Genomic DNA, 87710 nt, shown 5'->3' with positions numbered 1-87710 from the left:
TCAGCGGTTGTTCATTATGATAAAACAGGTGATGACAATAACACTATTAATTATACGAGTGTGACTTTAGGGAAAGGAAAAGATTCCACACCTGTTGGACTTCATAATGTAGCTGATGGTAAGATTGGTGATGAGTCACATGATGCGATTAATGGTAGTCAGATTAATACAATCTCTGGAGATGTAGCTAAGTTTTTAGGTGGTGACGCTGCGTTTAAAGGGGGTACTTTCACAGGCCCAACCTATAAATTATCTAAGCTTTCTGAAAATGGTGCTGCAGAAGAAACTAGCTATGATAATGTTGGGAGTGCTTTTGAAGGTCTTGATACAAATATCAAAAATGTAAATCAGCGCATTAAGGAAGTTTCGCAAGGCGTTGCGCAAGATTCTTTGTTATGGGACAATAATGTGCAGGCTTTTGTAGCAAAGCATGGGGAAAAAGATAGCAAAACCAATAGCAAGATTACATCTCTTTTGGATGGAACAATTAATGAAAACTCCACGGATGCTGTGACGGGTAAACAGCTTCATACTCTAGGTGATAAAGTTGCAAAGACTTTTGGTGGAGGTGCTGGATATGAAGGTGGCGAATGGACAGATCCTAATTTCAAGGTAAAACAAATTGGTTCTGATGGCGATGTTACTGATGAATCCTATAAGACTGTAGCAGATGCTTTTTCTAGTGTTGGTAGTTCTTTCAAGAGTATTCATGATAAAATTAGCACTATGATAAGTGATAGCCTTGTTAAGAAGAATTCAGATAAGAATGATATTACTATTGGTGGAGAAGTAGAAGGCAGTGAAATCAATATAGCCAACAAGAGTGGTGTGGATCGGACGCTTTCCGGTGTAAAGGCAGCCACAAAGGATAATGAAGCTGTCAATAAAGCGCAGCTTGATCAAAGTTTGGAACAGCTTTCTAACAATCTTCAGTCAGATGATTCAGCAGTTGTTCATTATGATAAAGATGATAGAAATGGCGCCATTAATTATACGAGTGTGACTTTAGGGAAAGGTCAAGGTTCTTCACCTGTTGGACTTCATAATGTAGCTGATGGTAAGATTGCCAAGGATTCACGTGACGCAATCACAGGTGGTCAGGTTAACAAAATTGGTGAGGATGTAGCTAAGTTTTTAGGTGGAAATGCAAAGTTTAGTGATGGAGCCTTTACAGAACCAACTTATAAATTATCTAAAGTTTCTACAGAGGGTAATGTAGAAGAAGCTGAATTTAAAAATGTTGGGAGTGCGTTTGTGAGTCTTGATGAGAATATCAAGAACGTAAATGAGCGCATTAAAGATGTTTCTGAAAGTGTTGCCCAGGATTCTTTGAACTGGAACGAGGGAAAGAAAGCGTTTGTAGCGACGCATGGAGAGGACAAAGCAAACAGCAAGATTACATCTCTTTTAGACGGAGCGATTGATGATAGTTCCACAGATGCAGTTACGGGTAAACAGCTTCATGCACTAGGTGATAAAGTTGCCAAGTCTCTTGGTGGTGATGCTGGCTATGCAGAAGGTAAATGGACCGCTCCCAAGTTTACGGTTAAGACGGTCAATGAAAATGGTAGTGCTGTTGAAGAGCATGAGTATGATACAGTTGTTGCTGCTTTTGCTGGTGTTGGTGCTTCTTTTGAAAATCTTCAAAAAGAGATTACCCAAAGCAACACGGAGGTTGCTGAAAATATTAAGCAAAATGCCTTGCTGTGGAGCGAAAAGGATCATGCTTTTGTAGCGACGCATGGGAAAGATGGAGAGAAAGTAAATAGCAAGATTACGTCTCTTCAGGCAGGAGCTATTTCTGAGAGCTCTACGGATGCCGTGAATGGTTCACAGCTTTATTCTATGGGCAGCGATGTTGCGAAGTATTTAGGTGGTGGTGCTGGCTATGCAGAAGGCAAATGGACTGCTCCAAGTTTCAAGGTTAAGAGCGTCAATGAAGATGGCAAGACAGAAGATAAAGAATATTCTGATGTAGCTTCTGCTTTTGCTGAAGTAGGAACATCTTTCACAAACATTAAAAATGAAATTAACAAAGAAATTACCAATGTAGTCAGTGATAGTCTTGTTAAATTTGATGAGAAAACGAATCTAATCAAGATTGGTGGTGAAAAAGAAGGTGCGAGCATCAATATTGCAGATAAGGACAGCAAAGATAGAATTCTTTCCGGCGTGAAGAAAGCAGAGAATGATAATGAAGCTGTCAATAAAGGCCAGCTTGATGAAAGTTTGAAGGATCTTTCCAACAGTCTTCAGTCTGATGATTCAGCTGTTGTTCATTATGATAAAAAGGATGATGACACTAGCAGCATTAATTACACGAGTGTGACATTTGGAAAAGGAAAAGATTCTGCACCTGTTAGCCTTCATAATGTAGCTGATGGTACACTTTCTGAGGGATCGCATGATGTTGTCAATGGTGGTCAGGTTAGCAAAATTGGTGAGGATTTAGCCAAGTTCTTAGGTGGAGAAGCATCCTTTAAAGATGGAGCTTTTACAGGTCCAACCTATAAATTGTCTAAGGTTTCTAAAGATGGGCAATTAGAAGATAAGAGTTTTGAAAATGTTGGTGCAGCATTTACAGGACTTGATGAGAATATCAAGAATGTGAACCAGCGCATTAAGGATGTTTCTGAAAGTGTTGCTCAGGATTCGCTGAACTGGAATGAGAAAGAAGGAGCTTTTGTAGCGCAGCACGGAGAAGAAGGGAACAAAACCAACAGCAAGATTACATCTCTTCAGGCAGGAGCTATTTCTGATAGTTCCACGGATGCCGTGAATGGTTCACAGCTTTATTCATTGAATACAACGCTAGCGCAGTATTTAGGTGGTGGGTCTGGCTATGTAGAAGGCAAATGGACCGCTCCAAGTTTCAAGGTTAAAACAATCAATGAAGATGGTAGTGCTGTTGAAGAACAGAGCTATGAGAGTGTAGCAGAAGCCTTTGCTGGAGTAGGAACATCTTTCACAAACATTCACAATGAAGTTAAGAATGAGATTAACAAAGTTGTAGGTGATAGCCTTGTTAAACAGGATGAAGAAACCAAGGTTATTAAGATTGGTGGAGAGAAAACAGGTAATGAAATTACCATTGCAAACAGTGATGGTGCGGCACGTAGTCTGTCAGGTGTTAAGGCGGCAAGTCTTTCAGCAACATCGACAGAAGCTGTGAATGGTTCGCAGCTTTATAGTTTGAATACGACGCTAGCTAAGTATTTAGGTGGAGGAGCTGAATATAAGGATGGAGAATGGAAAGCACCAGAATTCAAGGTCACGACATATGATGATGGTGGTGTGTCTCATGAGGAGAGCTATGAGAGTGTAGCGGCAGCGTTTGCGGGTGTAAGCAGTTCCTTCATGAAGCTTCATAATGAGGTATCTAACAATCTCGAACAGAATGCTCTGTTGTGGAGTGATGAAGATCAAGCTTTTGTAGCACTTCATGGGAAGGGAGGCGACAGAAGCAAGAGTAAACTGAAATCTCTTTTAGATGGAGATATTTCTGAAGGTTCGACGGAAGCGATCACGGGTAACCAGCTTTATAGTTTGAATACGACGCTAGCGAAGTATTTTGGTGGTGAAGCCGGGTATAAGGATGGTGCATGGACTGCTCCAAGTTTCAAGGTTTTACAATTCAATGCTGATGGTAGTTCATCTTCTAAGCAGAGCTATCCTGATGTAGCGAGTGCCTTTGATGGTGTAAGTGAGAGTATGACGAGTATCAACGATCGTGTTCAAGAGGTTGAGAAGAATGTTGCGTCGAATGGTTTGAATTGGAATGAAGAAACAGGATCGTATGATGCTCGTCATAAAGGGGAAGCGAGTAAGATTACGAATGTAGCGGCTGGTAAGATAGAAAAAGGATCACAAGAAGTTGTGAATGGTGGACAGCTTTGGATCACAAATGAGAAGATAAAAGATGTTGAGAATAGGGTAGACACGATTGATCAACAGGTACAAGATATAACGATTGCGGTCACGGATGGAGCTGTTAACTATGACAAAGATGCAGATGGGAAAAAGACCAATAGCATCACTCTAAAAGGTGGGAATGAAAGTGAACCTGTTTTGATTGATAATCTTGCTGATGGTCGTATTGAGAAAGGCTCGAAAGAAGCAATTAATGGTGGGCAACTGCATGATTATACGGATCAGCAGATGAAGATAGTTCTTGATGATGCGAAGAAGTACACGGATGATCAGGTTGGTAGTATTGTTAAGAATGGTATTAACGAGGCGAAATCTTACACAGATATAAAGTTTGAGACGTTGAGTTATGTAGTTGAGGATGTTCGGAAAGAGGCCAGACAAGCGGCGGCTATTGGCTTGGCTGTATCTAACTTACGCTACTATGATATACCTGGATCTTTAAGTGTTTCATTTGGTAGCGGCACATGGCGTAGTCAATCTGCAATTGCTTTTGGTGCTGGTTACACCTCTGAAGATGGAAATATCCGTTCTAATATATCTGTCACGAGTGCTGGTGGTCATTGGGGAGTAGGCGCAGGGGTTACTTTGAGGCTGAGATAATAATGAAAGATATCATTATAAAAAAGCAAAATATTTTTGTAAGTATTCTGTTTGTCCTTGCCTTAATAGGCAAGGGCGAAAGTTTTGCTAATGAGAAAGATAATGTTTATACGGTGCATCCACCACAATTATCTATTCCTAAAGGAGAACCTGGTGAAACACGTCGAATCATTATGCAATTTGATTATTGGACTTTGATTTGTGATGAAAAACAAAAACTTAAGCAAGGTATATGTAATGTAACACAGACGGTTCATGATCAGGAAGATAATACTATTTTTAGTTGGTCTCTTGTTTCTACCAAAAATGGCCAAGCAGTGATGCTTTTTCGAACATTACCAAATACAGATTTAAATGTTCCTATTCGAATGTTTGTGGAGGGTGTTAAAAAGCCTATCCTTATCAATTATACGCAATGTAATGAAACTGTCTGCTTGGCACAATCACCTGTAGGACCAATTTTTAGCAAACAAATAGAACAAAACAAAAAAGTGCGTATTTCTTATAGAATTAAAGAAGGAAAAACATTTTATTTTACTGTGCCATTTAAAGGGCTGAGTGCCGCACTTTACTCGTTACAACGATAAATTGTATAGAGTACTTTTAGAAGGGATTATTTTCTCATAAATCGTTGCTATATTTTCAAATCTCAATGACACGGTGCAATGGAGTGAGAGTTTTTATACAAAATAGAGATATCTGATTTAAAAATATAACAGGTTTTACAAGCATGAAATAACAAGACATCATTTCATGTAAGAGAGAAACGAGCGAGAGTTTTTTGCAAGGCTTATAGAGTTCATTACATGAGCCATTAATAGTAAAAACTGCTCAAAATAGCTAGTTTAAAAGAGAGCACAACAAATAAAAATACGATTCCTTGGAACAAGGGAGGGATTGGTTTTATTTTTAAAAAACTTCATATAGATTTTTAGGGTAGTCTTATTGATATCAATAACTCCTGATTGAAGTACTGGAGTAGTTTTGATGTTGATGGCATAAAAGTGTAGCCATTCTGCAAAATATAATTACAGTGCTATTATTTCGTGGATACACAGAAGAATTCTAATTCAAAAAACTCTTGAGGAGTATAAATTCATCTTTTTACAAGTGAGGTACATTCTGTGTCTATGTAAATTCTGTAAAGAGAGTCTAAGCACGTTAAAAAATGGATGCGAACATAAATGATTATAGTTTCGGTCTATGATTTAATGAGAAGAACCAAAGGATTATGCAGATATCTGAAAATTTTGATGATAGAAAAAGAGATAATGTTTTCTTGATATTTGTAATTGAATGCTGCATTGTTACTTTAGTTTTAGTGATGAAAAAAACTCTCGGGTTTGTTTATTGGAGAAAAATGCTCAAGGGATAAGAAAACATGACCCCATTAGATTATGGTTCAAAAGAATCAAAGCAAGGAAGAGCATACGATACCAGAGCAGAAAAATTGTATGATTACCCTGATGACAATCGAAATAATCGTTCTGCATTATTACAGACAGGTGGGCGCTCTATTTCTGTTGATATAAAGCAATATCAGCGAAAAAGACATTGTAAACAGAAATTGATTCAAACGGACACAGCTTTTGAATTTCATGGTCAGGCAATTGTAGGTACTAAAAAAATAAAAAAAACAAAATGCCTTTTTTTCAAGGAATTAAAGTATCCGCCTCTTTATGCGGCACTTGATTTGGGAACAAATAATTGTCGTCTTCTTATTGCGTCTCCCAGTAAACCAGGACATTTTCGTGTTGTTGATGCTTTTTCACGTATTGTGCGATTGGGAGAAGGTTTGGTCAAGAATGGTTCTTAATACACAAGCAATGGATCGCACGATTGAAGCATTAAAGATTTGTCATTTAAAGCTAAAACAAAGGCGTATTAAGCGCTATCGCTTAGTTGCAACAAAAGTTTGCCGTTCGACGCAGAATGGTAGATATTTTATTCAACGCGTTTTGGATGAAACTGGTCTTGAATTGGAAATTGTTGATCGGAAAACAGAAGCGCGTTTTGCTGTTTCAGGGTGTGGTACACTTGTTGAACCTAATATTGATGCAATTGTGCTTTTTGATATTGGAGGAGGGTCATCGGAAATTGTACTCCCTTGATGTTTCTAAAAAGCGTTCTTTACGTTTAACTGAACAGATTACGGCGTGGATTTCACTTCCTGTTGGTGTTGTTACGCTTGCTGAGCGCTTTGGAGGAAATGAGGTTAATTTAGACGGTTTTGAAAAGATGAAAGGTTATGTACGAAGTTTGTTAAATAATTTTTCAGGCCGTCATAAATTAGGGGTTCTAGCTCAAGGTACAAAGTTTCATCTTTTGGGAATTTCTGGAACGATTACGACTTTAGCAGGAATGCACCTTAATTTAGAGCGTTATGACCGGAGGCAAGTTGATAGCATCTGGGTGAATGATGCAGACATTACTCTTATAATGAAGCGTTTATTGACATGGGATATAAAAAAACGCGTAACTAATCCTTGCATTGGACGAGAGAGAGCAGATTTAATTTTAGCTGGTTGTGCAATTCTAGACGTTATTCGAGAAGCTTGGCCCAGTCAACGATTACGAGTGGCTGATCGTGGATTGAGAGAAGGAATTTTGATAGAGTTAATGTTACGCGACGGTGTATGGTGTCGACATAGGAAGGAAAAAACTTCAAGCGCTAGTCAGTTATCAGAATACGGAGCAATGAGTAATAATGAAAAAGACGATAAAAACACCGGCTGGCGGATATGGTGGTTCTGGATCGCATGAATTATATCAGCGTGTAAAGAAGAAAGCAGGAACCATTAAAGCATCATCACGGCGGTGGTTAGAGAGGCATCTGAATGATCCTTATGTCCATCAGTCGAAAGTGGATGGTTATCGTTCGCGTGCGGCCTATAAGTTAATCGAAATTAATGAGCGTTATAAATTTCTCAAAAAAGGTCAAAAGATTATTGATTTAGGAGCGGCGCCTGGGGGATGGTGCCAAGTTGCTGTAGGTATAGTAGGGTCCAGTGATCAAAAAACTAGTGTAGTTGGTATTGATTATTTGCATGTTAATCCACTGCCTGGAGTTGTTATGTTGAAAATGGATTTTTTGCATGCAGATGCACCACAAAAATTAATTGATGCTTTAAGGGCAAAGCCGGATGTGGTTCTTTCTGATATGGCTGCACCAACAACAGGACATCGTCAGACGGATCATTTAAAGACAGTTTATTTATGTGAAGTGGCTGCGGATTTCGCTCTTTCAGTTCTTAAGCCTGGAGGGCATTTTTTAGCAAAAGCTTTTCAAGGTGGTGCAGAGAACTCTCTTCTCACCACATTGAAACAGAACTTTAAAACAGTTCATCATGTTAAACCACCTGCAAGCCGATCTGAATCCGTAGAGCTTTATCTTTTAGCATTGGGATTTAAGAGAAAAGCAGAAATACAACAATAGTTTCTTTTTTTCAAAAAGCGATAAATTTATTTGCATGGGTTTTAATGTTAAGGGTATTTTAAAACGACTATTGGCGATAGTGTTAAGAGTTTTTTTGAGTATCAATAATGAAAAACTAGTAAAACTGATACATTGCCTATAGAAGTAGAGGGATTGATTCCTCAGTGAGTGTTTCCAATGAAGTTTCTTGATCAAGCTAAAGTCTATATACGTTCTGGTGATGGAGGGGCAGGGGCGGTATCCTTTCGCCGTGAAAAATTCATTGAATTTGGGGGACCTGATGGGGGGAATGGGGGACGTGGTGGTGATGTGTGGGCTGTTGTTGTGGATGGGCTCAACACGTTGATTGATTATCGCTATCAGCAGCATTTTAGAGCAAAAACAGGGGAGTATGGTAAGGGGCGTAACATGTCAGGTGCAAAGGGTGATGATATCATCCTGAAAGTACCGATTGGCACGCAAATTTTTGAAGAAGATAATGAAACGTTGATCTGTGATTTAACAGAAGTAGGACAACGTTATCTTCTTGCAAAAGGGGGAAATGGTGGTTTTGGAAATCTTCATTTTACAACATCTACAAATCGAGCACCGCGTCTTGCAAATCCGGGACTTTCTGGAGAAGAGCGCTCACTTTGGCTTCGTTTGAAATTAATTGCTGATGGGGGGCTTGTTGGTTTACCGAATGCTGGAAAATCAACTTTTTTAGCATCAGTAACGGCTGCAAAGCCAAAAGTTGCAAATTATCCTTTTACAACTATTCATCCTCATCTTGGTGTTGCACGTATCGATGCTCGTGAATTTGTTTTGGCTGATATTCCTGGTTTGATTGAAGGAGCACATGAGGGTGTAGGGATTGGGGACCGTTTTTTAGGTCATGTAGAACGTTGCCGTGTTTTACTTCATTTGATTTCTGCTCAAGAAGAAGATGTCGCAAAAGCATACAAAATTGTGCGTAAGGAATTAGAGGCATATGGGAACAAACTAAGTGATAAGACTGAAATTATCGCTTTAAGCCAGATAGATACTCTCACTCTTGAAGAGCGTAAAACAAAACAAGAGATTTTGCAAAGAGCAACGGGTAAATCTGTTATGATATTTTCTGCAGTTAATCGTGAAGGTTTAGAAAATGTGCTCCGTGCTGTTGCACATGTTATCGAAATGGCACGTAAAGAGGATAATGGAAGCGAAAACTAGGGTTGGTGAAGATGTCCGTTGGATTGCAAAAACTTGCGCACTATAAACGCATTGTGATCAAAGTTGGATCTGCTCTTTTGGTTGATCCTCAGACAGGTTTACGTGCCGAATGGCTTAACAGTTTGATAAGTGATATTGCCCAGTTGCGTCAAAAAGGTGTTGAGATTTTATTGGTGTCTTCAGGTGCTATTGCTTTAGGAAGGACATTGCTACAGCTTCCTAAGGGAGCTTTGAAATTAGAAGAGAGTCAGGCATGTGCTGCGTTGGGACAAATTGAATTAGCTAAAACATATGGTGATGCGCTTGCTCAATATGGATTAAAAACAGGTCAAATTTTACTCACTCTCTTCGATACCGAAGAACGACGACGTTATCTTAATGCACGTGCTACAATTAATGTACTTTTGCGTTTTGGAGCTGTCCCCGTTATTAATGAGAATGATACTGTTGCAACAAGTGAAATTCGTTATGGGGATAATGATCGTTTAGCAGCACGAGTAGCAACAATGATGGGTTCGGATCTTTTAATACTTTTATCAGATATTGATGGGCTTTATACAAAATCTCCTCATCGTGATCCAACGGCTGAATTTATTCCTTTTATTTCCTCAATCACGAGTGATATCGAAAAAATGGCAGATGTGGCTGCTTCAGAGCTTTCTCGTGGAGGCATGAAGACCAAGCTAGATGCCGGAAAAATAGCGAATTCCGCTGGAACGGCGATGGTTATTACTTCAGGCAAGCGTATAAATCCTCTTGCGGCGCTTGACAGGGGAGAGCGCAGAAGTTTTTTTGCTGCTGGTGAAAAGCCTTTTAATGCTTGGAAAGCATGGATTTCAGGTCATTTAGATCCATCTGGTATTTTGACGATTGATCAGGGAGCGGTTAAAGCTCTTGAATCTGGAAAATCCTTATTAGCTGCAGGAGTTGTTGCTGTTGAGGGAAGGTTTAATCGTGGAGATACAGTTGCCATTGTTGATACAAATGGGGTTGAGGTTGCTCGTGGACTTGTGAGTTATGGAAAAGATGAAGTGATACGTATTATGGGTTGTAAAAACGAAGAAATTGAAACTATTCTTGGATATGAAGCACGTTCTGCTATGGTCCATCGTAATGATATGGTTTTACGCTGTATGACCGATTCTGCTTAAAAAATTATTTTTTATTATTTTAGCAGACTGGATGGATAGTATGGTGTTAAAAGAACAAATGAAGGATATGGGGCGAAAAGCACGCCATGCAGCAGCGGTATTAGCTGTTATGTCTTCTGAACAAAAGACCAAAGCATTAGAAATGATAGCTTTGAGTTTAGAAGCGCATTCAGTTGAAATCTTACGAGCGAATTGTCAGGATTTAGAGAATGCTGCTCATAATAATTTAAAGGCAGCGATGGTTGATCGGCTCAAATTAGATAAATTGCGTTTGCGTGCAATCATAGAGAGTGTACGCCAAATTGCTGATTTGCCTGATCCTGTTGGACAAGTGATGAGTGAATGGACCCGTCCAAATGGGCTTCATATTAGCCGTGTCCGTACACCTCTTGGTGTTATTGGCATCATTTATGAAAGTCGACCAAATGTTACCATTGATGCAAGTGCTTTATGTTTGAAGTCTGGAAATGCTGCAATTTTACGGGGTGGTTCAGATAGTTTTTATTCTGCTCATGGACTTCATTCGGCGTTGGTAAAGGGATTGGAGGAAGCTGGTTTTCCTAAAGATGCCGTTCAAATGGTGGGAACGACAGATCGTGGTGCTGTTGGAGAAATGCTGAAGGGTTTGAATGGTACAATTGATGTAATTATCCCCCGTGGTGGGAAAAACCTCGTTGCACGTGTTCAGTCTGATGCACGTGTTCCAACTTTTGCGCATTTAGAGGGGCTCTGTCATATTTATATTGATCAATCAGCAGATTTAGATATGGCGCGTAATATTGTTTTAAATGCAAAGTTGCGGCGAACAGCTATATGTGGTGCTGTTGAGACAGTTCTTATTGACCGCAAAGCATTAAAAAAGTTTCTTCCTGTTCTGACTGCATTACAGGAAAAGGGGTGTGAAATTCGTGCAACAGAAGATATTGTTTTTTTTATGCCAGATGCTAAATTAGCTACGGAAGAAGATTGGTCGCACGAATATCTTGATGCCATTGTTTCTGTAAAAACAGTTGAAGGTGTTGAGGGGGCTATTGCGCATATTCAACGTTATTCATCATGTCATACAGAGTCAATTATAGCTGAAGATATGAAGGTGGTGGAAATGTTTTTTAACCGTTTGGATTCAGCTATTTTGCTTCATAATGCATCTACACAATTTGCTGATGGAGGTGAATTTGGTTTTGGAGCAGAAATTGGTATCGCAACAGGAAAAATGCATGCGCGTGGTCCGATAGGTGTTGAACAACTAACATCATTTCAGTACCAGATCAAAGGAAATGGACAGATTAGACCTTGAAAAATCCATTTTTTCCTTGGAAAAATCGTATGCCCTATGTTGAAAGTTCCAATGTTGTTGGTCTTTTTGGCGGGTCTTTTAATCCACCGCATGCTGGACATCTCTTTGTAGCAAAGACTGCGATTCAGCGTTTATGTCTTAATCAATTATGGTGGATGGTTACGCCAGGAAACCCTTTAAAAGACCATACACATTTACCATCTTTAGATGAGAGAATGCGTTTAAGTCTTGAACGCATTGATCATCCGAAGATTCGCCTAACGGGTTTTGAACAGGCGATAGGCAGTAAAGTCTCAGTAGATACAATTTCTTATATTCTTGCACATCACCGTGGAGTACGTTTTGTATGGGTTATGGGTGCAGATAGTTTTGCAACGTTTCATCATTGGTATCGATGGCATGATATCATATCTATGCTTCCTGTTGCGATTATTGATCGTCCTTTTGTGCATATGCCAGCACTTTCTGCTCCCATGGCACACATTTACCGTTCTTTTCGTTTAGATGAGAGAGAAAGTATACGATTACCTTTTATGAAACCACCAGCTTGGACTTATTTGCATGGACCTTTGTCTTTTCAGTCTTCAACGAGTCTTCGTTTAAAGGAGAATAATTTTTCTTGAACATTTTATAAGATTCTGCTTCTCTCTTTTTTTATATTTCAAATGATAAGAAAGGATATTGGTCTGGAAAACGTCGCACAAAAACACTCTTACGGTATCGCATCTGTAACAGAAAAAAAAATCTTTTCTGCCAGTGATGGTCTTGAAATTATTCTCAAGAGTTTAGAGGATATGAAGGCAGAAGATATTATCTCTATTGATATTCAAGGTAAGTCATCTCTGGCTGATTACATGGTGATAGCTTCAGTATACTCACAACGTCATGTAACTGCTGTTGCTGACCATTTATTGCGCACTTGGAAAGACAGTGGATATGGTCTTGCGAAGGTAGAAGGGCTTGTGGGAGGTGATTGGGTATTGATTGATACAGGTGATATTATCGTCCATCTTTTTCGTCCAGAAATTCGTCTCTTTTATAATTTAGAAAAAATGTGGCTTGCTCCAGATTTAAAGAATACAAAGTCAATTCTCTTTGGAGATCATTAACATGCAAATTTCTATTTTTGCTGTTGGTCGCATGAAAAAGGGAGCAGAGCACAAATTAGTTCACCATTATTTGGATCGTTTTTCTAAAAGTTCTGGAAGTGTGGGATTTCATTTTAAAAAACTACAGGAGATATCAGAAAGTCATGCTCGGACAGCATGGCTGCGTATGGAAGAAGAGGGAAAAAAGCTTATTGATTTTTTGCCTGAGAAGTGTCAGTTAATCGTGTTGGATGAGCGTGGAAAGTTGATTTCATCATCTGCTTTTGCTGAAAAATTAGGTTTTTATCGTGATAAAGGTGTCCGTGATCTTATCATTGCTTTAGGAGGTCCTGATGGGCATAATGATCAAATAAGGAAACGTGCTGATTTTCTTTTGTCTTTTGGTTTGATGACGTGGCCACATCAAATTGCGCGCATACTTCTTACAGAACAGCTTTATCGTGCTGTAACAATTGCAAGCAATCATCCGTATCATCGTTGTTAATATTTTTGTGCAAATTTTAGCACCTATTGATATATTTATTAATATTGTTTTAGCGGACATCATTTAAAGCATCGCTAGTGTATGTGATGATGCTTAATGGTTGGACAAATGAAGAAGCTTCTTCATAGAAAGATGCGACATTTATATGAGGAATGCGTGATATTTGTTGTGCTATTTTTGAGCATTATGGGGGGGGGCTTTTCTGTATCGTATGCTGAAGTTACAATAAATAATGTAGAAGCAGCACATAAAGCATTGATAGAAACTCACCAAAATATTTCACTTTCGCGTGAGCGTGTTGTTTTTCTTACGCGTCAAGTTGAACGTTTAAAGAAAGATCAGCATGCTTTGAGCGATGCACTCATAAAAGCTGCTAAAGCAGAACGTGCAGCAGCAAATGATATTGCTGAAAGGGAAGAAAAGCTAAAAAAAATGATAGAACAGCGGGTACAAGTTCATAAAAAATTGAAAAATAGGCGTGCTGAATTTTCTGAAGCTCTTGCCATTTTAGAACGCATGGGATTAAATCCACCTCCTGCTCTTCTGCTGCGGCCCGAGGATGTGTCAGCTTCTATACGAAGTTCTGTTTTATTAGGGGGTATTGTATCTCAAATGCAAGAAAAAACACAGGCTTTAACAGAAACTCTGAAGGCGTTGACCAATTTGACCAATTCAATTGCTATAGAATACACAGCATTAAAAACGAATATGCAAAATCAAGCAGAACAGCGGAAGCGTTTAGAGCTTTTATTAGATAAAAAAGCACAGTTACAAAAAAAATCAGAACAAGAACTTACAGAGCAGAAACAAAAAAACATTATTCTTACTAAAAAAGCGCAATCTTTGGAGGAATTGATTTTAGAGCTTGATCGTCAATCAAAACTGAGTTCTGATACATCAATACAGGTAAAGAGAAATTTACAATTATTAGAGCAGTCCAATTTTGAAAGCCGAAAAGGCTCTTTACTTTTGCCTGTTTTGGGAAAACGCGTGCAACATGTTGATAAGAGTTCGCAGATGACACGCTTTGGTGAGATGATTGAAACAGAAGCATCCGCTATTGTTATATCACCTGCTGATGCTTTTGTTGCTTTTGCTGGACCATTTCGTTCTTATGGACAATTAATTATTCTCAATGTTGGAAATGGTTATCATATCGTTCTTATTGGAATGTCGAGAATCAATGTTGCTCAAGGGCAGTTTGTTCTTGCTGGTGAACCTCTTGGAACAATGGGAAAGCAATTTATTGCGAACAGTGTTGCATTGGATATAGGCAAAACTGCTCCAATGCTTTACATTGAGTTTAGAAAACAGGGGAAGCCTATAAATCCAACTCCTTGGTGGCGTACTGAAAAAACAAAAAGGAACCAAAATGATTCGTAAAGTTATTCTTTTGGTCGCTGGGGTATTTCTCGGCGCCTGTTCAATGATTATGGTGCAGTCTGTTGCTGCCAATAACGAAGGTGATGTGTACAAAGATCTAGCCATATTTGGCGATATCTTTGAACGCGTACGTATGCAATATGTGACGGTTCCAGATGATAAAAAACTTATTGAAAATGCTATCAATGGGATGCTGACATCGCTCGATCCCCATTCTTCGTATATGAATGCGCAAGAAGCCAAGGAGATGCGAGATTCTACAAAGGGAGAATTCGGAGGTCTTGGTATTGAAGTAACCATGGAGAAGAACTTAATTAAAGTTGTTTCTCCAATGGACGATACACCTGCTTCAAAAGCAGGTATTTTGGCAGGGGATCTCATTTCAAAAATCGATGGTGTACAGACGAATGGCCTAACATTGAATGAAGCTGTTAGTAAAATGCGGGGTGCTCCTGGAACACCAATTACGTTGACAATTATTCGTTCTGGTGTTGATAAGCCACTCGAAATTAAGGTTGTTCGTGATATCATCAAAGTAAAGGCGGTGAAATATCGTGTTGAGGATGATATTGGATATTTAAGAATTATTCAGTTTTCTGAGCAGACTTTTGGCAATCTTCAGGCTGCGATTAAAGATGTTCAGTCGAAAATTCCTCAAGATAAGTTGAAGGGATATGTTCTGGATTTGCGGCTTAATCCTGGTGGTCTTTTAGACCAAGCTGTGAGTGTTTCGAGTGCTTTTCTTAATAAAGGTGAGATTGTATCGACCCGTGGGCGTAAAAAGAGTGATGTGACGAGATTTGATGCTAAACCAGGGGATATCATCAATGGAAAACCTCTTATTGTGCTCATTAATGGTGGTTCGGCAAGTGCTTCTGAAATTGTTGCAGGTGCCTTACAAGATCATCGTCGTGCTACAATTTTAGGGACACAATCTTTTGGTAAGGGATCTGTTCAAACGATTATCCCCTTAGGTGAAAATGGTGCTTTACGTTTAACAACAGCACTTTATTACACACCGTCTGGCACTTCAATTCAAGGAACTGGGATCACACCTGATATTATTGTAGAGCAACCACTCCCTGAAAAATATAAAGGCTATGATGTAAAGATTGGTGAATCTACATTAAAAGGACATATTAAAGGGAAGCGGGAAAACAATAAAGGTTCTGGATCAGCCGCTTTTGTTCCGCAGGACCCTAAGGATGATGTGCAATTGCATGAATCTTATAAGTTGTTACGGGGTGAAATGGCACATGCAGCATTTCCACCAGATCCTCATAAAGATATTTTAAAGTAAGAAAGAATATGTACAGCTTATGCTGGGGATAATTGAATGAATGATACAGACACTAACTTAAAAACCCTTCCTTATAGGAAAGGTGTTGGGATTGTTGTATTTAATCATGCAAGTAAAGTTTGGGTAGGGCGTCGTTTAATGACGTGCGCTCATGCCAATACTGAGATGTCTCACCGTTGGCAGCTTCCTCAAGGAGGGATAGATGAGGATGAAGAGCCATTAAATGCAGCACGTCGTGAACTTTACGAAGAAACAGGTATCCGATCAGTAGAGTTGATTAAGGAAGCAAGGGATTGGTTTCATTATGATTTTCCACAAGAACTTGTTGGGTGCACATTAAACAATAAATATCGTGGACAAATGCAAAAATGGTTTGCTTTTCAATTTACAGGGGATCTCTCTGAAATCGCAACTAATCCCCCACCAGATAGTAATAAAGCGGAATTTGACCAGTGGAAATGGGTTGATTTGGAAACCCTTCCTTCGATTGTTATTTCATTTAAAAAGCATGTTTATAGGAAAGTCGTCGACGAATTTCGAGGTAGCCTTAGACGATTATAAAGGCTATATAATTACGGAAAGCTCTTTTTTATTAAGAATGCTTTATATTATGTGTATTATTTAAAGATAATAAGCGTGTTTCTCTTTTATGTAAAGAACTGGAATATAAAATGAAAAAGTTATTTAATTTACTTATAGCCTTTACTCTTTTGAGTATTTCTTCTGTAGCATTTGCATCAGGTCCGAAATCTGCTGAAACGAAAAATGCAGCGGCTACACTGCCAAATGGTGCTTCTTCTTTGGCTGAAACCTACGGCTTGTGGACTATTAATTGTGGTATACAAGAGGGAAAAAAAGTTTGTTTCATGCACCGTCAAGAGGTGAATGATCAGGGCCGTGTTGTTGTGGCTATGAATGTTACTCTCAATGCTGATGGTGTGGTATCTGGTAATTTAACAGTTCCTTTTGGCATTTTGGTTTCTAAGCCTGTTCGTTTACAAGTCGATGAAGGAAAAGCTGCTATCGAAACCGGTATTCGGACTTGTGTACCAGCAGGTTGCGTTGTTCCTATAGTGTTTGATAAAAATCATGTGGCGGCTTTACGTGCTGGGAAGCATTTGAAGTTAGCTATGACAATTGCTGCTCCAGGTGAACCACCTTTGAATGATTTGTTCGTTCAGCTCAATGGTTTTAGCAATGCCCTTAACCGTTTGATGGCTTTGCAGAAATAATTTTAAAAATACAATAAAGACGGCCTTTAAAGGCCGTTTTTAATTTGATTTTTTTATAACATACTTACAGTTAAAGACGTAATTATTGTATAAAGAATGTTCAGAGTCTTTTTTGAAAGTTTTCAGATTATTCACTGTTGCTTTTATTTTAATAAGATATTTTTTGTTTCTCATATTTGTTTATAAGGTTCATCATCTCTATAATATAGCGATGATGAATAGGGATGTTTGGTTTTCTATTCATAGAAAAAAGAACACTGTGGTATAAAACCATTATTCGATAAACAGATTTATTTTCATGATAGGCTCTTACGCTCTTCTGTTTCTTTGATTGAAAGAGGAATAAAGCATGGTTTATGCATTGCTTCAAGTAATTGATCTCATTTTCAATATTTATATAGATATTTTAATCGCAAATGTCATTTTTTCTTGGCTTTATGTATTTAATATCATAAATGCACGCAATCGCTTTGTTGTTTTGATAGGGAAATTTCTGCATCAGCTTACAGAACCAGTTTTAAGCCGTATCCGGCAGTTTTTGCCAAATCTTGGCACAATTGATATTTCACCTATTGTAGTGTTTATAATTATTTATTTTCTTCGTACTTTCATGTGGCATGCTTATGCAGGCATGTATCTATAGAAAGACGACATAAGATGAATGAAGATGTTTTATCAAGATGACACACATGGCTTGATTTTATTTGTCCATCTCACTCCAAAGGCTTGTGTTGATCGAATAATGGGGGTTGAGTGCAGAGATGATGGAAAGCAGTATTTGGCTATACGCCTTCGTGCTGTACCTGAAGATGGAAAGGCAAATAAGGCTCTCATTAAATTTTTAGCGAAGCAATGGAAAATTCCATCTTCTTGTATTTCTCTGAAATGTGGCGCCGCATCTCGTTACAAGCAGCTTTATTTTTCAACACACTTGGAAGAATTAAAGCAGATATGGCAACCTGTAGAAGATAAGACTTCAAAAGAAAAAGCCTATCTAAAAAAATAGGCTTTATTCTTTGAAAAAGTTACATTTCTTTATTACGCTCAATAGCCAGCTTAATCAATTCACATGCGAAATCTTTATCACGCCAACCTTCAATTTTGGCCCATTTTCCAAGCTCGAGATCTTTGTAATGCTCAAAGAAATGTTCAATTTGCTTTAGTGTGATTTCGGGAAGATCTGTATAGTTATGAATATTGATGTAGCGTTTTGTTAGTTTTGGAGTAGGGAGAGCAATGATTTTTTCATCTTTACCGCCGTCATCTTCCATAATCAGAGCACCTATGGGGCAAACATTAATAACACAACCTGGAATAAGTGGACGGGTGTTACAGATAAGAACATCAATAGGATCACCATCATCTGAAAGTGTATGGGGGACAAAGCCATAATTTCCTGGATAAGCCATTGATGTATGAAGAAAACGATCAACAAATAACGCTTCTGATTTTTTGTCCATCTCGTATTTTATTGGTTGACCACCAAGAGAGACTTCGACAATGACATTGATATCTTCTGGTGGATTTTTTCCAACGGGGATTTCCTTAATATTCATGTAAATATCCTTTCCGGAGTATAATTAAGCAAGTATAATGGCATATTTAACTGAGACAGTCACAAAATTAGTTAGAGACTGAGGCACGTGTTTTTTCAAAACGTTTGCGTTCATTAGGATCCAGATACAATTTGCGTAAACGAATATTTTTAGGGGTGACTTCTACCAGTTCATCATCTTGTATCCACGTTAGAGCTCGTTCTAGTGTCATTTTAAGGGGAGGGGTTAATTTCACGGCTTCATCTTTTCCAGAAGCGCGCATATTGGTTAATTTCTTTTCCTTTAAAACATTGACTTCTAAGTCATTATCACGTGAGTGAATGCCAATAATCATACCTTGATAGACTTTAACACCGGCATCAATTATCATAGGTCCACGGTCTTCAAGATTAAAAAGAGCATAAGCGACAGATTCTCCGTTATCATTTGAAATCATCACGCCATTGACACGGCCATTAATGTCTCCTTTATAAGGTTCATAAGCGTGAAAAAGACGATTCATAATGGCTGTACCACGTGTATCGGTTAAAAGCTCGGATTGATAGCCAATGAGCCCTCGCGTTGGTGCATAAAAAACAAGACGGACACGATTTCCTCCGGAAGGGCGCAATTCAATCATTTCACCCTTACGTTCAGACATTTTTTGCACAACGGTTCCAGAATATTCTTCGTCTACGTCAATGACAACCTCTTCAATTGGCTCAAGAGTTGTTCCATTTTCGTCTTTTTGTATAACAACCCGTGGACGAGAAACACTCAGTTCAAATCCTTCACGGCGCATATTTTCAATGAGGATTGCAAGTTGCAATTCTCCTCGTCCTGAAACATAGAAAGAATCCTTATCAGCCGATTCCTCAATTTTAAGAGCTACATTGCCTTCTGCTTCTTTGAACAAACGATCACGGATGACACGGCTTGTTACTTTATCACCTTCCGTTCCTGCAAGAGGGCTATCATTGACAAGAAAGCTCATAGTAACAGTGGGAGGATCAATTGGTTGAGCGGTGAGAGGTTCATTGACCGTGGGATCACAGAAAGTATCAGCAACGGTGCCTTTTTGTAGACCCGCGATTGCTACAATATCACCGGCAACACTTTCTTCAATAGGTTGCCGCTCCAATCCACGAAATGCCAAAATTTTCGAAATACGCCCAGTTTCTAAAAGCTTTCCATCCTGTCCAAGAACCTTGATAGTTTGATTGGATTTTATAGAACCCGAATGAATACGCCCTGTAATAATCCGCCCAAGAAATGGATCTGCTTCAAGAATCGTTCCAATCATACGGAATGGTCCCTCTGCTACACTAGGAGAAGGAACATGGCGGGTTACAAGATCGAACAAAGGGCTCAGTCCTTGATCTTTTGGCCCTTCAGGGGTTTCAGCCATCCATCCGTTACGGCCTGATCCATAGAGAATGGGAAAATCAAGTTGTTCATCGGTTGCATCAAGAACAGCAAAAAGGTCAAAAACCTCATTGATAACTTCATCAGCGCGTTCATCAGCACGGTCAATTTTATTAATAGCAACAATGGGACGTAAACCCACTTTCAATGCTTTTCCAACAACGAATTTGGTTTGCGGCATTGGGCCTTCAGCGGCATCAACAAGCACAATGGCTCCGTCAACCATGTTCAAAATACGTTCAACTTCTCCACCAAAGTCAGCGTGACCCGGTGTATCAACAATGTTAATTCGGGTATTTTTCCAAACCACGGACGTTACTTTTGCTAGAATTGTAATTCCGCGTTCTTTTTCAATGTCGTTTGAATCCATCATACGCTCACTGGTACGTTGGTTATCGCGAAAGTTCCCTGATTGTTTGAGAAGCTCGTCTACGAGTGTTGTTTTGCCATGATCAACGTGGGCAATGATGGCGATATTGCGCAATTGCATAAATTTTCTTCTTTTCGTTTAATGAAATTTCATTTGAAGCAACGCCTTTGCGTTCCTTACCTTAACTATTACAAAATCTTTTACATGTTTTTTTATAATTTTGGAAGGGGGGAGAAAATAATTAAATCAATTACTGTTTCTCAGAAATAAGGAACTTCACGATTATTGTTTCCATTACATTTTTTGAAGCGTTATTCTTGATTTTTTTGACCTTTTTTTAGGATTTGCGCCTTTGTATAAAAGGCTTTTGATATTCTGTTGGCTTGAGAAAAATTCCCATTTTTTTTGAATGTGGGAGTATTTCATATGAGGTTTGTAAGAAAACAAAGAATGTAATTTGCTCGTTTATAACAAAATTTCTCTCTTAATGATTGCCTGTAAATTAACATCAAAATTTAATGAATCCCGTGTTTCATGATATCAATTTTATAATCATAAAGTTATCATTTCCACTATTGAAGTGAGAGTGCTAAATACAAAGAAGAGTTTCTCATTTATGCCCCTTTTGTTATGAAGCAGAAGAAATCACTTCTTTGCAAGTGACAAGAGAGATTGATGTGTAATAAAATTCGTTTGAGAAAAGACGAGAGAGGCTTCATCAAGAACCATTCTGAATGCAAAAGTAAGTGTAATATTGGAATCTGGCAAATAGAGTGATGGGGTTTGCTGATATTTATCTCTTCTTACGTTGTATTTGCTCTCATACTTAAACAATGCATTCAACGACTATGAAACTTTTTCTAAAACTGCTTTTATAGATATGCTAATCTCTTTTTTGCCTATTCATAATAAGAACATTTTAAATAATGAACTATGATAATACTAAAGAAATTTTATTTAAAAATGTGTAATGTTATTTATGTTAAAAAACGCATTATGTTGCATAGTGATGTCTACAGAGCAGAAATTTTAAGTTGCCTGAGATGTGTTTTTGTTTCTCATGTTAGAGGAGCGTTCCAGAAAGAATAAGGGATGCAACAGAAAAATAGATCACGATTCCCATAACATCGACTAAAGTTGCGACAAGAGGAGCGGAAGCACTTGCTGGATCAAATCCAAAACGTTTAAGGATAAAGGGAAGCATGGAGCCGGATAAAGAACCAAAAGTGACAATTCCAACTAAAGCTGCCCCTACTGTTATGGCAATAAAAATCCAATATTCACCATAATTATAAATACCGAGTTCTTGCCAAAGAGCAATACGCATCATTCCAATAACTCCGAGTAAAAGACCAAGGGATATTCCTGCTGGAATTTCACGAAGGATAATTTTCCACCAATCTTTAAGTGTGAGTTCACGTAAAGCTAAAGCGCGAATAATAAGCGATGTTGCTTGCGAACCAGAATTTCCTCCCGAACTCATGATAAGAGGAATAAAGAGTGTGAGAGTGATAACTTTTTCAAGTTCTGTTTCAAAATATTGCATAGCGCTTGCTGTGAGCATTTCACCAAGAAAAAGTAATGCGAGCCAACCGCCGCGTTTTTTCATCATCCCTAGAAAGTTGATCTGCATATAAGGCTTATCAAGAGCTTCCATACCTCCAAATTTATAAGCATCTTCACTCATTTCATCAACCATTGTATCAAGCACGTCATCGACTGTCACAATACCAATGACATGATGACTATCATCAATAACCGGTACAGAGAGAAGATCATGGCGCCGAAAAAGACGAGCGATATCCTCATGATGTGTAAAGGGAGATATTGTAATGGGTGTGTCATGTGTAGAGACGTTGAGAATTTGATCATCAGGAGAGGCAAGGATAAGGTTACGCAATGAAACAGCTTTAAGAAGAGTACCTGTTTTGGGGTCAATAACATAGCTTGTATAAACTGTTTCCCGTGTTCGCTCAACTTCACGAATGTGATTCAAAGTTTTTTTTACGGTCCAGTTTGCGGGGACAGCTATAAACTCTGTTGTCATAAGTGCACCCGCTGTATGATCAGGGTAACTCGTAAGTTTTTTCAGTTCAGCCCGTGTTAAAGGCTTGAGCAATGCATAAAGCTGTTTGCGGGTTTTTTCATCCATTTCCTGAAAAACATCAGCGGCAGCGTCAGCAGACATGCCATCAAGAATTTCAACGGAACGATTTACAGGGAGAAGTTCAAGAATAGCGGCTGGTTGCTCAAGTTCTGGTTTATCAAACAGTTCAATGGCATAATCAAGAGGTAAAAGACTAAGAACAGCTACACGTTCCATGATATCGAGATCATTGATGATATCAATCGAGTCAGCAAAATGGTGATTTTTTAATTCTTCTGCGAGAACTTCAGGAGAAGAATTTTTGAAGTCGAAGGTCGTTTTAATTTCAGTCATAATAAAGCACCTTCCGAAGGATTGGAGAATTATAAATTCAAATTATGAATTAGGATAAAACAAAAGTTATGGAAGATTTAAAAAAGTCCTCCCCGATTGCACTTCTCCAATTGTTAATATTTGCAATAAAGTCAAGGATAGATTGCAGGTTATAAACAATTTCATTAATCGGACATATAGAGCTTCTCATTTTTGTTTATCTCCTCATGATAAAAATATTTTTTATTTCTACTCTTAAGAGAGAGGTTTGAAAGGTATTTTTGAAATTCACTAAATAGTTTTAGTATATTATCAATTTGTGTCGTAAAGGTAATGATTATACATTAAATTTATAATGGAGATAGAGAGTATTATGACAAAAGCAGCAGTGCTGGTCTGGAGAGGATTTTCAGGACTTCCTGATTTTTCTTTAATAAGTGATGAGGATTTTAAACCCGCCTTTGAACAAGCTCTTCAAGAAGCGGAAGAAGAGCTCGAGAGCATTGCAATGGTGCAAGAACCACCAACGCTTGAAAATTTTTTGCAACCTTTTGAGCTTTTTGGCAAAGCGCTTGATCGTATATGTTCAATATTTTTCTTGCGTTCAGGTGCGCATAGTAATCCATTGATTCAGCAGTTAGAACAAGAATTTGTTGTAAAACTTTCTCATTATTCTTCAAAAATTATGATGGATGCACGGATATTTGCGAAAATAGATCTGCTTTATAAACAGTCGCAGCAAGGTATGTATGATAGTGAGACAGAACGTGTACTTGAATTGTGGTGGAAAAAGTTCGTTTGTAATGGTGCAAAACTTGATGAAGACGGTAAAAAACGACTTGTAGAAATTAATGAGAAGCTTGCTTTTTTAAATGCTACTTTTGGCCAGCATGTCTTAAGAGATGAAGCTGAATGGATTTTATTGTTAGAAAAAACAGATTTGTCTGGTTTGCCTGATGATCTTATTGCTTCAATGAAGGAAATTGCGCGCGAAAGAGGGCATGAGGGTGCCTATGCATTAACATTGGCACGTTCGATTATTGATCCTTTTTTGAAATTTTCTCATCGCCGTGATTTACGTGAAGTCGCATTTCAAGCTTGGTCCAAACGTGGTGAAAATGGTAACGAGAATGATAATCGATCGATTATTATAGAGATTGTTGCGTTTCGTGATGAGAAGGCTAAATTGCTAGGATATAAATCCTTTGCAGATTTAAAACTTGATAATACCATGGCTAAAACTGTTGATGCGGTTATGAATTTGCTTACACCTGTATGGGAACAGGCAAGAGCTAAGGCTTTGAGTGAGCAGATTGAATTGCAAAATTTTGCACACAATCAGGGAAACAATGAAACTTTAGAAGCTTGGGATTGGCGTTATTACGCTGAAAAGCTTCGCACTGAAAAATTTTCTTTCGATGGATCTGAAATTAAATATTATTTTCAGCTTGACCGCATGATTGAGGCGGCTTTTGGTGTAGCAGAAAAACTCTTTGGCATTACATTTGAAGAAAAAAGCACTGTGACACTTTGGCATCCTGATGCACGTTTGTGGGAAGTAAAAAAATCCGATGGAAGTTTGCTTGGGTATTTTATCGGAGATTATTTTGCACGTCCTTCAAAACGTTCTGGTGCGTGGATGAGTAGTTTACAATCGCAACATAAATTGAATGGTGGACAGAAGCCTATTATCTACAATGTTTGTAATTTTGCTAAGCCACCAAAAGGGGAGGTTGCGCTTTTATCACTTGATGATGCGCATACGCTTTTCCATGAATTTGGCCATGCATTACACGGTTTGCTTTCTGATGTAACATGGCCTTCTGTTGCAGGAACATCGGTTTCGCGTGATTTCGTTGAACTTCCTTCTCAACTTTACGAACATTGGTTAACTGTACCAGAGGTTTTAAAATCTTATGCTACGCATACAAAAACAGGGCTTCCTATGCCACAAGCATTGATGGATAAAGTGATATCGTCACAAACATTTAATGCTGGTTTTTCTGCGGTTGAATTCACCTCGTCTGCTCTAGTCGATATGGCTTTTCATCAGGGAGAAACGATAACGGATTCAGCACTTTTTGAGCACCAAGAATTAGAAAAGTTGCAAATGCCCAACACCATTATCATGCGGCATCGTCCTCCACATTTTGCACATATATTTTCAGGAGATGGTTATGCTGCTGGTTACTATTCGTATATGTGGTCAGAAGTACTTGATGCTGATGCTTTTCAGGCTTTTGAAGAAATAGGCGATGTTTTTAATTCAGAGCTTGCTAATCGTTTAAAATGTTTTATTTATTCCGCTGGAGGCAGCCGCGATCCAGAAGAGCTTTATAAAGCTTTTCGTGGGCGTTTGCCTTCACCAGAAGCAATGATGAAAAAGCGTGGACTGTAATTAAGGGACAATGGTATGGTGTGCGCCATACCGTTGTTATAGTTTTTTCTGCGGTTGAGATTTATGCAATTTCCACCTTATCACGACTTATGAACAAAGGCTTTTTATGAGTTTTTAATTTATGAAACAAATGAAGACTCTGTGTTTGAAAAGACATCAGGGAAAAGAAAAATTATCAGCTCGGTCTTTTTGATAACCATTGAGCGGAATCCATAATTTTTTAATGAAGCTTTGATCTATTTTGTTGAGTAAGCCGGTATTTTGTTGTGCGATGTCATCGAGGCTCATTGCGGGTTGGCGTTCAATATTGTGTAAGTCTTGTACAGGTTGTAGAGTATTTGCGTTGGTAAGGTGTGTGTCTTCATGAGAACGGACAGAAAGATTTAAAATAGTTTCTAATGGTTTTCTTAAATAAGAGACAAGTTTTCGCTTTCCTTCAAAAGTAAAATGAATGCCATCGTTGGTGCGAAGTCTGGTTATTTTCCCATTGATATCATAACCTGAAAAAGAAAATTGACCTTGTGCATTAATAAAACCATCCCAAATATTAACAAAATATCCTCCTGCGGCTTCTGTTGCATTTTTATAAAGCTCATTAAGGGTTTGCATTTTTTGTGTTAAATTATCATTTCTAAAAGCAGGTTGTCCTATCCATATCCACGGTTTTCCAGAGTTATGCAGGCTTTCAGTAATTTCAATAATTCTTTGTCTATAGATATTCATCCATTCTGGTTGGAGAGGACTGAATACGCCATGAGAGTTTGCGATTGGTTGGTTATCATTTGCGCCTATTATCATAACAATGGCATCAGGTTTATTTTTATCGATGAGTTTAGGAATACTATTTTTCCAAGAAGTGTGCTCAGTCCGGACTAAGCCAGAAGATGGTACTGCATTGTTTATGATGATAATATCGGTATCACCAGTAAAAAGTTTTTTGAGTTCATTGGCAACAGTAGAAGCTACAAAATCTCCTAGGACAAGAATACGTTTTGCGTTTGTATTTTTCGATGTTTGTACGGGTTTTTGTATGACAGCTTTTTTCTTTGGTTGGTATATTTTTTGTTCTATAATTTGCGGTTTTTGTTGTATTTTTTCTTGTTTGTTATGTTCTAACAACCATTTAAAAAAGTTCGTCGCTTTGCTTGAAGAAGGTTGTATAACGCTTACAGCCAAGAGAGAAAAAAACAGGAAGATGAAGTGTATTGAGCGGAAATAAGACAAACACTTTACTCCAGATTATTGTTTTCGCAGAACAGAAAGAACTGCAGGGCTTGGATATCCATTTGCCTCTAAACCATAGCGGAGCTGAAAAGCTTTAAGTGCTTTTCGAGAGACTTTACCGATTTTGCCATCAACTTCTCCTTTATAATAGCCAAGTGCCTTTAAGCGAGATTGCAGTTCTTTACGCTCATGGAAAGTAAGGGACGGAAAGGGGCGTTGCCAATCTTGAACCAATTTAGGATGTCCAGCAATACGGTTTGCGAGAAGGGCAACAGCAAGAGCATAGCGATCTGCATTATTGTATCGTTTAAGAACAAAGAAATTTTTTGTGACTAAGAATATAGGTCCTTGAGGTCCATCTGGATATTTCAATATTGCTTGTTCAGATGATGAAGGCAAAGGCTGTCCATTTGCCTGTTTTACACCTAGCTTTGCCCATTCTTCAAAGGAATGCCAATCCTCAGGGAGATTTTTTTCTTTTGGCAATTTAACTTCTACTCCCCAAAGGAGGTTAGGTTTCCAACCATTCATGTGGAGAAGATTAGCAGCAGTTGCAAGAGCATCTGGAACAGAGGTCCAAATATCACACCGTCCATCCCCATCCATGTCAATGGCATAAGTGAGATAACTGCTGGGAATAAATTGCGTATGTCCCATTGCACCAGCCCAAGATCCAATAAGTTGTGCGCGTGTAATTTCTCCAAGTTGGAGAATTTTCATGGCAGCAATGAGTTGTGTGTATGCGTATTTTGCACGTTTTTGATCAGCATAGGCTAGGGTTGCAAGTGAGCGAATGGTATCACGCATCACACCTTTATTTGCTAAAATTTTTCCATAATTGCTTTCCATTGACCAAATAGCTAAGAGGATATTATGGTCTACAGCAAAACGTTTTTCAATTTGAAGAAGCCAGTTTTTCCATTTTTTTGCTTGGTGTTGTCCTTCCGAAATTGCAATATCGTGAACACGATTATCAAAATAGTTCCATGGATGATCGATAAATTCTGGCTGGTATTCAGCTTTTTCTAAAACTTCTGGATCAATTGCCTTGACGGTTTTAAAAGCCATGTCAAACGTAGAAGGTGAAATATTGTGAGCGAGAGCTGTTTTTTTAAATTCTTTAATCCAATGTTTAAAACCACTATCTGCCTGTAAAAATGATGTAAAAAACATTAAAAAAGCAGAAAGAAGAGCGGCTAAACCTATGATAAGAGTTTTCTGATTTATCGATTTTTTAAGAAAGGAGAAAGTTTTAGTTTCTGTTTTTTTCATTTCAAATTCCCCTCAATATTCGAATATTTTGATGTGCAAGCACTTCACTTTTTTATTTGGTATTATCGGTGATATTATCAAATGAATAAGAAAGGCTGAAATGGATTGTTTATTTTGAAGGAATATTCACAATAAACTATCGTACTCTTGCATCTCTTTCCTGTACATTATATTAGCAATCAAAAAATAAGATACCTTTTTTACTATTTATAAAAAATATATTAACTGAAATCAGTAGGTTATATGTTTCATGAGGAGCGAGAGGGTGAGAGTGGGTAAAATCCGGAAAGCAGTATTTCCCGTGGCTGGTCTTGGTACACGTTTTCTTCCTGCAACTAAAACAATCCCTAAAGAAATGCTAACAGTTGTTGATAAGCCTATTATCCAATATGTTGTAGATGAGGCTCGTGAAGCTGGTATTGAGCATTTTATTTTTGTTACAGGACGCAATAAAGCAGTTATTGAGGATTATTTTGATGCACAAGTTGAGTTATATATAACTCTTGCCGAACTTGGCAAAAGAGAAGAGCTTGAACATTTACACGGTTTACAGCCTCCACCGGGTACAACTTCTTTTACGCGGCAACAGCAGCCTTTGGGGCTCGGGCATGCTCTTTGGTGCGTGCGTGAATTAGTTGGGGAGGAGCCTTTTGCTTTGTTTGTTACCAGATATGCTTATACAAGCTAAAAAAGGTTGCCTTTCTGAGATAATCAATCTTTATGAGGAAACCGGTGGGGGCAATATTATCGCGGTTCAATAGTGTGATCCTAGAGAAACGCATAAATATGGTATTGTTGGACAAGGCAAGCAGATTGCAAATGGTTTTAAAATCACAAAAATGGTAGAAAAACCAACAAAAGGAACAGTACCATCGAATTTGTACATTAATGGGCGTTATATTTTGCAACCAGAAATTTTTAATATTCTCTCCAATCAAGAACAAGGAGCAGGAAATGAAATTCAATTAACAGACGCAATGGTGCAGCTTTCAAATGAGCAAGATTTTTTGAGTTTTCAGTTGGAAGGTCGTACCTTTGATTGTGGTTCTAAAGTTGGTTTTATTGAAGCCAACGTTGCATTTTTTTAGCACGTGCTGATATGCATAGCCAAGTTTCTCTCTCATTAAAAAATTTACTAGAAATCATTAAAGTTGAAAAATGATGTAGATCTCTTGTTTAATTTCATTTATCAAATTCGATTATGACAATACAAGCTTCTCATATGGCTTTGCGAGGCGCCATTTCATCAGCGCTTAAAACACTTGCAAGTGAAAAGCAAGGGCTTAAAGCTCTTGAAGCAGCTCTACTTGGAAATCTCTCTTCATCTTTTGAAACTGCTGTCCAAACAATCAGAAATGCTCGTGGACATGTGGTGATTACTGGTCTTGGGAAGAGTGGTCATATAGGGACAAAAATTGCTGCAACTTTAGCTTCGACGGGGACACCTGCTTTTTTTGTTCACGCTGCAGAAGCCAATCATGGTGATCTTGGTATGATTGGATCTGATGACGTTATTCTTGCTTTGTCATGGTCAGGTGAAACTTTGGAATTAAGTGGTATTATTAATCATGCTGCGCGTTTTCGCACACCTCTTATTGCCATGACATCGGGTAAGAATTCTGTATTAGGGCGACAAGCTGATATTGTGCTTTTGTTGCCAAAGATAGAAGAGGCTTGTCCCCATGGGCTTGCGCCTACCACTTCAACAGTGATGCAATTGGCAATGGGAGATGCATTAGCTGTTGCTCTCTTAGAAATGCGTGGCTTTACTGCAACGGATTTTAAAATTTATCATCCTGGTGGTTCTCTTGGCGCAAGCCTGAGATATGTGCGTGACATTATGCATGAAGGTGATCGTATTCCTTTGGTTATTCAAGGGACAATGATGATTGAAGCCATGAATGTTTTGGTTGAAAAACATTTTGGTTGTGTTGGTGTTGTGAATCAAGAAGGTGAATTAATTGGGATTGTGACTGATGGTGACCTTGCACGTAACATTCACTTTAATTTATCAAAATTTAGTGTTGATGAGGTGATGACGAAAAATCCTAAAATTGTCGAGCCAAATACACTCGTTGGTGCTGCAACAGCTTTTATTAATGATCACCATATTGGCGCCTTTTTCGTGGTTGAGAATAAGAAACCGGTAGGAATTGTTCATTTTCATGATCTTTTGCGCATTGGCGCTGCGTAATTTGGAGAGTCCATAGAAATAAAATTTTATTTTAGCATAAAATAAATTCAATAATAAAAAGGCAAGATTTCATTGGAGTAAGAAGTTGATTTATTGTAATAAATCAAGGCTTTTTGCTTTGAAACATAAATCCAAAGACTGTAAGTTCTCCTCATAACCTCTCTCATATTAAATCAAGTAAAATCACTTGTGTGCACGTTATAAGTGGAGTTGCCATGTGGGAAAAAACTATTTAGAAAGGAATAAATATGCCTCTCATGAATTGCCTTAAGTAACGACTATTACAACATTGGGGGCTGGTAAATAAAATGATGTTGCTGGTCTGTACAGACATTTTATGAATGTTTCTTAGAAAAGATGGTTGTCTTAGGCATTCCATGGTATCTACAAGTTTTTCTAGCAAAGGACTGTAGGAGTGTCTTTACTTAGTTTCAGCAAAACTTCTCTCAAGAGAACAAATTATCACCTCCTGATATGCGTGGACTCACCGTTTTAAAGGTAGTTATCACTTTTCTTTATTTAAAATTTTCTCGTAAGAGAAAATTGGGTTCCCATATGTGATGTGCAGAGCAGGTGTGTTGCATCACGTGATATCGTACAACTTACTCGAGATATTGTTCCACGGAGAATGGAGCGTATTTCAATTTCTATATGTTGGGCACTGACATAATTATATGTGCCTTCAGATAGTTTTTCTTCTGTATCTGCTGCACGTGTTTCAAAAACACCATCGCGGAAAGAAGAAATAATACCATTTTCATCAACCCATTTACCATCAATTCCAGTTGGTGTATTTGGGCTATAATATTGCGAAAAACCACAGGCGCCTAATACTAAAGCGGTAATTGTAAGACATAAAATACGGTAGGTATGTTTCATTTATTTACTCTATATTTATATTATATTACTTTCTAGCCTTTATAACATTGTGAAATTATTCTCTGAGTCAATATAAAAAATTTGATGAGAATCAATGAAAATGGAAAAAAATGCCTTAATGTTGTATTTAATTAGCAGCTTGGTAAAATTCGTCGATAAGATACAAGAGGCAAAATATTTTTTATGATTTATAACAATTTTTGCATTAAGCCATTTAGTAGTTTCAAAGGAGATTATTAAATTATGGTTGGTCCCATTCTTGTTGCGAGTGAAGATTATGGAAGACGTATAGAACTTTCTGCTATGCTCCGAGGTTTTGGTCACCGTGTTATTGAAGCAGAAAATGGTCTCCGTACGATTGATCTTTTACACAGACGTAAAAATATTGTGCTTGCACTCCTTGATGTTGCCATGAGCGATTTGAGTGTAGGTGATTTGATTAAAATGATTAGAGTCGCTGGTGTTTCTGTACCTATTGTTGTGATAGCACAACAAGAAAACCAACCTTTACTCCAGAAAGCTTTAACAGCTGGAGCTATTGATTATTGGATTTATCCAGTGACATCACTACGGTTGAGAGTGACGTTGGATACTCTTTCTCTTATTTCTGCATTAGAGCGTGAGGTTTATTACATTCGGCGAAAAAATGAGAATCAATTGCGATTTTCTGACCTCTGTATAAAAAGTAGGGCAATGCAGATAGTTTTGGAGCAATCTAGGAAAGCGGCTTCTTCTTTACAGAATCTTTTGATAGAAGGTGAAAGCGGAACTGATCGTGAAACATTAGCCCGCATTATTCATCATGAGGGTTTATTATCAGAGGGGGATTTTGTTCGCTTTCAATGTTCAGCTATCGTTGATCCAGAGGAAGAAAATCGCCAGTGGTTTCAAGAATTTCTACCATTGGTCTCTTCTCTTGAAAAAGGGACACTTTGCCTTTGTGATGTTGATAGACTTGAACCCATACAGCAAAAGCGTTTCGCAAATTATCTTCAAGAGAGAGCAAAAGCAACAAAGAACAATCCCCCCTCTTTTCGCATCATGGCGATTTCAACGTCACGGCTTTCAGATCTTGTTAAAGAAGATTGTTTTGCGCGGAATTTATTTGAACAGCTTTCTCAATTATCGATTAGTGTTCCCGCTTTGCGGGAATTGAGGGATGATTTTCCAGAGCTTACACAACGTTTGATTGACCACATTATTACGGAAACAGGGCGATCACATGTCCATGGTTTGGCAGGATCAGCTCTTTCATTGCTTATGCAATATGATTGGCCGGGTAACTGTGATGAACTTGAGAATTTTCTCTTTCGAGCGGTTTTATTGAGCGAAGGGCCATTGTTAACTGTTCGAGATTTCCCCCAATTAATGGGGAATCCGCTCATAAGTGTTCCAAATATTATTGAGAGTGATGTTCAAGAAGATTATGATCAAGAAACAATACGATTTTTAAATGCTGATGGGCATGTACGCACTTTTGCAGAGATGGAACATGATATTATTGAGAAAGCGGTTAAACATTATAAAGGACATATGAGTGAAATTGCTCGTCGTCTGCATATCGGACGTTCTACGCTTTATCGAAAAACAGAGGCATTAAAGGTACAAAAAAGCCAAGAACGGAAGTAAAATCCACGATAAAGTTTTATTCATAAGAAGCATGACTTGAAAAAGTAGAGTGTTTTTGCCTTTAAAAAGAAATATTATTTATTGTAAGCTTGAATATTAGGAATGATTTTAAAAACGCAATCAACTGTTTGTTTTATTTGATGGAATTATTTTCAACTCTCTTTTATTGATTTAGTTTCTACAACTTTAGCTAAGTTTACATTTAAGCTAAAAGAGAGAGCTTACGCTTTTTAGCACTAAAAATAAAATTCTATAATCATTTATATTGAGTTTATATTCTTTTAAGCAAGAGATGGCATACTGTCTGTGGTGTGATTAAAATAGGATTATTGATTTTAATATTGTGTTCGTATCGATGGCGGTGCGATGGCTTAAAAATGGAAAGTTGATCCTCTTTGACTCTGTTACAGATTGTTATTGGTTTTATCCTATTTTTTTTGGTTGCGTCTCTATTGGCGATTTACACATATGGGCGTTTTGTTAAAAACGCTAGAGGGGAATGTTCTTATGCATTGGCTGTTAAGAAAGATGAGACCAAGTTCGACCGTATAGTGAGTCAATTAGCAGAAGAAACGGATGGGTTAGGAGTTGATAAAGACGCTCTTTCACTCATCGTTAGCAATTTGGATGCTTTTTGTGTTCGTGCAATAGGGGCAGCACAGGCTGGGCGTAGCCTTGATCTGATGTATTATATTTGGGATGATGATTTAACAGGGCGCTTGTTGTTAAGTGAAATAGTAGAGGCGGCTGATCGTGGTGTTCGGGTGCGCCTTCTTTTAGATGATATTAATGCTCAAGCACGTGATCCAGCTTATATCGCGCTGGATAAGCATCCTCAGATTGAAGTAAGAATGTTTAATCCAGGGCGATCACGTAAAGGTGGTCTCCGTCGTGGTTTAGAGATTATATTACGGGCAATTACTGTCACGCGCAGAATGCATAATAAAGCTTTTATTGTGGATGGCCGAGTCGCTTTTGTTGGAGGACGCAATCTTGCAGATTCTTATTTTGATGCTGGTGAAGAATCACATTTTCGAGATTTAGATCTGATGCTTATCGGTCCCTCGGTTAAAAAGGTGGAAACCATTTTTGATGACTTTTGGAATAGTGCTGTAGTCTTACCGATTCATACTTTGGTTGCTCCTAAAAGTGCAAGTGACCTTGGCTATTGGAAGGATAAATTACGTAATTTCCGTGATTCCAAGATTGCAAAAATTTATTTAGATTATGTCAAGGAGCATATTAATTTTGACTGTTTTATTCAGACAGGCAAGCGATTATTTTTAGCAGACAAAGTTGTAGTGCTTTCTGATCCTCCAGAAAAAGCATTGCGTAAAAAAGCAGGCAATTGGCTCATGAAGGTACTCTCACAGGTTATTAGGGATGCCAAAGAAACAGTTCAGATTACATCACCTTATTTTGTTCCTGGTAAGGTAGGTACACAGAATTTTAGCAATTTGGTTTCAAAGGGAGTTGATGTCAAAATTCTTACGAATTCCTTAGCCGCGACTGATGTGGCATTGGTTCATGGTGGTTATGTACCGTATCGTAAAGCCTTATTAAAAAGTGGTGTTAAACTTTATGAGTTAAAACCGGATGGAAACACTTATGGATTGCGGCTCTTTCGATCAAGTAGGGCAAGTTTGCATACCAAAGCTTTTTTAGCTGATCGTAAAACTGCTTTTATTGGATCTTTAAACTTTGATCCGAGATCAGCAGCATTAAATACGGAGATGGGCATTCTTTTTGAATGTGCACCGATTACAGCGCGGTTAGATTTACTTTTTTCTGAAGAAACGACGGGTGAAATGAGTTATCATCTTCGTCTTGGTGATAATAACCGTATTTATTGGGATTTTGTTGAAAACGAAAAACAGCATAGCATTGATTATGAGCCAGAAAGCAGTTTTTGGCGTCGTACATTTGCCAAAATAATAAGTTGGTTACCTATTGAATCACAATTGTAGATTTTTAAACTATAATTGAAAAATTATTTTTATTTTTCTTTTCATTTTTTTTGTAGCATGGCATAATTCTTCGCCAATCCGCAACTATGAAAACCGCAGTTGTTTTTACAACACCATGCGGTATTTTGTTATAAAAGGAATTTGGCTATGGCAAAGATTGTTGAAACAGGGACAGGCGCATTGGCATTGACTTTTGATGATGTGCTTTTACAGCCTGGACATTCTCTTGTTATGCCTAGCCAAGTAGATCTGAGAACGCGTATTGCAGCTGATATTAACCTAAATTTGCCATTGCTTTCTGCTGCGATGGATACCGTGACAGAATCGCGTTTGGCAATTGCTATGGCTCAAGCTGGTGGTCTTGGTGTTATTCACCGTAATATGTCTCCTGTAGAGCAAGCTGAAGAAGTTCGCCAAGTTAAAAAATTTGAATCTGGTATGGTTGTTAATCCAGTAACAATTGGACCAAATGCAACACTTGAAGAAGCAAAAGCTTTGATGCACTGTCATGGTATTTCAGGTATTCCAGTTGTTGAAATTGGTGCTCAAGATGAGACTGCTGGACGGCTTGTTGGCATTTTGACAAATAGGGATGTGCGTTTCGCATCGGATCCAAAACAAAAAATTTATGAATTAATGACGCATGAAAATCTAATTACCGTGCGTGAAAATGTTCAACTCAATGAAGCAAAGTATCTTTTACATCATCACCGTATTGAAAAATTATTGGTTGTAGATGAACAAAATCGCTGTGTTGGCTTGATAACAGTGAAAGATATTGAAAAAGCACAATTGAATCCTAATGCTGCCAAGGATTCCCAAGGTCGTTTGCGCGTTGCAGCTGCTAGTAGTGTGGGGAATGATGGGATGGAGCGGGCTGAGCGACTCATTGACGCAGGTGTTGATGTGCTGGTGATTGATACAGCACATGGACATTCTCAACGTGTGCTAGAAACCGTTGAACGAATTAAGAAAATGGCGTTTTCTCCAGCTGTTATTGCTGGTAATGTAGCGACTGCTCAAGCGACACAGGCGTTAATTGATAGTGGTGCAGATGGGGTAAAGGTTGGTATTGGTCCTGGTTCTATCTGTACAACACGAATTGTTGCAGGTGTTGGTGTACCTCAACTTGCAGCTATTATGAATGCAGCGGAAGTTGCTGAAAAAGCGGGTATTCCGGTCATTGCTGATGGCGGGATCAAAGCTTCGGGTGATTTTGCTAAAGCTTTAGCAGGTGGGGCTTGTGCTGCTATGATTGGTTCTCTTTTAGCAGGTACAGATGAAAGTCCGGGTGAAGTATATCTTTACAAAGGGCGGTCTTTTAAAGCCTATCGCGGCATGGGATCGGTGGGGGCTATGGCGAGAGGATCAGCAGATCGCTATTTTCAGGATGAAGTGCGTGATGAGCTTAAATTGGTCCCTGAAGGTGTGGAGGGGCAAGTGGCTTATAAAGGCCCCATAGCATCGGTTCTACATCAGCTTGCTGGTGGATTGCGGGCTTCGATGGGATATGTTGGAGCAAAAGATTTAACAGAGTTTCGTGAGAAAGCAACATTTGTACGTATTACCAATGCTGGGCTTCATGAAAGCCATACACATGATGTTGCTATCACACGAGAGAGTCCAAACTACCGAGGCCCTGTTTGATGCATAAAAGCTTAAAGCTATTGGGCATGGTATAAAATCTTTTGAAAAAATGAAGAAAGACTTCTTTTTTCTTTATAATTTTGTTTCATAATTCTAGAAGAGAAAGAATTGGAGGTTTATATTCCAATTCTTCTCCTAGGTTATATGAAATGAAGGGAATTAGCTTTTTGTAGTCTTCCGCCCCGCCTTTGACGCGCGTTGGCGAGTGTTAGCTTGATCACTTTGGATGGATTTCTTTCCATTGTTTGAGGGTGATGTATTGTTACGGCTTTTAGATGAAGCTGTTTTCCCATTATTATAAGTGTTCATTATTTTCTCCTTTTAAATGACCTGGCTTAAGGTGCCAGTACAGTCAAAACGGTCATGCCAAATAGTGGTTCCAAGCGTTTTCTAAAAAGTTAATATTTTGTCGAGAATAAGATGGGTGTACTAGCCTTAGAAGAAGTATTGTTGATCTTTTTAGAAAGAGAACGTTTTCAAGATATGAAATATTTGTTAGCACTTGCCGTTTATAGAGAGCTATGAAAACTTAATTTACCAAAGAATAAGAGGGTGATGATTTTTACGGATACATATTGGGAGAGGACTTTAAGGATACAAGCTGTTTTGTAGTATCAAATAAGGCATATGTATTTTGGAATAATAGGAATGCGATTGGAGAGACCATGAAAGAATGACTTTGAAATGCTATAAAAAATGAGATCAGAATCATTCAACTTCCAATGGAGATTTTGCATGATTTTGAAAAAATCATTGGTCTTGAGAAAGATAATTTTGTTTTTGCTTATATTGTTTAAAGTTTTGTAAAACTTCAATGGGAGAAATAAATGCGCTTAGGTGGGCGTTTACGTGCAGCGATAGATATTCTACAAGAGATAGAAACGCAGCATTGCTCTGCAGGTGAAGTTTTAAAATCTTGGGGGCTTTCTCATCGCTTTGCGGGAGCAAGTGATCGTGCAGCAATTGGTACAATTGTTTATGATGTTTTGAGAAAGCGTTATTCTTTACAATGGCGTATGGAGAGTGATGATGTGCGGGATATTGTTTTCGGGACCTTATTAGATACTGGAAAAATGACAATTGCACAAATTGATGGTGAATTAGAAGGAGATCGATTTGCTCCACAGCCATTAGGAGCTAGGCAGCGTCAATCATGGCAAAAGCAGCAATTAATTGATGCACCAGATTATATTCGTGGTGATATTCCCCAATGGTGTCAAACGCATCTTATGCCTTTATTTGCTGATAATTGGGTCATTGAGGCTGCTGCATTAGCAACACGCCCTTCTTTAGATTTACGTGTGAATAGCTTGAAGGCAACACCAGAGAAGGTACTTAAAGAACTTGTAAAAATCAAAGCTCGACCGGTGTCATGGGTTCAGCAAGCTTTAAGAATTGCACCGCTTGAAAAGTTTGAGCGTCATCCCAATCTTCAGAGGGATTTTGCTTTTCAAAAGGGATATTTTGAAATACAGGATTTGGGGTCTCAGATTGTTGCTGATCTTGTTGAAGCAAAAGTAGATATGCAGGTCTTGGATTATTGTGCTGGTGCTGGTGGAAAAACGTTGGCTTTAGCGGCCAGTATGAAGAATCAGGGGCAAATTTATGCTCATGATTCAGATAAAGCGCGTTTGGCTCCTCTTTTTGATCGTCTTCGACGCGCTGGTGTTCGTAATGTAGCGCCACGATGGCATGGAGCAGAATTAAAGCCGTTAATAGGTCAGATGGATATCGTTTTATTAGACGCACCATGTAGTGGTACAGGCACATGGCGGCGGCGGCCAGATACGAAGTGGCGTTTGACGTTAGAACAGGTAAGACAACGCCAAACAGAACAGAAGGCTATTTTGAATGAAGCTATAGATTATCTTAAATCAAATGGGCGTTTAGTCTATATTACATGCTCTCTTTTTGTGGATGAAAATGAGGAACAAATTTCCTATTTTCTTCAACAACATTCCAATTTTTGTCCCATAAATATGCGTGCACTTTGGCAGAAACATTTTAGTTTTTCGCCTGTGCAACCGATTTTTTCAAATTATGGACTTACTTTATCACCAGCAACAACAAAAACAGATGGTTTCTTTTTTTCTGTGTTGCAAAAAAAACATTGATACATATTTTTCGCATTTTTTATCTTAAATTTTACGAGAAAAACTTTTTTCTCAAGTGAACAAGCTTGTGAAAAGGGAAAGATTGAATAATAAATCATATTGGTTCTTTTTTTTTACAATTATTGATTGGTTTTCTATGAACATCTCACATCCAGACACCGTTCTTATCATTGATTTTGGTTCACAAGTTACACAGCTTATCGCGCGGCGGGTACGAGCAATGGGTATCTATTGTGAAATTGTTCCTTTTCAATTGGCTTTAGAAGGCATCAAGCGGACAAGTCCTAAAGCTGTTATTTTATCAGGGAGTCCTCATTCCGTTATTGATGATGGTTCGCCGCGTGCTCCGATGGAAGTTTTTGAAATTGGTGTTCCAGTACTTGGTATTTGTTATGGTGAACAAGTCATGTGTGTTCAACTTGGGGGAAAGGTTGAAGCTGGATATGAGCGTGAATTTGGGCGCGCTTTTTTAGAGGTGCAAGAAGAGAATGCACTTTTTGATGGTGTGTGGGAAAAAGGCTCGTCTTATCAAGTATGGATGAGTCATGGTGACCGTGTGACGGTTTTACCAGAAGGTTTTTGTGTAATAGGCACCTCAAAGGGTGCTCCCTATGCTGCTATTGCCGATGAAAAAAGACGTCTTTACGCAGTGCAATTTCATCCTGAAGTTATTCATACACCAGATGGCACAAAGCTTTTGCAAAATTTTATTTTTAAAATTTCTGCTCTTAAAGGTGATTGGTCAATGGCTTCTTATCGTGAGCAAGCAATTACTACGATACGTCAAAAAGTAGGAAAAAACCGTGTAATCTGTGGTCTTTCAGGTGGTGTGGACTCATCCGTTGTAGCGGTGCTCCTTCATGAAGCAATAGGAGATCAACTAACATGTATTTTAGTAGACCATGGGTTGATGCGTAAAAATGAGGCTGAAGAAGTCCTTACATTGTTCCGAGATCACTACAATATAGAGCTTATTCATGTGAATGCCGCCAATATGTTTATCGATGCTCTAGAAGGAGAAACAGATCCAGAGAAAAAGCGTAAAACGATTGGTTGCCTTTTTATTGAAGTTTTTGAAGAGGAGACCAAAAAGATCGGAGGCGCAGAATTTTTAGCACAGGGCACCCTTTATCCAGATGTTATTGAGAGTGTTTCAGCGATTGGCGAATCGGTAACAATTAAAAGTCACCATAATGTAGGGGGATTACCGGAACGGATGAATATGAAACTTGTAGAGCCGTTGCGTGAACTCTTTAAGGATGAGGTTCGCTTGCTAGGGCGAGAATTAGGATTACCTGAGCAGTTTATTGGCCGTCATCCTTTTCCAGGTCCCGGTCTTGCAATTCGGTGTCCAGGGGCAGTGACACGTGAAAAATTAGAAATTTTACGTGAGGCGGATGCTATTTACCTTGATGAAATCCGTAAAGCTGGTCTTTATGATGAAATTTGGCAGGCTTTTGCCGTTCTTCTTCCTGTTCAGACTGTTGGTGTGATGGGCGATGGGCGCACTTATGAATTTGTTTGTGCTCTTCGTGCGGTCACATCTGTAGACGGAATGACCGCTGACTTTTATCCCTATAATATGGAGTTTTTAAGCAAAACAGCAGCACGCATCATTAATGAAGTGAGGGGGATTAATCGTGTTGTATATGATGTAACTTCAAAACCTCCTGGTACGATTGAATGGGAATGATTGAAGTAAAGTTCAAACCTAGAGAGGATTGTTTAAAATTTGATCTTCGAGCAAATATGCAGGAGAAGAAAGTTTTTTAAATGATTGTTTAGTATGATTTTTAGAAATTATGATCTGATTTTATATAAGCCAATAGTGTTTAAAAGTGAAACCAGTGTTGTTTAAAAGTAAGAAGTGTGAAGTTTTGTATGTCTGAGAAAAAAATTGTTGCACATCGTGGTGGAGCCCATCTTTATCCTGAAAATACGCTTTCAGCATTTCGTCATGCGATTGCATTGGGAGTTGATGAGATTGAATGTGATGTTCATCTGCTTAAAAGTGGTGAAGTGGTGGTATTTCATGATTTTCGTCTAGAACAATTGGTTGGCAAGACAGGATATATTCATGATATTAATAATGAAACACGCAAACAACTCCGCATAAAAGGAAGTAGCGAAGCTCCTCCTTTATTAGAAGAGCTGCTTGATCTTTTAGTACCAACCAATGTTGCATTACATCTTGAAATCAAAACATGTGGTGAAATTGAGCGTGAAACGATTTTATCCCAAAAAGCGCTTGCGTTGATAAAAAGTCGAAATTTAGCAGAACGGGTTTCTGCAATCAGTTTCGATCCTGCGAGCCTTTATCCTTTTATTGAAGCAGGAATCATATCTGGTCCATGTATTGAGAGTTTTGAAGGTGATATGTACCGTCATTTTTCTGAGTGGAAAAAAAGGGGATATTCTGATTTAAGTTTAGATGGTTCCATTGTCTCACGGGATTTTATTGAAGCTGCGCTTGACGTTGGTTTTACTGTGGGGGTATGGACAATCAATGGGAAGACTCGTTTATCACATTGGCTTGATATGCCTGTACATTATATTACAACAGATCAACCCGATCTGGCTTTACAATTGCGTACACAACGATAAAAGGCATACCTTTTATTGCGTGTCACTGAGTTTTGTAATTTTGTAATGAAGTTTTGTACCAATCTATTTTTTAAGGGTAAAGACCTTTTAAAGTTATTTCTTATTTTAGCAATTTTTATAAGTTTTTCGATTTTTGGGTATGAAAATCCATTTTAATAGAACACTCATTGAATGATAAAACATGGATAAAAGCAACAAATGATCGCGTATTTCTACTTCATTTCACTTCTTTCCACTGAATACAAAATCTTCGATCAAACGATATCTCTATAATACAAAAGGGCTCTTCTTCCTAACAAAAGGAAGCTAAGAGAAGAGCAGCAATATTTATCGAATGTGGCTTATAAGGACAACAAATTGATTTATAAAAATAATTGATTGTTTTGCATGTTGAATGAGAGCACCGAATATCCTAAGATTCTCTCATTTTAAACTTGTTTATTTTGAAACAATCAAAATCATCTCCTTGCACATCTCCGGTGGAATTAGCATGTGGATAAAAAACTCTAAAGAAAGGAGTAAAAATGTCTCTTATGAATCGTTTTAATGCAAGGGTTGTTGCAACATTGGGGGCTGGCAAATATAATGATGGTGCCAGTTTGCACCGTCATAAGCGTAAAAATAGCGGTTCTCAATAGATTTACCGATATACCATTCACGGGCGGCGTCGCGAAACGGGTTTAGGAGAACTGAGAGATGTCTCTTTAAAACAAGCCCCTGAATCGGCATAAGATCAAAGCTCTCATTCGATTTACTGATCCTTTGTGCGTTTTCCAGTGGTTTTATTAAAAGTATGAAAGTTTTGATACGCAACAGTAAAGCTTAGCTTGTGACCATAGTCATTTGTGAGACGCTCTTTTATTTCAGTGGTAAAAATGTTACCATTCCACCGCGTTACAACATGGCATCCTGTTCCGACAGGCTTGATAAGTTCAATTTGTGTATGAAAGACAGGTCCTTTATCCGGATATTCTCCCAGCAAAATTATTTCTGGTCTGAAAGCCAAAAGATCAGTTTCTTTACTATAAGATAATGAATGACCTAAGTGCTGTTCTAAGATGTGGCGATCAAGAAAGTTCATGGGAGGGGAACCAATAAAATCAGCAACAAATGTTGTTGCTGGACAGTCGTAAATCTCCATTGGCGTTCCAATTTGCTCGATAGCTCCTTTATTCATGACAACGATTCTATCGGCCAGTGTCATCGCTTCTAATTGATCATGGGTAACATAGAGGCTCGTTGTCCCCAATGAACGTTGAAGTGTTTTAATCTCAATACACATTTGTGCACGCAATTTCGCATCAAGATTTGAGAGAGGTTCATCAAAGAGAAAGACACGTGGTTGACGAACAATCACACGCCCCATTGCAACACGCTGTCTTTGTCCTCCTGATAATTGTCGTGGTTTACGATCAAGAAATGGCTCTATTTGCAAAAGTTTTGCAGCGTGTGTGATACGTCTATTAATTTCATCTTTAGGTGTTTTACGATTTTTAAGACCATATTCTAAGTTTCCACGAACTGTCATATGGGGATAAAGCGCATAATTTTGAAAAACCATAGCAATATCACGATCGGCTGGCTCACGCCCATTGATACACTCGTTATCAATAAAGAGTTCACCTGAAGTAACTTGCTCAAGTCCTGCAATGATGCGTAACAGAGTTGATTTTCCACATCCTGAAGGACCAACAAGGACAAGAAGCTCACTATCGGCAACAGTTAAGTTTAAATCGTCAATGACCAGAATGCCGTTTTCATAGTATTTTTTTATATTTGATAACCGGATTATGGCCACAATTATTTCTCCGTTTCAATAAGACCTTTGATAAAAAGCCGTTGCATGCAGATGACGACAAGGACAGGCGGCACCATGGCAACGACCGATACTGCCATGAGGATATTCCATTGAGGATCATGTTGAAGTGATTCTACGATCAGTTGTTTTAGAATAATAAGGATAGTTTGATGATTCTGATCAGTTGTAACGATAAGAGGCCAGAGATACTGTATCCATCCATAAATAAACATAATGATAAATAAAGCGGCGATATTGCTTTTGCTGAGAGGGAGAAGAATATCTTTAAAAAATTTAAATGGTCCTGCACCATCAACACGAGCAGCTTCTAAGAGTTCATCAGGGACAGTTAAAAAAAACTGGCGAAATAAAAATGTAGCAGTTGCAGATGCAATGAGTGGAATAATCATTCCACTATAGGTGTTTATCATACCTAATTGCGCAACGATTGCATATGTTGGAATAATACGAACTTCAACGGGGAGCATCAGAGTGATAAAGATGAGGGCAAAAGCAGTTTTTCGGAAAGGGAAACGCATATAAACAATTGCATAAGCAGAGAAGAGAGAAATAATAATTTTTCCAATACTAATACCAAGCGCCATAATGAGTGAATTCATTAAAAGTGGCCAGAGATTAGGAAGTCCGCGCTGCATAAGCCCATCACCAAAGATTGTTTTATAGTTTTCTAGGGCATATTTTCCCGGTAAAAGAGGAAGTGTTCCGGAACTAAACGCTGCTGAGCTATGGGTTGATGCAATGACAGCAACATAAACTGGAAAACAAATAATAATAATACCAACAATAAGAACGAGATGGGTTAGAAATTTTAAAATAGGGCGATTTTCAACCATAATTCGCTTCCTAATATTGTACGCGACGTTCAATCCAGCGAAACTGAATAAACGTTAAAACAATAACCATCAACATCAACATTGTTGATTGTGCTGCTGATGCACCGATTGTTTGATTTTTAAAACCATCGTCATACACTTTGTAAACAAGAGTGCTTGTTGCCCGCGCAGGACCTCCAGAGGTGATATTATCAATAATACCGAATGTATCAAACATAACATAATGAATATTGACGATGAGAAGAAAAAATGTAGTCGGTGAAATCTGCGGAAAAACCACGGTCCAAAATCGTTTAAAAGGGTCAGCACCATCAATCGCTGCTGCTTCTATTTGGGAACGTGGAACAGATTGGAGTCCGGCAAGAAAAAAGAGAAAATTATAGGAGATCTGTTTCCAACTGGCTGCAATCACGATAAGGATCATTGCTTGAATGCCATTAATACGATAATTCCATATAATACCTATTTTCTCCAAAAGAAACGGGATAACTCCAATGGTTGGATGAAAAATAAATAACCATAAAATACCCGCCAATACTGGAGCAACAGCATAAGGCCAAAGCAAAAGTGTTGTGTAGGCCTTTTTTGCACGGATGACGCGATCAACACAGACGGCTAAAAGAAGTGATATCGACATTGAAACGACAGTGACGGAAATAGAAAAGACTGCAGTTGTGAGAAGTGATTTCAAATAAGCAGGGTCAGAGAGAATTGTTACATAATTTTCAAAACCAATAAAAGCTGTTGTAAATCCAAAGGGATCTTCACGCTCGAAAGAGGATTTCATTGCTTGCGCAGCAGGCCAAAAGAAAAACAAAAAAGTCACAAGGAGCTGAGGAAAAAGCAGCCCATAAGAGAGTAGACTATTTTTGAAATATGCGTGTTTTTCTTGCATTCGTTTGGCTCTTTAAATACAGAGACTTTAGAAAGGCGAACAAAAAAGAACTAAAAGGACTTAACTGTTTGGTTGAAATTTTGATATTTAATAATAATAAAACCTTAACGATTGGCTTTTTCAAATTCACGTAAAAGTTTATTACCACGTTCAACGGTTGCATCTAACCCATCTTTTGGTGTTTTGGATCCGCTAAGAACAGCTTCTAATTCTTGATCAAGAATAGAACGAATTTGTGGTAAATTACCAAATCTTATACCCTTTGAGTTAGCCGTTGGTGGGTTGAGAGTGATCTGTTTAATAGCAATATCCGCACCAGCATTTTTATCGTAATAATGCTGTTTTTTGCTTAATTCATAAGCAGCCTTTGTTGTGGGAAGATAACCTGTTATTTGGTGCCACTTAGCTTGATTATCTGCTCTCGAGAGATACTTAAGGAAAGCGGCTGCACCAGCATATTCTTCAGGGGTATGACCTCTCAGAACCCAAATAGAAGCTCCCCCAATAATTGAATTTTGCGGAGCGCCTTCTACATCATCATAATAAGGGAGTTGACCAAATCCAACATTGAATTGCGCTTCGGAAAGGATTCCTGCACGAGACCCTGAAGATTGCATAAAAATTGCGCAATTTTGCGTCATAAACATTGGCGTTGCGTCTAATGCTCCAGCTGGACCTCCGTAGCGAAAAATGCCTTGATCAGACCATTTTTTAAGATCGGTCCACATACGCACTTGGAGAGGACCATTAAAGGTGAGTTCTGTATCAAGCCCATTAAAACCATTCTCTTTTGTTCCAAAAGGTACATTATGCAAGGCTGAAAAATTTTCTATACCAATCCATTGAGATGCATAAGACATTGTAAAGCCACAACTTGCTGCTTTAGTGTCAAGAATTTTTTTGGAGAAATTTTCTATGTCTTTCCATGTTTTAGGCGGTTGTTCTGGATCAAGTCCTGCTTTTTTAAAAATATCTTTATTATAATAGAGGATTGGTGTTGAGGCGTTGAAGGGCATAGAAAGCATTTGTCCCTGAACATCAGAATAATAACCACTGATGGCAGGCAAATAATCAGTAGGATCGAATTCTTGTTTTGTATCAGCCATAAGTTGATAAATCGGATAAACGGCGCCTTTGGCAGCCATCATAGTTCCAGTACCAATTTCATAGATTTGGGCAAGAACCGGTTGTTGCTTGCCACGAAATGCTGAAATGAGCGCAACCATACCTTCTTCATATTCACCACGAAATGAAGGAACAACTTTGTAATCAGACTGACTGGCATTAAAGTTATTAATGAGACGCTCCGTTTCTTTTCCTAACTCACCGCTCATAGAATGCCAAAAGCTAATTTTTGTTTGCGCAAAACTCGCTGTTGTTATGCCGATAGCAACTGCAAATGCTGCTATAGAAAGATAAAAACGACTCATGGTTCCCCCTTTCTGAAGTGATGGAACACAGGTTGCACCTAGATTTATAGTATTATACATGAACACGCCACGACAATTTTATTTCAGAAATATGTTGATTCATTTAAACAGGAACCATCAAAAGGTCAAACGAATTTGTTGAGATCTGCATATATCCTTTGTGACAGTTCTCCTCAGTTAACAGGATCTATCTTGTAAACATATGATAAAAAACAAAATGTTTCCAATGAGCAAAACAGAAGAGAAGAGTGAAAGATACAGACAATAAATGTCATTCAGTTATAGCTATTGCAGTATTTGAATTTACTTTTTTCAAGAGAGCGTTTTAGTTTTTGTATTCTTGACCTTATATTTCGGGCACGATAATTTTGAAGAATTTGTTTGTGTTCCAATTGTATGAATACCTCCTAAAGCAGATTTTTCATTTATTGAGAAGTTATTGCTTTCTTACACTCCTTAAAGGGTTCACAAAATTATCCTTTGGGTTTATGTTTTAAAAGCTGCTTAGCGTTTTGACTCTTAGAATGAAGGAAATCATTTTTGGGTGTTACCAGTATCCTTGGTCTATAATCAAAGTGGTTTGAAGCTTGATTTATGAAGAGTTTCTATAGGACTAAAAATGGAGAAATGATTCATGCAGGTGACGTTAGTTTGAGGGGTAAAAATAATTTTAAAATAGAATGTATCATTACGCTATTTTTTTCTAACGCTTGTTTGATGGATAATTCATAAATTTTTAAAATCAAGACTTAAGAAACGAAAATAAAAAACACTTTATGATCGTATCATTTCAATTATTTGCCATGAATACTGCTATAGAATGTTGAATTGTTTACGTTTTTCTGACTTCATTATAAGTACAACAGAGCAACAAAATCATCCATAATCTCGTTTATTTGATCATCTCTTTGGTATAATTTCCTATTCATAAATTATTTGAGTGTCGAATATTGATTGAGCATGATTGGTAACATTGTATACATTCCAAAAACTATGATTTTACTCATTTTTCTGCTCTTTTATGGCTTTATCTTAATGTTTTGTGATCGCATCGATAATGGTATTTACATTATGTTCCATCATATTGAGATAAGTTGCAACAGGTCCATTTTCGTCCGATAATGCATCAGAATAGAGTGTTCCACCAATTTTCAAACCTGTTTCTTTTGAAATTTGTTTTATAAGACGAGGATTAGAAATGTTTTCCACAAACAGTGCGGTTACTTTATTCGCTTTAATTTGTTTAATAAGTTTGGCAACATCAGCTGCTGTGGCTTCAGTTTCTGTTGAAGCACTTTGGGGTGCAAGTATAATGAAGCCGTATTCTTGAGCAAAATAGCCAAAGGCATCATGCGATGTGATAATAACACGCTTATCTTTGGGAATCGTAGCAATCTTTGTTTTAAATGTTTCTTGTGCTGATTTAAGCTTTTGGATGTAGGTTTCCGAATTTTTTCTGTAGCTTGTACAGGATGGTTGATCGATTTTACAAAGAGCAGTAGCGATATTTTTAATATAGATTTCTACATTAGAGATAGTTTGCCAAGCATGTGGATCAATATCGCTGTGGTGGTGATGTCGTTTTGTACTTTGTTCTTGATTTTTAATTTCAAGGGGAGAAATGTTATCACTCACTTCGACAAGAAGTGCTTTTGTATCACTTGCTGTGATGAGACGGTTGATGAAACCTTCTAAATGAAGCCCATTGATGAAAATAATATGGGCATTTCTAAGAATTTTTGCATCATGAGGGGTAGGTTCATAAGTATGGATATTCGTATTGGGGCTGATAAGAGTGGTCATAGAAATATGATCACCTCCTACATTTTTTACCAAATCTGCAAGAATAGAAAAACTCACGACAACTTTAATCTTATTATGGGCAGAAGCAGAAAATGGAAAAAGGACAAGCAATAAGAGGGTTCCAAGTAACACGAATTGTTGAATAAGTTTAGGCACATTATTTCCTTAAAGTGGGGAAAGACATATAAAAAAGGTGATGATATCGTGCCATAATAAATCCGCGTGGACTTACTAAGCAGGCAAGAAGATACATAAACCCTGCGGCAATAATGATAGAAGGGCCAGAGGGAAGTGATAGGTGAAAAGAAAGCAGTAGCCCACAGATGCTCGCGATGATTCCTAAGAGAACAGAGAGTATGCAGATAGGAAATAGACGGGAAAGCCAAAAACGCGCTGTAATAGCTGGAATCATCATAATGCCGACAGAAAGTAATGTTCCCAATGATTGGAAACCGCCAACCAAATTCAATACAACAAGTCCGAGCAGTAATATATGAACATACTTACTCAATGGAGAGAGAGATTTAAAAAAGAGGGGATCAAAGCTTTCTAATACCAATGCGCGCCAGAAAATACACAGACAGCACATTGTGATCAGCATTATAGTGGTGATGAGCAAAAGGGCTTGTGTATCAAGTGCAAGTACTGAGCCAAATAAGAGATGGAGCAGATCGATCGCTGAATTTTTAAGTGAAACAAGAATGACGCCTGCTGCAAGTGCAATGAGATAAAAGACAGTCATCGATGCGTCTTCTTTTTGAAAGCTATTTCGTGAAATCAAGGTGGTTGCTAAAGCAACGACAACGCCAGCTAAGATGCCGCCAAGTGTCATAAATATGAGCGAGAAGCCACAAAGGAGAAAAGCAGCAGCAACACCAGGAAGAATGGCATGGGATATAGCATCTCCTATTAAACTCATCCCCCGGAGCATCAAAAATACACCAACAGGACAAGCACTGGTAGAAAGCAGGACAGAACCAAGAAGGGCGCTTTGCATAAAATGAAAATCAACGAAGGGAGCAAGAAAAAATGCGTACACGTCTTATAACCTAACAGAGCAAGAATCATTGAGAGGAAAATGTGGTTTTAGAGCGCTAAGACGCAAAGAGTTGGATGTGAGAGGTGATATAACGTGATAAATGGTGTCATCGAAAAACTGTGCTGTTTCTCCATAAAAAGCATTTTGTCTGTTAATTTGAATCATTTGGGGGAAATATTCTTGTACAATGAGGGGATCATGGAGTGCTGTAAGAACTGTCCGTCCTTGTTGTTGCCAATGTGTGATCAAGGTGAGAAGGTCTTTTTGGGTATTACGATCTACACCATTGAAAGGTTCATCAAGCAATATAATATCAGCATCTTGTACAATAATACGTGCAAAAAGGGCGCGTTGTAATTGTCCACTTGAGAGGGTATCCAGTGAACGGGATGCAAGTGTCGTGAGCCCAACCATTTCAAGTGCATTCTGAACTTTAGAGTAATAAGGGCGCTGATTTTTCCATAACCCACAAAAAGACCATAATCCCGTTTTTATAAGTGCTTCTATATCAATTGGAAATGTTTGATCTATATCACATTGCTGGGCAAGGTAAGCAATTCGGCTTTTCTTCGGTTTTGTGATTTTACCTTTGAGAGGTTTAATCAATCCGGCGATGGCTTTCAGCAATGTAGATTTTCCGGCACCGTTATCACCCATTATTGCCACCAACGAACCGGCTTTTAACTTTGCGGAAAAGTTTTTTATAGCTATCCTGCTCCCATAACCTAATGTTGCACTATCGAAATGCAGCCCCATAATTTATACCACCTTTGATTATTGATCTTCGAAAGTTATGTAATAATATAACATCTGTCAACAAAATGTTATATTATTACATATGTTTTTAGAGTGGAAAATTTCAGTGGGAAGATCGTGGAAAAATCAAAATAATGATTGAATTTTTCTTGACGAGACAGAGTGTGTGTATACTATATATAGTATCAAAATGATTGGTGATTCTAAATAAGCACAAGTGAGGGTGTAGTGTTTCGTTTGGCGTCTAAGTTATTTCCATAATGTGATTATAAAGAGTTTATTGACCAAGAAGAGTGTGGTGTTTCTGTGGGCATGTCTCTCTCGGGGGAATTTCCTTTCGTTTTTGTAATTGATTTTTGTCGTGAAAGAGTAAAGCTGAGCTATAAAAAATGGCTGCTGGGGCTTTGTTTTTTAAGGCATTAGGAGGGAATTGTAATGCAAGCAAAAGATTATTTTATAACTGAGGGGTTTTACCATTTAAGTTGTAGAATAATCATTTATTCTCATCATAATTTTTTGAATGTTTGATGGGGATTTTCGTTATGTTCAGGAAGCTATGTGTTATTGAACAAAAGTTAAGTCCTATGTGTTTGTGTACAATTGCTGTTTTTTTTAAATTCTTGAGTTATCTATAAAATTGCCAAAATTAACCCTTTTTGGGTTGGTTTTTTTGAAATTGTGAAAGTTGAAGAAAATGCCTATCACTATTTATAGCAAACCATCTTGCGTCCAATGTGATGCTACGCGTCGTGCCCTTGATGCTAAAGGCATTCATTATCGGGTTGTGGATATATCCCGTGATGAACAAGCATATATTTTTGTTCAATCTCTGGGATATCGTCAAGTTCCTGTCGTAGTTTGTGGTGAAAATCATTGGTCTGGTTTTAGACCAGATATGATTAGCGGTCTTTGTGTTTAATGGGACTCATTGTTTATTATTCGAGTGCAACGGGTAATACTGAACATTTTGTCTCTCAGCTTGGTCAACGACTCTTCAAGATTGATAAAAGAAAACCGTCTGTGTTAGTTGATGAGCCTTATGTGTTAGGTGTTCCTACATATGCAGATGGTGAAGGGAGAATGGCTGTTCCAAAAGCAGTTATTCGTTTTCTCAATGAGGTAGAGAATCGCAAATTAATTCGTGGTGTTATTGGTAGTGGGAATCGCAATTTTGGTCGCTATTATAATTTAGCGAGTAAGCTCATTTCTGAAAAATGTTTTGTACCTTGCCTTTATCGTTTTGAGCTACGTGGAACTGATGAAGACGTTATTTGTGTAAAGAAGGGATTGGAAAAATTTTGGAAACAATCGATATAGAACAATCGCAGAAATCAGGACAAATCATGGATTATCACGCATTGAATGCAATGCTTAATCTTTATGATGAAAATGGTCATATCCAATTTGATATGGATCGGCTTGCCGCACGGCAATATTTTCTTCAGCATGTTAATCAAAACACGGTTTTTTTTCACAATCTTAAGGAAAAAATAGACTATTTGATAGAGGAAGGTTATTATGAAAAGGCTTTGTTTGAGCTTTATGATTTTTCTTTTATCAAAAAACTTTTTAAACGTGCTTATGCATTTAAGTTTCGTTTCCCTACTTTTTTGGGTGCATTTAAGTATTATACGAGCTATACACTGAAGACTTTTGATGGGAAGCGTTATCTTGAGCGTTATGAGGATCGTATTTGCCTTGTTGCTTTATATTTGGCACAAGGGAATAAAGCTCTTGCTGAGGTTTTTGTAGATGAAATTATTACAGGGCGGTTTCAACCAGCGACACCAACATTTTTGAATGCAGGAAAAAAACAACGGGGCGAATTGGTTTCGTGTTTTTTATTGCGTGTAGAAGACAATATGGAATCGATAGGCCGTTCGGTCAATTCTGCTTTACAGCTTTCAAAACGTGGTGGAGGTGTGGCACTTTGTTTAACCAATTTGCGGGAGGCAGGGGCACCAATCAAGCAAATAGAAAATCAATCTTCAGGTGTATTACCTGTAATGAAACTTTTAGAAGATTCTTTCTCTTATGCCAATCAACTTGGTGCACGGCAAGGGGCTGGTGCTGTTTATTTACATGCACATCATTTAGATATTATGAAGTTTTTGGATACAAAGCGCGAGAACGCTGATGAGAAAGTCAGAATTAAAACTCTTTCGCTTGGTGTGGTAATCCCTGATATTACTTTTGAACTTGCACGTAATAATGAGGATATGTATCTGTTCTCACCTTATGATATTGAGCGTGTTACAGGGAAACCCTTTAGCGATATTTCTGTGACGGAACATTATCGCTCTTTTGTTGATAATGCAAAGATTCGTAAAAAGAAAATAAGTGCACGTGTTTTTTTCCAGACATTAGCGGAAATTCAATTTGAATCAGGTTATCCTTATATTTTATTTGAGGATACTGCCAATCGAACGAACCCGATTGCAGGTCGTATTAGTATGAGCAATTTATGTTCAGAAATTTTGCAGATAAGTGAGGCGAGTGAATTAGAGACGGATTTAACTTATCGCACTATCGGAAGTGATATATCCTGTAATCTTGGTTCAATGAATATTGCCAAAGCAATGGAAAGTCCTGATTTCGGACAGACCGTGGAATCTGCTGTTCGTGCTCTTACGGCTGTTTCGGATATGAGCAATATTGCCTGTGTGCCGTCTATTGCGAAAGGCAATGCTGAAAGTCATGCGATTGGTTTAGGGCAAATGAATTTGCATGGTTTTTTAGCGCGCGAACAAATTTATTATGGCTCTCCAGAAGCGATCGATTTCACCAATATCTATTTTTATATTGTGACGTATCATGCAATACGTGCTTCCAATTTAATTGCACGCGAACGTCAGCAGGTATTTGCGGGGTTTGATAAATCGGCTTATGCAGATGGCCGTTTTTTTGAAAAATATCTTGAGAAAGAATGGAAGCCGCAATTTGCGATTGTACACGAGCTTTTTGCGCGTAATAATATTTTTATACCAGACCAAAGGGATTGGCAGGAACTCAAGAATTTAGTGGTTGAATATGGGCTTTATAATCGCAATTTGCAGGCTGTTCCTCCCACGGGTTCTATTTCTTATATTAATCATGCGACATCTTCTATTCATCCGATTGCTTCAAAAATTGAGATTCGTAAAGAGGGAAAAATTGGGCGCGTTTATTACCCCGCTCCTTATATGGATAATACGAATTTGAATTTCTATCAGGATGCTTATGAGATTGGCCCTGAAAAAATTATTGATACCTATGCTGCTGCTACACAGCATGTTGATCAAGGTCTTTCATTAACGTTATTTTTTCCTGATACTGCCACCACGCGTGATATTAATCGTGCGCAAATTTATGCTTGGAAAAAAGGTATAAAGAGTATTTATTATGTACGATTACGGCAAGTGGCGTTGAGTGGAACGCAAGTGGATAGCTGTGTTTCATGTAGTCTATAGGAGTTAATCATATGACAAAGATTACAACCAAAAATCCTGTTGTTTGTGCTGTCAATTGGAATAGGTTACATGATGAGAAAGATCTTGAAGTATGGAATCGCTTAACTGGAAATTTTTGGTTGCCTGAAAAAGTTCCACTTTCTAATGATATTCCTTCATGGTCAAGTTTGACGGAGGAAGAACGCAAGTTAACGATTCGTGTTTTTACGGGGTTAACGCTTCTAGATACCATTCAAAATACTGTAGGAGCCATTTCACTGTTGGCTGATGCGATAACAGAGCATGAGGAGGCTGTTTTGACGAATATTGCCTTCATGGAAGCCGTTCATGCGCGTTCTTATTCTTCTATTTTTTCAACCCTCTGTTCGACAGTAGAAGTTGATGATGCATTTAGGTGGTCAGAAGAAAATATTCATTTGCAGAAAAAAGCAAGACTAGTTCTTGAGCGTTATGAAGCAAATGATCCACTCAAGAAAAAAATTGCTTCGACTTTATTAGAAAGCTTTTTATTTTATTCTGGTTTTTATTTACCTATGTATTGGGCAAGTCGCGCTAAATTAACAAATACAGCGGACCTCATTCGGCTTATCATTCGTGATGAAGCTGTCCATGGTTATTATATAGGCTATAAATTTCAATTGGGATTTGCAAAACTTGATGAAGCCAAAAAGCAAGAAATTAAAAATTTTGCTTTTAATTTGCTCTTCGACCTTTACAATATTGAATGTAAATATACTGAAGATCTTTATGATGCACTTGGATTGACAGAAGACGTTAAAGTTTTTCTTCATTATAATGCAAACAAAGCCTTAATGAATTTAGGTTTTGAAGTTCTTTTTCCTCCTGAGGTTTGTCGTGTTAATCCTGCTATTTTAGCAGCTTTATCACCAAGCTCTGACGAAAATCATGATTTTTTTTCAGGAGCCGGCTCTTCTTATGTTATTGGCAAGGCGGTTGCTACCACGGATGACGATTGGGAGTTTTAAGGATTGCGTGTAAAAAGAAGTGCGCGAGGGATGTTATTGAGATCTTTACGCATTTCTAAACACTGAAAGCCATTTTGTTCAAATAAATTGCAAACTTCTTTTTCTTGAGAGTGACCAATTTCGACAGCGATAAAACCTTTTGCGTTTAAGTAATTCGCGGCTTCATGAGAAAGTTTTCGATAAAAATCAAGACCATATTTTCCACCAATCAAAGCGCGCAATGGGTCATAAAGACGCACTTCCTTTGCAAGGTATTGAATATCTGCTTCTGGAATATAAGGTGGGTTAGAAATAATAAGATCAAATTGATCTGTGACAGAATGAAACCAATCACTGAGTAGGGGGGTAAAGCGGTTTATCACTTCTGCATTTTTTGCGTTGTTTGTGGCTGTTTTAAGCGCATCTTCAGAAATATCGACAGCTGTTGCATAGGATTGGGGAATTTGTTTGAGAATCGCAATGGCAATGGCACCACTGCCTGTTCCCATATCAAGGAGTGTTATTTTTTTTGAGTTTTCTCCATGTTTTTTCAGAAGTGGTAAAACAAGATCCACGAGTGTTTCTGTATCAGGGCGTGGTTCTAATGTATCTTGGGATAATGCAAAAGATATGCCATAAAATTCCCGTTTTCCAATAATACGATAAACAGGTTCTCCAGCAATCCGTCGTTGTATAACGTGTTCTAATTGTGTGATTTGCTCAAAAGAAAGACAGAGTTCTGGTTGTGAAATTCTATCAAATGCATTCGTAGCTGTTATCCATTCAACAAGTATTTTTGCATCAAGATCGGCTTCAGGGATTCCGTGAGTGCGCAATGTTTCTTGAGTTTTCCGGATGATATTGTGGAGAGAATGATCATTCATTCATGATTATCCATTTCCGCTAGGAGCGCTGTTTGGTGATCGGATATAAGTGCATGAATAAGTTCATCGAGATCTCCTTCCAAAATACGATCAAGTTTATACAAAGTGAGATTAATACGATGATCAGTGATTCGTCCTTGAGGGAAATTATAGGTACGGATACGTTCTGATCTGTCACCAGAGCCAACTTGGTTTTTACGGGATGCTGATCGCTCACTTTCCGCTTTTTGTCGTTCGATATCGAATAAGCGCGCACGTAAAATTTGCAGTGCCCGTGCACGGTTTTGGTGCTGAGATTTTTCTGCTTGTACAACCATAATTCCTGTTGGAATATGTGTGATACGAACAGCTGAATCGGTTGTATTGACGTGTTGTCCTCCTGCCCCAGATGCGCGCATTGTATCAATACGAAGATCTTCCGAACGAATTTCAATATCAATTTCTTCAGCCTCTGGAAGCACTGCAACGGTAGCAGCAGATGTATGGATACGTCCACTTGTTTCTGTTTCAGGGATGCGTTGCACACGATGAACACCTGATTCAAATTTCAATTTAGAAAAGACACCTTTTCCTGAAATGGTTGCAATAATTTCTTTATATCCACCAACTTCTCCCTCACTAAGTGAAACGACTTCAACTTTCCAGTTATGAGAAGCAGCATATCGTTCATACATGCGAAAAAGATCACCAGCAAAAAGCGCTGCTTCTGATCCTCCTGTTCCTGCTCGAATTTCAACAATAGCACTTTTTTCATCAGCAACATCTTTAGGCAAAAGAAGAATTTGGAGTTCTTGCTCAAATTGTTCCATTTTCTGATATAATAATGGTATCTCTTCTTGGGCGAGGTTACGCATCTCTATATCTGTTAGCTTGTCACTGATGAGAATTTCCAGTTCTGTAATTTCTCTATAAAGAGCATTTAATGCACGTATAGAATGAACAATTGGCTGTAATTCTGCATATTCAGAAGCTAGTTTTACATATGTGTCAGCATTTGGGCTTTGGGCCATTTGGCTTTCAATTATTTCAAAGCGCTTTTCAAGCTGTGTCATACGATCTTTTGGCAAAGAAACCATGATAATATTGGCCTAATTTGTTATAATATTGGTAATTGATTACTTTATAGCATCAGCTAAAAGAGGGTAATAAAGCAGAAAAACTTTCTTGCCAATGAAAACTAGATAAACTTGTATAAAATCCCATTTGTATGAAGTGCTTTTTAATGATACATACGAAATTAGCTCTTTAAGAGTTACGTTTTTTCCCATAAAGTTCAAGACGATGGTGAATAATATCATAACCAAGGGATTTGGCGATTTCTTCTTGCAGCTTTTCAATGATATCAGAGTGAAATTCGATGACTTGCCCTGTTTCCACATCAATGAGATGATCATGATGATGCCCGTCTGCTTGTTCAAAACGCGATGGTCCACCACTAAAGGTATGGCGATGAATTGCACCATTTCCTTCTAATGTTTTCATGGTTCGGTAAACAGTCGATAGCGAAATACTCGAATCGATTTTGTGAGCGCGCTGAAAAATTTCAAACGCGTTCGGATGGTCATTTGTATCAGTCAAAATATCGAGAATAATACGCCTTTGTCGTGTTACTCTTAAACCCGCATTGCGTAATTCCTGCTCATAATTTCGCTTCTCATTCATTTTCTTCATTGTGTTTGTTATTCAAACAAAAGCTCCATGACAGTGTTTGTATTTTTTCTCTGAACCGCAAGGACAACGTTCATTACGTCCAACTTTTCCCCATGTCGTAAAATCGTTAGGGTCACGGTTTTTCGGATCAACAAATCTATTTTCTTGTGATCGCGTCCATAAAGTTGAGCCACTTTCATTATCTTGATCGTTAACAACAGAAGAATCAATATTGCTTTGTTCTATTATGAATGGTTCTGTGGGTTGTTGAATGATTTCGAAACGCATGAGTTTAGAAGTAACGACTCTGCGCAAATTTCTAAGCATGGACTGAAAGAGTTCAAAGGACTCTGTTTTATACTCATTGAGTGGATCTCGTTGCGCATAACCTCGAAAACCAACAGCGGAACGCAAATGATCTAAACTTACCAGATGTTCACGCCATAGCGTATCAATAGTTTCAAGTAACATGGCTTTGTGAAAATAAGCCATTACTTCTGGAGAGTAGCGTTCACTACGTTCGTTTTCAAGTTTGGTGACAGCATCAGATATGCGTTCTAAAATTTGTTCTTCAGCAATTCCATCTTCCTTTGCCCATTCTTCTACTGGAAGCTCAAGGTTGAAGAGGTGGTGAATTTCTTCTTGGAGAGCTTTTACATTCCATTTTTCAGAATATGTTCCAGATGGGATATAGGTTTCTACGAGATCCTCAATCACTTCATTGCGCATTGCAAGGATCATATCTGTTAAATCATCTGCATTCATGACTTCCATACGCTGTTCAAAAATAACTTTGCGTTGGTCATTCATGACATCGTCATATTTTAACAAATTTTTACGGATTTCAAAATTTCGTGCTTCGACTTTTTTTTGCGCTTTTTCGAGGGCTTTATTAATCCACGGATGGGTAATAGCTTCATTTTCTTTCAATCCAAGTTTCTGCAGCATACCATCCATACGGTTTGAGCCGAAGATACGCATAAGATCATCTTGAAGAGAGAGAAAGAATTTTGAACGACCAGGATCACCTTGGCGACCAGAACGGCCACGCAGCTGATTATCAATACGGCGGCTTTCGTGGCGTTCAGTAGCAATGACGTAAAGACCACCAGCAGCGAGTGCTTTTTCTTTGAGCTGCTTCACATCTTTTTTAATTTCTTCAATTTTAGCCGTCCGCTCTGCTCCATCAGGCATATCCTGTAATTCTTTTCGGATACGCATTTCGACATTCCCACCAAGTTGTATATCAGTACCACGACCAGCCATGTTGGTTGCAATTGTTAAAGCTCCAGGAACACCTGCTTGCGCAATGATGTATGCTTCTTGCTCATGATAGCGGGCATTTAAGACTCTAAAATCAGAAATACCCTCTTTTCGCAAACGTTCTGCTAATTGTTCTGATTTTTCAATAGAAGTTGTACCAACAAGAATAGGTTGCCCTTTTTCGTGGGCTTGACGGATATCACGCACAATAGCACGATATTTTTCTTCTTCTGTTCGATAAATTTCATCATCTTCGTCAAGACGCTGTACTGGTAAGTTGGTGGGAACTTCTACAACTTCAAGACCATAAATATTACTGAATTCTTCGGCTTCTGTTATGGCAGTTCCCGTCATTCCAGAAAGTTTTCTGTACATACGGAAATAATTTTGAAAAGTGATGGAAGCCAATGTCTGATTTTCTGGTTGAATAGCAACATGCTCTTTAGCTTCTAGGGCTTGATGAAGTCCTTCAGAATAACGCCGTCCTGGCATCATACGACCTGTAAATTCGTCGATAATGACAATTTCATTATTGCGAACAATGTAATCCTTATCACGAACAAACAGCTTATGGGCTTTTAGCGCGTTATTGACATGGTGGACGATAGCAACATTTTCTATATCATAAAGACTTTCACCCTTAAGATACCCAGCTTGTTCAAGCATTTTTTCAATTTTTTCAGTACCAACTTCAGTAAAAGTTGTTGTCTTTTGTTTTTCATCTATTTCATAGTCTTCTGGAGTTAAGTCTGGAATAAATGTATCAATAAGATTGTAAAAGTCTGTACGATCTTCTAGAGGACCAGAAATAATAAGGGGGGTACGCGCTTCATCAATAAGAATTGAATCAACTTCATCAACAATTGCGTAATGATGTCCACGCTGAACCATTTGATTACGATCAAAGGCCATATTATCACGCAGGTAATCAAAGCCCAATTCGTTATTTGTTGCATAGGTAATGTCACATGCATAGGCTGCTCGGCGGGCATCATTATCAAGGTCATGCAGAATCACGCCCGTTGTTAACCCGAGAAAACTGAAAATTTCCCCCATTGTTTCTGCATCACGGCTAGCAAGATAATCATTTACCGTAACGACATGAACACCTTTTCCTTCCAAGGCATTGAGATAAATTGGCAAAGTTGCCATTAATGTTTTACCTTCACCTGTGCGCATTTCAGCAATGCCACAGTCATGGAGCACCATTCCACCAATGAGTTGTACATCAAAAGGACGCATATCATAAACACGTTTTGCTGTTTCACGAGCAGTTGCAAAAGCTTCTGGTAAGAGCTGGTCAATGCTTTCACCTTCAGCAAGGCGTTTACGAAACACGTCAGTTTTTTGACGCAATTGCGCATCGCTTAATTTCACGAATTGTTCTTCCAAAACATTAATTTGTACAACTTTTTGGCGAAGAACCTTGAGACGTCTCTCCTGAGCTGAACCAAAAAATTTACGTGCAAAGACACCTAAACTGACCATCTCTGGTCCTTTCTTTTAATTGTTATTACTCTCATTGGGTTATTCATATGCCATCCCCGTGTTTGCAACCCCCAAGACATTTCATATAACTGGATGCAAATGGTACCATTATACTTGTTGGTGTGCAATTTTTCACTTTAATTGTAAAGTAGAGATAAGAGGCGAAGCGCACCGTGTCAACTTTAGTAATACTGTTTATTTGACACGATACAAAGTAATTTAGGATACAATATGTCATTTCTTTATATTATCATATTTTGCATGCGCATGAGATGGGGTAGGATACACCGAGATAAAAGGGCAAGTTTATGCTTTTTAAAATAAAATTACTCATTTATTTATCTGTATTTAGAGATTAAAATGTTACAGTAAAAATGAGAATCTTGAACCTACCTTCATTTCTAAGGAGTCTATTTATGAAATTCAACTTTATCACGCTGGTTTTGATATCAACTTTATTGACGAGTACGAGTTTAGGGGTGGTAGCCCAAGAAACTTTGAATTCATCGTCAAGTGATTTAAAGACTTTGGAGAAAGCTTCTGAAAAAACAGTTTCTCCCTCTGATGTTATGGCGGTTGTTGATGGGAAGAATATTACAGTAGGGCAATTGGATGAATTAGCACTTGAGATAAATCCTAATTTAGCGCGTTTTCCTGATGAACAACGCCGTATAATGGTTTTAAAAGCTTACTTGGATATGCAGGCGCTTGCTAAAGCAGCAATGAGCAAAGGTATTGATAAGACTGAAGCTTACGATAAACGTATGGCAGTTATGCGTGACAATGTTCTTCAACAGCTTTATTTTAAACAGACAGTTGTTGACCGGATTTCGGATACTGATTTGGAGGCCCTTTATAATAAAGAAGTGGCTGCTTTACCCAAAGAGGATGAAGTTAAAGCGCGTCATATTTTAGTGAAAACAAAAAAAGAAGCAGAAACTATCATTAAGCGTTTAAATAAAGGGGAAAATTTTGAAGAGATAGCTAAAAAGAATTCCACAGATGGCTCCGCTGCTGTTGGGGGCGATCTTGGTTATTTCAGCCATGGTCAAATGGTTAAGCCTTTTGAAGATGCTGCGTTTGGCTTGAAAGTTGGCGAATACACTAAACATCCTGTTGAAAGCCCTTTTGGTTGGCATGTTATTAAGGTGGAAGATCGTCGTTTGAAACAGCCTCCTGTATTTGATGATGTGAAAGAAATGTTGCGTACACAGTTAATAAAAGAACGCTACCAAAAACTAATTGTTGATTTGCGCAGTAAGATAGATGTGAAGTATCCTGATCCTAATGTTATAAAACTTATGCAATCGCTTAATCAGAATGGGACGCCGTTTCCGAATGAAACATCTGATGAGGAAGATACGGAATAGCGAGGAAGAAGAAGCAGATAGTATCTTTGTTTGGTGATTTAATAGATTTGTTTCATTCAAAAAACTTAGCAATTGTTTGTGAGAGATCGTTATCTGTTTTTATGGAAAGCGTATTGTGATTTTTAAAATATCTCCTTTGTCTCCCCAAAACATACAGGAGCTTCCGCCATTATCTGGTGTTCGAATAGCAACAGCTGAAGCTGGGATTAAATATAAAGGTCGTGCAGATCTTCTTTTTATCATATTCGATGAACCAGCAAGTGTGGCAGGTGTTTTTACACGTTCAAAATGCCCGTCTGCTCCTGTGGAACATTGCCGCGCATCGCTTCCTCATGGGGTGGCTAGGGGGGTTGTTGTGAATTCGGGGAATGCAAATGCTTTTACCGGACGCAAAGGAAGGCACACAACAAATGAAATCATGTATGCAGCCGCAAGCGCTTTGAAGGCTCAAGAAAATGAAATTTTTATAGCTTCTACAGGTGTTATCGGTGAGCCCATGGATGCATCGGCTATTGTAAATCTTTTACCAAATATGGTGGAGACAGCAGAAGAAGAGAACTGGTTGGAAGCTGCAAAAGCAATTATGACAACCGATACATTTCCAAAACTTGCTACGCGCAGATTTGATTGTGGAGGAAAGACTGTTACTCTTAATGGGATTGCAAAAGGCGCTGGTATGATTGCACCAGATATGGCGACAATGCTCTCGTTTGTCGTAATTGATGCAGGTATTTCTTCGGATATACTTCAATCAATGTTATCAGAGGCGGTTCAGGACTCTTTCAATTCGATTACTGTCGATAGTGATACCTCAACATCAGATACACTCATGATGTTTGCAACAGGAAAAGAAAGTTGTTACTCCCTTACGTGTAAAACTGATCCACGTTATGGGGTCTTTATGAGACAATTGCGTGCACTGTTGCAGGAGCTTGCATTACAAATTGTTTGTGATGGTGAAGGTGCTCGTCATTTAATTGAGGTTAATGTGATTGGTGCTACAACAGACAATGCTGCGAAGACGATTGCCTTCTCAATTGCAAATTCACCACTTGTAAAAACCGCTATTGCCGGTGAAGATGCTAATTGGGGGAGGGTGGTTATGGCTGTTGGTAAAGCAGGTGTTGAAGTCGACCGTGATCTCTTGACGATTTGGTTTGGTGAACATCGTTTAGCTGTCAATGGCGAACGTGATCCTGAGTATTGTGAAGAGACAATAGGTGCTTATATGCGAGGCAAACACATCACAATTCGTGTTGATATTGGCTTGGGTAGAGGTAAAGCGACAGTTTGGTCTTGTGATTTGACGAAAGAGTACGTTATGATTAATGGCGATTACAGAAGTTAATTGATGTACTATAAATTTGACATTGGATATTTCTTCAGAGAAGATTAGAGATTTAAATTCTTCCATCTTGGGGTAGGGGGCGTTATAGAAGAGATGGTTATCCTTACTATTCCTAGTGGAGAGTGATATGCATAGAAAAAGTTCACTTCTTCTTGTTGTTGCATGCGCATTGTTGGATCAAGATAAGCGCGTGTTGCTTACAGAACGCCCTCAAGGAAAATCATTAGCTGGTTTATGGGAGTTTCCTGGTGGAAAGGTTGAAAAAGGTGAAATTCCAGAAGAGTCATTGATTCGTGAATTGAAAGAAGAACTTGGTATTTATGTTCAGGAGAATAACTTATTACCCTTAACATTTGCAAGTCATACTTATGAGACATTTCATCTCTTAATGCCATTGTATCTCTGTTCTCATTATGAAGGCTTTGCACAAGGACGAGAGGGACAAAACTTAAAATGGGTTTTTATTGGTGAACTTGATCAATATCCAATGCCTGCTGCTGACAAGCCATTGATTCAGATATTGAAGAATTTTCTTCTTTAATGGAGCAGTGAGAAGAAAATACTGCTTAATCAAATCCTTATCCATAACATACGGTAATTTCATGAAAGACAGTAAGCCGGTTGATAATTTTTTACAATATTTCCAAAACGCATGAATAATGTTAATAAAGATTTTTAAATGAGTTCTAATGAACTTTAGGAAAAGAGTAAATAATGAACTCTTTTGATATAAACAAATCTGTACAAGTGTTTGTTTACTGAGGGATTAGTAAATCACTCTAATCTACAGGATGGTTTTTAGATTCAAAATGGATTCATGAAGGAATGAAACAATGGAAGTCTTATTTTTTGATTGGGTTCATATATAAGAGCACATATTATGTTTTCTGCATTGGGCGACGCTTTTCTACAGGATATTGATGTTTTTGCGCGATACGTGTAATGGCTTTTTCCAGAGGTTCAATCATAACATCCATAGAGAAACCATTTGCATGAATAATATTTTCCTGATCAATCATAATGGCGACATGACCTTTCCAAAAAATCAAATCACCTCGTTGAAGTTTATCATGATCTGTAAGTTGTTTGCCTATCGTTTTCTGCTGCATGTCAGTATCGCGTAAAACCATTTGGCCGGACATGATCATAGAGAGCTGGACGAGTCCCGAGCAATCAATTCCAAAACCACTAACACCACCCCAAAGATACGGTGTGCGTATAAAAGTTTCGGCAACCGTAACATAATCTTCATATACGCGCCCAATGGGACTGAGATGATGGCTAAAGATTGCTTTCCCATTTTCAAGTATAGAATATACTGTGCCATGGACTTCAATTTCATCAACAACACTTACTTTGCTGCCCATGGATAAAAAACACTCCATGGGTCCACGTAAATCAGCCTGTAAATATTGAAAAGTGCGTGGTACTGAAACGACATGTGTTTGTTTTAAGTTTGATGTACAAAGAACAGTTGTATCAATATAACCGACATAACCATCTTTGAGAGATTGTCCCCATGACATGGTTTCTCCCTGTTCAAAGATGAGGAGTTCTTCTCCTAATAAGCACTCTGTTTGTCTTTCGCTTTTTTTATTGTTTTCTTTGAAAAGTCCAGCGACAGCTGTATTAACACGTTTTTTTTCACCTTGCACAAAACGCTGTGCTGTAATTTCTGTTTCAAGACGTTTATCTGCTAGATCATCTCTGAATGCATATAATCGGGGATCTTTAAAGACCATCTGTTGACCTTTCATTTTTTCTTTAAAGTAAGATCATGATAACCGTACTCGTAGGATTTTTCATCCTCAAATAAAGCACAAACGTAAGCGATAAAAAACGGCTCCAAAATTCTTCAACTTTGTGGATATTTTGTGTCAATTTTTAAAGAGGTTATAAAGAGCACGAATAACTTGTGCACAACCACCGACAGGGAAGCCTGGTTTTTCTTTTGAAATCCACCCGTAAAGGTCAAAATGCGCAAAATATTTGGCTTTTTCAACAAAAGAGTTCAGAAATAAAGCGGCAACCACGGAGCCTGCAAAGTTATTACCACTTATATTATTAAGATCAGCAATTGGTGATGATAACATTTCCTGATAAGGTTTCCAAAGGGGCATTTGCCAAAGAGGATCTGAAACAGAATAAGCAGATTGAGAAATTTGTTGGGCCCATTCTGAATCATTGCAATAAAATGCTGCAAGATCTGGTCCTAATGCTATACGTGCTGCTCCTGTTAAAGTCGCCATACAAAGCATGAATTGTGGACTATCTTCATCACCATAGGCAAGCGCATCAGCAAGGACAAGTCGTCCTTCAGCATCTGTATTACCAACCTCTACACTTAAACCTTTACGACTTTGGAGGATATCGCCTGGTCTGTAAGCATTAGCAGAAATTGTATTTTCAACAGCTGGAATCAAAACACGTAGACGAAAAGGCAATTTGGCATCCATAATAAGTTGAGCCAACCCCAAAACATGTGCTCCCCCTCCCATGTCTTTTTTCATGAGTGACATATTGTTAGCTGATTTAATATTGAGTCCTCCAGTATCAAAGGTTACACCTTTTCCAACCAACGTTATTTTAGGATGATTTTCTTGTCCCCAGTGTAGATCAATAATTCGTGGTGCAGTGCTGCTGGCTCGTCCTACAGCATGGATCATCGGAAAATTATGTGTTAAAAGTGCATCTCCATAAATGCTTTGGACATCAGCACCGTAAGTTTTCCCCAATTGGCGAGCTTCTTTCTCGAGGGTATCAGGGTTCATATCATTGGCAGGAATATTGATAAGATCACGCACAAAAAAGACGGTTTTATAAATTCGTTGAAGTTCATCAAAATCGACCCTATCGCTGACATAGAACGATAACGATTTGGAGGAAAAATTTTGACGATAGCGGTTGAATTGATAACTTCCAAATGCCAATCCAAGATAGCTCTTTATTTCATGGGAGGCAGCTCCTTCTAAATGCCAATGTCCAGCAGGAAGTTTTTTAGCGAGAAACCCTGTGAGAAAAGGTTCATCACCGTTACCAAGCCCAAATAAAACTTTTTTTAACTGCCCATTTTCGTGAGGAACGAAGAGTATTTGTCCTGCTTTGCCGGTAAAATCATTAACTTTCATCCATGTTATTATTGATGCATCAAGCGATAACTCAGCAATATTTCTTTGTTTTACCAAAAGTATGGGACAACTATTATCGACACGTATTGTGCTAAAGTGAATGTGATGTAAGTCCATATTTATGAAATCCTCATAGACGTCGAAGTGCGACATATTCAACCAAATGGTCTTTCCCTTTACGGAGAATGAGATTAGACCGTGGTCGTGTTGGCAATATATTTTCTTGTAAATTTTTTAAATTAATGGTTTGCCAAAGGTCTTCGGCGATTTTTAAAACTTCTTTTTCGGTAAGGTGTGCATAACGATGAAAGTAGGATTCAGGATTTTGAAAAGTTGTTTTACGCAAACGTTTAAAACGTTCCACGTACCAGTGACGAATGACTTCTGTTTCGGCATCTACATAGATTGAAAAATCAAAAAAGTCTGAAACAAAAGGAATGATTTTCCCATCTTTAGGAAGATCACTGACCTGGAGCACATTAATTCCTTCAACAATTAAGATATCAGGACGATCAATGATAACTGTTTGATTTTTCAGAACATCATAGGTCATATGCGAATAAAGTGGGGCGCTAACATTACCTATACCAGCTTTTATAGCAGAAAGAAAGCAGAGTAATTTTTTAATGTCATAGGAATCAGGAAATCCTTTACGATTCATATGATTTTTTTGCTGTAAAACAGCGTTAGGATAGAGAAAACCATCCGTTGTAATCAAATCAACTTTAAGACTAGACGCCGAACGTTTCAAAAGTTCTTGAAGAATGCGAGCAGTAGTTGATTTTCCTACCGCAACAGAGCCAGCAATTCCAATGATAAAAGGCGTTTTTTTTGTATCTTTTTGATGTAAAAATTGTTGACGCTTATAAAAAAGTTGCTGTACTGCTTCAACATGGCATGATAGCAGACGTGATAAGGAAAGATAAATACGTTGTACTTCTTCAAGATCAATGGGATCATCGATTGAGCGCAAACGTTTAATTTCATCAAAAGTCAAGGTGAGCGGTGTATCTTCACGAAATTGGGACCACTCTTGTGCAGTAAAGACACGATAGGGCGAATATTGATCAGAAATGGATTTGACCAAGTTATCTTCTTGATCAATTTTTGAGAGAAGCGTATCAATCATTTGTGTTGGTCGAGAATTCTTTTGCTGCAGTAATTGACGAGGGACAAACAGGTAGGCTATTTTGTATTCAAATGTGCTTTATTGTGCATATTCTCTTCTTTAAAATAACAGATAGTCTTTCGTTAGCTTATAGTCCAGTCATTCCATTGTGCGTTGATTTGTGCCAATGAGTACCCTTGTGCCAAAAAAGCCCACAAAAGTAAACGTGCTTTTACTGCTGATAGATAACCAGACATAAGGGCACCAGAAGCAATCATATCAACTTCTGAACCTTTATAGCCATAAGTTTTGCGGGTTGTTGAGCCAGTGCAGGTACGGCTAGCGATAATGATTGGCATTTTTTGTGTATATTGTCGTATGATATCTGCTTCTTCAAAACTGCAATGCCCTGATCCAAAACCGGCAACGACAAGTCCAGCATAATGCCCACTTTCAAAGCAGAATTTCATTAATTGTGTGTCAGAGGATAAAGAAGAGTATAAGAGTGCAACTTGATGATCATAGTTTTGGGGAAGATCAAATGTTCTCGGAAAAAAAATTTGATTATTAAAATACAGCAGTTTTCCTTCTAAAAGAGTGCCTAAAATACCAACGAGGCCTGACTGAAATGTCTCAATTTTGACGGTATGGCTTTTTTGGACCCAATAAGGTGAATGAATCGTATCATTAATGACAACGAGAACCCCTCTGTTTCGACTTTGTGGATGAGCAGCAACACGGGTTGCTGCTAAAATATTAGCTGGTCCATCAGCACCTGCTTCACAAGGTATACGCATAGCACCCGTTATAACGAGCGGTTCCGCTTTATCCCAATAAAGGGAAAGAAAAAAAGCAGTTTCTTCCAGTGTATCAGTACCTTGGGTCAAAACAATACCTTCTGCACCAGCTTTTATTTGTTGTGTTGCCCACTCTATGATTTCAAAAAGGATCTTAAAAGATAAAGATCCACTCGGTAATTGTGTTAATGTTTGCGCATGAATATGGGCAACTTTATTTAAATCGGGAACACTTTTGATGAGAATATCTGAGGTTAATGTTGGTTGCATTTGGCCAAGATTGTCAGCCGCCATTGCGATTGTTCCTCCCAATGTTCCTATGGCTATTTTTTTCATCATTTTTCCTTTAAAAGACGCAAACTATTTAAAAAAACTATTTAACAACAATTTGCATTGATAACAATGATATCATTTTTTTTATTCTAATAAATTGAATTGTGCTGAATCATTGCGTTTTGCAGTGTATGTTCTTAAATAAAGGCAATAGTGCTTGGATTTTACATTTGATGAAAAGAAAACAATATTAAGAATAGAGGTCAATATTAATGAGTTTCCTTATGGAAGAACATAAACCAGACATAATGTATGGTACGACTATTATTACTGTGCGAAAAGATGGCAAAGTTGCGATGGCTGGTGATGGACAGGTATCACTTGGACAAACGATTATGAAAGGGAATGCACGCAAAGTTCGTCGTATTGGGAAGGGCGGAACAGTTATTGCTGGTTTTGCAGGTGCTACGGCGGATGCTTTCACTTTATTGGAAAGATTGGAAACGAAGCTTGAGCAATATCCCGATCAGCTCATGCGTGCATGTGTAGAACTTGCAAAAGATTGGCGAACAGACCGTTATTTGCGTCGTCTTGAAGCAATGATGCTAGTAGCTGATAAGAAAATAACTTTAGCGTTAACAGGGCTGGGCGATGTTTTAGAGCCAGAAGATGGCGTTATGGCGATTGGTTCTGGAGGCAATTTTGCTCTTTCGGCTGCTCGAGTACTCATGGATATGGACTTGGATGCAGAAACCATTGCTCGTAAAGCTATGGATATTGCCGCTAAGATTTGTGTTTACACCAATGATCATTTTACGATTGAAACATTGGATGCAGAATTATCATCTTTAGAGAAAGCTATTTGAATGTGTGTTGTATTTTCCCCTCGTGAGACTGTTTCTGAACTTGATCGTTTTATTATTGGCCAAGATGATGCCAAACGTTCTGTTGCTATTGCATTGCGTAATCGGTGGCGTAGACAACAGCTTGATGGTCCTATGCGTGAAGAAGTTATGCCAAAAAATATCTTGATGATAGGGCCAACAGGTGTTGGTAAAACAGGTATAGCGCGCCGATTAGCAAAACTTTCTGGAGCGCCTTTTGTTAAAGTAGAAGCGACTAAATTTACTGAAGTTGGTTATGTAGGACGTGATGTTGAGCAAATTATTCGCGATCTTGTTGAGATTGCCATTTCTCTTGTGCGTGAAAAAAAACGAGAGGAAGTCAAAGTAAAGGCGCATGTTAATGCCGAAGAGCGCGTTTTAGATGCCCTTGTTGGCAAGACAGCAAGCCCTACTACCCGTGATAGTTTTCGCAAAAAATTGCGTGAAGGTGAATTAGATGAGAAAGAGATTGAAATTGAAGTAGCCGATAATAACAGCAATAGCGCTTCGACTTTTGATATTCCGGGAATTCCTGGTGCGCAAATGGGAATTATGAATTTGTCAGACATTTTTGGCAAAATGGGAGGGCGTACAAAGGTCCGAAAAACGACAGTAAAGGATGCTTTTAAACCCCTCATGGATGATGAATCTGAAAAGCTTCTTGATCAAGATCAAATTATACAAGAAGCACTCCGTGTTACGGAAAATGATGGAATTGTTTTTATCGATGAGATTGATAAAATCGCAACCAGAGATGGTGGAGCAAGTGCTGCTATTTCGCGTGAGGGTGTTCAACGGGACCTTTTGCCTCTGGTTGAAGGGACAACAATTGCTACAAAGTATGGTCAAGTCAAAACAGATCATATTCTTTTTATTGCATCAGGTGCGTTTCATGTTTCTAAGCCATCTGACTTATTGCCAGAACTTCAAGGGCGTTTGCCCATTCGCGTAGAGTTAAATGCTCTCACAAGGGAAGATTTACGACGTATTCTAACCGAACCTGAAGCCAGTCTGATTAAGCAATATATTGCTTTAATGGCAACAGAAGAGGTTCATTTAGAAATTACTGATGATGCGATTGATGCTTTAGCAGATATTGCTGTAGATTTAAACGCAAGAATTGAAAATATCGGGGCACGTCGTTTGCAAACGGTGATGGAGCGCGTTTTGGATGAGATTTCTTTTACAGCGCCAGATAAAGCCGGAACATCCTTTAAAATTGACGCTGCTTATGTGAGACAATCTATAGGTGAGCTTGCTGCTGATATCGATCTTTCACGTTTTATTCTTTAGAGTTATTGCTTGTTTTCGTCTAGCGGCGTGCTTCTATAACTTTGAAACCATGGGCTTTTTCATGTATCAATACTTTGTGAAAAATGTCTTTTAACAATGTCTCATAAGGCAGGTGGCGGTTAGCAACAAGAAGCAGATTGCCACCTGGTTTTAGGTATTTTGCAGCCTTTATAATAAAATGCTGTCCTAATGAAATGTCTGTTGTTTGCTGCGTGTGAAATGGTGGATTTGAAATGATTGTATCATACAGATCTGTGATCGGTTCACACACCAGATCATGCCAATAAAAATGAATCGGACAAGAAGCCGTTTTGTGTTTAAGGTGTTGTTTGGCTGCTCTCAAAGCGTTGTAGTCGGCTTCATAGAGGTCCAGAGCTGTTAGTTTTTCATTTTGTTCAAGAGCAGCGTAAGAAAGAAAACCCCAACCAGCACCAAAATCTGCAGTTTTTCCGGAAATAATTTTGCGCATATGGAAAGCAAGAGCGGCAGATCCCGGATCAATACGACCGTGTGAAAACATGCCAGAAGTGGTCTGAAATTTATTTTCAAAAGTGAGTGGTGATGAGCGCAATTGGGCAATATTCTGTCTCTCTATTTGTTGTGGAACTTGAAGCCAGAATACCAGTCCATGGTTTTTAGACAATTTATCGGTAACGGGAACAAACGTTTTGACCCATTTCATCATTGAGGCTGCGCCGGCAGTTTTATTTCCACCGATAATAATCCATCCACCAGGTTTAACGCATTCTAATAAATCAAGAAAACAATTTTGGTTAAAACCACGATATTTGCTCAAACGTAAAAGTGCACCATCATAGGTGAAGGTTTTATCTATTTGAGGAGCGCAGTGAAATTGAGCATTGGCAAATTTTAAAAAATCTGGTCGCCAAGAGGTTATAACTTTTAAATTTTGTACCCATTCTGGAGCAGGAATTTCTGTTAAACCAAAACCCAACCAAGATTGACTTGGATTGGGAAGAGGGAGGCTATGGTTTTTAAAAGGTAAAAACAGCAACACATATGGCTCTTTCAAAGAAAAAATGCCATTCTAATATGAGAATGGCATTTTATTTTTCGATAAGAAGGCAGATCACCCTTCTTTTACTGGCTTATCACTTGTAATTTCTTTACCGGTTTTTTGATCGATGATTTTCATTGATAACCGAACTTTACCACGTTCATCAAATCCCATTAATTTAACCCAAACTTTATCACCCTCTTTAACAATGTCTGTTGTTTTTATGACGCGTTCTGATGCGAGTTGAGAGATGTGAACGAGTCCATCACGTGAGCCAAAGAAATTTACAAATGCACCGAATTCTGCAGTTTTCACAACTGTTCCTTGGTAGATAGCACCAACTTCAGGTTCATCAACAATGGAATGAATCCAGCGTTTTGCTGCTTCAATGGTTTTAGCATCGGCAGAAGCAATTTTAATTGTTCCATCATCTTCAATATTGATTTTTGCTCCAGTTTGTTCAACGATTTCTCGAATAACTTTACCGCCAGAGCCTATGACATCGCGAATTTTATCAACAGGAATGTTCATAACTTCGATGCGTGGAGAAAATTCGCTGAGTTCAGCACGTGCACTGGTTAAAGCTTTAGCCATTTCGTTAAGGATATGGATTCGACCCTCCTTAGCTTGTTCAAGTGCGATTTCCATAATTTCTTCGGTAATACCATCAATCTTGATATCCATTTGTAAAGCAGTAATACCATTTTCTGTTCCTGCTACTTTAAAATCCATATCTCCAAGATGGTCTTCATCTCCTAAAATATCGGACAGAACAGCAAAGCGTTCACCTTCTTTAATCAAGCCCATAGCAATACCCGCAACTGGGCGTGCCAGAGGAACACCAGCATCCATGAGAGCAAGTGAAGTTCCGCAAACAGTTGCCATGGAAGATGATCCATTGGATTCAGTAATTTCTGAGACAGCACGAATGGTATAGGGGAAGGATTCCTTGGTTGGTAACATAGGATGAAGAGCACGCCACGCCAATTTACCATGTCCAATTTCACGGCGACCAGGAGAGCCAAGCCGTCCTGTTTCACCTACTGAAAATGGCGGGAAATTATAATGAAGAAGGAATGTTTCCTTATACATACCTGTTAAGGAGTCAACATATTGTTCATCTTCACCAGTTCCGAGTGTTGCAACGACAATTGCTTGTGTTTCTCCACGCGTAAAGAGTGCGGATCCATGTGTACGGGGTAAAATACTCACTTCTGATTGAATGGGGCGTACTGTTGAAAGGTTTCGCCCATCAATACGCTTTTGAGTATCAAGAATGTTCCAGCGAACAATTTTTGCTTGCAACTGTTTGAAAACGGTTGCAAGCTGATCTGTACTAAATTTACATTCCTCGTCTGTTTCTGGCATAAATTTATTAGTGATTTCCGTTTTTATGGCATCAATTGCAGCATAACGTTCTTGTTTATCTGTAATAGTGTAGGCTTTACGTATATCTTGTTCAGCCATTTTCCGCATGGCTTTTTCAAGATCAGAAAGATCTTCGGGAACAAAATCGCGTGGGTCTTTTGCAGCAACTTCGGCAAGTTTGATGATAGCATCAAGAACAGGTTGAAGACTTTTGTGCCCAAACATAACGGCACCCAACATGATGTCTTCCGGCAATTCGTGTGCTTCTGATTCAACCATCAACACAGCGCTTTCAGTTCCTGCTACAACAAGATCAAGTTTTGATTCCGGCATTTCATCGATATGAGGATTGAGAACATATTGTCCGTTACAATATCCGACGCGGGCACCAGCAATGGGCCCCATGAAAGGAATACCTGATAAAGTCAATGCGGCAGAAGAGGCAATCATTGCAAGGATATCGGGATTATTCTCAAGATCGTGCTGTATAACGGAAACAATGACTTGTGTATCATTTTTATATCCATCGGCGAAGAGGGGGCGAATCGGACGATCAATCAAACGTGAAATCAAAGTTTCATTTTCAGTTGGTCTGCTTTCCCGTTTCAAATAACCGCCCGGTATTCTACCAACAGCATAAGATTTTTCTTGATAATTAACGGTAAGTGGAAAAAAGTCTTGATCTGGCTTTGGACTTTTTGCTGATACAACGGTTGCTAAGACAATAGTTTCTCCGTAGGTAGCAATCACTGCACCATCAGCTTGACGGGCTATTTTTCCTGTTTCGATGGTGAGTGGCCGCCCAGCCCATTCAATTTCTATCTTGTGCGTTTTGAACATTTTTTATCCTTAATGACCAGTGTTCATATTTTAAAGTGCTCACATTCTGGTTTTGCGGAGCATATTTTAAAGCTATGGGCAGCATAACAACACACTTCTGTTTATTCGTGAGAAGAGAGAAGCAAATCGCAATTTAAAGACAATGCAACGAGCAATCCTGCCCCATGATGATTATTCGCCAGTTTTTAAGTTTTTAACTAAAAGCAGCAAGCTTAAAAAATGGGCGGCTTTTTAGAAAGACCACCCATTGTTTCTTTTAGCGGCGCAAACCTAACTTCCTGATAAGTGTCTGATAACGATTTTGATCAATTCCTTTCAGGTAATCAAGAAGACGACGACGTTGAGAGACCATCTTCAAAAGACCACGACGAGAATGGTTATCCTTTTTATGAGATTTAAAATGGTTAGTTAAATTAGAAATACGTTCAGAAAGTACAGCAACCTGTACTTCTGGTGATCCTGTATCACCGGCTTTATTTGCGTATTCTGCAACAAGAGCTTGTTTACGTTCAGCTGTAATCGACATCGTATTATCCTTTCAAAAAATAAAGAAACAAACGCCACCCATAGCCGAGATGTCGTTCAGCAAGGGTCTATGAAGAAACAAGAAGAGTTGAAAACTCTCACCTATTTTAGCATTTATATAGGAAAGGAGGTTAAAATACTAGTCCTTAAAAGCATCTTGAAAACCTTCTTTAGAGAAAGGATTTTGTTTTGAAATATTGATTTAAGAGGGTTTTATGAGAATTTTTAAAGAATTATGCATCCTTTTGATACAAAGATGACTGCTTTACAGAGTGCGTGTGTAGTAAGAAAAGCGATAAATATCGATTGAGAGGCAAAAGATGCAGACCATTTCAACATTAAAACTTTTTCGTAATTCGGTATTTCGAAACTTGTGGTCATCCACTCTTATTTCTAATTTAGGGGGGCTTATCCAAGCTGTAGGAGCAGGGTGGTTAATGGCGTTGATAAGTTCTTCGCACTCCATGGTTGGACTTGTTCAAAGCGCTACCACATTACCACTTGTGATGTTTTCTCTGATGGCAGGGGCATTAGCTGACAATTTTAATCGGCGCAAAATTATGTTGTGTGCTCAGATTATAATGATGGTTATATCCATGAGTTTGGCTATTTTATCCTATATCGGCTTTTTAACACCAGGGCTTCTCTTATTCTTTACGTTTTTGATTGGGTGTGGAACAGCCTTTTATAATCCTTCTTGGCAGGCAACAATAGGAGACATTGTGAGCAGGGAAAATATTCCTGCTGCTGTAAGTTTAAATAGTGTTGGCTTTAATTTAATGCGTAGTGTTGGCCCTGCTATTGGCGGTGCTATTATTGCAACTCTGGGTGCAGTCGCAGCTTTTTTATTGAATGCAATAAGTTACATTCCTTTAATTGGTGCTTTGTTTTTCTGGAGACCGAGCTATGAAAATAACAGATTGCCACGCGAAAGGCTTTTAGGAGCTGTTTCAGATGGTTTGCGTTATGTTGCGATGTCACCTAATCTTCTCAGTATTATGGTTAGGGCATTCCTTTTTGGTATTGGAGCGATTTCGATTTTGGCGCTCTTACCAATTGTTGTACATAAAATTCTTGGAGGAAGCGCTCTTCTTTATGGAACACTGCTTGGGTGTTTTGGTCTTGGAGCTATGACGGCTGGTATGATTAATTCATCTGTACGGCGTTTTTTTCGTTTAGAGACGATTATTGCAAGTTCATTTATTGGTTTTGCCTTTTCTTGCTTTTTTTTAGCAATGAGCCGTTCATTAATTGTAAGCCATATTGCTTTGTTTCCTGCAGGCTTATGTTGGGTTTTGGCATTGTCTTTATTTAATACATCTGTCCAGCTTTCTACACCGCGTTGGGTTGTTGCACGTGCTTTAGCGCTTTATCAAACAGCATCTTATGGAGGGATGGCAATTGGAAGCGTAATTTGGGGTGTTTTGGCTGATGGTTATTCTCCTACCGTTGCTTTGAGTGTTTGTTCTCTTTTCTTGGTTTTTGGAGCCCTTGCAGGGATAAAGTTTAGAATTCAGGAAATACCCCAAATAGATTTGGATCCGCTTGATCATTTCAGAGAACCAGAGCTTTTACTTGACTTAAAAGCACAAAGCGGTCCGATTATGATTATGATCGATTATCAAATTCATGAAAATGATCTTGAAGAATTTCTCAAAGTGATGACACGTCGTCGCCATATTCGTTTACGTGATGGCGCTCGCCAATGGGTTCTCTTACGAGATCTTGAAAGACCTGAATATTGGACAGAAGTTTATCATATGCCAACATGGGTAGATTATTTACGCCATAATCACCGTCGCATAAAAGCAGACGCAGAGGTGAACAAGCTTCTGCGTCATTTAAATCGTGCACCTGACGGGATAAGAGTTCACCGCATGATTGAGCGGCAAACAATACCACAAGCTAATGAGATGCTTTTAAAGTCCTCTGCTGATCAATTACCTTAAAGATAAGAGGAGAGTTATACAGAACTATTATACAGGCAATTTATTTTTATGGAATGACTTTGTTAGTATGAACAGAGCAGCAGGAAAATGAGATATTTCAATGAGCACTTTATGCTGTTGATAAGTTGAGGATAGATTTCTACTGAATAAATGAGATTATAAGTATTGTACTTTGTTTAAGCTCAAGCCTTTCTCATTCTACAAAATTTTCTTAACACTAAAGATATACATGTATATGCAGAAATGATTTAAAACAACAAAGACAAATTCTTGTGTTTTTTTATTTATACAAGAGCAGGTTGAATTGATGAATGCCTCACTCATTGAGGTTTTGATATGAATGATCATAAAAGGGTAAAGCAATGAAAAAACCCTTCTTTGCTTTATTGATATAAAAAGTATCTTTTTTAAGAGACTACTATGAATCAAATTGTGAAAATCCGCTTTGGTTTGAACAAGCTTTTATCGAGAGAGCCTATAGCAAGAAGTTGGCCTTTGTAGATGACACAAACCTCATCTTCATCAAGAGATACCTCATGATTACAAAGAGGTATAGGAATACCCATCATGATCCGCTGTGCTTGGGTTTCGCTAAGGGTGTAATGAGAGAGGCAATCCAGTACAGCGCCTGTTTCAATTAAAAGTGCATCAAGTGTTAAAAAGTTTCTTTTGGAAGAAGTATCATTCTCATTTGTTGCATTTTTATCCAGTGCGACCGCTTTTAATTCGTCCCATGTGATAAGATCATTTTCGCCAAAGGGAACCACTGCGATACGTCTTAAATTAGCAATATATCCATAACAACCAAGATCACGTCCCATATCACGCGCTAAGGAACGCACATAGGTTCCTTTTCCGCAGGTTATTTCAAAGAGTGAACAATCTTTACTAGGATTTTCTATTAATTTAAAAGTTTCTATTTCCACTTGGCGCGGTGGAATGTCAACAATCTCACCTTCTCGCGCTAGATCATAGGCGCGGTTACCAGAAATTTTAATTGCCGAAAACTGTGGAGGTGTTTGCAAAATAACACCTGTATATTGGGGAAGAAGGGCGAGTATCTCTTCTTGTGTTGGACGTTTGAGAGATGTTTTTGTTATTTCACCCTCGAGATCGTCTGTTGAACGCTCTTCTCCCCAAGCGATTTGAAAACGGTAGGTTTTAGTACCTTGCATCACATAAGGTACAGTTTTAGTTGCTTCGCCCAATGCAATTGGTAGGAGACCAGAAGCAAGAGGATCCAGTGTCCCGGCATGTCCTGCTTTTTGTGCATGAAAGAGCCATTTGATTTGTGAAACAGCTTCCGTTGATCTCATTCCTTTTGGTTTATCAAATATGACCCAGCCAGAAACAGAACGGCCTTTTCTTTTATGTTGCCGTGCCATATTTCTAATCCTCAAGCTTATGACTAGGGTGAAGATCGCGTGCTACCTCAGGTGAACGAAGCAGGGTATCAATTTTTAAAAAATTATCAAAACTACTATCAAGTCGAAAACGTAGTTCAGGCATATATTTCATTTGACGCAACGCATGACTAATTTCTCCACGGATAAAACGGCTATGTTTATTGAGGATATCAACGACACAATCATAAGACGCATTTTTGAGAGTGCTGAGGGGAGAAATAAAGCAGATAGCAATTTTTAAATCTGGTGACATGCGTACTTCAGAGACAGAAATCACCATGTTTTTCAAGACATCATCAAATAAAACACCGCGCTGTAGTACATGGGATACTGCGTGGCGTACTTGTTCTCCTACTCTGAGTTGCCGTTGTGATGGCCCTGTATTTTTCATTGAAATTTTATCCTTGTTATAATTACTTTTCTTTTGATCATCGTAAAAGATTTAAAAAGAACAAAGCACTTGCACAGAAAACCCACCAACTTTTTTTATTTTTAGGAATAAAGTCATTGGATTATTTTATAATGTGCGATTAATATGTTCGATGCGGAAAGTTTCAATGATGTCTCCTGCGCGCATGTCCTCATAGTTTTCAAATGTTATTCCACATTCTTGACCACTTTGCACTTCATTGATTTCATCTTTAAAGCGTTTGAGTGTTTTCAGTTTCCCTTCGTGAATAACGATATTATCACGGATAAGGCGAACACCAGCACCCCGTTCTATTTTACCTTCTGTAACACGACAACCAGCAACTTTTCCGATTTTTGTAATATTAAAGACTTCCAGAATTTCAGCATTCCCAAGGAAAGTTTCCCGCTGTTCTGGTGAGAGTAAGCCTGACATAGCGGCTTTTATATCGTCAACAAGATCATAGATGATGTTGTAATAGCGAATTTCAATTCCTTGTGTTTTAGCACAATCACGCGCTTGTTTATTGGCGCGAACATTAAAGCCAATCACAGCTGAGTGAGAAGCTTCCGCAAGAGAAATATCACTTTCAGTAATACCTCCAGCACCAGAATGCACAATGCGTGCACGGACTTCTTCATTTCCTAGCTTTTCTAATGCTGAAGCAATGGCTTCAATGGACCCTTGTACATCACCTTTAATAATAAGGGGAAACTCTTTAACGCCAGTGGTTTGTAACCTCGTCATCATTTGTTCAAGAGAGCCGCGAGAACCTGTTTGTCGAGCTACAGCTTTATCACGTGCTAATCGCTGACGGTATTCGGCAATTTCACGTGCTTTTGCTTCATGCGTGACAACAGCAAACCTATCACCAGCTTGCGGTGTTCCCTGCATACCTAAAATTTCAATGGGTGTAGAGGGAATTGCTTCTTTGATATGACGTCCATGGTCATCAATCAAAGCGCGCACGCGTCCCCATTCATTGCCTGCAACAATAATATCAGAAGGGTGCAACGTTCCTTTTTGAACGAGAACCGTTGCAACAGATCCACGTCCTCGATCCAGTTTAGTTTCAATGACGACGCCTTCTGCTGTTCGTTGAGGATCTGCTTTGAGATCAAGAATTTCAGCTTGAAGAAGAATAGCTTCGAGAAGTTTATCAAGATTTTGACCGGTTTTAGCAGAAACTTCGACTTCTAAAGTTTCTCCACCCATGGTTTCAACAAATACCTCATGTTGTAGAAGTTCTGTACGTACTTTTTGAGCATCAGCAGCGGGTTTATCAATTTTGTTGATAGCAACAATAATGGGCACACCAGCCGCTTTAGCATGATTGATTGATTCAATTGTTTGCGGCATGACATTATCGTCAGCGGCTACAACGAGAACAGCAATATCTGTAACACGCGCTCCACGAGCTCGCATCGCTGTGAAGGCGGCATGTCCAGGTGTATCAATAAAGGTAATTTTTTGACCATTTTGTTCCACTTGATAAGCACCAATATGCTGAGTAATTCCACCTGCCTCACCAGAAACAACATTTGCTTTTCGAATAGCATCAAGAAGAGAAGTTTTTCCGTGATCGACATGGCCCATAATTGTTACGACAGGCGGACGCTGCTGCATTTTTTGAGGATTATCAGCTATATTAAAGATGCCTTCTTCTACGTCAGATTCTAAAACACGTTTGACAGTGTGTCCGAATTCAACAGCGATGAGCTCAGCAACATCGGCATCAATAACATCGCCCGGTTTCATCATTTGTCCCTGTTTCATAAGGAATTTAATCACATCAACAGAGCGTTCAGTCATACGCTGTGCAAGTTCTTGAATCGTAATAGTTTCAGGAAGAACAACCTCACGAGAAATTTTTTCCCTCGGTTCTTGGTTTTGCGCACGTTTAAATTTCTCCTGTCTGCGACGCATCGCAGCCATTGAACGCCCGCGCGCGCTCCCTTCTTCATCCAGAGCACTATTAAGAGTTAGCTTTCCACGGCGTCGTTCATCAGCACCTTTTACAACTTTAGGTGCACGCACTTCTAATTTAGCAGGGTTCGCACGTCGGCTATGTCGATCATCTTCTTTATTTTCATCTACTTTACGTTTTTCGATGACAGTTGTATTTTTAGGCGGAATAGGGATATTAATTGGTTCTATGAAAGAGGGAGTGGAAGGAGGAGGTGAAGTCTGTTCTGGTAGACTTTTTTCTTCTTGATGTATTTCTGTTTCTTGAATTGACTGCTGCAAACTTTCTTCACGTTCTTTTGCTCGTCTTGCTTCTTCTTCGGCTTGTTCACGTATTATTTTTTCTTGGATATGTGCTTCTTCTAATGCACGAAGTCTCGCTTGCATTTCAGCAGATGAGAGATTGCTTTTAGCGACAGGCTCTTGGGGTTTTGCTTCTTCGAATCGAGGTTTAGAACGTTGAGAAGCCACATGGGGTTTTGTAATTGGCCGTTGTATTTCAACTTTTTCGTCAGGACGCGTGATTTTGCGCCGTTTGGTTTCGACAACCACAGCTTTTGTACGGCCATGGCTGAAATTTTGTTTGACCGTACCTGTTTCTAGGACTGACCGTTTTAAGGTTAGTGTCCTCTTGACTGTTGTCTTGTCGTTGTTCTTTTCACTCATTGTACTTCCTTCACGGCTTGTGCCGTTCTCTCACCAGACTTGCTGTGCGTGTCATCACGATAGGCGAGCAGTTTATGTATCGTTTTGAGAAATCCTTCAGCAGCTTTAGTATCCAATAAGGCCGCATGCATGACAGGATTAGTACCAAAAGCCACCCGCATTTCATCACTAGTAAATAAAGATATGTTTTTTATATTCCGACTTGTTTGTTGTTGTATTGTATGGATGGCTTGTGCAATTTTGCGTTTTCCATCTTCTGTAGCTTCTTTAGCGTGAAGTACGAGAATAACTTGGCCAGAACGGATAGCTGCATCAACTTTTGTTGCTCCCATGACAATGGCACCTGCTTTTCGCACCATGGAAAGGCTTGAAAGAGCGGACTTTAGCAAAAGTGTATCAACAATATGCGCAAGATTTTGTGCAACCTCAACATCTGTTTTAAATTTTTTCTTAAAAGCGTTTTGTTTGATTGCTGTTTCAATGGCAGAATGGTGAGCAGAAACCCAAACGCCACGGCCAGGCAAATTGGATTTAAGATCAGGGACAATTTGATTATTGGGACCAATAACAAAACGGATCAGCGTTTCTGCTGAAGCATTTTTTCTTGTCACAATGCAGGTCCGTTCATTCATTTAAATTGTATCCGCGTTCAAATTATCACTTTTTTCATCTTTTGCAGAACTTTCATTTTCTGCAGGAGTTTCAGTAACAAGATCAGCTTGGTCTATCCAACCTGCTTGCACACGTGCAGCTAAAACCATAGTTTCTGCATCAGCACGTGTAATATCAAATGGGGTCAGGATACCAGAAAAACTCTGTGTTTGACCTTCTTTACGTTCTCTCCAGCCAACCAAATCATCGACTGCATAACCAGCAAAATCTTCTATTGTTTTTACACCATCTTCACCAATAGCAACCAACATAGCACTTGTCAGACCAGGAATTGTTCGCAGTTCATCAGAAACACCGAGTTCTTTGCGTTTTTCATCAAGTTCTTTTTCTTTATGTTCAAGATATTCACGTGCACGGCTTTGGATTTCAGCAGCAGTCTCATGATCAAAACCATCAATGGAGGCAATTTCTTCCAGATCAATATAGGCGATTTCCTCGATGGAAGAAAAACCTTCTGATGCCATAACCTGCCCAATCATCTCATCAACGTCTAAGGATTCCATAAACAGTTTACTACGTTCGGTAAATTCTTTTTGACGGTTTTCAGATTCTTCCTGTTCCGTTAAAATATCAATATTCCATCCTGTTAATTGAGAAGCTAAGCGAACATTTTGTCCACGACGACCAATGGCAAGACTGAGTTGGTCATCAGGTACGACGACTTCGATACGTTCCGCATCTTCATCGAGAACAACTTTCGAAACTTCAGCGGGTTGTAGTGCATTGACAATAAATGTTGCAGCATCAGGAGACCAAGGAATAATATCAATTTTTTCACCTTGTAATTCTGCAACAACAGCCTGAACACGGCTTCCTCGCATTCCAACACATGCTCCAACAGGATCAATGGAACCATCGCGTGAGACAACAGCAATTTTAGCACGTGAACCTGGATCGCGGGCAACGGATTTAATTTCTATAATACCATCATAGATTTCGGGTACTTCCATAGTGAAAAGTTTCACCATAAATTGAGGATGTGTACGTGAAAGGAAGATTTGTGGACCACGCGATTCACGATGCACATCATTGACAAAGGCGCGAATACGATCTCCATAACGGAAAGATTCACGTGGAATTAATTCATCACGGCGCACGATAGCTTCACCACGACCCAAATCAACGATAACATTGCCATATTCCACACGTTTTACTGTTCCAGAAATAATTTCACCAATTTTATTTTTAAATTCTTCGTATTGCTGATCGCGCTCTGCATCACGTACCTTTTGGACAATAACTTGTTTAGCAGATTGCGCTGCGATACGTCCAAAGTCCATAGGAGGTAAAAGGTCAGCAAAAAAATCACCAATTTTTGCATCCTCTTGGCGTTTGAGTGCATCGGTCAAAGTAATTTCAGTTGTATAATCTTCAACAACATCAACAATTTTAAGCAGGCGTTGTAATTTAATTTCACCTGTTTTGGAGTTTATTTCAGCACGGATATTGGTTTCTTGACCATAACGAGAACGTGCTGCTTTTTGAATAGCATCAGCCATTGCAGAAATAACAATTTCACGATCAATTGACTTTTCACGTGCAACAGCATCTGCAATTTGCAGAATTTCAAGCCTGTTAGCGCTTGTAGCCATCAATTTTCTCCTTCTTTGTGCCACTCGACGGGCATTTCCCAATGATATTAATTCTTGTACTTTGATGTCTTTTTCGAGACATGAGAATTATCTTCGGGAATTAATTGTTGACTTAAATCTTTATTTTTTTTCAATGCGTCGCGAATAAGTTCATCAGTAAGGACCAAATGTGCGTTTGTAATATCACAAAAGGGGATAGAGATATACATGGCTTCTCCATACGCGGCTTTATCAGTATTTAAAATAAATCCGTCTTCTGTAATATTTGTAAGTGTTCCACGAAATTTTCGGCGCCCATAGATTGTTGTTTTGGTTTCAATTTTTGCAAGATGCCCCTGCCAATGAAAAAAGTCAGATCTTCTTACCAGTGGACGATCAATGCCAGGAGATGAAATTTCTAAGTGATATTTGCGTTCAATAACATTTTGCACATCAAGGAGGGGAGAAACAGTTCGACTAACAGTTTCACAATCTTCCACGGTCATAGAGCCGTCTGCACGTTCAATCATAATCTGAAGAGTTAAACCATTTAGACCAAGCATTTTAACACGAACCAAACGAAAACCTAATGGTTTAAGCAGTGGCAAGACAAGAGCAGCAACACGTGCCTCAACGCCATCTTCTTCAAAAAGACGTGGCTCGTCAAGATCGCTTATTTTTTCAGTTTCGTTCATATATTTTGTCCAAGTCATTTTCATCAGTTTTATGATATTAAAAAAGAGCGGGTCCAACGGCCCACTCCTCATCATAAGACCAAGAATTTAGGTATTGATACTCTTAAATTCAAAACTTTTCAAGTTGTTTATAAGAAAGGCGTTTTATGATTTATTTTTTAATAAAGGTAAGATAGGCAGGTATCTGCCCTTTACGGAGAGCTTTTGCTTCATAGCGGGTTCCTAACCATAGCGGATAAGGCGTTTTCCAATCCTTAGAGGTTTCTGCTTCCCACTCAAAATGATTATGCTGTGCACAATGGTAGAGGGTCCAGTTTACATAATCATCTATGTCGCTAGCAAAGCGAAATTTTTTACCTGTTTTAAGAACACGAGCGAAACGATTCAGATTTTTTATGTTAATGAAACGTCGTTTCCAATGCTTTTTTTTAGGCCATGGATCAGGATAGAAAAGATCTATTCCATCAAGTGATGCATTCGGAAGCCAATCAAGAAAATGTGTAGCGTCGTCATCATAAAGGCGAATATGGTTTTGATACTGTTTATGTTGTTCAAGAGACAGTAACATTTTTGCCATACCATTGATAAAAGGCTCGATACCAATAAAACCAGTTTGTGGAAAATGGTCCATTTCATGAAGTAAATGCTCACCTCCACCAAAACCAATTTCCAGCCTGACTTCTGTTACTTTATTGGGAAATAGGGATGTTAAGTCGAGGGGTGAAGGGGTATTTAAATCAATCTTAAAAGTTGGAAGAAGCGTGTTTATACGTGCAAGTTGACTATTTCTTAGTCGCTTTCCTTGGCGGCGACCAAAGAAGGCTTTAGGTGTACGTATATTATGCTCAATCATGGTACTTTAATCATTTTTTGAAGGGTTTCAATAAGATCGGTTTTTTCCCATGAAAATGAACCATCAAGTTGTGGCTTACGTCCAAAATGACCATAGGCGGCTGTTTTTGTATAAACAGGTTTATTGAGGTCAAGATGTTTTCTAATGCCAGTGGGTGAAAGGTCCATTATTTTGCGAATAGCTGCTTCGAGAATTTTCTCATCGACTTTTCCTGTTCCATGGAGATTAAGATAAATAGATAAGGGTTGTGCAATGCCAATTGCATAAGAGAGTTGAATGGTGCATCGATCTGCTAAATTAGCGGCAACAATATTCTTAGCGAGATAGCGTGCAGCATAAGCTGCAGAACGATCGACTTTTGTCGTATCTTTGCCTGAAAAAGCGCCTCCACCATGGGGAGCAGCGCCTCCATAAGTATCAACAATAATTTTGCGCCCCGTTAATCCGGCATCACTTTGAGGACCGCCGATAACAAATTTCCCTGTTGGATTAATGTACCAGCTGCATTGATCAGAAATGGGCATATCATGCAAAGCTTGACGAATATAGGGTTCAACCACTGTACGGACTTTATTGGAATCCCAACTTTCATCTAAATGTTGTGTTGAAAGAACGATAGAGGTTACCTCTATAGGTTTTCCATTTTTATACCGTATTGTTATTTGGCTTTTGGCATCTGGTCCTAATTTTCCAGTCTCTCCTTCCTTTTTATGGCGTGCAGCCGCGAGAAGTTTGAGAATTCTATGCGCATAATAAATGGGTGCAGGCATGAGTTCAGGTGTTTCACGGCAAGCATATCCAAACATGATACCTTGATCACCTGCACCTTCTTCACCATGCCGGTCCATGGCGTTATCAACGGCGCGTGCAATGTCGGTTGATTGAGGGCGTAGAAGAACATCAATTTTAACAGTTTTCCAATGGAAACCGGCTTGTTCATATCCAATTGCACGGATAGCACGACGTGCTACTGTACGAAAACGAGTAGGATTAATGAGTGGGCAACCAGTTTTATCGTAGATGAGTTCTTTATTTTTATCTCTTTTTAAAAGTGTATCAGGAACACGCACTTCACCGGCAATAACAACGCGGTTTACGCTTACTAAAGTTTCACAAGCGATTCGCACGATCCATGGATCTGTACCGGTTTTTTGTGCTTCTTTATAAACCATATCAACGATTTCATCAGAAATACGATCACAGATTTTGTCAGGATGCCCCTCCGATACCGATTCGCTTGTAAAAAGATAATCTTGATGCGGCATAGGAACTCCTTCAAAAAAGAAAACCAACAATTATGAATTGTCTATTAAAGTTGCTCCTATTTGCCAAGACAACGGCAAATCGTCAATGCTGATTTATAAGATAATTGAGAGAAAAGATATATTTTTATTTTATAGCTTATTTGTCATATCTTCTTCAGAAAGTGCTTTTGCCAAATCAATAATTTTTCGGCGCACTTTAGCATCAGATATATTCGTAAAAGCACGCATGAGTTGGATTCCTTCACTGCTAGAGCAAAAATCCATAAAATCATTATCGCTTTCAGCGAAGCCTTCTACATGTTGTGTATTAAGGCCTTTATCAAAAAAATAAGAAACCGGAACATCCATAATTTCTGCAATTGCTTGAAGACGACTTGCACCGATACGATTTGTACCTTTTTCATATTTTTGGATTTGCTGGAAAGTGATGCCTAGTTTTTCACCGAGTTTCTCTTGAGTAAGTCCTAAAATATTACGACGTAAACGAATACGGGTTCCAACATAGACATCTATAGGATCGGGTTTTTTTCTAGTTTCAGTCATAATGCAACTCTTTATTCCCAGCATTCTGCTTTTAAACCAACATCAGATTTATGTGAGGTCGGTTTATCATATAATTAAAATAATATGTAACATTTTTTCCCAATATCACTGGTATGCGCAACACAATACTGTAATTGGGCATCTGATCACTTAAACTGTTTTGTAGAACCAAAACCAATACGGCACAATAGCATAAGAATGAATAAGATAAAAGTAGAGAATATTCTATATTCATTGCTTCCTACGGGAGTAATGGGTGATGGGATTTGTGAATCAAGAATGCCAACAGCATTCTGTCGAAGAGCTACAACGATTCGTCCATAAGAATCAATAACAGCCGATATTCCATTATTGGCTGCTCGGATAATAGGAATTCCCATTTCAATCGCACGAAGCTGTGCTTGTTGAAGATGTTGATATGGCCCAGGTGTTGCACCGAACCATGCATCATTTGTAACATTAATAATTGCTTGTGGAGGGGAGCCTTCAAAAATCATTTCATTGGGAAATATTACTTCATAGCAAATCAGAGGTAGATAGGAAAAACCATTTGGCATCGTGACAGTTTTTCGTACACTGGCAGCGCTATATCCACCAATGTTATCAGCAAGAATACGTAATCCAATTTTTTTCAGGAAATTCTCATAGGGAAGATATTCACCAAAAGGAACCAAGTGAAGTTTATCAGAAGTATTTAAAATATCACCTTCAGCATTGATGGTTGCAATTGTATTAAAATATTGTGTTTGTGCATGAGAAAGATTTTCATTGATGCGTATAGCACCAATAATAGCCCATTGTTGGGGCTTTAGAAGAGAGGCAATGCGCATTGTTGTATCAGAGCTTTCATCGAGAAGGTAAGGAAGAGATGCTTCAGGCCATACGATAAAGTCTGGTTCTGGATTTTTTTCAGCTTTTGGTATTACACTCAGATTTATATGAGTTTCGAATATAGCTTTCCGTGTAGTATTGTTTAATTTTATGTTTTGCGGGATAGAAGGTTGAACAATGCGCACCCAATAATTGCTTTTTTGATGATCAGCTGTGTTTGGCATGCTGTTGAGGCGGTAAAATCCAAAGCCACTGTGGACGAATATAAGCGATAAACAGAGAAAAAGTGCGGTTTTCTTTTTTTCGTTTGTTAATAAAACAGCTGGTAAACTATAGACTAAGACAGCAAGAATATTCATTCCGTAAAGTCCCACGATTGCATCGGATTGCATAAGCATTGGGGTTGGCATCGCTGTATAGCCAAGAGAATTCCATGGAAATCCTGTGAATAAGAATGCACGCAACCACTCTGCCAATCCTAACGCAAAAGCCAAGACGAAAAAGCGTGCTATTCCTTTTGTCCATAATAAACCGACAATAAAACCAGAAAAAAACCAATAAAGAGAAAGGTAGAGGGGAGGGACTAAAATGGCAAACGGCACTGCCCAACCAAAGGAAACAGGATCGGTTAACAAAGCATTACACAACCACCAAAGGCTACAGGTAAAATAACTAAAGCCAAAGATTCCACAGCTTAAAGCATAAGTAAGAAAGCGCTTTTTATTATTCTGGAGAGTATGGATTGAGTCAAGGAGAACAATAAAGAGGGGAAAAGTTAAAAAGCACAGAGGTATCAAATAAAAAGGTGGAAGTGCAAAAGAAGTAAAGGCACCACAGAGAGACACCCATATTTGTCGCTTCCAGCCAGTAACAGAAAACAAGAAAAACGTAAAATTGTTGAGAAAGGTTTGGTTATTTTTCAGGGATGGCATTGTTTTCAAAATTTTCATTTTCTGGAATGCGAAAAATGCGCAACCGCTTAATCCGGCGTTTATCAGCTTCTAAAATACGAAATCGATAGCCGGGGACAGCTTCAACGACTTCACCTTTTTCAGGAATACGGTCAAGAATAGAGACAATTAAACCACCAATGGTGTCAACGTCATCACCATATTCTCCTACGATAAAATCAGGACCAAGAGCTTCCTCTACATCTTCTAGTTCGGTTCTTGCGTCAACAAGCCATTTGTTATTGGGTTCACGCACGATAGCATTGTCTACATTGTCATGTTCATCTTCGATATCACCAACGACCAATTCGACGATATCTTCCATAGAAACGAGACCATCTGTGCCACCGTGTTCATCAATAACAAGGGCCATCTGTGTTCGTGTCGTTTGCATACGTGTTAATAATTTGCTTGCTAGCATGGAACTAGGAACAAAGAGAACCGTTCGAATCAAATCCAATTCACCGATTGGAGTGTGTAGATCCGTATGATTTAACTGGAGTGAATCGGACTTCTGCTCGGTTTGGGTTGAGTTAATAATAAAACGAGTCATGTAATTAAGAATATCGCGGATATGAATCATTCCTCGCGGATCATCTAAAGTTTCAGCATAAACAGGTAGGCGAGAATGTCCAATTTTCGCAAAACATTGAAGAGCTTCTCCAAGCGGGGTATTTATTTCCAATGCTTCAATTTCAGAACGTGGAATCATAACATCATCAACGCGTGCTTCACGCAAACGTAAGATATTATGTAGCATAGTACGTTCTTCAGATGAGAAGAGAGTTGTGTCTTTTTCGTTGTCAGTATTGAGTGCAACGGTCAAATCATCGCGCAATGACTTATGATTACGGCCACGTAAAAACGAAAACAAATGATTCAGTAGAGATTTTTCTGGATGATGAACCTGTTGGGA

The 87710-nt window shown here is 38.6% G+C and carries 68 protein-coding genes and 3 pseudogenes (1 of these 71 only partly in view); 36 read left to right on the top strand and 35 right to left on the bottom strand.

The genetic code is table 11. The annotated features are described in order from the left end of the window. The 16 genes and pseudogenes from J7R10_RS04165 to J7R10_RS04090 form a co-directional block, all read left to right on the top strand. A partial coding sequence (locus tag J7R10_RS04165) for a Vomp family autotransporter (RefSeq protein WP_208436383.1) occupies positions 1 to 4530 on the top strand: 4530 nt, incomplete at its 5' end. Positions 4531 to 4532: 2 nt separating this feature from the next. Next, positions 4533 to 5117 (top strand): invasion associated locus B family protein, encoded by a 585-nt coding sequence (locus J7R10_RS04160; protein WP_010704634.1) that lies wholly within the window; start codon positions 4533 to 4535, stop codon positions 5115 to 5117. Positions 5118 to 5911: 794 nt separating this feature from the next. Beyond that, positions 5912 to 7194: pseudogene (locus tag J7R10_RS04155) on the top strand (Ppx/GppA phosphatase family protein); the annotation flags it as partial. A 43-nt stretch (positions 7195 to 7237) separates the two neighbouring features. Next, positions 7238 to 7966 (top strand): RlmE family RNA methyltransferase, encoded by a 729-nt coding sequence (locus tag J7R10_RS04150; RefSeq protein WP_010704635.1) that lies wholly within the window; start codon positions 7238 to 7240, stop codon positions 7964 to 7966. A 177-nt stretch (positions 7967 to 8143) separates the two neighbouring features. Next, positions 8144 to 9160, top strand: coding sequence for a GTPase ObgE (gene obgE / locus J7R10_RS04145; RefSeq protein ID WP_010704636.1), 1017 nt, complete (start codon positions 8144 to 8146; stop codon positions 9158 to 9160). A gap of 11 nt (positions 9161 to 9171) precedes the next feature. Then, a complete protein-coding gene (gene proB, locus J7R10_RS04140; RefSeq protein WP_010704637.1) occupies positions 9172 to 10311 on the top strand; it encodes a glutamate 5-kinase in 1140 nt (379 codons plus the stop codon). Positions 10312 to 10351: 40 nt separating this feature from the next. Next, the gene (locus J7R10_RS04135; RefSeq protein ID WP_010704638.1) at positions 10352 to 11608 is read left to right on the top strand and encodes a glutamate-5-semialdehyde dehydrogenase; all 1257 of its coding nucleotides are present in this window, start codon (positions 10352 to 10354) and stop codon (positions 11606 to 11608) included. A 29-nt stretch (positions 11609 to 11637) separates the two neighbouring features. Further along, the gene (locus J7R10_RS04130) at positions 11638 to 12231 is read left to right on the top strand and encodes a nicotinate-nucleotide adenylyltransferase (RefSeq protein WP_010704639.1); all 594 of its coding nucleotides are present in this window, start codon (positions 11638 to 11640) and stop codon (positions 12229 to 12231) included. A gap of 42 nt (positions 12232 to 12273) precedes the next feature. Continuing rightward, positions 12274 to 12717: a ribosome silencing factor gene (gene rsfS / locus J7R10_RS04125; RefSeq protein WP_010704640.1), complete on the top strand. Its 444-nt coding sequence runs from the start codon at positions 12274 to 12276 to the stop codon at positions 12715 to 12717. 1 nt (position 12718) lies between these two features. Then, positions 12719 to 13201 (top strand): 23S rRNA (pseudouridine(1915)-N(3))-methyltransferase RlmH, encoded by a 483-nt coding sequence (gene rlmH / locus J7R10_RS04120; RefSeq protein WP_010704641.1) that lies wholly within the window; start codon positions 12719 to 12721, stop codon positions 13199 to 13201. Between the two features lie 96 nt (positions 13202 to 13297). Further along, entirely contained in the window at positions 13298 to 14584 is a 1287-nt protein-coding gene (locus tag J7R10_RS04115) for a murein hydrolase activator EnvC family protein (RefSeq protein ID WP_010704642.1), read from the top strand. Then, positions 14574 to 15884 (top strand): S41 family peptidase, encoded by a 1311-nt coding sequence (locus tag J7R10_RS04110; RefSeq protein ID WP_010704643.1) that lies wholly within the window; start codon positions 14574 to 14576, stop codon positions 15882 to 15884. Before J7R10_RS04115 ends, J7R10_RS04110 begins: the two co-directional genes overlap by 11 nt. Before the next feature lie 36 nt (positions 15885 to 15920). After that, positions 15921 to 16445 (top strand): RNA pyrophosphohydrolase, encoded by a 525-nt coding sequence (locus J7R10_RS04105; protein WP_010704644.1) that lies wholly within the window; start codon positions 15921 to 15923, stop codon positions 16443 to 16445. Between the two features lie 110 nt (positions 16446 to 16555). After that, the gene (locus J7R10_RS04100; protein ID WP_010704645.1) at positions 16556 to 17116 is read left to right on the top strand and encodes an invasion associated locus B family protein; all 561 of its coding nucleotides are present in this window, start codon (positions 16556 to 16558) and stop codon (positions 17114 to 17116) included. Between the two features lie 349 nt (positions 17117 to 17465). Next, positions 17466 to 17759 carry a YggT family protein gene (locus tag J7R10_RS04095; RefSeq protein WP_010704646.1) on the top strand — a complete coding sequence of 98 codons (294 nt, stop codon included), beginning with the start codon at positions 17466 to 17468 and terminating at the stop codon, positions 17757 to 17759. A 24-nt stretch (positions 17760 to 17783) separates the two neighbouring features. Beyond that, positions 17784 to 18122 carry a DUF167 domain-containing protein gene (locus tag J7R10_RS04090; protein ID WP_026501314.1) on the top strand — a complete coding sequence of 113 codons (339 nt, stop codon included), beginning with the start codon at positions 17784 to 17786 and terminating at the stop codon, positions 18120 to 18122. Positions 18123 to 18141: 19 nt separating this feature from the next. Here J7R10_RS04090 and ppa read toward each other — a convergent pair whose 3' ends face one another. From ppa to mgtE, 3 genes are all read right to left on the bottom strand, one after another. After that, entirely contained in the window at positions 18142 to 18672 is a 531-nt protein-coding gene (gene ppa / locus J7R10_RS04085) for an inorganic diphosphatase (RefSeq protein WP_010704648.1), read from the bottom strand. 67 nt (positions 18673 to 18739) lie between these two features. Continuing rightward, positions 18740 to 20566 carry a translational GTPase TypA gene (gene typA / locus J7R10_RS04080; protein WP_010704649.1) on the bottom strand — a complete coding sequence of 609 codons (1827 nt, stop codon included), beginning with the start codon at positions 20564 to 20566 and terminating at the stop codon, positions 18740 to 18742. 943 nt (positions 20567 to 21509) lie between these two features. Then, positions 21510 to 22886, bottom strand: a complete 1377-nt coding sequence (gene mgtE, locus J7R10_RS04075) for a magnesium transporter (protein WP_010704650.1) — start codon at positions 22884 to 22886, stop codon at positions 21510 to 21512. A 352-nt stretch (positions 22887 to 23238) separates the two neighbouring features. On the opposite strand from mgtE, the gene J7R10_RS04070 reads away from it, so the two are divergent. After that, entirely contained in the window at positions 23239 to 25263 is a 2025-nt protein-coding gene (locus J7R10_RS04070; RefSeq protein ID WP_010704651.1) for a M3 family metallopeptidase, read from the top strand. A 156-nt stretch (positions 25264 to 25419) separates the two neighbouring features. On the opposite strand, the gene J7R10_RS04065 is transcribed toward J7R10_RS04070, so the two are convergent. Continuing rightward, positions 25420 to 26487, bottom strand: a complete 1068-nt coding sequence (locus tag J7R10_RS04065; RefSeq protein WP_010704652.1) for an SGNH/GDSL hydrolase family protein — start codon at positions 26485 to 26487, stop codon at positions 25420 to 25422. A gap of 15 nt (positions 26488 to 26502) precedes the next feature. Next, positions 26503 to 27759 (bottom strand): lytic murein transglycosylase, encoded by a 1257-nt coding sequence (locus J7R10_RS04060; protein WP_010704653.1) that lies wholly within the window; start codon positions 27757 to 27759, stop codon positions 26503 to 26505. A gap of 271 nt (positions 27760 to 28030) precedes the next feature. On the opposite strand from J7R10_RS04060, the pseudogene J7R10_RS04055 reads away from it, so the two are divergent. After that, a pseudogene (locus tag J7R10_RS04055) lies at positions 28031 to 28921 on the top strand (UTP--glucose-1-phosphate uridylyltransferase). A 39-nt stretch (positions 28922 to 28960) separates the two neighbouring features. Next, positions 28961 to 29953 carry a KpsF/GutQ family sugar-phosphate isomerase gene (locus tag J7R10_RS04050; RefSeq protein ID WP_010704654.1) on the top strand — a complete coding sequence of 331 codons (993 nt, stop codon included), beginning with the start codon at positions 28961 to 28963 and terminating at the stop codon, positions 29951 to 29953. 519 nt (positions 29954 to 30472) lie between these two features. Here J7R10_RS04050 and omp10 read toward each other — a convergent pair. Continuing rightward, complete coding sequence (omp10, locus tag J7R10_RS04045) at positions 30473 to 30832, bottom strand: outer membrane lipoprotein Omp10 (protein ID WP_010704655.1); 360 nt, start codon at positions 30830 to 30832, stop codon at positions 30473 to 30475. 243 nt (positions 30833 to 31075) lie between these two features. Here omp10 and J7R10_RS04040 point away from each other — a divergent pair, with 243 nt between their 5' ends. The 7 genes and pseudogenes from J7R10_RS04040 to J7R10_RS04010 form a co-directional block, all read left to right on the top strand. Further along, positions 31076 to 32461 carry a sigma-54-dependent transcriptional regulator gene (locus J7R10_RS04040; RefSeq protein ID WP_010704656.1) on the top strand — a complete coding sequence of 462 codons (1386 nt, stop codon included), beginning with the start codon at positions 31076 to 31078 and terminating at the stop codon, positions 32459 to 32461. A 395-nt stretch (positions 32462 to 32856) separates the two neighbouring features. After that, complete coding sequence (locus J7R10_RS04035; protein WP_208436382.1) at positions 32857 to 34428, top strand: phospholipase D family protein; 1572 nt, start codon at positions 32857 to 32859, stop codon at positions 34426 to 34428. A gap of 147 nt (positions 34429 to 34575) precedes the next feature. Then, positions 34576 to 36075: an IMP dehydrogenase gene (gene guaB / locus J7R10_RS04030; protein ID WP_010704658.1), complete on the top strand. Its 1500-nt coding sequence runs from the start codon at positions 34576 to 34578 to the stop codon at positions 36073 to 36075. An 827-nt stretch (positions 36076 to 36902) separates the two neighbouring features. Beyond that, complete coding sequence (locus J7R10_RS04025; protein WP_010704659.1) at positions 36903 to 38189, top strand: RsmB/NOP family class I SAM-dependent RNA methyltransferase; 1287 nt, start codon at positions 36903 to 36905, stop codon at positions 38187 to 38189. Between the two features lie 136 nt (positions 38190 to 38325). Further along, positions 38326 to 39882, top strand: coding sequence for a glutamine-hydrolyzing GMP synthase (gene guaA / locus J7R10_RS04020; RefSeq protein ID WP_010704660.1), 1557 nt, complete (start codon positions 38326 to 38328; stop codon positions 39880 to 39882). Positions 39883 to 40070: 188 nt separating this feature from the next. Then, a complete protein-coding gene (locus tag J7R10_RS04015; protein ID WP_010704661.1) occupies positions 40071 to 40793 on the top strand; it encodes a glycerophosphodiester phosphodiesterase in 723 nt (240 codons plus the stop codon). A gap of 524 nt (positions 40794 to 41317) precedes the next feature. Continuing rightward, a pseudogene (locus J7R10_RS04010) lies at positions 41318 to 41521 on the top strand (integrase); the annotation flags it as partial. A 23-nt stretch (positions 41522 to 41544) separates the two neighbouring features. Here the strand turns inward: J7R10_RS04010 and J7R10_RS04005 are convergent. The 7 genes from J7R10_RS04005 to J7R10_RS03975 all read right to left on the bottom strand — a co-directional run bounded on the left by J7R10_RS04005 (position 41545) and on the right by J7R10_RS03975 (position 49368). Beyond that, positions 41545 to 42591 (bottom strand): sn-glycerol-3-phosphate import ATP-binding protein UgpC, encoded by a 1047-nt coding sequence (locus J7R10_RS04005; RefSeq protein WP_010704662.1) that lies wholly within the window; start codon positions 42589 to 42591, stop codon positions 41545 to 41547. 2 nt (positions 42592 to 42593) lie between these two features. Continuing rightward, positions 42594 to 43445: a sn-glycerol-3-phosphate ABC transporter permease UgpE gene (gene ugpE / locus J7R10_RS04000; RefSeq protein ID WP_010704663.1), complete on the bottom strand. Its 852-nt coding sequence runs from the start codon at positions 43443 to 43445 to the stop codon at positions 42594 to 42596. A 10-nt stretch (positions 43446 to 43455) separates the two neighbouring features. Beyond that, on the bottom strand, positions 43456 to 44340 hold the full coding sequence (gene ugpA, locus J7R10_RS03995; protein WP_010704664.1) for a sn-glycerol-3-phosphate ABC transporter permease UgpA: 885 nt from the start codon (positions 44338 to 44340) through the stop codon (positions 43456 to 43458). Positions 44341 to 44444: 104 nt separating this feature from the next. Then, on the bottom strand, positions 44445 to 45770 hold the full coding sequence (ugpB, locus tag J7R10_RS03990; protein WP_010704665.1) for a sn-glycerol-3-phosphate ABC transporter substrate-binding protein UgpB: 1326 nt from the start codon (positions 45768 to 45770) through the stop codon (positions 44445 to 44447). A 1032-nt stretch (positions 45771 to 46802) separates the two neighbouring features. After that, complete coding sequence (locus tag J7R10_RS03985; protein WP_010704666.1) at positions 46803 to 47729, bottom strand: metal ABC transporter solute-binding protein, Zn/Mn family; 927 nt, start codon at positions 47727 to 47729, stop codon at positions 46803 to 46805. A gap of 1 nt (position 47730) precedes the next feature. After that, positions 47731 to 48612 carry a metal ABC transporter permease gene (locus J7R10_RS03980; RefSeq protein WP_010704667.1) on the bottom strand — a complete coding sequence of 294 codons (882 nt, stop codon included), beginning with the start codon at positions 48610 to 48612 and terminating at the stop codon, positions 47731 to 47733. A 3-nt stretch (positions 48613 to 48615) separates the two neighbouring features. After that, positions 48616 to 49368, bottom strand: coding sequence for an ABC transporter ATP-binding protein (locus J7R10_RS03975; RefSeq protein WP_010704668.1), 753 nt, complete (start codon positions 49366 to 49368; stop codon positions 48616 to 48618). Positions 49369 to 50062: 694 nt separating this feature from the next. Between J7R10_RS03975 and nrdH the strand changes: the two genes are divergently transcribed. The 4 genes from nrdH to nrdF are packed head-to-tail and all read left to right on the top strand — an operon-like array spanning position 50063 to position 53803. After that, a complete protein-coding gene (gene nrdH, locus J7R10_RS03970; RefSeq protein WP_004862118.1) occupies positions 50063 to 50287 on the top strand; it encodes a glutaredoxin-like protein NrdH in 225 nt (74 codons plus the stop codon). After that, a complete protein-coding gene (nrdI, locus tag J7R10_RS03965) occupies positions 50287 to 50685 on the top strand; it encodes a class Ib ribonucleoside-diphosphate reductase assembly flavoprotein NrdI (protein ID WP_010704669.1) in 399 nt (132 codons plus the stop codon). The genes nrdH and nrdI overlap by 1 nt, the downstream gene beginning before the upstream one ends. After that, positions 50667 to 52817 (top strand): class 1b ribonucleoside-diphosphate reductase subunit alpha, encoded by a 2151-nt coding sequence (gene nrdE, locus J7R10_RS03960; protein ID WP_026501313.1) that lies wholly within the window; start codon positions 50667 to 50669, stop codon positions 52815 to 52817. Before nrdI ends, nrdE begins: the two co-directional genes overlap by 19 nt. An 11-nt stretch (positions 52818 to 52828) precedes the next feature. Then, on the top strand, positions 52829 to 53803 hold the full coding sequence (nrdF, locus tag J7R10_RS03955; RefSeq protein ID WP_010704671.1) for a class 1b ribonucleoside-diphosphate reductase subunit beta: 975 nt from the start codon (positions 52829 to 52831) through the stop codon (positions 53801 to 53803). Here the strand turns inward: nrdF and prmC are convergent. The 4 genes from prmC to secA all read right to left on the bottom strand — a co-directional run bounded on the left by prmC (position 53800) and on the right by secA (position 59067). Continuing rightward, positions 53800 to 54666 (bottom strand): peptide chain release factor N(5)-glutamine methyltransferase, encoded by an 867-nt coding sequence (prmC, locus tag J7R10_RS03950; RefSeq protein ID WP_010704672.1) that lies wholly within the window; start codon positions 54664 to 54666, stop codon positions 53800 to 53802. The two genes, nrdF and prmC, sit on opposite strands and share 4 nt — an antisense overlap. Then, positions 54663 to 55742, bottom strand: a complete 1080-nt coding sequence (gene prfA, locus J7R10_RS03945) for a peptide chain release factor 1 (RefSeq protein ID WP_010704673.1) — start codon at positions 55740 to 55742, stop codon at positions 54663 to 54665. Before prfA ends, prmC begins: the two co-directional genes overlap by 4 nt. A gap of 169 nt (positions 55743 to 55911) precedes the next feature. Then, positions 55912 to 56328 carry a Fur family transcriptional regulator gene (locus J7R10_RS03940; protein ID WP_010704674.1) on the bottom strand — a complete coding sequence of 139 codons (417 nt, stop codon included), beginning with the start codon at positions 56326 to 56328 and terminating at the stop codon, positions 55912 to 55914. A 21-nt stretch (positions 56329 to 56349) separates the two neighbouring features. After that, entirely contained in the window at positions 56350 to 59067 is a 2718-nt protein-coding gene (gene secA, locus J7R10_RS03935) for a preprotein translocase subunit SecA (RefSeq protein ID WP_010704675.1), read from the bottom strand. 416 nt (positions 59068 to 59483) lie between these two features. Here secA and J7R10_RS03930 point away from each other — a divergent pair, with 416 nt between their 5' ends. The 3 genes from J7R10_RS03930 (at position 59484) to mutT (ending at position 62326) form a co-directional block, all read left to right on the top strand. Continuing rightward, positions 59484 to 60437 carry a peptidylprolyl isomerase gene (locus J7R10_RS03930; RefSeq protein WP_010704676.1) on the top strand — a complete coding sequence of 318 codons (954 nt, stop codon included), beginning with the start codon at positions 59484 to 59486 and terminating at the stop codon, positions 60435 to 60437. A 115-nt stretch (positions 60438 to 60552) separates the two neighbouring features. Beyond that, a complete protein-coding gene (gene argJ / locus J7R10_RS03925) occupies positions 60553 to 61785 on the top strand; it encodes a bifunctional glutamate N-acetyltransferase/amino-acid acetyltransferase ArgJ (RefSeq protein WP_010704677.1) in 1233 nt (410 codons plus the stop codon). 127 nt (positions 61786 to 61912) lie between these two features. Further along, on the top strand, positions 61913 to 62326 hold the full coding sequence (gene mutT, locus J7R10_RS03920) for an 8-oxo-dGTP diphosphatase MutT (RefSeq protein WP_010704678.1): 414 nt from the start codon (positions 61913 to 61915) through the stop codon (positions 62324 to 62326). A gap of 337 nt (positions 62327 to 62663) precedes the next feature. Here mutT and J7R10_RS03915 read toward each other — a convergent pair whose 3' ends face one another. The 4 genes from J7R10_RS03915 to J7R10_RS03900 all read right to left on the bottom strand — a co-directional run bounded on the left by J7R10_RS03915 (position 62664) and on the right by J7R10_RS03900 (position 67154). Beyond that, positions 62664 to 63527 carry a C40 family peptidase gene (locus J7R10_RS03915; RefSeq protein WP_010704679.1) on the bottom strand — a complete coding sequence of 288 codons (864 nt, stop codon included), beginning with the start codon at positions 63525 to 63527 and terminating at the stop codon, positions 62664 to 62666. Positions 63528 to 63662: 135 nt separating this feature from the next. Then, entirely contained in the window at positions 63663 to 65030 is a 1368-nt protein-coding gene (locus tag J7R10_RS03910) for a leucyl aminopeptidase family protein (protein WP_010704680.1), read from the bottom strand. A 13-nt stretch (positions 65031 to 65043) separates the two neighbouring features. After that, a complete protein-coding gene (gene coaA, locus J7R10_RS03905) occupies positions 65044 to 65988 on the bottom strand; it encodes a type I pantothenate kinase (protein WP_244427559.1) in 945 nt (314 codons plus the stop codon). Positions 65989 to 66164: 176 nt separating this feature from the next. Then, on the bottom strand, positions 66165 to 67154 hold the full coding sequence (locus J7R10_RS03900; RefSeq protein ID WP_010704682.1) for an asparaginase: 990 nt from the start codon (positions 67152 to 67154) through the stop codon (positions 66165 to 66167). Positions 67155 to 67375: 221 nt separating this feature from the next. Here J7R10_RS03900 and hslV point away from each other — a divergent pair, with 221 nt between their 5' ends. Continuing rightward, positions 67376 to 67957 carry an ATP-dependent protease subunit HslV gene (gene hslV, locus J7R10_RS03895; protein ID WP_026501312.1) on the top strand — a complete coding sequence of 194 codons (582 nt, stop codon included), beginning with the start codon at positions 67376 to 67378 and terminating at the stop codon, positions 67955 to 67957. Next, on the top strand, positions 67958 to 69268 hold the full coding sequence (gene hslU / locus J7R10_RS03890) for an ATP-dependent protease ATPase subunit HslU (protein ID WP_010704684.1): 1311 nt from the start codon (positions 67958 to 67960) through the stop codon (positions 69266 to 69268). It begins immediately after the preceding gene. Positions 69269 to 69287: 19 nt separating this feature from the next. On the opposite strand, the gene J7R10_RS03885 is transcribed toward hslU, so the two are convergent. From J7R10_RS03885 to rpsO, 3 genes are all read right to left on the bottom strand, one after another. Then, positions 69288 to 70286 (bottom strand): class I SAM-dependent methyltransferase, encoded by a 999-nt coding sequence (locus J7R10_RS03885; RefSeq protein WP_015398743.1) that lies wholly within the window; start codon positions 70284 to 70286, stop codon positions 69288 to 69290. Positions 70287 to 70358: 72 nt separating this feature from the next. Next, entirely contained in the window at positions 70359 to 72494 is a 2136-nt protein-coding gene (pnp, locus tag J7R10_RS03880) for a polyribonucleotide nucleotidyltransferase (protein ID WP_010704686.1), read from the bottom strand. A gap of 256 nt (positions 72495 to 72750) precedes the next feature. Further along, the gene (gene rpsO, locus J7R10_RS03875; RefSeq protein ID WP_010704687.1) at positions 72751 to 73020 is read right to left on the bottom strand and encodes a 30S ribosomal protein S15; all 270 of its coding nucleotides are present in this window, start codon (positions 73018 to 73020) and stop codon (positions 72751 to 72753) included. Positions 73021 to 73339: 319 nt separating this feature from the next. Here rpsO and J7R10_RS03870 point away from each other — a divergent pair, with 319 nt between their 5' ends. Beyond that, the gene (locus J7R10_RS03870) at positions 73340 to 74968 is read left to right on the top strand and encodes an MFS transporter (RefSeq protein ID WP_010704688.1); all 1629 of its coding nucleotides are present in this window, start codon (positions 73340 to 73342) and stop codon (positions 74966 to 74968) included. Between the two features lie 425 nt (positions 74969 to 75393). Here the strand turns inward: J7R10_RS03870 and truB are convergent, their stop codons facing one another. From truB to J7R10_RS03815, 11 genes are all read right to left on the bottom strand, one after another. Then, on the bottom strand, positions 75394 to 76353 hold the full coding sequence (gene truB, locus J7R10_RS03865; protein ID WP_010704689.1) for a tRNA pseudouridine(55) synthase TruB: 960 nt from the start codon (positions 76351 to 76353) through the stop codon (positions 75394 to 75396). A gap of 4 nt (positions 76354 to 76357) precedes the next feature. Beyond that, a complete protein-coding gene (rbfA, locus tag J7R10_RS03860; protein ID WP_275039533.1) occupies positions 76358 to 76771 on the bottom strand; it encodes a 30S ribosome-binding factor RbfA in 414 nt (137 codons plus the stop codon). 120 nt (positions 76772 to 76891) lie between these two features. Then, positions 76892 to 79414 carry a translation initiation factor IF-2 gene (gene infB / locus J7R10_RS03855; RefSeq protein ID WP_208436381.1) on the bottom strand — a complete coding sequence of 841 codons (2523 nt, stop codon included), beginning with the start codon at positions 79412 to 79414 and terminating at the stop codon, positions 76892 to 76894. After that, positions 79411 to 80046 carry an RNA-binding protein gene (locus J7R10_RS03850; RefSeq protein WP_010704692.1) on the bottom strand — a complete coding sequence of 212 codons (636 nt, stop codon included), beginning with the start codon at positions 80044 to 80046 and terminating at the stop codon, positions 79411 to 79413. Before J7R10_RS03850 ends, infB begins: the two co-directional genes overlap by 4 nt. After that, positions 80047 to 81678: a transcription termination factor NusA gene (gene nusA, locus J7R10_RS03845; RefSeq protein ID WP_010704693.1), complete on the bottom strand. Its 1632-nt coding sequence runs from the start codon at positions 81676 to 81678 to the stop codon at positions 80047 to 80049. Between the two features lie 47 nt (positions 81679 to 81725). Further along, positions 81726 to 82376, bottom strand: a complete 651-nt coding sequence (gene rimP / locus J7R10_RS03840) for a ribosome maturation factor RimP (RefSeq protein WP_035000658.1) — start codon at positions 82374 to 82376, stop codon at positions 81726 to 81728. A gap of 127 nt (positions 82377 to 82503) precedes the next feature. Next, entirely contained in the window at positions 82504 to 83205 is a 702-nt protein-coding gene (locus J7R10_RS03835; protein ID WP_010704695.1) for a tRNA (guanine(46)-N(7))-methyltransferase TrmB, read from the bottom strand. Beyond that, a complete protein-coding gene (metK, locus tag J7R10_RS03830) occupies positions 83202 to 84470 on the bottom strand; it encodes a methionine adenosyltransferase (RefSeq protein ID WP_010704696.1) in 1269 nt (422 codons plus the stop codon). The genes J7R10_RS03835 and metK overlap by 4 nt, the downstream gene beginning before the upstream one ends. A gap of 129 nt (positions 84471 to 84599) precedes the next feature. Continuing rightward, positions 84600 to 85013, bottom strand: coding sequence for a helix-turn-helix domain-containing protein (locus J7R10_RS03825; RefSeq protein ID WP_004864323.1), 414 nt, complete (start codon positions 85011 to 85013; stop codon positions 84600 to 84602). A gap of 146 nt (positions 85014 to 85159) precedes the next feature. Further along, complete coding sequence (gene lnt / locus J7R10_RS03820) at positions 85160 to 86794, bottom strand: apolipoprotein N-acyltransferase (RefSeq protein WP_010704697.1); 1635 nt, start codon at positions 86792 to 86794, stop codon at positions 85160 to 85162. Continuing rightward, on the bottom strand, positions 86757 to 87710 hold the 3' portion of the coding sequence (locus tag J7R10_RS03815) for a hemolysin family protein (RefSeq protein ID WP_010704698.1). Its footprint extends 63 nt past the window's final position; the window shows 954 of its 1017 coding nt (coding positions 64-1017); its start codon lies beyond the right edge, outside the window; its stop codon occupies positions 86757 to 86759. The genes lnt and J7R10_RS03815 overlap by 38 nt, the downstream gene beginning before the upstream one ends.

The organism is Bartonella vinsonii subsp. berkhoffii ATCC 51672, assembly GCF_902825225.1.
Classification (GTDB): domain Bacteria; phylum Pseudomonadota; class Alphaproteobacteria; order Rhizobiales; family Rhizobiaceae; genus Bartonella; species Bartonella berkhoffii.
The sequence above is the reverse complement of the archived record's forward strand: the minus strand, read 5'-3'. Positions and strand labels throughout refer to the sequence as shown.

Excerpts from the sequence above, each read along its gene's own strand:
- J7R10_RS04150 (WP_010704635.1), top strand. The coding sequence starts at position 7,238 with ATGAAAAAGACGATAAAAACACCGGCTGGCGGATATGGTGGTTCTGGA.
- ugpB (WP_010704665.1), bottom strand. The coding sequence starts at position 45,770 with ATGAGTCGTTTTTATCTTTCTATAGCAGCATTTGCAGTTGCTATCGGC.
- guaA (WP_010704660.1), top strand. The coding sequence starts at position 38,326 with ATGAACATCTCACATCCAGACACCGTTCTTATCATTGATTTTGGTTCA.
- J7R10_RS04025 (WP_010704659.1), top strand. The coding sequence starts at position 36,903 with ATGCGCTTAGGTGGGCGTTTACGTGCAGCGATAGATATTCTACAAGAG.
- J7R10_RS03835 (WP_010704695.1), bottom strand. The coding sequence starts at position 83,205 with ATGATTGAGCATAATATACGTACACCTAAAGCCTTCTTTGGTCGCCGC.
- J7R10_RS04110 (WP_010704643.1), top strand. The coding sequence starts at position 14,574 with ATGATTCGTAAAGTTATTCTTTTGGTCGCTGGGGTATTTCTCGGCGCC.
- ugpA (WP_010704664.1), bottom strand. The coding sequence starts at position 44,340 with ATGCAAGAAAAACACGCATATTTCAAAAATAGTCTACTCTCTTATGGG.
- J7R10_RS04100 (WP_010704645.1), top strand. The coding sequence starts at position 16,556 with ATGAAAAAGTTATTTAATTTACTTATAGCCTTTACTCTTTTGAGTATT.
- hslV (WP_026501312.1), top strand. The coding sequence starts at position 67,376 with ATGGAAGAACATAAACCAGACATAATGTATGGTACGACTATTATTACT.
- J7R10_RS04015 (WP_010704661.1), top strand. The coding sequence starts at position 40,071 with ATGTCTGAGAAAAAAATTGTTGCACATCGTGGTGGAGCCCATCTTTAT.
- J7R10_RS04160 (WP_010704634.1), top strand. The coding sequence starts at position 4,533 with ATGAAAGATATCATTATAAAAAAGCAAAATATTTTTGTAAGTATTCTG.
- obgE (WP_010704636.1), top strand. The coding sequence starts at position 8,144 with ATGAAGTTTCTTGATCAAGCTAAAGTCTATATACGTTCTGGTGATGGA.
- rlmH (WP_010704641.1), top strand. The coding sequence starts at position 12,719 with ATGCAAATTTCTATTTTTGCTGTTGGTCGCATGAAAAAGGGAGCAGAG.
- J7R10_RS03940 (WP_010704674.1), bottom strand. The coding sequence starts at position 56,328 with ATGAATGAGAAGCGAAATTATGAGCAGGAATTACGCAATGCGGGTTTA.
- rimP (WP_035000658.1), bottom strand. The coding sequence starts at position 82,376 with ATGAAAATGACTTGGACAAAATATATGAACGAAACTGAAAAAATAAGC.
- mgtE (WP_010704650.1), bottom strand. The coding sequence starts at position 22,886 with ATGACTGAAATTAAAACGACCTTCGACTTCAAAAATTCTTCTCCTGAA.
- J7R10_RS04115 (WP_010704642.1), top strand. The coding sequence starts at position 13,298 with ATGGTTGGACAAATGAAGAAGCTTCTTCATAGAAAGATGCGACATTTA.
- ppa (WP_010704648.1), bottom strand. The coding sequence starts at position 18,672 with ATGAATATTAAGGAAATCCCCGTTGGAAAAAATCCACCAGAAGATATC.
- secA (WP_010704675.1), bottom strand. The coding sequence starts at position 59,067 with ATGGTCAGTTTAGGTGTCTTTGCACGTAAATTTTTTGGTTCAGCTCAG.
- rsfS (WP_010704640.1), top strand. The coding sequence starts at position 12,274 with ATGATAAGAAAGGATATTGGTCTGGAAAACGTCGCACAAAAACACTCT.
- lnt (WP_010704697.1), bottom strand. The coding sequence starts at position 86,794 with ATGAAAATTTTGAAAACAATGCCATCCCTGAAAAATAACCAAACCTTT.
- pnp (WP_010704686.1), bottom strand. The coding sequence starts at position 72,494 with ATGTTCAAAACGCACAAGATAGAAATTGAATGGGCTGGGCGGCCACTC.
- J7R10_RS03900 (WP_010704682.1), bottom strand. The coding sequence starts at position 67,154 with ATGAAAAAAATAGCCATAGGAACATTGGGAGGAACAATCGCAATGGCG.
- guaB (WP_010704658.1), top strand. The coding sequence starts at position 34,576 with ATGGCAAAGATTGTTGAAACAGGGACAGGCGCATTGGCATTGACTTTT.
- truB (WP_010704689.1), bottom strand. The coding sequence starts at position 76,353 with ATGGCACGGCAACATAAAAGAAAAGGCCGTTCTGTTTCTGGCTGGGTC.
- J7R10_RS03825 (WP_004864323.1), bottom strand. The coding sequence starts at position 85,013 with ATGACTGAAACTAGAAAAAAACCCGATCCTATAGATGTCTATGTTGGA.
- J7R10_RS04130 (WP_010704639.1), top strand. The coding sequence starts at position 11,638 with ATGCCCTATGTTGAAAGTTCCAATGTTGTTGGTCTTTTTGGCGGGTCT.
- metK (WP_010704696.1), bottom strand. The coding sequence starts at position 84,470 with ATGCCGCATCAAGATTATCTTTTTACAAGCGAATCGGTATCGGAGGGG.
- J7R10_RS04040 (WP_010704656.1), top strand. The coding sequence starts at position 31,076 with ATGGTTGGTCCCATTCTTGTTGCGAGTGAAGATTATGGAAGACGTATA.
- J7R10_RS03910 (WP_010704680.1), bottom strand. The coding sequence starts at position 65,030 with ATGGACTTACATCACATTCACTTTAGCACAATACGTGTCGATAATAGT.
- nusA (WP_010704693.1), bottom strand. The coding sequence starts at position 81,678 with ATGGCTACAAGCGCTAACAGGCTTGAAATTCTGCAAATTGCAGATGCT.
- J7R10_RS04090 (WP_026501314.1), top strand. The coding sequence starts at position 17,784 with ATGTTTTATCAAGATGACACACATGGCTTGATTTTATTTGTCCATCTC.
- J7R10_RS04095 (WP_010704646.1), top strand. The coding sequence starts at position 17,466 with ATGGTTTATGCATTGCTTCAAGTAATTGATCTCATTTTCAATATTTAT.
- J7R10_RS03850 (WP_010704692.1), bottom strand. The coding sequence starts at position 80,046 with ATGAATGAACGGACCTGCATTGTGACAAGAAAAAATGCTTCAGCAGAA.
- rpsO (WP_010704687.1), bottom strand. The coding sequence starts at position 73,020 with ATGTCGATTACAGCTGAACGTAAACAAGCTCTTGTTGCAGAATACGCA.
- J7R10_RS04050 (WP_010704654.1), top strand. The coding sequence starts at position 28,961 with ATGACAATACAAGCTTCTCATATGGCTTTGCGAGGCGCCATTTCATCA.
- J7R10_RS03930 (WP_010704676.1), top strand. The coding sequence starts at position 59,484 with ATGAAATTCAACTTTATCACGCTGGTTTTGATATCAACTTTATTGACG.
- nrdI (WP_010704669.1), top strand. The coding sequence starts at position 50,287 with ATGGGACTCATTGTTTATTATTCGAGTGCAACGGGTAATACTGAACAT.
- J7R10_RS04060 (WP_010704653.1), bottom strand. The coding sequence starts at position 27,759 with ATGAAAAAAACAGAAACTAAAACTTTCTCCTTTCTTAAAAAATCGATA.
- ugpE (WP_010704663.1), bottom strand. The coding sequence starts at position 43,445 with ATGGTTGAAAATCGCCCTATTTTAAAATTTCTAACCCATCTCGTTCTT.
- J7R10_RS03870 (WP_010704688.1), top strand. The coding sequence starts at position 73,340 with ATGCAGACCATTTCAACATTAAAACTTTTTCGTAATTCGGTATTTCGA.
- proB (WP_010704637.1), top strand. The coding sequence starts at position 9,172 with ATGTCCGTTGGATTGCAAAAACTTGCGCACTATAAACGCATTGTGATC.
- hslU (WP_010704684.1), top strand. The coding sequence starts at position 67,958 with ATGTGTGTTGTATTTTCCCCTCGTGAGACTGTTTCTGAACTTGATCGT.
- J7R10_RS03975 (WP_010704668.1), bottom strand. The coding sequence starts at position 49,368 with ATGGGGCTGCATTTCGATAGTGCAACATTAGGTTATGGGAGCAGGATA.
- mutT (WP_010704678.1), top strand. The coding sequence starts at position 61,913 with ATGCATAGAAAAAGTTCACTTCTTCTTGTTGTTGCATGCGCATTGTTG.
- typA (WP_010704649.1), bottom strand. The coding sequence starts at position 20,566 with ATGCAATTGCGCAATATCGCCATCATTGCCCACGTTGATCATGGCAAA.
- nrdH (WP_004862118.1), top strand. The coding sequence starts at position 50,063 with ATGCCTATCACTATTTATAGCAAACCATCTTGCGTCCAATGTGATGCT.
- nrdF (WP_010704671.1), top strand. The coding sequence starts at position 52,829 with ATGACAAAGATTACAACCAAAAATCCTGTTGTTTGTGCTGTCAATTGG.
- J7R10_RS04135 (WP_010704638.1), top strand. The coding sequence starts at position 10,352 with ATGGTGTTAAAAGAACAAATGAAGGATATGGGGCGAAAAGCACGCCAT.
- J7R10_RS03915 (WP_010704679.1), bottom strand. The coding sequence starts at position 63,527 with ATGGTCTTTAAAGATCCCCGATTATATGCATTCAGAGATGATCTAGCA.
- infB (WP_208436381.1), bottom strand. The coding sequence starts at position 79,414 with ATGAGTGAAAAGAACAACGACAAGACAACAGTCAAGAGGACACTAACC.
- J7R10_RS04105 (WP_010704644.1), top strand. The coding sequence starts at position 15,921 with ATGAATGATACAGACACTAACTTAAAAACCCTTCCTTATAGGAAAGGT.
- prfA (WP_010704673.1), bottom strand. The coding sequence starts at position 55,742 with ATGGTTTCTTTGCCAAAAGATCGTATGACACAGCTTGAAAAGCGCTTT.
- omp10 (WP_010704655.1), bottom strand. The coding sequence starts at position 30,832 with ATGAAACATACCTACCGTATTTTATGTCTTACAATTACCGCTTTAGTA.
- prmC (WP_010704672.1), bottom strand. The coding sequence starts at position 54,666 with ATGAATGATCATTCTCTCCACAATATCATCCGGAAAACTCAAGAAACA.
- J7R10_RS04070 (WP_010704651.1), top strand. The coding sequence starts at position 23,239 with ATGACAAAAGCAGCAGTGCTGGTCTGGAGAGGATTTTCAGGACTTCCT.